87 protein-coding genes are annotated in these 98,553 nt (G+C 69.3%); 41 read left to right on the top strand and 46 right to left on the bottom strand.

Going from position 1 to position 98,553, the window contains the following annotated elements; translation table 11 throughout:
• From AC1RVW_RS01095 to AC1RVW_RS01085, 3 genes are all read left to right on the top strand, one after another.
• On the top strand, nt 1-1,655 hold a 1,655-nt coding region (locus tag AC1RVW_RS01095; RefSeq protein ID WP_493197505.1), incomplete at its 5' end, for a DUF1800 domain-containing protein.
• Nucleotides 1,656-1,677: 22 nt separating this feature from the next.
• On the top strand, nt 1,678-3,129 hold the full coding sequence (locus tag AC1RVW_RS01090; RefSeq protein WP_081270592.1) for a DUF1501 domain-containing protein: 1,452 nt from the start codon (nt 1,678-1,680) through the stop codon (nt 3,127-3,129).
• The gene (locus AC1RVW_RS01085; RefSeq protein ID WP_106934576.1) at nt 3,126-3,482 is read left to right on the top strand and encodes a hypothetical protein; all 357 of its coding nucleotides are present in this window, start codon (nt 3,126-3,128) and stop codon (nt 3,480-3,482) included. Before AC1RVW_RS01090 ends, AC1RVW_RS01085 begins: the two co-directional genes overlap by 4 nt.
• Nucleotides 3,483-3,489: 7 nt before the next feature.
• Here the strand turns inward: AC1RVW_RS01085 and AC1RVW_RS01080 are convergent, their stop codons facing one another.
• The 6 genes from AC1RVW_RS01080 to chrA form a co-directional block, all read right to left on the bottom strand.
• A complete protein-coding gene (locus AC1RVW_RS01080; protein WP_081270594.1) occupies nt 3,490-3,852 on the bottom strand; it encodes a response regulator in 363 nt (120 codons plus the stop codon).
• A 73-nt stretch (nt 3,853-3,925) separates the two neighbouring features.
• On the bottom strand, nt 3,926-5,149 hold the full coding sequence (locus tag AC1RVW_RS01075; RefSeq protein WP_493197503.1) for a hybrid sensor histidine kinase/response regulator: 1,224 nt from the start codon (nt 5,147-5,149) through the stop codon (nt 3,926-3,928).
• Nucleotides 5,139-5,741 carry a chemotaxis protein CheB gene (locus AC1RVW_RS01070; protein ID WP_081270596.1) on the bottom strand — a complete coding sequence of 201 codons (603 nt, stop codon included), beginning with the start codon at nt 5,739-5,741 and terminating at the stop codon, nt 5,139-5,141. The genes AC1RVW_RS01075 and AC1RVW_RS01070 overlap by 11 nt, the downstream gene beginning before the upstream one ends.
• Entirely contained in the window at nt 5,738-6,619 is an 882-nt protein-coding gene (locus AC1RVW_RS01065) for a CheR family methyltransferase (RefSeq protein WP_409195452.1), read from the bottom strand. Before AC1RVW_RS01065 ends, AC1RVW_RS01070 begins: the two co-directional genes overlap by 4 nt.
• On the bottom strand, nt 6,616-10,128 hold the full coding sequence (locus AC1RVW_RS01060) for a response regulator (RefSeq protein WP_493197500.1): 3,513 nt from the start codon (nt 10,126-10,128) through the stop codon (nt 6,616-6,618). Before AC1RVW_RS01060 ends, AC1RVW_RS01065 begins: the two co-directional genes overlap by 4 nt.
• A gap of 126 nt (nt 10,129-10,254) precedes the next feature.
• Nucleotides 10,255-11,622, bottom strand: a complete 1,368-nt coding sequence (gene chrA, locus AC1RVW_RS01055; protein ID WP_493197498.1) for a chromate efflux transporter — start codon at nt 11,620-11,622, stop codon at nt 10,255-10,257.
• 157 nt (nt 11,623-11,779) lie between these two features.
• On the opposite strand from chrA, the gene AC1RVW_RS01050 reads away from it, so the two are divergent.
• From AC1RVW_RS01050 to bioD, 12 genes are all read left to right on the top strand, one after another.
• The gene (locus tag AC1RVW_RS01050; protein ID WP_493197496.1) at nt 11,780-14,077 is read left to right on the top strand and encodes an ATP-dependent DNA helicase; all 2,298 of its coding nucleotides are present in this window, start codon (nt 11,780-11,782) and stop codon (nt 14,075-14,077) included.
• Between the two features lie 152 nt (nt 14,078-14,229).
• Entirely contained in the window at nt 14,230-15,510 is a 1,281-nt protein-coding gene (locus tag AC1RVW_RS01045; RefSeq protein WP_493197494.1) for a family 16 glycosylhydrolase, read from the top strand.
• Nucleotides 15,511-15,520: 10 nt separating this feature from the next.
• Nucleotides 15,521-16,144, top strand: coding sequence for an alpha-ketoglutarate-dependent dioxygenase AlkB (locus AC1RVW_RS01040; protein WP_493197493.1), 624 nt, complete (start codon nt 15,521-15,523; stop codon nt 16,142-16,144).
• 136 nt (nt 16,145-16,280) lie between these two features.
• A complete protein-coding gene (locus AC1RVW_RS01035) occupies nt 16,281-17,300 on the top strand; it encodes an acyl-CoA dehydrogenase family protein (protein ID WP_493197491.1) in 1,020 nt (339 codons plus the stop codon).
• A complete protein-coding gene (locus AC1RVW_RS01030) occupies nt 17,288-18,049 on the top strand; it encodes a PIG-L deacetylase family protein (RefSeq protein ID WP_493197489.1) in 762 nt (253 codons plus the stop codon). The genes AC1RVW_RS01035 and AC1RVW_RS01030 overlap by 13 nt, the downstream gene beginning before the upstream one ends.
• A complete protein-coding gene (locus AC1RVW_RS01025; RefSeq protein ID WP_493197487.1) occupies nt 18,046-18,651 on the top strand; it encodes a methyltransferase domain-containing protein in 606 nt (201 codons plus the stop codon). The genes AC1RVW_RS01030 and AC1RVW_RS01025 overlap by 4 nt, the downstream gene beginning before the upstream one ends.
• Nucleotides 18,648-19,349: a glycosyltransferase family 2 protein gene (locus tag AC1RVW_RS01020; RefSeq protein ID WP_493197485.1), complete on the top strand. Its 702-nt coding sequence runs from the start codon at nt 18,648-18,650 to the stop codon at nt 19,347-19,349. Before AC1RVW_RS01025 ends, AC1RVW_RS01020 begins: the two co-directional genes overlap by 4 nt.
• Before the next feature lie 126 nt (nt 19,350-19,475).
• Entirely contained in the window at nt 19,476-19,787 is a 312-nt protein-coding gene (locus tag AC1RVW_RS01015; RefSeq protein ID WP_081270606.1) for a plasmid stabilization protein, read from the top strand.
• 18 nt (nt 19,788-19,805) lie between these two features.
• On the top strand, nt 19,806-20,669 hold the full coding sequence (locus AC1RVW_RS01010; RefSeq protein WP_106934564.1) for an NmrA family NAD(P)-binding protein: 864 nt from the start codon (nt 19,806-19,808) through the stop codon (nt 20,667-20,669).
• Nucleotides 20,670-20,965: 296 nt separating this feature from the next.
• On the top strand, nt 20,966-22,348 hold the full coding sequence (gene bioA / locus AC1RVW_RS01005) for an adenosylmethionine--8-amino-7-oxononanoate transaminase (protein WP_493197482.1): 1,383 nt from the start codon (nt 20,966-20,968) through the stop codon (nt 22,346-22,348).
• On the top strand, nt 22,332-23,567 hold the full coding sequence (gene bioF / locus AC1RVW_RS01000; RefSeq protein WP_493197481.1) for an 8-amino-7-oxononanoate synthase: 1,236 nt from the start codon (nt 22,332-22,334) through the stop codon (nt 23,565-23,567). The genes bioA and bioF overlap by 17 nt, the downstream gene beginning before the upstream one ends.
• Nucleotides 23,564-24,313: a dethiobiotin synthase gene (gene bioD / locus AC1RVW_RS00995; protein WP_493197479.1), complete on the top strand. Its 750-nt coding sequence runs from the start codon at nt 23,564-23,566 to the stop codon at nt 24,311-24,313. The genes bioF and bioD overlap by 4 nt, the downstream gene beginning before the upstream one ends.
• Here the strand turns inward: bioD and AC1RVW_RS00990 are convergent.
• A complete protein-coding gene (locus AC1RVW_RS00990; RefSeq protein ID WP_285410368.1) occupies nt 24,296-25,348 on the bottom strand; it encodes an aldo/keto reductase in 1,053 nt (350 codons plus the stop codon). The two genes, bioD and AC1RVW_RS00990, sit on opposite strands and share 18 nt — an antisense overlap.
• 229 nt (nt 25,349-25,577) lie before the next feature.
• Here AC1RVW_RS00990 and AC1RVW_RS00985 point away from each other — a divergent pair, with 229 nt between their 5' ends.
• From AC1RVW_RS00985 to AC1RVW_RS00975, 3 genes are all read left to right on the top strand, one after another.
• On the top strand, nt 25,578-26,579 hold the full coding sequence (locus tag AC1RVW_RS00985; protein WP_285410369.1) for an AraC family transcriptional regulator: 1,002 nt from the start codon (nt 25,578-25,580) through the stop codon (nt 26,577-26,579).
• A gap of 21 nt (nt 26,580-26,600) precedes the next feature.
• On the top strand, nt 26,601-27,542 hold the full coding sequence (locus AC1RVW_RS00980; RefSeq protein ID WP_285410371.1) for a cation diffusion facilitator family transporter: 942 nt from the start codon (nt 26,601-26,603) through the stop codon (nt 27,540-27,542).
• A 121-nt stretch (nt 27,543-27,663) separates the two neighbouring features.
• Entirely contained in the window at nt 27,664-28,899 is a 1,236-nt protein-coding gene (locus AC1RVW_RS00975; protein WP_106934560.1) for an SAM-dependent methyltransferase, read from the top strand.
• On the opposite strand, the gene AC1RVW_RS00970 is transcribed toward AC1RVW_RS00975, so the two are convergent.
• Nucleotides 28,863-29,276 (bottom strand): RidA family protein, encoded by a 414-nt coding sequence (locus AC1RVW_RS00970; protein WP_493197476.1) that lies wholly within the window; start codon nt 29,274-29,276, stop codon nt 28,863-28,865. The two genes, AC1RVW_RS00975 and AC1RVW_RS00970, sit on opposite strands and share 37 nt — an antisense overlap.
• Nucleotides 29,277-29,411: 135 nt before the next feature.
• Here AC1RVW_RS00970 and AC1RVW_RS00965 point away from each other — a divergent pair, with 135 nt between their 5' ends.
• Together AC1RVW_RS00965 and AC1RVW_RS00960 are read left to right on the top strand one after the other, a co-directional pair.
• The gene (locus AC1RVW_RS00965; protein WP_493197474.1) at nt 29,412-30,335 is read left to right on the top strand and encodes a LysR family transcriptional regulator; all 924 of its coding nucleotides are present in this window, start codon (nt 29,412-29,414) and stop codon (nt 30,333-30,335) included.
• A 50-nt stretch (nt 30,336-30,385) separates the two neighbouring features.
• The gene (locus tag AC1RVW_RS00960; protein ID WP_106934557.1) at nt 30,386-31,873 is read left to right on the top strand and encodes an MDR family MFS transporter; all 1,488 of its coding nucleotides are present in this window, start codon (nt 30,386-30,388) and stop codon (nt 31,871-31,873) included.
• A gap of 16 nt (nt 31,874-31,889) precedes the next feature.
• Here AC1RVW_RS00960 and AC1RVW_RS00955 read toward each other — a convergent pair whose 3' ends face one another.
• A complete protein-coding gene (locus AC1RVW_RS00955; protein ID WP_493197472.1) occupies nt 31,890-32,324 on the bottom strand; it encodes a GNAT family N-acetyltransferase in 435 nt (144 codons plus the stop codon).
• A 147-nt stretch (nt 32,325-32,471) separates the two neighbouring features.
• Between AC1RVW_RS00955 and AC1RVW_RS00950 the strand changes: the two genes are divergently transcribed.
• The 7 genes from AC1RVW_RS00950 to AC1RVW_RS00920 all read left to right on the top strand — a co-directional run bounded on the left by AC1RVW_RS00950 (nt 32,472) and on the right by AC1RVW_RS00920 (nt 37,554).
• Nucleotides 32,472-34,091, top strand: coding sequence for an FAD-dependent oxidoreductase (locus AC1RVW_RS00950; RefSeq protein WP_493197470.1), 1,620 nt, complete (start codon nt 32,472-32,474; stop codon nt 34,089-34,091).
• Nucleotides 34,088-34,417: a 4Fe-4S dicluster domain-containing protein gene (locus tag AC1RVW_RS00945; protein ID WP_081271592.1), complete on the top strand. Its 330-nt coding sequence runs from the start codon at nt 34,088-34,090 to the stop codon at nt 34,415-34,417. The genes AC1RVW_RS00950 and AC1RVW_RS00945 overlap by 4 nt, the downstream gene beginning before the upstream one ends.
• 33 nt (nt 34,418-34,450) lie before the next feature.
• The gene (locus AC1RVW_RS00940) at nt 34,451-35,422 is read left to right on the top strand and encodes an ABC transporter substrate-binding protein (protein ID WP_106934554.1); all 972 of its coding nucleotides are present in this window, start codon (nt 34,451-34,453) and stop codon (nt 35,420-35,422) included.
• Nucleotides 35,423-35,540: 118 nt separating this feature from the next.
• Nucleotides 35,541-36,581: an L-glyceraldehyde 3-phosphate reductase gene (gene mgrA / locus AC1RVW_RS00935; RefSeq protein ID WP_106934553.1), complete on the top strand. Its 1,041-nt coding sequence runs from the start codon at nt 35,541-35,543 to the stop codon at nt 36,579-36,581.
• Between the two features lie 112 nt (nt 36,582-36,693).
• Nucleotides 36,694-36,891 carry a hypothetical protein gene (locus AC1RVW_RS00930; protein WP_493197467.1) on the top strand — a complete coding sequence of 66 codons (198 nt, stop codon included), beginning with the start codon at nt 36,694-36,696 and terminating at the stop codon, nt 36,889-36,891.
• A 109-nt stretch (nt 36,892-37,000) separates the two neighbouring features.
• Nucleotides 37,001-37,153, top strand: coding sequence for a hypothetical protein (locus tag AC1RVW_RS00925; RefSeq protein ID WP_159053605.1), 153 nt, complete (start codon nt 37,001-37,003; stop codon nt 37,151-37,153).
• A gap of 140 nt (nt 37,154-37,293) precedes the next feature.
• Nucleotides 37,294-37,554 (top strand): DUF1488 family protein, encoded by a 261-nt coding sequence (locus AC1RVW_RS00920; RefSeq protein WP_493197465.1) that lies wholly within the window; start codon nt 37,294-37,296, stop codon nt 37,552-37,554.
• Nucleotides 37,555-37,586: 32 nt separating this feature from the next.
• Here AC1RVW_RS00920 and lhpI read toward each other — a convergent pair whose 3' ends face one another.
• The 3 genes from lhpI to AC1RVW_RS00905 are packed head-to-tail and all read right to left on the bottom strand — an operon-like array spanning nt 37,587 to nt 43,534.
• Nucleotides 37,587-38,531 (bottom strand): bifunctional Delta(1)-pyrroline-2-carboxylate/Delta(1)-piperideine-2-carboxylate reductase, encoded by a 945-nt coding sequence (lhpI, locus tag AC1RVW_RS00915; RefSeq protein WP_493197463.1) that lies wholly within the window; start codon nt 38,529-38,531, stop codon nt 37,587-37,589.
• A 40-nt stretch (nt 38,532-38,571) separates the two neighbouring features.
• On the bottom strand, nt 38,572-42,039 hold the full coding sequence (locus AC1RVW_RS00910; RefSeq protein ID WP_493197461.1) for a molybdopterin-dependent oxidoreductase: 3,468 nt from the start codon (nt 42,037-42,039) through the stop codon (nt 38,572-38,574).
• Between the two features lie 16 nt (nt 42,040-42,055).
• Nucleotides 42,056-43,534, bottom strand: a complete 1,479-nt coding sequence (locus AC1RVW_RS00905; protein ID WP_493197459.1) for a short-chain fatty acid transporter — start codon at nt 43,532-43,534, stop codon at nt 42,056-42,058.
• Between the two features lie 136 nt (nt 43,535-43,670).
• Between AC1RVW_RS00905 and AC1RVW_RS00900 the strand changes: the two genes are divergently transcribed.
• Nucleotides 43,671-44,612 (top strand): LysR family transcriptional regulator, encoded by a 942-nt coding sequence (locus tag AC1RVW_RS00900; protein ID WP_493197457.1) that lies wholly within the window; start codon nt 43,671-43,673, stop codon nt 44,610-44,612.
• A 193-nt stretch (nt 44,613-44,805) separates the two neighbouring features.
• Here AC1RVW_RS00900 and AC1RVW_RS00895 read toward each other — a convergent pair whose 3' ends face one another.
• The 5 genes from AC1RVW_RS00895 to AC1RVW_RS00875 all read right to left on the bottom strand — a co-directional run bounded on the left by AC1RVW_RS00895 (nt 44,806) and on the right by AC1RVW_RS00875 (nt 51,086).
• Nucleotides 44,806-46,455: an ankyrin repeat domain-containing protein gene (locus AC1RVW_RS00895; RefSeq protein WP_493197455.1), complete on the bottom strand. Its 1,650-nt coding sequence runs from the start codon at nt 46,453-46,455 to the stop codon at nt 44,806-44,808.
• Between the two features lie 153 nt (nt 46,456-46,608).
• On the bottom strand, nt 46,609-47,130 hold the full coding sequence (locus AC1RVW_RS00890) for a response regulator transcription factor (RefSeq protein ID WP_285410409.1): 522 nt from the start codon (nt 47,128-47,130) through the stop codon (nt 46,609-46,611).
• Nucleotides 47,131-47,360: 230 nt separating this feature from the next.
• Nucleotides 47,361-49,289 carry an esterase/lipase family protein gene (locus AC1RVW_RS00885; RefSeq protein ID WP_493197453.1) on the bottom strand — a complete coding sequence of 643 codons (1,929 nt, stop codon included), beginning with the start codon at nt 49,287-49,289 and terminating at the stop codon, nt 47,361-47,363.
• Nucleotides 49,286-50,311 (bottom strand): Lnb N-terminal periplasmic domain-containing protein, encoded by a 1,026-nt coding sequence (locus AC1RVW_RS00880; protein ID WP_493197451.1) that lies wholly within the window; start codon nt 50,309-50,311, stop codon nt 49,286-49,288. The genes AC1RVW_RS00885 and AC1RVW_RS00880 overlap by 4 nt, the downstream gene beginning before the upstream one ends.
• 13 nt (nt 50,312-50,324) lie before the next feature.
• Nucleotides 50,325-51,086 (bottom strand): FadR/GntR family transcriptional regulator, encoded by a 762-nt coding sequence (locus tag AC1RVW_RS00875; RefSeq protein WP_081271579.1) that lies wholly within the window; start codon nt 51,084-51,086, stop codon nt 50,325-50,327.
• 188 nt (nt 51,087-51,274) lie between these two features.
• Here AC1RVW_RS00875 and AC1RVW_RS00870 point away from each other — a divergent pair, with 188 nt between their 5' ends.
• Genes AC1RVW_RS00870 through AC1RVW_RS00840 form a run of 7 tightly spaced genes read left to right on the top strand, consistent with a single transcriptional unit; the run spans nt 51,275 to nt 56,606 of the window.
• Entirely contained in the window at nt 51,275-51,787 is a 513-nt protein-coding gene (locus AC1RVW_RS00870; RefSeq protein ID WP_106934536.1) for a RidA family protein, read from the top strand.
• 3 nt (nt 51,788-51,790) lie between these two features.
• Nucleotides 51,791-52,456: an amino acid ABC transporter permease gene (locus tag AC1RVW_RS00865; RefSeq protein ID WP_081271577.1), complete on the top strand. Its 666-nt coding sequence runs from the start codon at nt 51,791-51,793 to the stop codon at nt 52,454-52,456.
• Nucleotide 52,457: 1 nt separating this feature from the next.
• Nucleotides 52,458-53,114 carry an amino acid ABC transporter permease gene (locus AC1RVW_RS00860; protein ID WP_106934535.1) on the top strand — a complete coding sequence of 219 codons (657 nt, stop codon included), beginning with the start codon at nt 52,458-52,460 and terminating at the stop codon, nt 53,112-53,114.
• Complete coding sequence (locus AC1RVW_RS00855) at nt 53,095-53,823, top strand: amino acid ABC transporter ATP-binding protein (protein WP_106934534.1); 729 nt, start codon at nt 53,095-53,097, stop codon at nt 53,821-53,823. Before AC1RVW_RS00860 ends, AC1RVW_RS00855 begins: the two co-directional genes overlap by 20 nt.
• Before the next feature lie 28 nt (nt 53,824-53,851).
• Nucleotides 53,852-54,628 (top strand): transporter substrate-binding domain-containing protein, encoded by a 777-nt coding sequence (locus AC1RVW_RS00850; RefSeq protein ID WP_205367046.1) that lies wholly within the window; start codon nt 53,852-53,854, stop codon nt 54,626-54,628.
• Nucleotides 54,625-55,650, top strand: a complete 1,026-nt coding sequence (locus AC1RVW_RS00845) for a succinylglutamate desuccinylase/aspartoacylase family protein (protein WP_493197448.1) — start codon at nt 54,625-54,627, stop codon at nt 55,648-55,650. Before AC1RVW_RS00850 ends, AC1RVW_RS00845 begins: the two co-directional genes overlap by 4 nt.
• A complete protein-coding gene (locus tag AC1RVW_RS00840; protein ID WP_493197446.1) occupies nt 55,647-56,606 on the top strand; it encodes a threonine ammonia-lyase in 960 nt (319 codons plus the stop codon). The genes AC1RVW_RS00845 and AC1RVW_RS00840 overlap by 4 nt, the downstream gene beginning before the upstream one ends.
• A 17-nt stretch (nt 56,607-56,623) precedes the next feature.
• Here the strand turns inward: AC1RVW_RS00840 and AC1RVW_RS00835 are convergent, their stop codons facing one another.
• Nucleotides 56,624-59,326 (bottom strand): bifunctional acetate--CoA ligase family protein/GNAT family N-acetyltransferase, encoded by a 2,703-nt coding sequence (locus tag AC1RVW_RS00835; protein WP_106934530.1) that lies wholly within the window; start codon nt 59,324-59,326, stop codon nt 56,624-56,626.
• Between the two features lie 122 nt (nt 59,327-59,448).
• Between AC1RVW_RS00835 and AC1RVW_RS00830 the strand changes: the two genes are divergently transcribed.
• Nucleotides 59,449-59,943 (top strand): arsenate reductase/protein-tyrosine-phosphatase family protein, encoded by a 495-nt coding sequence (locus AC1RVW_RS00830; RefSeq protein ID WP_493197444.1) that lies wholly within the window; start codon nt 59,449-59,451, stop codon nt 59,941-59,943.
• Here AC1RVW_RS00830 and AC1RVW_RS00825 read toward each other — a convergent pair.
• Genes AC1RVW_RS00825 through AC1RVW_RS00810 form a run of 4 tightly spaced genes read right to left on the bottom strand, consistent with a single transcriptional unit; the run spans nt 59,940 to nt 63,820 of the window.
• Complete coding sequence (locus AC1RVW_RS00825; protein ID WP_493197442.1) at nt 59,940-61,022, bottom strand: alginate O-acetyltransferase AlgX-related protein; 1,083 nt, start codon at nt 61,020-61,022, stop codon at nt 59,940-59,942. The genes AC1RVW_RS00830 and AC1RVW_RS00825 overlap by 4 nt on opposite strands.
• A 41-nt stretch (nt 61,023-61,063) precedes the next feature.
• Nucleotides 61,064-62,458, bottom strand: coding sequence for an MBOAT family O-acyltransferase (locus AC1RVW_RS00820; protein ID WP_493197440.1), 1,395 nt, complete (start codon nt 62,456-62,458; stop codon nt 61,064-61,066).
• A 7-nt stretch (nt 62,459-62,465) separates the two neighbouring features.
• Nucleotides 62,466-63,146 (bottom strand): cell division protein FtsQ, encoded by a 681-nt coding sequence (locus AC1RVW_RS00815; RefSeq protein WP_493197439.1) that lies wholly within the window; start codon nt 63,144-63,146, stop codon nt 62,466-62,468.
• Nucleotides 63,143-63,820 (bottom strand): SGNH/GDSL hydrolase family protein, encoded by a 678-nt coding sequence (locus AC1RVW_RS00810; RefSeq protein WP_081271603.1) that lies wholly within the window; start codon nt 63,818-63,820, stop codon nt 63,143-63,145. Before AC1RVW_RS00810 ends, AC1RVW_RS00815 begins: the two co-directional genes overlap by 4 nt.
• 194 nt (nt 63,821-64,014) lie before the next feature.
• On the opposite strand from AC1RVW_RS00810, the gene AC1RVW_RS00805 reads away from it, so the two are divergent.
• From AC1RVW_RS00805 to AC1RVW_RS00795, 3 genes are read left to right on the top strand one after another with little or no spacing between them, the layout of a single operon-like run.
• Entirely contained in the window at nt 64,015-65,076 is a 1,062-nt protein-coding gene (locus AC1RVW_RS00805) for a putative FMN-dependent luciferase-like monooxygenase (protein WP_493197437.1), read from the top strand.
• Entirely contained in the window at nt 65,073-65,735 is a 663-nt protein-coding gene (locus AC1RVW_RS00800) for a CMD domain protein (protein ID WP_493197435.1), read from the top strand. The genes AC1RVW_RS00805 and AC1RVW_RS00800 overlap by 4 nt, the downstream gene beginning before the upstream one ends.
• Before the next feature lie 8 nt (nt 65,736-65,743).
• The gene (locus AC1RVW_RS00795; protein ID WP_493197433.1) at nt 65,744-66,358 is read left to right on the top strand and encodes an alkylhydroperoxidase domain protein; all 615 of its coding nucleotides are present in this window, start codon (nt 65,744-65,746) and stop codon (nt 66,356-66,358) included.
• A gap of 3 nt (nt 66,359-66,361) precedes the next feature.
• Here AC1RVW_RS00795 and AC1RVW_RS00790 read toward each other — a convergent pair whose 3' ends face one another.
• From AC1RVW_RS00790 to AC1RVW_RS00770, 5 genes are all read right to left on the bottom strand, one after another.
• Nucleotides 66,362-66,568, bottom strand: coding sequence for a dodecin (locus AC1RVW_RS00790; protein ID WP_081271565.1), 207 nt, complete (start codon nt 66,566-66,568; stop codon nt 66,362-66,364).
• Nucleotides 66,569-66,640: 72 nt separating this feature from the next.
• Nucleotides 66,641-67,804, bottom strand: a complete 1,164-nt coding sequence (locus AC1RVW_RS00785; protein ID WP_493197431.1) for a c-type cytochrome — start codon at nt 67,802-67,804, stop codon at nt 66,641-66,643.
• Nucleotide 67,805: 1 nt separating this feature from the next.
• Nucleotides 67,806-68,615, bottom strand: coding sequence for an ABC transporter ATP-binding protein (locus AC1RVW_RS00780; protein ID WP_493197429.1), 810 nt, complete (start codon nt 68,613-68,615; stop codon nt 67,806-67,808).
• The gene (locus AC1RVW_RS00775) at nt 68,609-69,673 is read right to left on the bottom strand and encodes an ABC transporter permease (protein WP_493197427.1); all 1,065 of its coding nucleotides are present in this window, start codon (nt 69,671-69,673) and stop codon (nt 68,609-68,611) included. The genes AC1RVW_RS00780 and AC1RVW_RS00775 overlap by 7 nt, the downstream gene beginning before the upstream one ends.
• A gap of 200 nt (nt 69,674-69,873) precedes the next feature.
• Entirely contained in the window at nt 69,874-70,794 is a 921-nt protein-coding gene (locus tag AC1RVW_RS00770) for a LysR family transcriptional regulator (protein WP_493197425.1), read from the bottom strand.
• 72 nt (nt 70,795-70,866) lie between these two features.
• Here AC1RVW_RS00770 and AC1RVW_RS00765 point away from each other — a divergent pair, with 72 nt between their 5' ends.
• Entirely contained in the window at nt 70,867-71,526 is a 660-nt protein-coding gene (locus AC1RVW_RS00765) for an HAD family hydrolase (protein WP_493197423.1), read from the top strand.
• 2 nt (nt 71,527-71,528) lie between these two features.
• A complete protein-coding gene (locus tag AC1RVW_RS00760; RefSeq protein ID WP_493197421.1) occupies nt 71,529-72,662 on the top strand; it encodes a DSD1 family PLP-dependent enzyme in 1,134 nt (377 codons plus the stop codon).
• Between the two features lie 3 nt (nt 72,663-72,665).
• On the opposite strand, the gene AC1RVW_RS00755 is transcribed toward AC1RVW_RS00760, so the two are convergent.
• The 19 genes from AC1RVW_RS00755 to AC1RVW_RS00665 form a co-directional block, all read right to left on the bottom strand.
• The gene (locus tag AC1RVW_RS00755; protein ID WP_493197419.1) at nt 72,666-74,171 is read right to left on the bottom strand and encodes a mannose-1-phosphate guanylyltransferase/mannose-6-phosphate isomerase; all 1,506 of its coding nucleotides are present in this window, start codon (nt 74,169-74,171) and stop codon (nt 72,666-72,668) included.
• Nucleotides 74,172-74,199: 28 nt separating this feature from the next.
• Complete coding sequence (locus AC1RVW_RS00750) at nt 74,200-74,979, bottom strand: response regulator transcription factor (protein ID WP_081271558.1); 780 nt, start codon at nt 74,977-74,979, stop codon at nt 74,200-74,202.
• Nucleotides 74,972-76,078, bottom strand: a complete 1,107-nt coding sequence (gene galE / locus AC1RVW_RS00745; RefSeq protein ID WP_493197417.1) for a UDP-glucose 4-epimerase GalE — start codon at nt 76,076-76,078, stop codon at nt 74,972-74,974. Before galE ends, AC1RVW_RS00750 begins: the two co-directional genes overlap by 8 nt.
• A 32-nt stretch (nt 76,079-76,110) precedes the next feature.
• A complete protein-coding gene (locus tag AC1RVW_RS00740; protein ID WP_493197415.1) occupies nt 76,111-77,343 on the bottom strand; it encodes a glycosyltransferase WbuB in 1,233 nt (410 codons plus the stop codon).
• Nucleotides 77,340-78,593 carry an MATE family efflux transporter gene (locus AC1RVW_RS00735; RefSeq protein WP_493197413.1) on the bottom strand — a complete coding sequence of 418 codons (1,254 nt, stop codon included), beginning with the start codon at nt 78,591-78,593 and terminating at the stop codon, nt 77,340-77,342. The genes AC1RVW_RS00740 and AC1RVW_RS00735 overlap by 4 nt, the downstream gene beginning before the upstream one ends.
• Before the next feature lie 23 nt (nt 78,594-78,616).
• On the bottom strand, nt 78,617-79,552 hold the full coding sequence (locus AC1RVW_RS00730; RefSeq protein ID WP_493197412.1) for a hypothetical protein: 936 nt from the start codon (nt 79,550-79,552) through the stop codon (nt 78,617-78,619).
• Nucleotides 79,553-79,587: 35 nt separating this feature from the next.
• The gene (locus tag AC1RVW_RS00725; RefSeq protein ID WP_493197410.1) at nt 79,588-80,538 is read right to left on the bottom strand and encodes a hypothetical protein; all 951 of its coding nucleotides are present in this window, start codon (nt 80,536-80,538) and stop codon (nt 79,588-79,590) included.
• Nucleotides 80,535-81,638 carry a glycosyltransferase gene (locus tag AC1RVW_RS00720; RefSeq protein WP_493197408.1) on the bottom strand — a complete coding sequence of 368 codons (1,104 nt, stop codon included), beginning with the start codon at nt 81,636-81,638 and terminating at the stop codon, nt 80,535-80,537. The genes AC1RVW_RS00725 and AC1RVW_RS00720 overlap by 4 nt, the downstream gene beginning before the upstream one ends.
• Nucleotides 81,635-82,972: a hypothetical protein gene (locus AC1RVW_RS00715; RefSeq protein WP_493197406.1), complete on the bottom strand. Its 1,338-nt coding sequence runs from the start codon at nt 82,970-82,972 to the stop codon at nt 81,635-81,637. The genes AC1RVW_RS00720 and AC1RVW_RS00715 overlap by 4 nt, the downstream gene beginning before the upstream one ends.
• 14 nt (nt 82,973-82,986) lie before the next feature.
• Nucleotides 82,987-84,111, bottom strand: coding sequence for a GDP-mannose 4,6-dehydratase (gene gmd / locus AC1RVW_RS00710; protein WP_106934511.1), 1,125 nt, complete (start codon nt 84,109-84,111; stop codon nt 82,987-82,989).
• Nucleotides 84,104-85,081, bottom strand: coding sequence for a GDP-L-fucose synthase family protein (locus AC1RVW_RS00705; RefSeq protein WP_493197404.1), 978 nt, complete (start codon nt 85,079-85,081; stop codon nt 84,104-84,106). Before AC1RVW_RS00705 ends, gmd begins: the two co-directional genes overlap by 8 nt.
• 29 nt (nt 85,082-85,110) lie before the next feature.
• Nucleotides 85,111-85,812, bottom strand: a complete 702-nt coding sequence (locus tag AC1RVW_RS00700) for a sugar transferase (protein ID WP_493197402.1) — start codon at nt 85,810-85,812, stop codon at nt 85,111-85,113.
• Nucleotides 85,809-88,127 carry a polysaccharide biosynthesis tyrosine autokinase gene (locus tag AC1RVW_RS00695; RefSeq protein WP_493197401.1) on the bottom strand — a complete coding sequence of 773 codons (2,319 nt, stop codon included), beginning with the start codon at nt 88,125-88,127 and terminating at the stop codon, nt 85,809-85,811. The genes AC1RVW_RS00700 and AC1RVW_RS00695 overlap by 4 nt, the downstream gene beginning before the upstream one ends.
• Before the next feature lie 38 nt (nt 88,128-88,165).
• On the bottom strand, nt 88,166-89,335 hold the full coding sequence (locus AC1RVW_RS00690; RefSeq protein ID WP_106934507.1) for a polysaccharide biosynthesis/export family protein: 1,170 nt from the start codon (nt 89,333-89,335) through the stop codon (nt 88,166-88,168).
• Between the two features lie 97 nt (nt 89,336-89,432).
• Nucleotides 89,433-90,362: an alpha/beta hydrolase family protein gene (locus AC1RVW_RS00685; protein ID WP_493197399.1), complete on the bottom strand. Its 930-nt coding sequence runs from the start codon at nt 90,360-90,362 to the stop codon at nt 89,433-89,435.
• Nucleotides 90,355-91,173 (bottom strand): alpha/beta fold hydrolase, encoded by an 819-nt coding sequence (locus tag AC1RVW_RS00680; protein WP_493197397.1) that lies wholly within the window; start codon nt 91,171-91,173, stop codon nt 90,355-90,357. The genes AC1RVW_RS00685 and AC1RVW_RS00680 overlap by 8 nt, the downstream gene beginning before the upstream one ends.
• On the bottom strand, nt 91,170-91,883 hold the full coding sequence (locus AC1RVW_RS00675) for a 4'-phosphopantetheinyl transferase family protein (RefSeq protein ID WP_493197396.1): 714 nt from the start codon (nt 91,881-91,883) through the stop codon (nt 91,170-91,172). Before AC1RVW_RS00675 ends, AC1RVW_RS00680 begins: the two co-directional genes overlap by 4 nt.
• Nucleotides 91,884-91,901: 18 nt before the next feature.
• Nucleotides 91,902-96,938: an amino acid adenylation domain-containing protein gene (locus tag AC1RVW_RS00670; RefSeq protein ID WP_493197394.1), complete on the bottom strand. Its 5,037-nt coding sequence runs from the start codon at nt 96,936-96,938 to the stop codon at nt 91,902-91,904.
• On the bottom strand, nt 96,935-98,553 hold a 1,619-nt coding region (locus AC1RVW_RS00665; RefSeq protein ID WP_493197392.1), incomplete at its 5' end, for an aminotransferase class III-fold pyridoxal phosphate-dependent enzyme. The genes AC1RVW_RS00665 and AC1RVW_RS00670, both read right to left, overlap by 4 nt.

Below are 98,553 nucleotides of genomic sequence, written 5' to 3'. Positions count from 1 at the left end.
GTGGTGGCGGAAGCAGCCTCCCGTTCGTCGGTATCGGCGGCGGGGCGCCAGGCGCCGCTCCTGACGCGGCGGCGGACACCGGCCCCTATCACTACCCCCAGGCCAAGACCGACGAAGAAGCGGCGCGCTTCCTTCTGCAGGCGCAGTTCTCGGCCTCCGACGCGGAAATTGCCGATGTGCGCGCCAAGGGCTATCTGCCCTGGCTCAGCGAGCGCTTCGGCGCGGCACGCGCGTCCACCGCGTGGGACTGGACCAATGGCAGGCCCTACGGCAGCGTCGACATCGAACCGATGATCTGGCGCGAGCTGATGGTCTCCCCGGATCCGGTCCGCAAGCGCATGGCATTGGCGCTCAGCGAGATCTTCGTGGTCTCGGCCAACGAGATCGGCTCCAGCTGGCCCGTCCACATGATGGCCCAGTACTGGGACGTGCTGGTCGCAGGCGTCACCGGCAACTTCCGCCAGCTGCTGGAAGACGTCACGCTGAACCCCGCGATGGGCTTCTACCTGAACACACGCGACAACCGCAAGGAAGACGCGTCCGGCCGCCAGCCCGACGAGAACTACGCGCGCGAGGTCATGCAGCTCATGACCATCGGCCTGTACCAGCTCAACGGCGACGGCACGCTCAAGACCGGCGCCGACGGCCAGCCGATCGAGACCTACGTGCAGGACGACGTGTCGAACCTCGCGCGCGTCTTCACCGGCTACGACCTTGACATCAAGCCCGCCGAGCGCAACAGCTTCACCACGCCGGGCGGCGGCGTCATCGAGGCCAATGCCTGGACCACGCGTGCGATGGCCTTCACATCCGCGAAGCACTCGATGCTGGAGGCCCGATTCCTCGGCGCCACGGTTCCCGCCGGCACGCCCGGCCCGGCGGCGCTGAAGACCGCGCTCGACACGCTCTTCAACCACCCGAACGTGGCCCCCTTCATCGGCAGGCAGTTGATCCAGCGGCTGGTGACGAGCAACCCCAGCCCGGCCTACGTCAAGCGCGTGGCCGACACCTTCGCGAACAACGGCGCGGGCGTTCGCGGCGACATGAAGAGCGTGTTTGCCGCCGTGCTGCTGGACGACGAGGCGCGTGAACCCGCGGGCCTGGCCAACCCCAACTTCGGCCGCCTGCGCGAGCCAATGCTGCGGCTCGTGCAATGGGGCCGCACCTTCGGCATCGGCTCGTCCAAGGACACCTGGAAGATCGACAACACCTCCGACCCGAGCCGGTCCCTGGGCCAGAGCCCGCTGCGTTCGCCCTCGGTGTTCAACTTCTTCCGGCCGGGCTACGTGCCGCCGGCAACGGCCATCGCCAGCAACAAGATGGTCGCGCCCGAGTTCCAGCTGGTCAACGAGACCAGCGTTGGCGGCTACCTCAACTTCATGCAGGACAAGCTGCTCAACGGCTTCGACGGCAAGGACGTGACGGCCAGCTACGCGGCCGAGAAGGCGCTGAGCGCCGACCCCGCCGCGCTGGTGCGCCGGCTCAACCTGCTGCTCGCAGGCAACCAGCTGTCGGCCGGCACGGTGGCGCTCATCACCGATGCGCTCTCCAAGGCACCGCTCGTGAACCCCGGCACCGACGCCGCGCGGCTCAACCTCATCTGCGCCGGCGTACTGCTGGTGATGGGCTCGCCCGAATACCTCGTCCAGAAATGAAGCACACGGGAGCGATCCGCACATGTACCTGATCAATCCAGCCGAGCACACGCGCCGCGCCTTCCTGCGCCGCGCGGGCCACCTCGCGATGGCCGGCACCGCGATGCCGTTCGCGATCAATCTCGCGGCGATGGGCGAGGCCGCCGCCCAGGGCGCGCCCGGCGATGACTACAAGGCACTGGTCTGCATCTTCCTGTTCGGCGGCAACGACTACGCCAACACCCTCGTTGCCTACGACGACGCCAGCTACGCCAGGTACAGCAGCATTCGCGGCGCCATCGCACTGCCTTCGGACGCTGCGCTCGCGCTCACCGAGCTCAAGCCGACGACCCCGCTTGCCGGTGGCCGCAAGTACGCGCTGAACCCGAAGATGAGCGGCCTGGCCACGCTGTTCGACCAGGGCCGGATGGCGGTGCAGCTCAACGTCGGACCGCTCATCAAGCCGCTCACGCGCGCGCAGTTCAACAGCGGCAACCGCAGGGACTTCCCGATCCCGCCCAAGCTGTTCTCGCACAACGACCAGCAGTCGGTGTGGCAGTCGTCGTCCCCCGAAGGCTCGACCATCGGATGGGGCGGCAACATCGGCGACCTCGCGCTTTCGCAGAACGCGACGGGGTCGCTGTTCACCTGCATCTCGGTGTCGGGCAACACCGTGTTCCTGTCGGGCGACGAGGCACAGCAATACCAGGTCGGCACGGGCGGTGCGGTGCGCATCGCCAGCGTGAGCAGTGCCAGCGGCAGCGTCTACGGGTCCACGGCGGTCAAGGCGGCCATGCAGCAGATCGCGCAGCAGGCACGCGGCCATACGCTGGAGAACGAATACAACAAGGTCACGAAACGCGCCACCGACGCCGAAGGCAAGATCACTGGCGCCATCCAGATGAACGACCTGGCCGGCTTTCCGAACACCAACCTGGCGGACCAGCTCAAGATGGTCGCGCGCCTGATACGCGGGCGCACGGCCCTGGGCGTGAAGCGCCAGGTGTTCTTCGTGTCGATGGGCGGCTTCGACCTGCACGACGACATCGACACCAAGCAGGGCCCGCTGATGGAGCGGCTGTCCGGCGCCATGGCCGCGTTCCAGGCGCAGATGGATGCATGGAGCCTGTCGGAGAACGTGACGGCCTTCACCGCCTCGGACTTCGGCCGCACGCTGTCGAGCAACGGCAACGGTTCCGACCACGGCTGGGGCAGCCACCATTTCGTGATGGGCGGCGCCGTGAAAGGCAAGGCCCTGTACGGCACGCCGCCGCCGGTGAGCGTGGGCAACAGCTCCGCCGACGAAGACCAGTGGCACGTCGGCCAGGGCCGTTTGCTGCCGACCACTTCGGTGGACCAGTACGCCGCCACGCTGGCGCGCTGGTTCGGCGTGCCGGATGCGGACCTGAACGCCATCCTGCCCAACCTCAGGAACTTCGGCCTGACGGCGCCGAGCGGCATCGCCTATCCGCGCGACATCGGGTTCATGAAATGACCGGACTCATCGGAATGGAAGGCGGGGCCACCATCAGCTTCGCGCCGGAGCTTCCCAGCCCGCCGCAACCGCCGCGCGTGCGCACCATCGATTCGACGTCGATGCCGCTGCACCCCTTCACCAGCGTCGATGCCGCCATTGCGGCGGTGGAAGCGCTCGACGGCGAACTCGAGAAGTTCGAACTCGCGGTGGCCGACAACCTGCAGGACTACCTCGGCGTGCAGATGGCGCAGATCACCGACAGCGCGCTGGCCCGCGGCTGGGAGCCGGTCAGCTTCTTGCAGAAGGAGGGCTTCCGCCTGTATCGCTACGAGGCCATGCGCAGCTACACGAGGCGCGGCAAGCGGCGCTGAACGGTGCTCAGCCGGGCGGCTGCGCCAGAATCCGGTCCAGCTTGTCTATGTCGATCGGCTTTTGCAGGTGGTGGTCGAACAGGCCCTTGGCCGACTGGCCGCCGCTGTCGTTGGCCGAGAAACCCGAGATCGCCACCAGCAGCTTCGGCGCGCCGGCGGCCGCATTGGCACGCAGCTGGCGGGCCACTTCGGTGCCGGGGAAGTCGGGCAGCGTGAGGTCGATCAGCGCGGCATCGAAGCTCTCGGCGGCGGCCGCGTCGAGCGCCTGTCGGGCTGTGTAGGTGCAGCGCGCCGTGTGGTCCTGCAATGTCAGCAGTTCCTGCAACAGGTCGGCCGCGGCTTCGTTGTCGTCGACGATCAGCACATTCACAGCTTTGTTTCTTTCCGGGTTTTCAAGGTCATCAGTATCGCGGGCGCCCGCGCGCGTGGGGGTAGGAGCATGCCTACGTCGGTTGCGGGGCGGCGCTGGCGGCCTCGGGGATCTGCAGCGGCAGTTCGACCACGAAAGTCGAGCCCTCGCCGGAAGCACTCTCCACGCCGATGCGCCCGGCATGCAGGCACACGATCTTGCGCGTGATGTACAGCCCCAGGCCCAGCCCCGCCGCATGCCGGCGGCTGTCGTCGGTGCGTTCGAACTGCTCGAAGATGCGGGCGTGGTCCTCCGGCGCGATGCCGATGCCCTGGTCGCGCACCGCCACCCGGGCGCTGTCGCCTTCGAGACTCACGGTCATCTCCACCGGCTTGCCGCCGCCGTAGCGCAGCGCGTTGGTCAGCAGGTTGGTCAGCACCTGTTCGATGCGGAATTCGTCCCACACGCCGCGCAGTTCGGGCGGTGCGTGCAGCGTGATGACCGAGCCGGCGGCCTCGGCCTGCTGGCGCAGGTTCTCGACCACCGCGCGGGAGAGCGCGCTCAGGTCCACCGGCTTGGTCTGGATGGAAAGGGCATCGCGCCGCATGCGCGTCACGTCGAGCATGTCGTCGATCAGCCGCACCATGTTGCGGATCTGCCGCTGGTCGCGCTCGATCATCGCCGGCAGCCTGTCGGGCGCGAAGTTGGCGAGGTTGCCCTTCGACAGATGCAGCTGGCGCAGCTGGGCCTCGAGGTAGAGCGTGTTCAGCGGCGTGCGCAGCTCGTGCGACACCATCGACATGAAGTCGTCGCGCATGCGCACCGCGCGCTCCAGCTCGCGCTGGGTGTGCTGCAACTGCTGCACCAGCTCTTCCTGCTTGTGGTGGGCGGCCGCGAGCTGGTCCATCTCGTGGCGCAGCGCCTTGCGGTGGCGGTGCAGGTCGACGAACACGTTGACCTTGCTGACCACCGCGTGCGGGTCCAGCGGCTTGTGCAGGAAGTCGACCGCGCCGCTTTCGTAGCCCTGGAAGGCGTAGTTCAGCTCGCGCCCCGCGGCGCTCACGAAGATGATGGGAATGTGCCGGGTGCGCTCGGTCCCGCGCATCAGCTCGGCCAGCTCGAAGCCGTTCATGCCGGGCATCTGCACGTCGACGATGGCCAGAGCGAATTCGTGTTCCAGCAGCAGCGCCAGCGCCGCTTCGGCCGAGGCCGCGCGGTACACCACGCGCCCCGGCGCACGGATGAGCGCCTCCAGCGCCAGCAGGTTCTCCGGCAGGTCATCGACGATCAGCAGCTTGCTCTCGATGTCAATGTTCATGGGCCGACTCCAGTTGCAGAAGCAGGGCTCGCAATTCGCGCAATGGGAGCACGTAGTCGGGGGCGTGGCGCGCGATGGCGGCTTGGGGCATGGTCGGGATCTGAGCTTCTGTCGGGTCCTGTACGGCGGTCAGCCCGCCGGCCAGATGGATGCGGTGCAGCCCCTCGGCACCGTCGTAGTTGGCGCCGGTCAGCAGGAAGCCGGCGAGGGCGGGGCCGTAGGCATCGGCCGCGGATGTCATGAGCACGTCGATGGACGGCCGCGAGAACAGCACGGGCGGCTCGCAGCTCAGCGAAAAGGAGCGCTCGCGCTCGATCGACAGGTGATAGCCCGGCGGCGCGAAGTACAGGCTGCCCGCCGCGAGCGGCATCTTGTCGGCCGCCTCGCGCACCGGAATGGGCAGCCGCTGCGCGAAGATCTCCGCCAGATGGCTTTCGTGTTCCTCGGGCAGGTGCAGCACCACCGTCATCGGGAGGTGCCAGCTTGCGGGCAGGCCCTGCAGCAGGGTGTTGAGCGCGTCGATGCCGCCCGCGGAGGCGCCCAGCACCACGGCCTCCACGCGCTTGTTGGTCGAGCGAAGCCGCCTTTTCATGAGGCCTTGCGGTAGATGCGCTCGGCGCGCGCGTGTGTTTCGAAGCGCTCCGAATAGCCCGAGAAGTCGATGCTTTCCTTCGAGCCCAGTCCCAGGAATCCGCGGTGCGACAGCGACTCGTGGAACAACCCCAGCGCCCGGTCCTGCAACTCACGGTTGAAATAGATGAGCACGTTGCGGCACGACACCAGCTGCGTTTCCGCGAACACGCTGTCGGTCGCCAGGCTGTGGTCGGCGAAGATCACGTCGGCGCACAGCGAGGGGTCGAAGCGCGCGGCCTCGTAGGCGGCGGTGTAGTAGTCGGAGAACGCGCTGCGCCCGCCCGCGCGCTGGTAGTTGGTGGTGTAGCCGCGGATCGCCTCCAGCGGAAAAATGCCCTGGCGCGCCTTCTCCAGCGAGGCCGGGTTGATGTCGGTGGCGTAGATCTGCGTGCGCTCGAGCAGGCCTTCCTCGCGCAGCAGGATGGCGAGCGAGAACACTTCCTCGCCGGTGCTGCAGCCCGCCACCCAGACCTTGACCGAGGGGTAGGTGTGCAGGATGGGCACCACGTGCTGGCGCAGCGCCAGGAAGTACGCCGGGTCGCGGAACATCTCGCTCACAGGGATGGTCAGGAACTGCAGCAGCCGGCCGAACAGCACCGGATCGCGCAGCACGCGGTCCTGCAGCGCCGAGATGCTCGGCAGCCCGAGCTGCTCCAGCGCATGCAGCACGCGGCGCTTCTGCGAGGCCATGGTGTAGTTGCGGAAGTCGTAGCTGTACTTGAGGTAGATGGCCTCCATCAGCAGGCGCAGCTCGATCTCGGTGTCGCTCAGGGGCGGCAGCGGCGGCGCGACCGCCGTGAGCGGCGTCGCGGGAGAACCGGGGCGTGAAGTGGTCACAGGCGCTCCATTTTCGGCATCCACACCCGCAGCAGCGAGAACAACCGTTCCAGGTCCACGGGCTTGGCGAGGTAGTCGTTGGCGCCCGCGGCCAGGCACTGCTCGCGGTCGTCCTTCATGGCCTTGGCGGTGATGGCGATGACCGGCATCTTCTCGAAGCGCGGGTCGGCACGCATGCGGCGCGTGGCTTCCAGGCCGTCCATCTCCGGCATCATCACGTCCATCAGCACCAGGTCGATCTCGCTCACCTGGTCGAGTTTTTCAAGCGCCTCGCGGCCGTTGCGGCCGATTTCCACGGCCGCGCCGCGCTGCTCGAGCGCGCTCGTCAGCGCGAAGATGTTGCGCACGTCGTCGTCCACCAGCAGGATGGTCCGGCCCTCGAAGATGCGGTCGCGTCCGCGCGCCGTCTTGAGCATGCCCTGGCGCTCGCTAGACAGTTCGGCTTCCACCTTGTGCAGGAACAGCGTCACCTCGTCGAGCAGGCGCTCGGGCGAGCGCGCGCCCTTGATGATGATCGAGCGCGAGTAGCGCTGCAGCTCGGTTTCCTCGTCGCGCGTGAGGTTGCGCCCGGTGTACACGATGACCGGCGGGAACGACACGATCTCCTCCGCCGCCATGGCCTTGAGCAGCTCGCTGCCCTGCATGTCGGGCAGCCGCAGGTCGGTGATCATGCAGTCGAAGACACGGGTGCGCAGCAGTTCCAGCGCTTCTTCACCCGAGCCCACGGCCACGATCTCGATGTCGTCGTCCTCGATCAGGCGCATCACGCTTTCGCGCTGCAGCTCGTCGTCTTCCACCAGCAGCACCACCTTGACCTTCTGGGTGAGCTTGTCTTCCAGCCGCCCGAAGACGCGCATCAGCTCGTCGCGCGTGGTCGGCTTCAGCGCGTAGCCGATGGCGCCCATCTGCAGCGCCGCACCCTGCGCGTTGTCGGCGGCCGAGACCACGTGGATCGGGATGTGGCGGGTGTGCGGCGAGTCCTTCAGGCGTTGCAGCAGGTCCAGGCCGGTGCTGTCGGGCAGGCGCATGTCCAGCAGGATGGCGTCGGGCACGAATTGCGTGGCCAGCTCGAAGCCGTCGGCCGCGCCGTGCGCCACCAGGCAGCGGTAGCCGAGTTCGTGCGCCAGGTCGTAGAGGATGTGCGCGAACTGCGGCTCGTCCTCGATCACCAGCACGCGGCGCACCTGGTCGCGCGGCAGCGAGCGGTCGTCCGCGAACTGCGGCGCGGGTACCGGGGAGGGCGGATGGGGCGGGAGCGGCACGGCAGGCGCGGCCGGTGCCAGGCCGACAGGGGCGTGCGCCGGCTTGGGCGTGTAGACGGCCGAGGGCGCTGCCGATGCATTGCCCGGTGCATTACCCGGTGCCTGGGGCGCCCTGGCCGGAAGCTGCAGCACGAAGGTGCTGCCCTGGCCCGGCTGGCTCTGCACTGCGAGCGTGCCGCCCAGCAGATGGGTGAGGTCGCGCGAGATCGACAGGCCCAGCCCCGTGCCGCCGTAGCGCCGGCTGGTGGTGCCGTCGGCCTGGCGGAAGGCTTCGAAGATCAGCTCGTGCTGCTGCGGGTCGATGCCGATGCCCGAGTCGGTAACCGCAAAGCTGGCGCCGCCGTCCGCCGCGGCAGACACCACCAGCGCCACTTCGCCGCGGTCGGTGAACTTGAGCGCGTTCGACAGCAGGTTCTTCAAGATCTGCTCCACGCGCTGGCGGTCGGTCACCAGCGAGGCTGGCGCATCGGGCTTGATCTCGAGGCGGAAGCTCAGGTTCTTCTGCTTCGCCAGCGGGCGGAAGGTGGTTTCCAGGCTCTCGGCAAGCCGGCGCAGGGACACGTCTTCCGGCACCACTTCGAGCTTGCCGGCCTCCACCTTCGAGATGTCGAGGATGTCGTTGATCAGCACCAGCAGGTCGTTGCCCGACGAATAGATCGACTCCGCGAACTTCACCTGCTCCTGCGTCAGGTTGCCCTGCGGGTTGTCGCCCAGCAGCTTGGCCAGGATGAGCGCGCTGTTCAGCGGCGTGCGCAGCTCGTGCGACATGTTCGCCAGGAACTCCGACTTGTAGCGGCTCGCGCGCTGCAGTTCGTCGGCGCGGTCCTCCAGGTCGCGCTGCACGCGGCGCAGCGCGGTGTTGCGCTGGTCCAGCGCCTCGGTGCGCTCCGACAGCTGGCTGTTGGTCTGTTCCAGCTCGGCCTGCTGGTTCTCCAGCATGGCCTGGGAGGCACGCAGCGCACGCGACTGCTCCTCGAGTTCTTCGTTGGCGGTGCGCAGCTCTTCCTGCTGCACCTGCAGTTCCTCGTTGAGCTGCTGGGTCTCTGCCAGCACGTCCTGCAATTGCTCGCGGTATCGCGCCGCCGCCAGCGAGGTGCCGATGTCGTCGGCCACCACGTCCAGCAGCTGGCTGCCGCGCTCGTCCAGCGGGGCCGGCAGGCCCAGTTCGACCACGCCGTTGACCATGCCGTCGCTGCCCACCGGCAGCAGCAGCACGGCCTTGGGCGTCATCTCGCCCAGGCCCGAGTTGACCTTCAGGTAGTCGGCATCCACCGGCTCGACCACCATGCGGCGGCGCTCCGCCGCGGCCTGGCCCACCAGGCTCTCGGTCGGCGAGAAAACCTGCGGCGTGGCCTCGGCCGCGCTGGAGAAGCCGTAGCTCGCGGCCCGACGCAGCGGCCCGTGGCGCTCGCGCACATACATGGCGCCGACCGACGTGCCCAGGTGACGCGAGAAGAACGCCAGGACCTTGCGGCCCATGTCCGGCGCGCTGAGCTCGCCCACCAGTTCGCCCACCAGCTCGGTCTGCGCGCCGCGCAGCCAGGCCTCGTGCGACAGGCGTTCGGCGTGGGCCGACTGCTCCTTCAGCACCACGTCGTAGCTGTCGGAAAGCCGCACCAGCTGCCGTCGGCCGAAGTAGGCCACCAGCCCGGTCAGCGTCAGCGTGAACAGCAGGAACAGGCAGATCACCCACCACGCGGTGCGGTTGGCGTCGTTGTTGCGCTGGAAGCGCAGCGCCTGTTCGGTGTCGATGAAGGCGGTGAACTCGGCGCGCATGTCGTCGGTCAGCCGCTTCCCGCGGCCCAGCCGCACCTGGGCCTGGGCGTCCTCTCCGGCGCGGCGCGCGGCGATCAGGCTGCGCGCGAATTCGGTCCAGGTGGCCTGGATGGACGCGATGCGGTCGATGCGCTCGACCTGCTGGCGGTTGTCCGACACCAATTCGCGCAATGCGGCCGTGTCGGACTTCATGCGGGGCAGGGCACTCTGGTAGGGCTCGAGGAACGTCTCGTCACCGGTGATCAGGAAGCCGCGCATGCCGGTCTCCATGTCGATGCTCTGGCGCTGCAGCTCGCTGGCGGCACGGGTCACGCGGTCGGTGTGCTCGACCCAGCCGATGGTGTTGAGCAGGAACAGGATCAGCGCGACGAACACCACGGCGCCGAAGATGCCGCCGATCAGGGGGAGCTTGAGGTTGCGGCTCAGCAGACGGTCGAAGTCTTCGGGGTCTATCGCGGAGGGAGTGTTCATCGGTCGCATTTGTAAGCAAAACTTGTCAAGTTTTGCCGAAAAACGACGCTGGTACTGTCGGAGAAGACCTCGTCAGGGCCATTCCATGCGATTTCACGGGGGAGCAAAGCCGTCGATTCGCCCCAGCTAGACCGGGACCAGCAACGAAAGCAGCAGCCCCAGCACCGCGCAGCCACCCAGCAGCGGCAGCACCCCGACCTTGAACCGGAACAGGGCAATGGCCGCCGCCACGGCTATTGCCGCCGACATTGCGTCGAAGTGCCCGCCGAAGCCCTGCGGCCACAGCACGTGATAGGCGAAGAAGAGTGCCAGGTTCAGGATCACGCCCACCACCGCCGCGGTGATGGCGGACAGCGGCGCGGTAAACCCCAGCTTGCCGTGGGTTGCCTCGATGGCCGGGCCGCCGGCCAGGATGAAGACGAATGAGGGCAGGAAGGTGAAGAAGGTCACCACCGTGGCGGCCAGCGCACCCGCGAGCAAGAGCGAATCAGGGCCCAGCACCCGGTGCAGCCAACCCCCGACGAAGCCGACGAATGCCACGACCATGATCAGCGGGCCCGGCGTGCTCTCGCCCAGGGCCAGTCCGTCGATCATCTGCGCCCCCGACAGCCAGTGATGCTGCTCGACGGCGCCCTGGTAGACATAGGGCAGCACGGCATAGGCGCCGCCGAAGGTCAGCAACGCAGCCTTGGTGAAGAACCAGCCCATCTGCGTGAGGGTCGCGTGCAGCCCCTGGGTGGCGACAAGAACGCCCATGGCCGCGAGCCACAGGCCCAGGCCGGCGCCCAGCACCTTGAACAGACGCGAGCGCGAGAAGCGCGCGTGAGGCGGGGTGGGTGTGTCGTCGTCGATCAGCGCGGCACCGTAGCTCTGCTGGGCCGCGCCGTGCCCGCCGCCCAGCGCGAAGACGCCGGGCGCCCGTTTTGCACCGAAGTAGCCGATCAGCCCGGCCGCCAGCACGATGGCCGGAAACGGCGTGCCGAACGCGAAGATCGCCACGAAGGCCGCGGCGGCGATGCCCCACATCCATCTGTTTTTCAATGCCCGGCTGCCGATGCGATGGGCCGCATGCAGCACCAGCGCGGTGATCGCCGGCTTGATGCCGTAGAAGACGCCGGCCACCGCGGGCACGTTGCCGAAGCGGAGGTAGATCCACGACAGCGAGATCAGGATGAACAGCGAAGGCAGCACGAACAGCGCGCCGGCGACGATGCCGCCGCGGGTCCTGTGCATCAGCCAGCCGATGTAGGTGGCAAGTTGCTGTGCCTCGGGGCCGGGGAGCAGCATGCAGAAGTTCAGCGCGTGCAGAAAGCGCTTCTCGCTGATCCAGCGGCGGCGCTCGACCAACTCGGCGTGCATGATCGCGATCTGCCCGGCGGGACCGCCGAAGCTGATGAAGCCGAGCTTGAGCCAGAAGCGCAAGGCTTCGGCAAAAGTAACGGGCTGCGGGGGCGCGGAAGGCGCCAGGGTTGCGTCGGGCAGGGCAGTGTCCACGGAATGCTCCGTCGAGGGTCTCCAGCGCTTGGACGGGACACCGTCTTGCTTTGCAGGCCGGGAGGCTGTTTTCCCGGTGCGGCATCGTAGCAGCCCCAGGAGTGGTCCTTGCTTGCGGCAGGCGATAACATCTGTATATCCATCCAGTTGTTTCGCAATGGACTCCGAAACCCTCCATCCGGTCGCGCATACCGTCTCCGTCAAGGCCCTGTGCGCCTTCGGCGCGAAGGCGGGCGACCTCGACCTTCGCTTCGTGCCCGCGCCCAGCGCGCTCGAAGGCATGGCCGGCCATGCGCTGGTGCAGCACCGGCGCGGCGGCGACTATGAATGCGAGGTCGGGCTCGAAGCCACCTGCGGCGGCGTGCATGTGCGCGGCCGTGCCGACGGCTATGAATTCCACAAGGCAAAGGTGGAAGAGATCAAGACCTTCCGCGGCGACTTCGACGCCATCCGCGGCAACCACCGCGCGCTGCACTGGGCGCAGGCCCGCACCTACGGCTGGATGCTTTGCGAGCGGGACGGCCACGACGAGATGACCGTCGCGCTGGTCTATTTCGACATCGCTACAGGCGACGAGACCGTGCTGGAGGAGCACCACACCCGCGAGGCACTGCGCGAGCACTTCGAGCTGCTGTGCGGCCGCTATGCCGCCTGGGCCGAAAGCGAAGCCGCGCACCGCGCCGCGCTGGACGGCACGCTGGCCGCGCTTGCGTTTCCGTACGGCAGCTTTCGCGCCGGCCAGCGCGAACTGGCGGAGGCCGTCTATCGCGCGGGCGCCGGCGGGCGCTGCCTCATGGCGCAGGCGCCCACCGGCATCGGCAAGACGCTGGCCACCATCTTCCCGCTGCTGAAGGCGCGTGCCGCCCGCAGGATCGACAAGCTGTTCTTCCTCACGGCCAAGACTTCGGGCCGGCCGGTGGCGCTCGATGCGCTGCGCGTGCTCGACAAGGGGCGCGGCCAGGGCCGGCTGCGCGTGCTCGAACTCGCTGCGCGCGAAAAAGTCTGCGAATACCCCGACCGCGCCTGCCACGGCGACGCATGCCCGCTCGCCAAGGGCTTCTACGACAGGCTGCCCGCCGCGCGCGAGCAGGCCGCGCAGGTTGCGTGGCTCGACCGCCAGGCGCTGCGCGACATCGGCCTCGCGCACGATGTCTGTCCCTATTTCCTCGCGCAGGAAATGGCGCACTGGGCCGACGCCATCGTCGGCGACTACAACTACTACTTCGACAGCAGCGCCTTTCTCTACGCCACCATGCGCGAGGCCGACTGGCGCGCCGCCGTGCTGGTGGACGAGGCCCACAACCTGCTCGAACGCGCACGCGGCATGTATACCGCCGAGCTCGACGGCGGCGCGCTGGAGGAAGCCCACCGCGTGGCCCCGGCCGTGTTGCGCGGCCCGCTGGCCCGCGTGTTCCGCGAGTGGGACACGGTTCAGCAGTCGCAGCAGGCCGACTACGAAACCGGCGACGAGATCCCCGAGCGCTTTCTTCGCACCCTGCAGGCGGCCAACACCGCCATGGCCGAGCACTTCGCGGCCACGCCCGACGCCTCGCAGGGGCCGCTGCAGCGCTTTTTCTTCGACGCGCTGCATTTCGCGCGGCTGGCCGAGGCTTTCGGCGACCACTCGGTGTTCGAGCGCACGCTGGGCGCCACGCAGCAGGCACGCAGGCTGGCAATCCGCAACCTGGTGCCGGCGCCGTTCCTGCAGGGGCGCTTCGTGGAGGCGGCATCGGTCACCTGTTTCTCGGGCACGCTGTCGCCCTTCGAGTTCTACCGCGACGCCCTCGGCCTGCCCGAAGACACCGCGCTGCTCGACGTGGCCTCGCCGTTCCACAGCGCGCAACTGCGCGTCGAGGTGGCCATGGACGTGTCGACGCGCTTTCGCGACCGCGCGGGCTCGCTGCGCAATGTGGCGGACATCATCGGCGCGCAGTTCGAGCGCCTGCCGGGCAACTACCTCGCGTTCTTCAGCAGCTTCGACTACCTGGAGAAAGCCTGCGCCGCCTTCTCGATGCGGCATCCCGGCGTGCCGGTGTGGACGCAGACCCGCGGCATGCGCGAGGCCGAGCGCCACGGCTTCATCGCGCGCTTCGAGGAAGGCGGGCAGGGCATCGGCTTCGCGGTGCTGGGCGGTGCGTTCGGCGAAGGCATCGACCTGCCGGGCAGCCGGCTCATCGGCGCCTTCGTGGCCAGCCTGGGGCTGCCGCAATACAACGAGCTCAACGAGATCACCCGCGAGCGCATGCAGGCGCGCTTCGGCAAGGGCTACGAGTACACCTACCTCTACCCGGGCCTGCAGAAGGTGGTGCAGGCCGCCGGCCGCGTGATCCGCACCGAGGAAGACCGGGGCGTGCTGCATCTGCTGGACGACCGCTTCGCGCGCGCCGAAATCCGCGACCTGCTGCCGCGCTGGTGGCACGTGCGAATGGCCGGGGATGCAGATGGCGCGCAATGAATTAAGCCGCTGTTGATATTCAGGCTTTCCCATTGAAATGGAATTAACTCCGAATTAAAACTGACGAGACATTCTTGCAATCTGCTTCCTGTCGATGCCTTATTCGATGCTTAAACTCGATATGGGAATTTTCAACAGCAGGATTGTCTTTAATGAAATCAATTGAATTGATTAGCAAATCGTTAGTTGCGGAAAGCTCGCGCAGGAATTTCTTGCAAATGGGTGCGCAGACCGCAACGGTGTTCCTGGGAGGCTCGGCGCTGGCTGGTTGCGGGGGCGGCGGCTCGAGCAGCGGGCCGACGGCGGGCGTGGGAAATCTGCTCCCTCCTGCCACCCATCCGTCCGGCAACGACTCGTCACCGCCGGCAACTGGCTCATCCGTTGAAAACCAGCCGACATCTCACGGCGTCGCCACGACGGCCGAGGATTTCTCGCCCACGGCGACGAGCCCGACCATTCAATCGTTCTCACCGTCTGCCGAGGTCGTCGGCAAGGCGATTGTTATCACCGGTTCCAGGTTCGATTCAACCGCCTCCGTGAGCTTCGGAGCCGTATCGGCACCGCAATTGCGCGTGGACTCGGCAACGCAGATCTCCGTCACCGTGCCCGCGTCGGCCACCAGCGGCCCCGTCATTGTTCGAACGACGGGGGGAGCGGTGCGGTCCAGCGCGCACTTCGCGGTATTGACCGCGCCCACCCCGGCAACCGGCTATCGGCTCACCTGGCATGACGAGTTCGACGGCACCGGCGTGGACGGCCAAAAGTGGCGGATGGTCAATGAAAAGCGGGACAACGCGCAGCAGACGCCCAGGGCCATCGATGTCGCCGACGGCATCGTGACGATCTCGACCTACACGGGCGCAGGCACGCACTACACGGGCTGGCTGGATACGAACAAGGACCCGGGCTGCAAATTCACCTTCGGATATATCGAGGCGCGCGTTCGGTTCGTGAACGCTCCGGGGCAGTGGTCCGCGTTCTGGCTCATGTCCGACAGCAACAGGGCGTACACGCCGGAAAATCCGGCCGCTGGCGTTGAAATCGACATCATCGAGCACCGTGCGGTCGGGGCAAACAATGTGGGTGATTTCAGCAACCGGCATTCGAGCGCGGTGCATTGGAATGGCTACAAGGAGGAAGAGAAGAAGAGCGCACGCAGCGGCGTGAAGCCGCTCCCGGTGGGAGAGTCCTTTTCCGAATGGCATACGGCAGGGGTGCTCTGGACTCCGGATAAATATCAGTTCTTCCTTGACGGAAAGCAGTTCTGGGAGACCTCCGAAGGGATTTCGCAAAGCCCCGAATACATCCTGCTGACCACCGAGATCAGGGACCAGGACTGGGCGGGCAATATTCCCCCGGAAGGCTATGGCAAGCGAGGCGAAAGCTCCAATCCGGTCATGCAGGTTGATTGGGTCCGCCTCTGGCAACCATGACTGAAGGCACATGACAAGGAAGACGCGCACTGCCAGACGCCTCGAGCACGCCGCCCAGCCCGACCTGTTCGGCGAGGCGCCGGCGGCGGCCGTCGAGGGCCTGCGCTACGAGCGCGACTTCCTGTCGCTTGCCGAAGAGGCCGAACTGCTGGGCATCGTGCAGGGCCTGCCGCTCAAGGAGATGCGCTACAAGGAATACACGGCGCGGCGCCGGGGCACCAGCTTCGGCGGAAGCTATGACTTCGGCACCAACCGCCTCGAGCCTGGCCCGCAGCTGCCGGAAGCACTGCACCCGCTGCGCGCGAAGGTCGCCGCGTGGGCCGGCATCGCGCCCGAAGACCTCGGCCACATGCTGATCGCCGAGTACCGCCCCGGCACGCCGCTCGGATGGCACCGCGACGTGCCCGACTTCGAGGACATCATCGGCGTCTCGCTGCACAACGACGCGGTGATGCAGTTCAGGCCCTACGTGCCGGGCGCACCGGCCTCGGGGCCGGCCGCGCTCGAGTTCCTGATCGAGCCGCGCTCGGTGTACCTGCTGCGCGGGCCGGCGCGCTGGGCATGGCAACACGCCATTGCACCGACTGAGGCGCTGCGCTACTCCATCACCCTGCGAACGCGTAGAGCACGCTGACCACGCGCAACCGGCGGGGGCGCAGAACAGGGCCTGCGCACAGACCGACGAAGAGGCCGAGCGGCAGCCAAGCTCCTACAGGCGCCGGTGCTGAGCGCCGACGGGTCGGCGCGCGAGGCTTTTCTAAGGTTGGGAAATGTTCGATTCAGACCCCGCCGATGCCCTTGCCTCCCTCACGCTCCGGCATGGCCGCGATCTGGGGCTGAAGCATCTGGTCGGCGCGGGCGTCGACGTGCTGCCGCTGCCCGGCGGCGGCCAGACCCTCGCGCGCTGGCGCGTGCTGGCGGCGGTCGCGGCGCACGATCTCTCGCTCGTCAAGCTCTTCGAGGGCCACACCGACGCGCTCGCCATCCTGGCCGAGCTCGGCGGCGTGCCTGCCGTTCCGCCGGGCGCGCGCTGGGGCACGTGGTGCGCCGAGCCGCCCGATGCGCGCGTCGTTTTCGAAGCGGCTGAAGGCGGGCGCGATCTGCGGGTGAACGGCACCAAGGCCTGGTGCTCGGGCGCGGCCAGCGTCACGCATGCGGTTGTCAGCGGCTGGAATACGGAAGGCCAACCGTGCCTGGCCGCGGTCGCGATGGACCAGCCCGGCGTCCGCGTGACCGGCGAAGGCTGGCATGCCGTCGGCATGGCCGCGAGCGCCAGCGTGGATGTGCGCTTCGACGACGCGCGGGCCGTGCTGGTCGGCCAGCCCGGCGACTACACGCGGCGCCCGGGCTTCTGGCAGGGCGGGGCGGGCATCGCCGCCTGCTGGTTCGGCGGCGCGCTCGGCATCGCCCGGCGGGTTCGCGAATCCACCGGGCCGAAGGCCGATGCTCACCGGCTGGCCCATCTGGGCGCCATGGAGGTCGCGCTCGGCGGCGCCGCTGCATTGCTGCGCGAATCCGCCGAATGGATCGACCGCCATCCGCGAGACAACGCGCAGCGCGTCGCGATGCGGGTCCGGCTCGCTGTGGAGCGGGCTGCGGAAGAACTCATGCACCACGCCGGGCGGGCGGTGGGCGCCGGCCCGCTGTGCCGTGAACCGAAGTTCGCGCGTGCCATGGCCGATCTGCCGGTGTTCCTGCGCCAGAGCCATGCCGAGCGCGACCTCGCGGCGCTGGGCCAGTCGATCATCACCAGCAACACCGAAGAGGGAACGTCGCCATGGACGCTGTAGAAAGCCGCGCCATCCGCGGCGAAGGCACGACCGAAGCCGAATGGCGCAACTGGCCCGGCCTGGCGGGCCTGCCCACGGTCGCGCCGCACGATCTGGTTCCCGCGGGTTCGCGCGCGGTCGTGGTCGCGCCGCACCCTGATGACGAGGTGCTGGCCGTCGGTGGCCTGCTCGCGCAACTTGCCGACAGCGGCACGCCGGTGGAAGTGATCGCCGTGACCGACGGCACCGCCAGCCATCAGGAGTCCACCGAATGGCCACCCGAGCGGCTCGCGCAGGCCCGCCCGCGCGAGAGCCTGAGGGCGCTGCATCGCCTGGGTCTGGCCGGCATCGAGCCCACCCGGCTGGGCATGCCCGATGGCGGCCTGAAGGCGCAGCGGGCGGTGCTCGCGGCGCGCCTGGTGTCGCTGCTGCGGCCACGCGACGTGGTCTTCACCACCTGGCGCCACGACGGCCACCCCGACCACGAAGCCACTGGCGAGGCCTGTGCCATGGCTGCGGCGAGCGCGGGCGCGCGGCTGGTCGAAGTACCGGTCTGGGGCTGGCATTGGTCGCACCCCGGCGATGCGCGTATGCCGTGGCAGCACGCCTTTCGCCTGTTGCTCAGCGAGGAAGCCGTGCGCCGCAAGCGCGCGGCGGTACAGGCCTTCACCAGCCAGCTGCGCAGTGACGCGTCCACCGGTTCCGGCCCGGTGCTGCGCGAAACCACCGTGCAACGCGCCGCGCGGCCTTACGAGGTGGTGTTCCTGTGACCGATGGACAGCGCCCCTATTTCGACGCGCTCTATGCGCACAGCAACGACCCGTATGCGCTGCGCGACCGCTGGTATGAAGCCCGCAAGCGCGCCGTGCTTCTGGCCGCGCTGCCGCGGCAGCACTACGCCAAGGCCTATGAACCCGGCTGCGGCGCCGGCGAACTCACACATGCGCTCGCGGCACGCTGCGGGCAACTGCTGGCGAGCGATTTTTCCGACCGCGCGGTGCAGATCACGCAAGAGCGCACCCGCGAATTGACCAACGTGCGTGTCGAACAGCACGCGCTGCCCGGCGATTGGCCAAGCGCCGCCGGCCCCTTCGACCTGATCGTGCTCAGCGAAGTCGGCTACTTCCTGCAGCGCGCGGACATGCAGCGCGTGGCCGAGTGCTGCAAAGCCTCGCTGGCCGCGGACGGCACGCTGGTGGCCTGCGACTGGCGGCCCGGCTTCGAGCAGCGAAGCCTGCCGACGGACGAGGTGCACGGCATCCTGGGCGCGCTCGGCCTCGCACGCCTCGTGCTTCACGAGGAAGACGATTTCGTGCTGCATGCATGGGCACGCGACGGTCGCTCGGTGGCGCAGCGCGAGGGCATCCGGTGATCGGCGTCATCATTCCCGCGCACAACGAATGCGAACGGCTGGGCGCCACGCTGGCCGCCGTCTGGGTCGCAGCGCGGCACGAATCGCTGTGCGGCGAGCCGGTCGGCGTGATCGTGGTGCTCGACAGCTGCACCGACGGCAGCGAGCGCATCGCGGAGCAGCACCGCGTGGCGCGGCTGGCGCTCGACGTGCGCAACGTCGGCATTGCGCGTGCCCGTGGTGCCGAGCTGTGCATCGAGGCCGGCGCGCGCTGGCTGGCCTTCACCGATGCCGACACCGTGGTCGCCCCCGACTGGCTGGCGATGCAACTGGCCGAAAACGCCGATGCGGTGTGCGGCTGCGTCAGCGTGGACGACTGGAGCGTGCTCGGCGCCGAAGGCGAGCGGGCGAGGGCGCATTTCGACAGCCGCTACACGCATGCCGACAATCACCGGCATGTGCACGGCGCCAACCTCGGCGTGGCGGCCGAGGCCTATCGCCGTGCCGGCGGCTTCGCGCCGCTGGCCTGCAGCGAGGACGTGGCGCTGGTCGAGGCGTTGGAGGCCAGCGGTGCGCGCATTGCCTGGAGTGCCGGCCCGCGCGTCACCACCAGCGCGCGCACCGATGCGCGTGCGCGCGGCGGCTTCGGCGACACGCTGCTGGCCATGGTGGCTTCGCTGGCAGCACCGGTGCCGCTGCTCGCCGGCACGCCGGCGTGAGTGGCCTGCTGACGCGCCCTTGACACAAGACAGACAGCGCTTACGCGAGGCGCTTGCGTCTTCTTACCCGCACGGCCGCTTGCATCTCCAGCATCGAAAGCTCCTCAACCTTGCAGGAGCAGCAACATGCCAAGAGGCGACAAGTCGTCCTATTCGGACAAGCAGAAGCGGCAGGCCGAGCACATCGAGGAAGGCTACGAACATCGCGGCGTCGGCAAGGCCGAAGCCGAGCGCCGCGCCTGGGCCACGGTGAACGCCGAGACCGGCGGCGGAAAGAAGTCGGGCTCGGGCCGTGGCAAGGCCGAGAACCACGCGCCGGCGCGCAAGGGCGGCCGGCTGGGTGGCGCCGCCGCGGCGCACCGCACGGCGGCCGAGCGTTCCGCCTCGGCCAGGAAAGCCGCCGCCACCCGCAAGCGCAACGCCGAGAAGCGCGGCTGAGCGTCCGGGGCGCTGGCGATGCACATCATTCTTGGCGCGACGGGACACGTCGGCTTGGCGCTAGCGCAGGCCTTGCTCGGGCGCAACGAGCCCGTCACCGTGCTGACGCGTGATGCGAGCAAGACCGAGGCGCTGCGCCGCAAGGGCGCGCGCGTGGCGGAAGTCGACGTGTTCGACACGCCCGCGCTGCACCGTGTGTTCCAGGGCGCCAAGAGAATCTTCGTGCTGAACCCGCCGGCGCCCCCGTCCACCGACACGGTCGCCGAGGAACGCCGCAGCTTGCGCGCCATCCTGGCCGCGCTCGAGGGCTGCAGGCCAGAGAAGATCGTTGCCGAATCGGTGTATGGCGCGCAGCCCGGCGAAGGCATTGGCGACCTCGGCGTGCTCCACGAGATGGAACAGGCGCTGCAGGCCGGGCCGGTGCCGTTCAGCGCGTTGCGCGCGGCCTACTACATGAGCAACTGGGACGCGTCGCTCAAGACCGCGCGCGAAGAGGGCAAGGTGCACACCATGTACCCGCCGGATTTCACGCTGCCGATGGTCGCGCCGCACGATCTGGGCGAGTTCGCTGCAAAGCTGATGCTGGGGCCGGCCGAGTCTTCGGGGCCGCACCATGTCGAAGGGCCGGCGCGCTACTCGTCGGCCGACGTGGCGGCGGCTTTCGCAGAGGCCCTGGGGCGGCCGGTGGAGGCAGTGCAGACGCCGCAGGCGCAATGGGTGCCGGCATTCGAGGCGCTGGGCTTTTCGAACGCCGCGGCCAGGTCTTATGCGGCGATGACGCGCATCACGCTCGAAAACAGGTTCGCGCCGCAGCGGCCGGAGTGCGGCGCGATCACGCTGGCGGGCTACATCACCGCGCTGGTCAGAAAAAGCCCAGGTTAGCGATGTCGGCAACGCGCCAATCGCGTGGCCGAAAATCGCGGAAGCGGCTCTGTCGCTCGCGCGAATCGGACATTCCACAGCGTTCTCTGGCGGCAGCCTGACAACTTGCAACGAGCCCGCATGCTGGCTCGCTTGCACGATGCGGTTGTCTTGCGCGACGTTGACTCCAACGCGCGTTCTACCCCTGTCAACATCGCCCAACACACCGTCTTGTCACGCCCTCGAAGCCTGTTTGCCCGCGGCGTAACGCCTCTATACGATCCCGCGCCTCAGTCCCTCTCCAAAGGAATGCACGGGTGCCCTCGACGACCGATTTCTCTTCCGGCAATGCCGGCTGGCAGCAACGCAGCCGGCGCCATGTGTGGCACCCATGCACCCAGAGCATCCGGCTCGAAGCCGCGCCGCCGCTGCCCATCGCGCGCGGCCAGGGCGTCTGGCTGTTCGACCACGAAGGCAGGCGCTACATGGATGCGACCAGCTCATGGTGGGTCAACCTGTTCGGCCATGCGCATCCGGCCATCAATGCCGCGCTGAAGGCACAGCTCGACACGCTGCCGCACGTGATGCTCGCGGGCTGCACGCATGCGCCGGCGGTGGAACTGGCCGAGCGCCTGTCGGCGCTCACGGGCCATGCGCTGGGCCATTGCTTCTATGCGTCCGACGGCGCTTCGGCGGTGGAGATCGCGCTGAAGATGAGCTTCCATGCCTGGCGCAATGCCGGTCGTGGCGGCAAGCAGCGCTTCGTGGCGCTGCGCCAGGGCTACCACGGCGAGACCCTGGGCGCGCTGCACGTGACCGACGTGCCGGTGTTCCGCGACGCCTACGCGCCGCTGCTCGCGAACGCGCACCTCGTCGCCTCGCCGGATGCGCGCAGCGCGTTGCCGGGCGAAAGCCCCGCCGACGTGGCGCGCCGCGCAGCTGCCGAACTTGAGGCTTTGCTGGCCGCGCACCACGACGGCATCGCCGCCGTCATCCTCGAGCCGCTGGTGCAATGCGCCGCCGGCATGGCGATGCACGACCCCGAATACCTGCGCCGCGTGCGCGCGCTGTGCGACCGTCATGAGGTGCACCTGATCGCCGATGAGATAGCGGTCGGCTGCGGCCGCACCGGCAGCTTCTTCGCCTGCGAGCAGGCCGGCATCTGGCCGGACTTCCTGTGCCTGTCGAAGGGCATCAGCGGCGGCTACCTGCCGCTCGCGCTGGTGATGACGCGCGACGACATCTACGCGGGCTTCGTCGACGACGACGCGGCGCGCAGCTTTCTGCATTCGCACTCGTACACCGGCAACGCGCTGGCCTGCCGCGCGGCGCTGGCCACGCTCGACCTGTTCGACAGCGAAGACGTGTTGCGGCGCAACCGCGCCCGTGCCGCGCGCCTGCTGCAAAGGCTGCAGGATGGGCTCGAAGGCTTGCCGGTCGATCACCTGCGCCAGCAGGGCCTGATCACCGCGTTCGACGTGCGCGAGCCGGGCGCGCGCTTCGCCGAACGGTTCCACATGGCCGCGCGCGGCCACGGGCTGTTGATGCGCCCGATCGGCAACACCGTTTACCTGATGCCGCCGTATGCCATCGACGACGGCGAGATCGACCTGCTGGTCGACGGCACGCTGGCCACGCTGAAGGCGGTAGCGGCCACCGGTGCACAGCAAGAAGGAGCCCGCGATGTCGCGCTTGCTTGACCGCCTGCAAGGCGAGATCGATGCGCTCGACGCGCAATCGCTGCGCCGCCGCCGCCAGGTCGCCGAGACCGCCTGCGCGCCCCGGCAGACGCTCACGCTGCACGGTGCCTCGGCGCCGCGCACCATGCTCGGCTTCAGCAGCAACGACTACCTGGGCCTTGCCGCGCATCCCGCACTGGCGGCGGCCTGGGCCGAAGGCGCTGCGCTGTACGGCACCGGCAGCGGCGGTTCGCACCTGATCCTGGGCCATTCGCGCGCGCATGCGCAACTCGAAGAGCGGCTCGCCGGGTGGATGGCACCGTTCATCCCCGAGGCGCGCAGCCTGTTCTTCTGCACCGGCTACATGGCCAACCTCGCGGTGCTGTCGGCGCTGGGCGGTGCGGAGGCGGTGATCTTCTCGGAGGCGCTCAACCACGCCTCGCTGATCGACGGCGCGCGCCTGGCCAAGGCCCGCGTCGAGCGCTATCCGCATCGCGACGTTGCCGCGCTCGACGCGCAGCTCGGCGCCTGCGATGCGCCGGTCAAGCTCATCGTGAGCGACGCGGTGTTCAGCATGGACGGATGCATCGCGCCGGTGGCCGGACTGCTGGCGCTGGCCGAGCGGCACGACGCTTGGCTGGTGCTCGACGATGCGCACGGCTTCGGCGTGCTGGGCGCCACCGGGCGCGGCGTGCTCGAAGCCATGGGCTTGCGCTCCGAGCGGCTGGTGCTGGTGGGCACGCTGGGCAAGGCGGCGGGCGTGGCGGGCGCCTTCGTGGCGGCGCACCGCACCGTCGTCGACTACCTGGTGCAGCGCGCGCGGCCCTACATCTTCACCACGGCCGCGCCGCCGGCCGTCGCGCATGCCTTGCTCGCGAGCCTTTCATTGATCGAAGGCGATGAGGGCGACGAGCGGCGCGGCCGGCTGCAGGCCCGCATTGCGCAGCTGCGGCAGGGGCTGGCCGGGGTGCTGCCCCGCGATGGCGGCGCGTGGCTGCCGCCGTCGCCCACGGCGATACAGCCGCTGATCGTCGGGGACAACGCACGCGCGATGCGCACGATGGCGCTGCTCGATACGCAGGGCCTGCGCGTCGGCGCGATCCGCCCGCCCACCGTGCCCGAGGGCACCGCGCGGCTGCGCATCGCGCTGTCGGCCAGCCACACGGAGGCCGACGTGGCACGGCTGATCGACGCAACGGGGCAGGCGCTCGCGCAGCAGCCTTGCAAGGAGGCCGCATGACGCCGCGCCGCTGGTTCGTCACGGGCACCGACACCGGCATCGGCAAGACGCTGGTCAGCAGCGCGATGCTGAGCCTGCTGGCCGGCTCGGGCCTGCGCGCTGTCGGCATGAAGCCGGTGGCCGCGGGCCTGGAGCAGATCGGCGACGGGCAATGGCACAACGAGGACGTCACGCGCCTGCACGAGGCCGGCAACGTCGACGCGCCGCTGGCGTTGCGCTGCCCTTACCTGCTGCGCGCGCCCATGTCGCCGCACCTCGCGGCCAGGGAAGAGGGTGTGCGCATCGCGCTGCAGCCGCTGCTGTCGGCCTTTGCGCAACTGTCGGCGCGCGCCGATGCGGTGGTGGTCGAGGGTGTGGGCGGCTTCTGCGTGCCCTTCGGCGACGACCTGGACAGCGCCGACCTCGCGGTGGCGCTGGGCTTGCCGGTGATCCTCGTGGTCGGGCTGCGGCTGGGCTGCCTCAACCATGCGCTGCTGACAGCCGAGGCGATCCGCGCGCGCGGGCTGGTGCTCGCGGGCTGGGTGGCCAGCCTGGTCGATCCGCTGATGCTCGCGCCGCAGGCCAACCTGCAGACGCTGCGGGCCCGGCTCGGCGCGCCTTTGCTGGGCATCGTGCCGCACCTGGCGCAGGCCGATGCCGCACAGGCGGCCCGCCACATCGACCTGCGTGCCCTGCGCGCGACGGCGGCGCACGCCGCGCGCCTTGCCGCCGTGCAAGCGCCGGAAGCCTCAGCCGCGCCGGCCTGATTCCGCCAGCCGCTTGGCCCGCGCGCCGCCCTGGCGCTCGAGCATCCAGCCGGGGTACTCGGCGGGCAGCGCGCTCACCTTGTCCAGCGTGGCCAGTTCGTCGGGTGTCAGCTTGATGGCGGTGGCGGCGATGTTGTCGTCCAGCTGCTCGACGCGCTTGGCGCCGATGATCACGCTGGTCACCACCTGCTGGTGCAGCAGCCATGCCAGCGCGATCTGCGCCACCGACACCTTGCGGCCCTCTGCCAGCTCGCGCATCGCGTCGATGCAGTCGTAGGCGCGGTCGATGTTCACCGGCGGAAAGTCGAAGGTGGCGCGGCGGCTGCCTTGCTCCGCCTCGATGTCACGGCCGAACTTGCCGCTCAGCAGGCCGCCCGCCAGCGGGCTCCAGACCATCAGGCCGACGTTCTCGCTGCGCAGCATGGGCGCCAGTTCGCGTTCCAGGTCGCGCCCGGCGATGGTGTAGTACGCCTGCAGCGACTCGAAGCGCGCCAGCCGGTCGCGCTCGGCGATGCCCAGCGCCTTGGCGATCTGCCAGGCCGCCCAGTTCGACACGCCCACGTAGCGCACATGGCCGTGGCGCACGAGGGTGTCGAGCGCATGAACCGTCTCCTCGATGGGCGTGAGCGGGTCGAAGCCGTGGATCTGGTACAGGTCGATATGGTCCAGCTGCAGCCGCTTCAGGCTGGCCTTGACGCCGTCCATGATGTGAAAACGCGAGGCGCCGGCCGAGTTGACGCCCTTGCTGCCGGTCTCGCCCAGCACCTTGGTCGCCAGCACGAAGCTGTCGCGCGGCAGCTTGAGGTTTTTCAGGGCCTGGCCGGTGATCTGCTCCGACAGCCCTTCGGAGTACACGTCCGCCGTGTCGATGAAGTTGATGCCGGCGTCCAGCGCGCGGCCGATGAGCCCTTCGGCCTCGGACTGCTGCAGGTTGCCGATCTGGCCCCAGATGCCGGAGGAGCCGCCGAAGGTCATGGTGCCCAGGCACAGTTCCGACACCAGGAGGCCGGTGCGGCCGAATTTGCGGTATTGCATGGCGTGATTCCTTTGCGTTGAAGGCGCTCCGGTACCGGTCGGCCCGGGGCGACAGCAAAAAGTATCCGGCCGCGGACCCCGGCGAGGCGAGCGCGTTCCTGCAAAGTATTTGCCTGATTCTCCAGACCTCTTTTGCGGTGCGTGCGAATTTCCGGGCGGGGCGCTAAGCTGCAAACCGCTCATTCCTCCACGGCCGCCGCGCGGCCCCCATCGCGACAAGGCCCTGAACATGTCCGACGAAACACCCCAAATCAACGCCGTGGTCGGCCAGCCGGCCCAGCCCATGCCGCTCGAACCCGAGATCGACGAAGCCCGCAAGGAACTGGTGGCGCTGCTCAAGCACGTCATGGGCGGGCAGGACGGCACCGTCGTCACCGCCGTGCCCGGCCTGCATGTGTTCTGCATCAGCAAGCCCGAAGGCCCCAAGCACGCGTTCGCGTCCCCGGCGCTGGGGCTGATCGCGCAGGGCTCCAAGCGCATCATCGTGGGCGACGACATCTATGTGTACGACCCCATGCACTACCTGGTGACCTCGGTCGACCTGCCGGTGTGCGGCCAGGTGCGCGTGGCCAGCCACAACGAACCCTACCTGGGGTTGCGGCTGGAACTGGCGCTGGACGACATCGGCGAGCTGATTCGCGACGAGAAGCTGCCCGCCAAGGCCAACGCGCCGGCATCGCGGGGCATGTATGTCAACCGCATCGCCATGCCCGTGCTGGAGCCGGTGCTGCGCCTGCTGCGGCTGCTGGACACGCCGGAGGACGTGCCGATCATGGCGCCGCTCATCAAGCGCGAGATCATGTACCGCCTGCTGGTGAACGGCGAAGGCGCGCGGCTGCGGCAGATCGCGCTGCAGGACAGCCACACCCAGCGCATCGCCAAGGCCATCAGCGCGCTGCGCGTGAACTACGCGCAGTCGTTGCGGGTGGAGGACATGGCGCGCGCGGTGCACATGAGCGTGTCGTCGTTCCACCATCACTTCAAGGCCGTCACCGCCATGAGCCCGCTGCAGTACCAGAAGCAGCTGCGGCTGCAGGAGGCGCGCCGGCAGATGCTGATCGCCGGCGCCGACGTGGCCTCGGCCGCACACGCCGTGGGCTACGAAAGCCCGTCGCAGTTCGCGCGCGAGTACGGCCGCATGTTCGGCGCGCCGCCGCTGCGCGACAAGCGCCGCTGGCTCGGCGAAGCGGGCAACGACGCGCTCGCCGCGGCCTCCATGGAAGCGGCATGACGCGCGCGGCCGGTTCGCTTCATGGCTGAGTCGAAGGTCGCGATCTACGGCGCCATCGGCGCGAACGTTGCGATCGCCATCACCAAGTTCGTGGTGGCGGGCATCACCGGCAGCTCGGCCATGCTGTCCGAAGGCATCCACTCGGCCGTCGACACTTTCAACGGCGTGCTGCTGCTGGTGGGGCTGCGGCTGAGCAAGCGGCCTGCCACGCAGGAGCATCCCTTCGGGCACGGCAAGGAGCTGTATTTCTGGAGCCTGATCGTCGCGGTGCTGATCTTCGGGCTGGGCGGCGGCGTGTCGTTCTTCGAAGGCATACAGCACATCCGCCACCCCGAGCCGATGCGCGACCCGACCTGGAACTACGTGGTGCTCGCGGCCGCGGCGCTGTTCGAGGGCACGAGCTTCTTCATCGCGCTGAAGGAGTTTCGCGCGCAGGCACGCGGACAGCCCTTCTGGCAGGCGCTGGACCGCAGCAAGGACCCGACCACCTACACCGTGCTGGCCGAAGACTCCGCCGCGCTGGCGGGGCTGGCGGTGGCGGCGCTGGGCATCTACTTCAGCCACTCGCTCGGCATGCCCGAGCTCGACGGCGTGGCGTCGGTGGTCATCGGCGTGCTGCTGGCGGGCGTGGCGGTGTTCCTCATCCGACAGGCGCGCGGGCTGCTGATCGGGGAGGGCATCCGGCCGGAGACGGCGCGCGCCATCCGCGCCATCGCCATGGAGCAGCCGGGCGTGGAAGACGTGGGCCACGTGCTGTCGATGTACATCGGCGCCGACGAGGTGCTGGTGGTCGTCGACGTCAACTTCAGGGACGACACACAGACCGGCGCCGCCGCCGATGCCGTCGCGGCCATCGAGCGGCAGGTGCGCGCGCGGTTCCCGATGATCAAGCGCATCTTCATCGAGGCGAGCGACGCGCCGGCGCCCGACAAGGCAACGCAGGGAAAGGCGGGCGCCTTCTAGCACTTGCCGCAATTTCTTGCGTCGTCACGACCATGCAGGATTCACGAGATTTCGCTATTGTTCTGGCCGCTGCAGCAGCCCGCTCATTCGAACGGGGGAACCCAACAACACGGAGAAATGCATGCTTTGGGAAAAGAAGCTGGCGCAGTGGAGCGCCGGTGTCCGCGCACGCGCCAACCTGCCGGCGCGGCTCACCTTGTGGGACGGACAGTCCTTCGACTTCGGCAACTTCAGCGGGCCCGCGGTCACGCTGCACGTCAAGTCGCCCGCCGCGCTGTCGCTGATGCTGCAGCCCACGCTCGACAACCTCGGCGAGGCCTACGTCAAGAGCAAGATCGACATCGAGGGCAAGCTCAGCGACGTCATCGACATCGCCTACGGGCTCGCCAGGACCTCCATCGACAAGCCCGGCGGCGCGCTGCAGAACATGGCGCGCTACTTCACGCACACCAAGTCGTCGGACAGGAAGTCGATCCAGTACCACTACGACGTGTCGAACGCCTTCTACCAGCTGTGGCTCGACCCGAACATGGTGTATTCATGCGCCTACTTCGAGAACGGCGACGAAGACCTCGCGACCGCGCAGCTCAAGAAGATCGACCACATCCTCACCAAGATCCAGCTCAAGCCGGGCCAGACCCTGCTGGACATCGGCTGCGGCTGGGGTGCGCTGGTGATCCGCGCGGCGCAGAAGTTCGGCGCGCGCTGCGTGGGCGTGACGCTGTCGCAGAACCAGTTCGACCTGGCCAATGAGCGCGTGAAGGCCGCGGGCCTGGAAGACCGCATCGAGATCCGCCTGCAGGACTACCGCGACGTGACCGGCCAGTTCGACCGCATCACCAGCGTCGGCATGTTCGAGCACGTGGGCCGCAAGAACCTGCCCGATTACTTCAAGCGCGTGCAGCAGCTGCTGGCCGACGACGGCGTGGTCATGAACCACGGCATCACCTCGTCGGACCCGGAGGGCGGCGGCGTGTCTTATGGCGGCGGCGACTTCATCGACCGCTACGTGTTCCCGAACGGCGAGCTGCCGCACATCAGCCTCGCGCTGCAGGCCATGCAACAGGGCGGGCTCGAGGCCTTCGACGTCGAGAACCTGCGCCGCCATTACGCGCAGACGCTGCGCTGCTGGAGCGACGCCTACGAGGCCAACGCAGCCAAAGCCCGCGAACTCGTCGACGAAGAAAAATTCCGCATCTGGCGCGTCTACCTCGCGGGCTGTGCCTATGCCTTCGAGAACGACGACGTGGCGATCTACCAGATCGTCGGGCGCAAGGCGGGCAGGGCGGCGAAGACGCTGCCCTGGTCGCGGCGCTACATCTACGACAACACCTCGGCACTGAGCGCCGGGAGCTGAGCGATCACCTTGATCTCGAACTGGAAGCCGTAGAGCCAGGTCACGCCGATGCCCGTCAGCGTGGGGTGGGGCGCTTCGCCCCAGTATTCGGGCACCAGCTTCCAGATTTTCTCGAAGTTCTTTTCGGGGTCGACGATGAAGACGGTCACGTCGACCACGTCGTCGAAGGTGCAGCCCGCGGCGGCCAATACCGCGTTCAGGTTGCCGAAGGCGCGGTGCACCTGCGCCTCCAGTTCCGGCTCGGGCGAGCCGTCCTCGCGGCTGCCCACCTGCCCGGAGACGAACAGGAAGCCGTTGGCGCGCACCGCCGGCGAATAGCGGTTCTTTTCATAGAGCGCCTGGCGCCCGGGCGGGAAAACGACGTCGCGTTGGGCCATGGGTTGCTTTCTTCCTGCTTTGAGTGATGACGATGAAGGGACTTTAGGCAGCCCCGCCGTTCCGATAAACGGGCAAGGCCAACAATCACTGTTTGGTAAACCCAAACAATCCCGGATCCGACAGGAGCAGCGCACATGGACCGTTTCGATGCGATGCAGGCGTTCGCCCGCGTGGTGGAAGCAGGCAGCTTCACCAGGGCGGCCGACACGCTGCACATGAGCAAGACCACCGTGACCCAACTGGTGCAGCAGCTCGAAGCGCGGCTGCGCGTGAAGCTGCTCAACCGCACCACGCGCAAGGTCAACGTCACGGCCGACGGCGCGGCCTACTACGAGCGCGTGGTGCGCCTGCTGGCCGACATGGACGATGCCGAGACCAGCCTGTCGGACGCCTCGGCATCGCCAAGGGGCCGGCTGCGGGTGGACGTGCCCAGCCCGCTGGCACGCATGATCCTGGTGCCGGCGCTGCCGGCCTTTCATGCGCGCTACCCCGACATCCAGCTCGACATGGGCGTGAGCGACCGCATGGTGGACCTGATCGGCGAGAAAGTTGATTGCGTGGTGCGCGGCGGCGAACTCGCCGACCGGTCGCTGATGGCGCGCCGCGTGGGCGACCTGCGGCTCGGCGTGTATGCAGCGCCGGCCTACCTGGAACGTGCCGGCATGCCGGCGCATCCGCGCGAGCTGGAAGACACGCATCACCGCATCGTGGGCTTCCTGTGGTCGCGCGACGGCAAGACTTTTCCGTATGCGATGCATCGCGAAGAAGGCGACGAGCGCATCGAGGTGCAGGGCCGCTACGTGCTCTCGGTCGACGACGGCAATGCCTACCTCGCGGCCGGCCTGGCCGGGCTGGGCGTGCTCTGGCTGCCGGACTACATGGCCGATGGGCACCTGGCCAGCGGCGAACTCGTGCCGCTCTTCCAGGACTGGCGTCTCGACCCGATGCCGCTGTACCTGGCGTTTCCGCCCAACCGGCATGTCAGCGCCAAGCTGCGCGTCTTCATCGACTGGGTGGCCGAGCTGATGGCGCGGCACGCGCCCGTGATGCGGCCCTGAGAGCTTGAGCTGCGGACAGGGGCTCGTGCCGTCTATAGCATCCACCGCTCATGACATCTCCATCAAGAACAACAAGACGCCCCCTGGTCATCGCGTCGATCATGGCTTCCATGGCCATGGTGGCCATCGAAGCGACCATCGTTTCCACCGTGATGCCGCAGATCGCCTCGGAGCTGGGCGGCCTGCACCTGTACAGCTGGGTGTTCGCATCCTTCCTGCTGGCGCAGACCGCGATGACGGTGGTGTTCGGCAAGCTCTCCGACCTGTACGGGCGCAAGCCCATCATGTTCGTGGGCATCGCGGTGTTCGTCATCGGCTCGGTGCTGGCGGGCTTCGCGTGGTCGATGCCCGCCATGATCTGCTTCCGGCTGATCCAGGGCATCGGCGCCGGCGCCATCCAGCCCGTGTCGCTCACCATCGTGGGCGACCTGTACCCGGCGCGCGAGCGCGGCAAGGTGCAGGGCTACCTGGCCAGCGTGTGGGCGGTGTCGGCGGTGGTGGGGCCGATGATCGGCGCGCTCATCGTGCAGAAGCTGTCGTGGGCCTGGATCTTCTGGGTCAACGTGCCCATCGGGCTGGCCGCCGCCGCGGGTTTCTGGCTCTACCTGCACGAGGCGCCGACCGTGCGGCGCTCGTCCATCGACATCGTGGGCGCGGTGCTGTTCACCATCGGCATCGCGGCGCTGATGATCGCGCTGACCGACTTCGGCATCGGCGACACCGGCAGCGCGGTGCTGTGGACGGCGGTGTTCGCCGTCACGCTAGTGCTGTTCGTGATGCAGGAGCGCCGCGCCGCCGACCCGATGGTGTCGCTCAAGCTGTGGGGCGCCCGCATCATCGCCACAGTGAACGGCGCGGCCATGCTGGGCGGCATGGTGCTGATCGGCATCACCACCTTCCTGCCGATGTATGTGCAGGTGGTGCTGCAGCGCTCGTCGGTCACCGCAGGGCTCACGCTCACCATGGTGATGCTGGGCTGGCCCATCGGTGCGACGCTGACCTCGCGCACCTTCCACCGCATCGGCCTGTGGCGCATGGTGCTGATCGGCGGGGCGCTCATTCCGGTGGGCACGGCGGCGTTTGCGCTGCTGTCGGCCAACAGCACGCCACTGCTGGCGGCGGTCGGCTCCTTCATCATGGGGCTGGGCATGGGGGTGATGAGCCTGGCCTCGCTCATCCTCATCCAGGAAGCGGTGGACGTGGCGCAGCGCGGCGTGGCCACGGCGTCGAACGTGTTCTCGCGCAACCTCGGCAGCGCGCTGGGCGCGACCTTCTTCGGGGCGGTCTTCAACTTCGGCCTCACGCGCGGCGATGGCGCCATGGCCTTCACCGACGACCAGCTGCGCCTGCTCCTGCAGGGCTCGCACGGCACGGCCGCAACGGACGCGGGCATCCGCCTGGCGCTGGGCGGCTCGCTGCACCTGACCTTCGTGACGATGCTGGTCGTAAGCCTGGGCGTGGTCGCGCTGGCATTGCTGCTGCCCAAGGAAGGGCTGGAGAGCCACGCGATCGGGGCCGGCAAGCCCGCGCCGAAGTAGCCTGGGCCGGGGCGGCTCAGGCGGGCGCGGCCACCAGCCGCTTGCGCATGAGCTGCAGGTAGTAGCCCGGCGCGTAGTCGTCGATGCGGGCGTAGTCCTCGTAGCCGTGCTTCAGGTAGAAGCCGCGCGCCTGCCACTCGAAGGTGCCCAGCTTCGCGTTTTTCGCGCCCAGCGCCATGCCCTGGCGCTCGGCGTCGGCCAGCAGCCGGCTGCCCAGGCCGGTGCCGCGCATGTCTTCTTCGACGAACAGCACGTCGATGTCGAGCCAGTACAAAAACACATACGCGCGCAGGCCGCCGACCAGCCGGCCGGACTCGTCCCGCGCATTGATGCGCACGTACTGCTGCTCGGGGTACTCGCCGACGAAGCCGTAGTTGAAATGGCGCAGCTTGCGGCCGAGTTCACCGGAGCGGAGCTCTTCGTCGGTGGGTGTCGAAAACGTGATGTTCATGGCGGCCGGGTCCCGATGGCTGTTGCGGATGCGGAGGCGGCATTCTGCCCATCCCCGGCTGCCGCATATCGATGCGCGCTTTCCTTCTTTGTCTCCCGCGCCCCCCGTTGATACGGTCACGCCTTTGCATTTGCGGGGCGAGAGACCATGGGCGCGAGAGATTTCAAGAGGCAGGCTCTGTCGGGCGCCGACGGGGCCATCCAGCATCATGCCGACGTGCTGGTGATCGGTGGCGGCCCGGCCGGTGCCTGGGCCGCGGTGAGCGCGGCGGCGCAGGGCGCGCGCGTGCTGCTGGCCGACAAGGGCTTTTGCGGCACCTCTGGCGCCACCGCGCCTTCGGGCACCGGGCTCTGGCATGTGTCGCCGGACGGCAAGGCGCGCGAGGAGGCCAAGGCCAGCCGCTATGCCATGGGCGGGCAGCTGGCCGAGCATGCGTGGATGGACCGCGTGCTCGCGCAGACCTGGGACAACGTCGAACGCCTCAAGGACTGGGGCTATCCGTTCCCGGCCGACGACCAGGGCACGCTGCGCTGCACCTCGCTGCAGGGGCCCGAATACATGCGGCTGATGCGCAAGCGGGTGAAGGAATCGGGCGCGCGCATTCTCGACCACAGCCCGGCCCTGGAACTGCTGGTGGACGAGCACGGCACCGTCTGCGGTGCCACCGGCGTGAACCGCCAGACCGGCGACACCTGGGTGGCGCGCACCGGGGCGGTGGTCATCGCTACCGGCGGCTGTGCATTCCTGAGCCGTGCGCTGGGCTGCAACGTGCTCACCGGCGACGGCCAGTTGATGGCCGCCGAGGCCGGCGCCGCGCTGTCGGGCATGGAGTTCTCCAACGCCTACGGGTTGGGGCCGGCGTTTTCGTCGGTCACGAAATCGCTCTTCTACAACTGGGCGACCTTCTACACGGCCGACGGCGTGGCCATCGAGGGCGCGGGTTCGTCGAAGGGGCGCGGCGTGATCGCGCAGACGCTGCAGTCGCAGCCGGTGTTCGCCTGCCTCGACCGCGCCGACGCGCAGATCCGCGCCTGGATGCGCACCGCGCAGCCCAACTTCTTCGTGTCGTTCGACCGGCAAGGCATCGACCCGTTCAGCCAGCACTTTCCCGTGACGCTCCGGCTCGAAGGCACGGTGCGCGGCACGGGCGGGCTGCACCTGGTCGACGACTCCTGCGCGACCTCGGTGCCCGGCCTCTATGCAGCCGGCGACGCGGCCACGCGCGAGCTGATCTGCGGCGGCTTCACCGGCGGCGGCAGCCACAACGCGGCCTGGGCGCTGTCGTCCGGCTTCTGGGCCGGCGCGGGCGCGGCGGTTTTCGGTCGCGATGCACGCGCCGGGCTGGCGCAGCGCACCGCGTTGCGCGCTGGCGGCGTCGCGCTGGCCACGCGCGGCGCCTCGCAGTTCGACAGCGCGGAGGTGGTACGCGCGGTGCAGGCCGAAGTCTTTCCCTACGAGCGCAACTGGTTCCGCGAAGGCGACGCATTGCGCGACTCGCTCGGCCGGCTCGATGCCCTCTGGGCGCGGCTGCGCACCAGCGCGCCCGCCGCCACCGCCACCGAGGCGGTGCGCGCACGCGAGGCCGCGGCCATGCTGGCCACCTCGCGCTGGATGTACCGCAGCGCGCTGCAGCGCACCGAAACGCGCGGCATGCACCGGCGCCGCGAACATGGCGTGATCGACCCCGCGCAGCGCCATCGCCTGCTCAGCGGCGGGCTCGACGAGGTATGGGTCCAGCGCCAGGCCGTGCAGGAGGTTTCCGCATGATCGAAGTCGTGAGTGCCGAGCGCTGCACCGCCTGCAACATCTGCGTGAATGCCTGCCCGACCAACGTGTTCGAGGCCGTGCCCGGCGCGCCGCCGCGCATCGCGCGCCAGGACGACTGCCAGACCTGCTTCATGTGCGAGCTCTACTGCCCGGAAGACGCGCTGTACGTCGCGCCGATTGCCGACCGGGGCGCCACCGCCGAAGAGCGCGGCGCCGCGGCCGAGTCCCTCATGGGCAGCTACCGCAGCGCCATCGGATGGGGCAGGGGACGCGAGTCGACCGCCTCCGCCGACGCGAGCTTCGAACTGCTGCGCCGCGCGCACTGAGCCACCTTTTTCTTTCCTTCTTGCGAGTTTTCGATGACCGACCAGTCAGGCCGCCGCAGGTTGCTGCGCGGCGCCATTGCCGCGGCGGGCGCCAGCGCCTTGCCACTTTTCTCCATTGCCCAGGGCAGCGGCCAGGTGCTTCGCCTGGGCTACATCGGCCCGGGCAAGAAGCCCGCGAATGCCACCGGCTGGGCATTGCGCCAGGGCCATCTGCAGCGCGAACTCGCGGCACTGGGCTTCACCGACGTGACCACGCGCAACTTTCCGAACGGGCCCGATCTCAACGAGGCCTTCATCGCGGGAGCGCTCGATGTGGGCATCTACGGCGACACGCCCGCCATCGTGGCGCGATCGCGCGGGCTGGAGAGCCAGCTCATCGGCTTCGACGCAGTCGGCATGAACGTGTGGCTGCTCACGCCGCGCAACGGCGTGCGCAGCGTGAAGGAACTCGATGGCAAGTCCATCGGCGTGGCGCGCGGCTCCTACATGCACCGCTATGTGCTGGGCCTGCTCAAGGAACACGGGCTGCAGAAGTCTGTCAAGGTGATCCACATGTTCCCGCGCGACGGCGAGGCGGCGCTCGACCAGGGCTCCATCGCGGCATTCGCGGCGCAGATCGACGTGGGGCCGCTGCTGGCCTCGCGCGGCTATCCGGTGATCGACGAGGCCGAGCAGCATCCGACCCTGCGCGGCACGTCGGTGATCGTGGCCTCCAGCAAGCTGCTTGCCGCCGCGCCGGGCGTGCCCGCCGCATGGACCCGCGCACGCCGCACCGCGCTGCAGGAGATCCGGCGCGACAGCGCGGCCTATTACGCCTTTCATGCCGAGGTCAGCGGCTTCCCGCTGGACGTCGTCAGGGTCTCGCATCCGCTGTCGCAGTTTCCCGAGGCCGCGTACCCGGCCGAAGGACTGGCGCTGCTCGACGAGGTCAAGAAATTCCTGCTGGCCGAGAACCTCGTGAGCCGCGACTTCGCACTCGCGCAGTGGCGCGCGCCCGAGGCCTGAGCCGGCAGATCGGGCAAACCGCCTACCGGCACGAAGGCGCCCGCCGCAGTATCGTTGCGCGGTGCGCCTCCCTGAGGGCGCGCCCGTCTTCATCGTTCATCCATCGCGTGGAATCCCCATGACCTACCTCGCCGCTCCCCATCGCTATGACGCGCTTCCCTACCGCCGCGTCGGCCGCAGCGGGCTCGTGCTGCCCGCCATCTCGCTCGGTCTCTGGCACAACTTCGGAGACACCACCTCCATCGCCACGCAGCGCCAGCTGCTGCGCACCGCCTTCGACCTGGGCATCAACCACTTCGACCTGGCCAACAACTACGGCCCGCCCTACGGCAGCGCGGAGACCAACTTCGGCCGCATCCTGCGCGAAGATTTCAAGCACTACCGCGACGAACTCATCATCTCCAGCAAGGCCGGCTGGGACATGTGGCCCGGCCCCTACGGCAAGGGCGGCGGATCGCGCAAATACGTGCTCGCCAGCCTCGACCAGAGCCTGCAGCGCCTCGGCCTGGACTACGTCGACATCTTCTATTCGCATCGCTTCGACCCCGACACGCCATTGGAAGAAACCGCCTCCGCGCTGGCCCAGGCCGTGCAGCAGGGCAAGGCGCTGTACATCGGCATTTCTTCGTACTCCGCGGGCAAGACGCGCGAGATCGCGGCACTGCTGCGCGAATGGAAGGTGCCGCTGCTGATCCATCAGCCGGCCTACAACCTGTTCAACCGCTGGATCGAGAAAGACCTGCTGAACGCCACCGACGAACTGGGCGCGGGCGTCATCGCATTCACGCCGCTGGCACAGGGCCTGCTGACCGACAAATACCTCAACGGCATTCCGGACGATGCGCGCATCAACCGCCCGGGCGGCGGCTCGCTCAAGCAGGAGCACCTGTCGCAGGCCAACGTCGAGCGTGCGCGCGCGCTCAACGAGATCGCCAGGCGCCGCGGCCAGAGCCTGGCCCAGCTCGCATTGACATGGACCCTGCGCGACCCGCGCGTGAGCTCGGCGCTGATCGGCGCGAGCCGGCCCGAGCAGATCGTCGACAACGTGGCGGCGCTCGCTCACGCACCGCTGAGCGCCGATGAACTGGCCGAGATCGACAAGTACGCGGTGGAGGGCGGTGTGAACCTCTGGGAAAAGCCGTCGACGGATTTCGCCTGAGGCGGGGTCGTCTCCAATCGAGGACCGCATCAGGAAACTTGGAATCCGTCTTTGGCAAAAGCCGGTGCGCTTTGCAGAATCGAACCCAGGCTCTCATTCGATTCCTTGCCCCATGCAATTGCGCACCCACCATGTTTCCCCGGCCGCCCAGGCGCGGCGTGTTCTCGACCTGACGGCCAAGGCCTGGCGCATTCCCGCGATCTCGCCGCACGCCCTGGCGCGGCGCGCTCCGCACGGCTATTTGCCTGTGCGCGCCATGCGCCGGCTGCAGGCGGCCGCGGTGCTGGCGCTGTTGCCGCACTCTTGGTGAGTTCTTCGCGCTTGCCTACCGCAAGGGCCGGCAAGCGCCTACAGGCATGGACCCCTCGCGGCGTTGAATGCATGGGCAGTCAACATCGTCTGCGCCACAGGAAACCGCCATGTCCAACCAGACAGACCAAGACAAGAAGCCCGCCCAGCAGCCCCAAAAGCAGCAGGACCAGACCCAGCCGGGCAAGCAACAGCAGCAAGGGCAGCCGCAGCACAAGCCCGAACAGCACAAGACCAACCCGAACCAGCACGGCAAGGCCTGAGCGCCGCCGGCCTCGCCGAAACCGGCACTTCGGAGCGCTACCGCACAGACCGGAGGCCGCGTACCTGCCACAGTGCGCCACGCCTCGGCTTGCTCCGGCAGCCCTTGCGCCATGACTGCCCGCAAGAAAGGCCCCCCAAGATGTCCGACGCTCCCTACTTCCATGATGCCTCCGGCACCGTCCGCTTCTGGGTGGGGGTGGAAGGCGGCAACCACGTCAGCGCGAGCATCGGCCGGGAGGCGCTGCGCTACCACTTCCGCGCCGCGGAGGGCGCCGATTCGCTTGAGACCTTCGGACGGCATGTGCCGGAGATAGAAGCGGCAGTGCGCCGGCGGCTGGCCCAGGGCGCGATGGAGCCTGTGATGCTGCGCGAGCACGACATGCGCGTCGCCGAGGGCTGAACAGGCCCTGGAGCGATGCGACGCCGGGTGCCTCAGTTCGAATCGGAAGCTTCGTAGATCAGCACCGCGGCAGCCAAGTCTTCCAGCGCGGTACCGACAGCCTTGAAGACCGTCCGCCCGTCGCCCTCGGCTCGCCCCTGAATCCTGCCCGCGGCAAGATCGGCCAGTTCCCCCGCCACATCCGCGGCGGTGAACACGCCGCGCGACATGGGCCCGAGCAGTTCGCCGCTCTTCTGCAACGCTTCCTGCGTATCGACAAACAGGCGTGCACCGGCAAAGCAGGCATCGTCGGCCTCACGCATTTGCGGCGTGAAGCTGCCGATCAGGTCGAGGTGGCTGCGCTTCCGCAGCCACGCACCCTGCACCAGCGGCTGCGTGGCAAGCGTGGCACAGCTCACGACGTCGACTTCGTTCACCGCCTTGGCCAGGTCAGGCGCGACGCTCGCCTCGATGTCCTGCGCGCACAGCCGCGCAGCGAACGCCTTCGCGGCAGATTCGTCGCGGTCCCACACCACGACGCGTTCGATAGGGCGCACGACCCGGTATGCGTCGGGAATGAGACTGCCGACACGCCCGCAGCCCACGACCAGCAGGCTGCGCGCATCGGCGGGTGCGAGATAGGACGCGGCCAGTGCAGATGCCGCGGCGGTGCGCCGTGAAGTGATCTCGTTGCCGTCGATCTGCGCCAGCGGCTGGCCCGTGCTTGCGTCGTACAGCACATAGGTCGAGAACAGTCCGGGCAGGCCGCGCTGTGCGTTGCCCGGGAAGATGGTCACGGTCTTGATGCCCAGGTAGCGGTCGTGCTGCCACGCCGGCATGACCAGCACCGTGCGGGGCGGACCTTCCGCCTCGGCCTGGAGCGAATGCGTGTGCCGCAAAGGCACCTCGCAGCCGGCGACGAACATTTCCCGAAGTGCGGAGATCAGGCGGTCGAAGGGCAGGGCACGGCGGGTGCTTTCCGTATCGATGATTTTCATGAGGTTGCGGATGGAATCGAGTGGATGGAAGTGCCGGCAGTCATGCATCAAGCACAACGTCTTCGAGGGGGACGGCCTGGCAGGTCAGGCACATGGCCGGGTCTTCAGGCTCGCTGCCGTGCAGGTGGCGGACCTTGCCGGCCAGCAGGCGCACGGCACAGCTCTCGCATTGGCCCACGCGGCAGCCGCTGGCCATCCGCAGGCCGAGCGATTCGCCCAATGTCAGCAGCGTGCCCTGCCTGGGTGTCCAGGTCGCGGGGGCATGGCCTGAGCGCGCGAAGCTGACTGTGAAGCGCTGGTCGCCGTCGGTGGGCGGCGCGGCGGGCGAGCGGAATACCTCGCTGAAGATGTCGAAGCGCGGAACGCCCCGCGCCACCAGTCCGGCGGTCACGGCGTCCATCATGGCGGGCGGGCCGCACATGTAGAAGCGGGCGCGCTGTGCGATCAGCGCATCGTCCACCACGCTCGCGTCGATGTAGCGGTCCGACTGGTAGTCGATGCCCTGGCGCTCCTGCGGCAGTGGTGCGTTGTAGTGGTCGACGACCCGCAACTGCGGCAGCCGTGCGCGGTGCCGCGCAATGCGCTCGCAAAAGGCGTGGGTCGTGCCGTTCTGGTTGGCGTAGTAGAGCCAGATGACAGGCCCCTGAGCGCCATCGGGCAACGATTCGAGCAGGCTGATGAAGGGCGTGATGCCGATGCCGCCCGCGAAGAAAACCAGCGGTTGCGGCGAGTGGCGCGGCAGCACGAAGCCGCCTGACGGCGCACGCAGCGCAAGGGTGTCGCCGACCTTCAGCGCGCGATGCAGATGGCTCGACACGCGCCCCTCGTGCGGCGTGCCGTCGGCCGAGCAGCCGCGCTGGTGGCGAACGGCCACGCTGTAGCCGCGCCGGCCAGTCACCTCTGCCGCGCCCGTGAGCGAATAGGCGCGTGCGACTTGCGTGCCGTCGTCCAGATGCAACTGCATTTCGACGTGCTGCCCGGGACGGTAGTCGGGCAGCTCGCCGCCATCGACCGGCTCGAAGTGGATGCCCAGCACACCGTCGGCCTCGCGCCGCAGCTCGCTGATGCGGAAGGGACGGTAGCCGGGCCACTTGCGCTGCCGCGTTTCCGTGGCCGGGTCGCGTTCGATGTCGCAGAGAAAGGAGCGATGCGGCACCGAACCGCTCACCGGGTCGCAGCTGTCGGCGGATATCAGCGCGTTGAAGTTGCTGCCCAGCGCACCCTCGACCGGCAGGCTGTCGCGGTCGAGCTCGGGGCAGCCCTGCCACCAGCCGAATTCGGCCACGATGACGTCGTCCGCCAGCCGGGGCGTGACGCGTGCGACGAAGCGGGCCTCGCCCACGCGCGTGCGGATGCGCACCCAGTCGCCTTCCACGATGCCCTTTGCCGCCGCCAGCGCGGGACTCAGTTCGGCCACCGGATCGGGCGCGCGCTTGCGCAGCGAAGGCAGGCTGCGGTGCTGGCTGTGGCAATAGAAGCCGTTCTTGGCCGAACTCAGCACATAGGGGAAGCGGCCCTGGCGCGTGGCATTCGCGTCGCGCGGCGTGTCGGCCGGTTCGACGAAGGTGGCGACCGGCGGCTGGCCGTGGCGCAGCAGGGTTTCGGAATAGAGCTCGACGCGGCGCGTCGGGGTGTCGAAGCCGCGCACGCCGGTGGGCGTGGCGCGGGCGAACTTCTGCTCGCTCGCGTCGATGGCGCAGGCAATGCCTTCGGGCCGCGCGCGCAACTGGTCGACCGTGAGGCCCAGCGGCTCGAGCATGTGGTTCCAGCCGGCGTCGAGGCTGCCGCCGAAGAAGCCGTCACCCATGCCGAGGCGGGTGGCCAGTTCGAAGACCACGTCGTTGTCCGAGCGCGATTCGCCGCGCGGCGCAACCATGCGCTGGCGCAACTGCACCCAGCCGGCCGCGCGGTCGTCGATCTCGAAGCCGATGCGCAGGCCTTCGCGCTCCCATGGCGTGTTGACCGGCAGCAGGATGTCGGCGTAGCGGGCGGCGGGTGTTTCGAACAAGTCACAGTGCACGTGGAATTCGAGCTGCGAAAGCGCCCGGTGCGCCAGCGCGGTGTCGGCCTGCGACACGGGCAGGTTGGTGCCGAAGGCCATCATCGCGCGCACCTTGTAAGGCTCGCCTTCAAGAATCGCGCGGTAGGTGTCGCGCGCCGTCACCCAGCCTTGAGACGGAGGGCCGATCGGGCGCTCCGCCAGGCCCAGCGCCTTGGCGCGCTGCGCGTCGTGCAGCAGCGAAAGCGAGTTGACGGCGTTGACGCGCGGACCGACACGAACGCGGTTCGCGCCGATTCGGTCGAAGCTGCCGCACAGCGCATACAGCGTGGCGACCGCGCGTTCGGCCTGTGTGGCGTTGGTGTGCTGGCCGATGCCGGTCCAGGCGTGATAGGCCACGCGGCGGCAGGTGCCGAAAAGTTCGGCGACCGCATGCAGTGAAGCTTCGGCAACGCCGGTGATGCGTTCGACATCCTGCGGCGCATAGGCGGCGCAGCCCTGGACCAGCAGCTCGAAAGCCGGAGCGCACGACAGGCGCTGTGCGCCCATGTCGATCTCTACCGCGCCGCGCAGGCGGAAGTGGGCTGCGTCCTGGGCTTGCGCCGCCTGTGCGGTGTCGTAGGGCACGGCGCAGTCCAGCCTGTCGTTCCACGCCACGAAGCGGTCGCCCTCGGCATCGGGCCACAGGTCACGCTCGCGCAGGAAGTGCCCGTTGTCGCCGCGCACCAGCAACGGGCCATTGGTCCACGCGCGCACGAAGTCTTCGTCGAAGCGCGCGTCCGCGATCAGCAGATGGATCAGCCCCAGCGCCAGCGCCGCATCGGTGCCGGGCCGCACGGGCAGCCAGCTGTCGGCCTGCCGCGCGAGCGCCGTGGGGCGCGGATCGATCACCACCATCTTCGCCCCGTTCGCGCGGCCTCGGCCGATGGCATTGGCCTGTGCCAGCCATGTGTTGGCGGGGTTGTGGCCCCACAGCACGATCAGTTCGGCCTGCGCGTAGTCGGCCGCGGGCATGCCGCAGCCGAAGGTGAAGGCGTGCGCGAAGTCCTTGTGCCAGTTGCAGACTTCGGTCGCATAGCAGATGTTGGGGCTGCCGAAGAGGCGCACGAAGCGCTCGATCCAGTCGATGCTGTCCGTCAGCGGCGTGCCGCTGGGCGTGGTCACGGCGAACACCACAGACTCGGCGCCGCTCTCGGCCTTGATGGCGCCCAGGCGCTGCGCGGTCTCGGCCAGCGCCTCGTCCCAGCCGATGCGCACCCAGCCCGGGTCCGCTTCGGTCTTGGGCCCGGTGCGGCGCATCGGGTAGCGCAGGCGGTGCGGACTGTGCACCAGCTCGGGCGCGGCCTTGCCCTTCATGCACATCGCCTGCCCGGTAGGGTGCGAGGGGTCGGGCCGTACCGATACCAGCATGTCGCCGCGCACCTCGTTGAGGGTGCCGCAGCGGGAGCGGCAGAGCGTGCAGTAGCCCTGCCGGGTTTGCGTTGCCGGTGTTGTCGTCGTCACTTGCATCCGGAACCCGACTGGATCAGGGAATCACCGGCGCGACGTAGCTCAGCGTGCGGCCGAAGAACCAGAGCATGAAGAGCACCAAAGGTGCGTGAACCAGCAGCTGCAGGAAAGTGAAGCCCACGATGTCGCGTGCCTTCAGCGAGAGCACGCCCAGCAGCGGCAGCATCCAGAACGGGTTGATCAGGTTGGGCAGCGCCTCGGCCGCGTTGTAGACCTGCACGGCCCAGCCCAGGTGCACCTTCAGGTCGTTGGCCGCCTGCATGACGTAGGGCGCCTCGATGATCCACTTGCCGCCTCCCGAGGGAATGAAGAAGCCCAGCAAGGCGGAATACGCGCCCATCACCACCGCGAAGCTGTCGACGTTGGAGATGCTCACGAACAGGTGCGCGATGCGGTCCGACAGCGTGATGCCTCCGGCGCCCTTGGCGGCGGTCAGCATGGCCGCGATGGCACCGTACAGCGGAAACTGGATGATCACGCCCGCCGTCGACGGCACCGAACGCGACACCGCGTCGAGGAAGCTGCGCGGGCGCCAGTGCAGCAGCAGCCCGATCATGAGGAACAGCAGGTTGTAGGTGTTCAGGCCCGAGATCGCGATCAGCGGGCTCTTGGCCATGAACTCCTGCGCCAGCCAGCCGAAGCCCAGCGCGCACAGCAGCAGCGTGAGCAACGGGCTGCGTTCGAACCACTCGCCGGGGCGGCGCGTGGCGGAATCGGTGACGGCCGGCCTGGCTTCCGTGAGGTCCACGCCCAGGTCCTGCGCCGTGACCGCGTTCTTCGCGTCGGGCGCCGACCACAGCGCGATGGCCACCGACACGACCATCAGCACCAGCGCCATGATGATCGACTGCCACAGGAAGATGGTCTGGCTGAACGGGATCACGCCGGTGATGTCAAGAATGCTCTTGGGCAGACTGCTGGCGTTGGCCTGCAACTGCGCCGCCGACGAACTGAGACCCAACGCCCAGGTCGCACCCATGCCCAGGTAGGCGGCCGCGCCGCCTGCGCGGTAGTCCATGCGCAGGTCGAGGCGGCCGGCCAGCGCACGCACGTAGAGCGCGCTGAAGATCAGCGAAATGCCCCAGTTGAAGAGCGACAGGATCATGCTGATCGCCGCCACGTACGCGATGGCCTGGCGCCCCGACACGGGCAGCGCGGCCAGTTTGCGGATGAGCCGTGCGGCCGGCGGCGAGGTCGCCACCACATAGCCGCCGATGGCCACCAGCGCCATCTGCATCGTGAACACAATGAGGCTCCAGAAGCCGTCGCCGAAGGACTTGGCCACCGCCTGGGGGCTGGACCCGTTCAGCAGAGCGGCGCCCGCGACCACCACCACGGCGATGCCCGCGAACACGAAGGCGTCGGGGAACCAGCGCTCGGCCCAGGCCGTGAAGCGCAGGCCCAGGCGGCTCAACAGCCCCGCATCGGACGGGGCGTCTTGGGGTACGGGAGCGTGAGCGCCGGGGCCGGCGGATGTCTGCGATGTCGATGGCATGGGTTTTTCGTCCTACTGCTGATGGAACGGGAGGCGTCCTCGTCACACGCCTGACATGGCGCGGTGCCCGGATGTTAGGAACTACCATCGACAATTCATAATATCTATTTTCAATAGAGCGATATAGGACGTATCTATGTCGATAACCATCAAGCAGCTGCAGCACTTCGTGGCTGCCGCGCACACGGGCCAGGTGTCCCGGGCGGCCCAGCGCTGCTATGTGAGCCAGCCGTCGTTGACCACTTCGCTCAAGAACCTCGAGTCCAGGCTGAAGGTGCAGCTCTTCACGCGGCACGCGGACGGGCTGCGGCTCACGGTGCAGGGCGAGGGCTTTCTTCGGCACGCGGAGCACATGCTGCACACGCTCGACGCGGCGGTGGAGGAAACGCGCAACTCGGTGTCCTCGGTCGAGGGGCGGGTGCAGATCGCCATTACAGACACGGTGTCCGAATACATGCTGCCGAAGATCATCGGCGCGATGCGCAGGCAACTGCCGCTGGTCGAGTTCGAGCCCGTGGAGCGCAACCGGCTCGAGATCGAGGACGGCCTGCGCAGCGGCGAGTTCGACCTGGCCGTGGTGCTGGTGTCGAACCTCTCTCGCGCATCGGACATCCGGCGCGAGAACCTGCTGAAGTCGCAGCGCCGCCTGTGGACCTCGTTCGACCATCCGCTGGTGGCGCAGAAGTCGGTGCCGCTGCGGGAGATCGCCCAGTTGCCCTTCGTGCTGCTGGACATGGACGAGCACGTGGACACCGTGGGCCGCTACTGGGGCGCGATGAAGCTCAAGCCCAAGGTCGTGTTCCGCACCAAATCGATCGAGGCCGTGCGCAGCCTCGTCGCGCAGAACGTGGGCGTGACCATCCTGTCCGACCTGGTGTTTCGCCCCTGGTCTCACGACGGCGGGCGAATCCGCAGGACGGTGGTGTCGAGCGCGGTGCCCTCGATGGACCTGGGCCTGGCCTACCGGCGCGGAGCCGTTCTTTCAGAGGCCACCTCGGCCTGCGCAAGCACCTTGCGGCTGCTGGCCAAGACCCTGACGAGGGAGTCGCAGCCGCGCATGGACGATGAGCCGCAGTAGATTTCGAGTCCGGCCAGTTCATGCGTTGGGCGACCCGGCGCTCAACAGATATCGATATAGAAATTCAGCGCAAACGGTGCGCGCCATGCCCGGGAGAATCTGCAGCAACAGGAGTTCGAGGTGAGTCGGAGCCGGGTCGTGCTTCCTGCAGCCCGGTGGGCGACTTTGGGCGGGCCCGCGAGGCCCGCTTTTTTTACGCTTGCGATGCGCCCAGCAGATAGTCCGTGACCTCTTCCGAAAACCGATAGCGCTGCGCACCGATCAGCACGCCATCGGTGCCCGCAGGGTCCGGCCTTGCCGCGGGCAGGCCGTGCGCGACCAGCGCTTCGGCGCAGCCGACCCAGTCGCCGCCTTCGACCGGCTCATTGACCGAGGCCCATGACAGCGAACCGCAGGCGTTGTCGTCGAAGCCGTGCCGTTCTTCCCAGCTGGCGCCGTGTTCGAGCAGGAAGCGGGCGAGGGCTGCGTTGCCGCGAAACACGGCGTGGTTGAGGGCCGAGCCGTCCCAGTCGCCGGCGCGCACGGCGACTGGCCAGCCGAGTTCGACCATGAGTTTCACCGCATCGTCGCAGCCTCCCTGGGCCGTGAGCTCGGGCAGCAGCCGCAGCTGGGGTTGCGACAGCATTTCCATGAGCTTCGGGTTGCTGTCCAGCATCTGCCGCGCGGCCGCTCCGTCGGCCCGTGCGCAGGCGGCGACAAAGGCTTCGGTTTCGGGCAGCGCCGATCCGCCGCAGGCCTGCTGCAGCAGCCGCGCAACCTCCGTCAGCCCGAAGCGCAGGGCGACGGTGCAGGCGCTGGTGCCGTCCGGCGTGGTGACTGAAGGATTTGCGCCCGCGGCCAGCAAGGCCGCGATGTGCGCAGGAGAGCGCCGGCGCCGGATGGCCCACAGCAGCGGCGTGCCCCATTCGGACGTGGGCGAACTCCCGGCGGGTTCGTTGGCGTCGCCGCCGTGCGCGAGCAGCAGGCGCAGGGCTTCGAGCGCATCGAGGTCGAGCACGCGATACAGCGCGTTCGTGCCGGTGACGCGCGCCCCGGCCTTCAGCAGAAGCTCGACGCAGGCCGCGTTCTCCAGCGAGTGGTAGAGCGATTCGTTGTCGTTCGGATCGGCGCCGGCCTGCAGCAGCAGCCGGGTGAGTTCGGCATCGCGGTTCTGGCCGGCGGCGCCGTAGAGCGCGGAAAGGCGCTCGCTCTCGTCCGGTGCCTCGAGCGATGCCGGCGGCCAGCGGTTGCCGCACGACTGATTGGCATCGGCGCCGGCTTCGAGCAGGTGCCGGGCGCAGGCCAGCAGGCCGTCGCGACAAGCCGGCAGTGTCAGCAGGCTGGAATGCGCGACCGCGACGAGCGGCGGCAGCTTGAGCGGCCCGCCCGGCCGATGAATCCAGCCCGGGTCTTGCGCCGTCGCGCGGCGCAGCGCGCTTTCGTCGCCGATGGCGCATGCGAGGTAGGGGTCGTCGCCCAGCAGGCCCGGGCTTTCTTCCAGCAGGCGAACGGCGACTGAGGGCCTCGCGCGGTCCGCGCCGCCGGCGATGTCGCCCGCGTACACGCAGCGCAGCCAATGCAGCACCGTCTTCGCGGGATCGTCCGCCTGTGCCCTGCGTGCGAGCACGAAGCCCTGCAGGTCGGCCCAGGAGGCAAAGCCGTATTCGCGCGCCACGCACGACTGCGCGTCATGCAGGCGCAGGCCGAGCGAGGCGATCGCGGCATCGCTCTTGCCGGCGGCGGCCGGCAGTGCGTCGCGGAATCGGGTGGTGGCGCCGGGGTCGTCGGCCCGGTACAGAGCAAGCAGCTCCTTGGCTTGCTTCTTCAGGTGGCCCAGGTCGGGCCGTGCGGGAATGCGCTTCATGAAAACCTCCGTGCATCGGACGCCGAGGACCCGCAATTCCGGCTGCACAAAAGGCTGATGAATGAATCAGCAACACATGGAGGCAAGTGGGTTCAACCCTTCCCGCGGGCCCGGGCGCGGCTTGCAACCGCGGCCCGCATCTTAGCGCGGCGTTCAGGCCCGCAGGCCGACCGGGCCTGCGTCGTTCATCGCCATCGCCGACGGATCGCCGCTGTTCGAGCGCCAGATCAGCAGGCCGTGCTTCATCGCCTCGCGGATCGCCTGCGTGCGCGACTTCACGCCGAGCTTGCGATACATGCTCTTGAGCTGCGCCTCGATGGTGTTGATGGAACGATGCGTGGCTTCGGCGATCTCGCGGTTGCTCCAGCCGCGCGAGATGAGCCACAGCACCTTGAGCTCGCGCGAGGACAGCAGCGCGTTGGCTTCCGCGGGTTGAAAGTGCTGCATGGCCTCGACGTCGGCATCCACGGTCGCCGGTGGTGCCTGCGAGGGGAACGCGATGGGCCTGAGGATCTCGTGCGCCAGCCGCGCCGCCGCCGATGCATCGCCCTGTTCGATGGAACGCAGCAACGACGCGAGTTCCGGCTCGCTGGCTTTCGTGAACAGATGGCACAACGCACTCGCGACCGCCGCTGCGCTGGCGGTGCGCGCATCGGCTTCGTCGGGCTCGGTCACCAGATGGAGTTCCGGTGGCGGCGGCCTGTGTGCGACAACGGTTTCGAAGGAAGGAGAGGGCGGCATCTTGAAGCAAATCGCTTCGATGCAGGCAGTGACCCGGGAGCCGGTTCACGCACCAATCAAAGCGAAACCGATCGTATGAATTAAGGCCGCCGCGCGCAGCCTGTTTCGGGGCGCGGATGTGTTCTTCATCACATCCGCGCGCAATCGGCGAAGGGCACGCGATTTCAGCGTGCGGATGCGGGCTCCGTGCGCAATTGCTCCTTGAGGATCCGCCGGATCTCCAGGATGGCCAGCGGGTTCTCCTGCACGCTGTGCTGCGACGAGATCACCAGCTCCGACGCCGCGCCTTCGAGGTGCGCGCTCTGGTACGGCACGATGCCGTCGCTCGACGCGGCGAGCGGCACGCCCGCCGTGTCGTTGCCGATGATCGAGTGATAGCGCACGCGCGGGTTCATCGGCAGGCCCGACGACAGCCGCACGAAGGGATCGCGGTCGCTGAGGTTGTCGATGCTGTTCGGAATGCGCAGCGGCCCCTGGTCCTGCTTGCCCGGTGCGATGCGGATCAGCTCGCGCGAGATGTCGCTCAGCTGCCCCAGCATGGTGACCGGCAGCGTGATGAGGTTGGCCACCCAGCGCGAGATGCGGTTGTTGGCAAAGTCGGTGCCGCGGTGCGGCGACGCGATGAAGATGGCGTCGCTGACCTGCGGCAAGGGCTCGAAGCGCAGGTAGGGCGCGAGCCGCTGCTCGATGCGCTGCTGCTGCGCGCCCTGCATCGGGTAGCTTGCGAGCAGGGCCTCCCACAGCTTGTCTTCAGACGATGACACCATCAGCCGCGACAGCACGCCGCCCATGCTGTGGCCGATCAGCGTGACGTCGTTGGACGCGCGGGCCTTGCCCGTGGGGTCGAAGTGCGCAATGGTCTGCTCCACGGCTTCGCGGATGGCGAGGTTGTTGAGCGGCAGCGGCGCGTTGGTCGGGTAGTACACCTGCCAGACCTGGTAGCTGCGGCGCAGCGTCTCGTCGCCGAGTACCTCGTTGGCCACGTTGATCCATGCCTCGGGGCTGCTGGCCAGGCCGTGCAGCATGATGATCGTGCGGCGGTTCGGGTCGTAGGGCTGCATCAGGTAGATGCGCGGCCTCGTGAGACCGTCGGCGCTGCCGAAGAGGCTGCGCAGCGCCTGCAGCGCGAAGTCGGAGCGCGCGAGCCACAGGCCGTAGCCGGAGGTGAAGTTGGCGGCCAGCGGAATGTCCTGCCCGCCGAGTTGCACCGTCGATGTCCGGTAGGGGTCGAACACCACGATGCGCAGATTGCGCGTGGCCAGCACCTGGCGCAGGTCGGCGCCGTCGAACTTGAGCACCGCGGTGAGCGCGGGGAAGGGCGTCTCGCGGTAGGGCGGCGCGTTGGCGCCGTGGGCGGGCTCGTCGGTCACGGCGACAAGCTCGGCGCCGAAGCCGTCGCGCCGGTAGATGTTGCGCAGGCCGGAGAAGGTGAGCGAAGCCGCGGGAATCAGCTCTTGCGGCAACGCGGCCCCGGGCGGCAGCTGCAGCGCGGACACATCGCTGTCGATGTGCCAGTCGCCCACCTGAGGAACAGTGGGCGGCCGGGTGTCGTCGCGGCCGCGCCGGCCGTTCTTCTGGTAGCTGCTGTACAGGCCGGTGATGGCCTGCTGCACCGCATAGTTGTAGTAGTCGCGCACCTGCGTCTGCCGGTCCTCGAAGGCCCGGTCGCGCGGGTTGCGGGCGGTGAAGAACAGGTAGGCATAGGCATGGCGGGCGGTTTCCAGCCATGCGTCGATGGCCTTGTCGGCCGACGGCCCATCGGTCGTGCCGCCCTTGTCCGCCGACAGCGCCACCTGCAGCCAGACCTCCGACAAGGCCGAAAGCCGCTGCTCGTCGGTGATGCCCGCCGAGTCGGCCAGCGCCTGGCGGCAGGCCTGCCCGTCGCGGCGGCACAGGTCGGCGTCGGAGCCGATCACGCGCAGCACTTCCTGCGCGGAGGTGCTGAGCTTGCCCGTGGTGAGGATGTCGCCGCGCCGCTGCGCGAGGTATTCGGCCGGCGAGATGGAGCCGACCTTCACGCCCGCGCAGCCGGCCGCCAGCATCGTTGCGCACAGCAGGGCCGCGAGCAGATGAAAGCGCGCGCGCATCATCATGGCGCCGCTTTCGGCGCTGCGCCCGGCAAGCCTTGCCGGATGGCCTGCGAGAAATCGGCGCCGGGCGTCTTGTCGGTGGCGATGGCGCGGTCGGTGATGCGCCCGGCGGCGCGCAGCGCCTGCATGTCGTAGCCCGGCGTGAGGCCGCCCACGTCGTACAGGTAGTCGGGCAGGTAGCCCGATGCGAGCAGGCGGTAGTCCATGGGCAGGCCGGGCACGATGCGCCTGGCCAGCGCGTAGACGATGGTGGTGCAGTTGGCAGTGAGCGTGTTGTAGAAGCTGGGCGCGCGCACCAGCGCATCGGCCTCGCCCAGGTACGCGAGGAACAGCGAGCGCATCTCGGGCTGCGGCAGGCGCACGCGGTACATGTGGACGTCTTCGCCGCGCACGTTGGTGCGCACGCGCAGGATGTCGTGCTCGTCGGCCGCCACCAGGCTGGTCTCGAACTGCTTGAAGAAGCCGCCGACCGACGAGAAGCTCTCGCCGCGCTCCTTGCGGATCTCTATGGAGAAGGTGAGGAACCGGCCGTCGTCGAAGCCGAACGACACCAGCGTGTGCGCGATGGCCGGGCCGGTCCAGTAGGAGAGCGACACATCGACCGTGCGCAGGCGGTCGAGGTCGTAGCTGCGCGTTTCCCAGCGCTGCGTGTAGTTGGTGTCGCTGCGCCATTCGAAGTTGCGCACGTTCTCCATGGTGACGATGCTGCCGTCCACGCGCGCGTGCAGCTGGCGCGACACGTCGTCGGCCCACACACGGTCCTGCGAGGGCAGGATGGTGCCCCACCATGCGAGCAGCATCGCGAAGCCCACGGCGTAGGAGAGCAGGGCGCGCCCGGCCCTGCCGCGCCACAGCAGCGCGATGGCGGCAAAGGCGAAGCCGGCCCATAAGACGCCGGCGCTGGCCTTCATGAATACCGGCCCCGGCAGCTGGTACCAGAGCGCAAGGCAGGCCCACAGCGCCGTCAGCACCACGGCCAGCGACAGCAGCAGGCGGCCGGAGAAACGCAGGATCGCGCGGATCATCGGCACGCGGCGCCTAGCCGTAGACGCTGAGCGACGCGAGGATGCGCGTGAAGTACGCGTCGGCGAGCGCGGTGGCGCCCTTTGCGTCGCGCGCCTCGAGCGCGTCGACGATGGCGGTGAGCTCGCGCAGCGTCTGCTCGCGCACGATGGCACCCACCGGACCGTTGAGGTTGGAGCGCCCGTCGTACTGCACCGCGCGTCGGTCGGCCACCACCGCATCGAACACCTGCATCAGGAAGCGGTTGCGCGTGGCGCGGAAGATTGCCTGGTGCACGCCGTAGATGCCTTCCTTGAAGGCGATCCACTGGTCGGCGTCGCGCACCACGGCCAGGTGGTGGCGCATGAGCGCGAAGTCATCGGCGTCGGCGCGCTGGGCCGACAGCGCCATCATGGCCGGCTCGAACAGCAGCCGGCCTTCGAGGATCTCGGTGTAGGTCGGCACGTCGCGGTGGTGGGCCGCCACGGGCAGGTCTGACTCGCTGAGCAGCTGCATCAGCGATTCCGCCAGGAAGGTGCCGCTGCCCACCTTGCGCTCCAGCAGGCCCTGCGCGCTCATCATGGCCAGCGCATGGCGCACCGTGCTGCGCGAGGTCTTGAACTGCTCCGACAGGTCGCGCTCGTTGGGCAGCTTGTCGCCGGGCTTGAGCACGCCGTCGCGGATCGACTGGAGGATGGCGCGGTAGACCTTCGAGGCGGTGGCCTTGTCCTGCGCGGCGATCCTGCCCGACAGGTCGGTGACCTCGATCAGGGGTTGCGAGACAGGCTTTGCATCCATGGTTTCAGAGTTCGCCAAAATGGTAGACCAATCACAATTAAGAATCTTAGAATGAATTCATTACGCAGTCATACAAGGCTGCGTTGTCTGGTTGCGGATTGGTTGACCAATCCGTCCGAAGCTGTTGATTTTCGTCGAAAGGTTGACCCTGCGCTGCCCCCGTGCGGCGCTGCGGTGAAGTGTTCTCAATGACCCTGGATTCCAACACGGCGCCGGCGGCCACGGCCCGCGGCCCCAGTCCCCGCCCCGAAGAGCGGCTCGCCGCGCTCGGCCTGGTGCTGCCGCCGCCACCGGCACCCGTCGCCAACTTCGTGGCCTGGCGCCGCACCGGCCCCTTGCTGTATCTCTCGGGCCAGGGTCCGCTGGAGGCGAACGGGCATCTGCACGTGGGCCGTGTCGGCGAGGAAGTGAGCATCGAGGCTGCCTACGCCCATGCGCGGCTCACCGGGCTGAACCTCCTGGCGGTGGCCAAGGCCGCGCTGGGCGACCTCGGGCGCGTGCGCAGCGTGGTGAAGCTGCTGGCTTTCGTGAATGCCTCGCCGGGCTTCGCGCATCACCCGAAGGTCATCAACGGCTGCTCCGACCTGTTCGTCGATGTGTTCGGCGACGAAGTGGGGCGCGGCGCGCGCTCGGCCATCGGCGCGGGTTCGCTGCCGGGCCACCAGACCGTCGAGGTCGAGGCCATCCTGGAAGTGGACTGAGCCATGGCCTACCAGTTCCAGTTCGACGCGCTCGCCCCCTACACCGGGCAACTGGTGGAAGGGCTGCTGCACACGCTGGGCTATGCCGCGTCGAGCATCGTGCTGGGCATGGCGATCGGCGTGGCGGGCTCGCTGGCGCTGGTGTACGGCGGCAAGCCGCTGCGCGGCGTGACGCGGGTGTATGTGGAGTTCTTCCGCAACACGCCGGCGCTGGTGCAGCTCTTTCTCATCTACTTCGGCCTGCCCAACCTGGGCATACGGCTGGAGGCGCCCGTGGCGGGCGTGATTTCGCTGGCGCTGTACTGCGGCGCCTACATGGTCGAGGTGTTCCGCTCGGGGCTGATGTCGGTGCCGCGCGGCCTGTCGGAAGCCGGCGCCGCGCTCGGGCTGCGGCCGCGGCAGGTGCTGGTGCACGTGCTCTTCGTGCCGGCGCTGCGCAACGTGTTTCCCTCGCTCGCGAGCCAGATGGTGCTCACGCTCATCGGCACCAGCCTCATCTCGCAGATCGGGGTGGAAGACATCTTCCATGCCGGCAGCTTCATCGACTCGCGCACCTTCCGCAGCTTCGAGGTCTACCTCGTGATCTGCGCGATGTACTTCGTGGCGGTGCAGGCGCTGCGCGTGATCCTCGGCTTCGTGCAGCGCCGCCTGTTCGGCAAGGAGGGCTGAGATGCGCGGACTTTCCGTTGCCGACCTCTGGCTCATCCTGGGCGCGATCCGCTGGACCGCCGCGCTGGCCGTCACCGCGTTCTCCGTCGGCGCGGTGATCGCGCTCGGCGTGGCCGTCGCGCGCACTTCGCGGCTGCCTTGGCTGCGCGTGCTGGCGCGCATCTACACGGAGCTTGTGCAGGGTACGCCGCTGCTGGGCGTGCTGTTCCTGCTGTACTTCGGCGTGCCGATGCTGCTGGGCATCGAGATCAACGCCTTCATGGCCGCTGCGGCCGCGTTCTCGCTGTCGGCCGGTGCGTTCCTCGGCGACATCTGGCGCGGCGCCATCGAATCGGTGCCCAAGGGCCAGTGGGAGGCCGCCTCCTGCGTGGGCCTGCGCCGCTGGCAGGTCATGCGGCACGTGGTGTGGCCGCAGGCCTTTCGCGTGGCGCTGGGGCCCACGGTGAGCTACCTGGTGCAGCTCATCAAGAACACCTCGCTGGCCGCGCTCGTCGGGCTGGTCGAGCTCACGCGATCGGGCCAGATCGTCGCCGGCTCCACGCTGGCGCACCTGCCTGTCTTCTGCGGCGTGGCCCTGTGCTACTTCGCCATCTGCTACCCGCTGGCCCGGCTGGCACTCTCTCTGGAAGGACGCATGAATGCCGCTCGTGCTCATTGAATCGGTCGAAAAGCACTTCGGCGACAACCATGTGCTGCGGGGCGTGTCCACCGAAGTGGCCAAGGGCGACATCGTGGCGCTCGTGGGCCGCAGCGGCTCGGGCAAGAGCACGCTGCTGCGCTGCGTGAACGGGCTGGAGACCATCAGCGCGGGGCGCATCGTGGTCGACGGCGTGGATGTGCAGTCGCCCGACACCGACCTGGCCCTGCTGCGCCGCCGCGTGGGCATGGTGTTCCAGAGCTTCAACCTCTTTCCGCACCTGTCGGCCGCGGCCAACGTGACGCTGGCGCCGGTGCTGACCAGGAAGATCGCCAAGGGCGAGGCGCGCGACCTGGCCAGGCGCATGCTGGAGCGCGTGGGCCTGGGCCACAAGCTCGACGCCATGCCCTCTCAGTTGTCGGGCGGCCAGCAGCAGCGCGTGGCCATCGCGCGGGCGCTGGCCATGTCGCCGCAGCTGATGCTGTTCGACGAAGCCACTTCCGCGCTCGACCCCGAACTGGTCGGCGAAGTGCTGCGCGTGATGGAAGACCTGGCGCGCGACGGCATGACCATGATGGTCGTCACGCACGAGATGGCCTTCGCGCGCCGCGTGGCCTCCGAGGTGCTCTTCATGAACCAGGGCCGCATCTGGGAGCGCGGCACGCCGGAGCGCATGTTCGGCAGCCCGCAGACCCCTGAATTCCAGCAGTTTGTCCAATCCGTCGTCTGATCTCTTTCGTCTTCCCCAAGGAGCTTCCATGTTCAAAATGAAAACCCTGTTCGCCGCCGCGCTGGTCTGCGCCGCTCCCTTGCTCGCGCATGCCGACAAGCTCGCGGACATCAAGGCCAAGGGCACGATCCGCATCGCCACGACCATCGACGCCGCCCCCTGGGGCTTCACCGACGCGGCCGGCAAGCCCACGGGCCTGGACGTGGAACTGGCCGAGAACGTGGCCAAGGCCATGGGCGTGAAGCTCGAGCTGCAGCAGGTGACCGGCGCCAACCGCATTCCCTACCTGCTGTCGAACAAGGTCGACGTGGTGATCGCGGCGCTGGGCAGCTCGCCCGAGCGCGCCAAGCAGGTCGCCTTCTCCAAGCCCTATGCGGCGGTGTACCTGGGCGTGTACGGCGGCAAGGGCATTCCCAAGTTCGCCAAGCTGAGCGAGCTCGCGGGCCAGACCGTGGCGGTGCCCAAGGGCTCGACGCCCGACCTGTCGCTGAGCGAACTGGCGCCCGGCGCCAAGCTGATCCGCCTGGAAGACACGGCCTCGACCATCTCGGCCTTCCTGTCGGGCCAGGCGCCGCTGTTCGCCGAGAACAACTTCATCGCCCAGAAGGTGGCCGATGAAAACCCCGCCAAGGGCATCGAGATGAAGTCGCTGATCCGCATCAGCCCCGCCTACATGGCCGTGCAGCCCAGCGAAACCGCGCTGCTGGCCGAGATGAACAAGATCATCGACGCCAAGGCCGCCGACGGCAGCCTCGCGGCGCTGCGCCTGAAGTGGTTCAAGGACGAGCAGAAAGAAGTGAAGTGAGCCAGCCGCGTCCTTCCACCGTTTTCACGGACATCGATTGGGCCAGGCCCGGCAAGCAGGTCGGCCATGCGTGGCTGCCGTACTCGGGGCATGAGGATGCCTGGGGCGCGGTCGCGCTGCCGCTGGCCGTCATCGGCAATGGCGACGGGCCGACCGTGCTGGTCACCGGCGCCATCCACGGCGACGAGTACGAAGGCCCGATCGTCATCAACGAGCTGATCCGCACGCTCGACGCCGCGCAGGTCAAGGGCCGCCTGATCCTGATGCCCGCGGCCAACGCACCGGCATTGCGCGCGGCCTCGCGCGTGAGCCCGCTGGACGGCAAGAACCTGGCGCGCGTGTTCCCGGGCAACCCCTTCGGCACGCCGACCGAGCAGATCGCCGCGTTCATCCACGACGTGCTGTTCCCCAGGTGCGACGCGTATGTCGACCTGCACGCGGGCGGCAGCTCGCTGTTCATCGAGGAGAGCGCGCAAGTGGTGGTCACGCCCACGCTGGCGCCCGAAGTGCGCGAGCGCGCCGAGGACATGGCGCGCTGGTTCGGCGCCAGGTTCACCGTGATCACCGACAACATGGGCGATCCGCGCACCAGCTGCGGCGCAGCGGCTCACCTGGGCCTGGCGGCGATCGCGGCCGAGATGGGCGAGAACGGCAGCGTGTCGCCCAAGGGCGTGAAGCGCACGCGCGAGTGCCTGTCGCGCGTGCTGGCACGGCTGGGCGTGGTGCCCGCCGAGCTGCCGGCCACGCCGCCGGCGAGCCGCCGCGTGCACATCGTGCCGGACGGCGGCAACCTGCTGTCGCCGGGCGACGGCTACTTCGAGCCGCTGCACCAGCTCGGCGACACGGTGGCCGCCGGCGAGCTGGCCGGCTACCTGCACCTGCTGACCGAGCCCGCGCTGGCGCCGCGCGAAGTGCGCTTCGCCAAGGGCGGCACGGTGTATTCGCAGCGCACCTTCGGCATCGTGAAGCAGGGCAACAACCTGTGCGTGCTGGTCGAAGACGAGGAAGGCGCTGCTGCATGAGCGAGAACACCACCCCGATCACGCTGGACGACTACCGCGCGGCCCATGCCCGCGTGCAGCCCTACATCCGCCAAACGCCGCTGGTCGTTGCGCACCCCTGGGTGCCCGGCGGCGCGGCGCAGGTGCGCTTCAAGGCCGAGTGCAACCAGGTCACCGGCTCCTTCAAGGCGCGCGGCGCTTTCAACCGCGTGCTCAATCTGTCGGACGACGTGCGCAGGCAGGGGCTGGCCACCGCGTCGGGCGGCAACTTCGGCGCGGCCGTGGCCTACGTCGGCAAGACGCTGGGCCTGCCGGCCAACGTGTTCGTGATGAACACCAGCACGCCGATCACGCGGGCGCGCATCGAAAGCCACGGCGCCAGGCTGACCGTGCACGGCGACTTCTGGGACCAGAGCTGGGACGCCGCCGGCGCCAACGTGGCCGAGCACGGCGGCGCGCTGCTGCACCCGTATGCCGACCGGGACGTGGTGATCGGGCAGGGCACGACCGCGCTGGAAATCATCGATGAATGGCCCGAGGTCGAGACGCTGGTGGTGTCCATCGGCGGCGGCGGCCTGCTCGCGGGCATTGCGCAGGCGGCCAAGCTGCTCAAGCCGTCGATCCGCGTCATCGGCGTGGAAGCGGCGGGCTGCCCCACGCTCCACACCTGCCGCAAGGAAGGCCGCATCGTGAAGCTGGAGAACGTGAAGACGCGCGTGCCCATCCTCGCGGCGCGTTCCACCGAGCCCTTGAACTTCGAGCTGATCGAGAAGTACGTCGACGAGATCGTGCTGGTCGATGAAGAAGTCATCGAGGACGCGGCCCGTTCCGCCTGGCAGCACGCGGGCCTGGCCATCGAGCTGGGCGCGGCCACCGCGCTGGCGGCCGTGAGCCAGCGCTGCTTCGAGCGCCGCGGCGACGAGAAAATCGCCGTCGTGCTGTGCGGCAGCGGCAGCGACGGCATGCCCAAGGCCTGAGCGCGCTGCCTGCCGCGCTACAGCATGTAGGTCACGAGCTTGAAGTCCGGATCCTCCGGGAAGGACTTCACCGTGAACCCCAGCCTGCGCACCAGCTTGAGCATGTCGGGGTTGTTGGCGAGCACCAGCCCGTCGATTTCCGAAAGGCCCTTGTCGCGCGCCACGTCGATGATGCTTTCCATCAGCCGCGAGCCGATGCCCTTGCCGCTGAACTCGTCGGCCACCACCAGCGAGAACTCGCAGCTGGTCTGGTCGGGGTTGGTGATGTAGCGCGACACGCCCACGATGCGCTCGCTTTCGAGCACCGTGCCTTCGGGCGACACGCTGCGCTCCATCACCACCGCCACCAGCGCCATCTCGCGGTCGTAGTCGATCAGCGTGAAGCGCGACAGCATCGACGGCGGCAGCTCGTGGAAGCGCGAGACGAAGCGGAACCAGCGGCTCTCGGGCGACAGGCCCTGCACCAGCGCCTGCAGCATCTGCGCGTCGTTGGGGTGCACCGGCCGCACGATGTAGATGCCGCCACCCGGCAGCGGCCATTCGCGCCGGTAGCGCGCGGGGTACGGCATGATGGCCAGGTGGTGGTAGCCGTTGGCCGCATTGCCCAGCTGGCCCGACACCGCCTGCGTGCTGCTGTCGACCACGATGCGCGCATCGACCGAGATGGCGCCCGACTCGTCAACGATGATGGGGTTGATGTCCATCTCGCGCAGCTCGGGCAGCTCGCACACCATTTCCGACACGCGCAGCAGCACGTGCTCCAGCGCCTCCATGTCCACCGCGCTGGCGCCGCGCCATTCGCCCAGGGTCTCGGCCACGCGCGAGCGCTCGATCAGCCGGCGCGCCAGGAACTGGTTGAGCGGCGGCAGCTCCATGGCGCGGTCGTTCAGCAGCTCGATCATGGTGCCGCCCGCGCCGAACACGATGACGGGGCCGAACGGCTGGTCGGTCACCAGGCCCACGTAGATTTCTCGCCCGCGCCGCGCGCGCACCATCTTCTGCACGGTCACGCCGTTGATGCGCGCCTCGGGCGCCAGGCGTGCCACGCGTTCCATCATCTCGACGTAGGTGTCGCGCGCGCTGGTGCCGTTCATCACGTTGAGCGCCACGCCCTCGACGTCGGACTTGTGCGGGATGTCGGGCGAATCGATCTTCAGCGCCACCGGGAAGCCCAGTTGCGTGGCGATCATCATGGCTTCGTTGGCACTGCGCGCGAGCAAGGTGCGGGTGATGGGAATGTGGAACGACGACAGCAGCGACTTCGACTCCATCTCCGTCAGCACGCGGCGCCGCTCGGCCAGCACGCTTTCGATCAGCAGGCGCGCGCCTTCGATGTCGGGCTTGGCCAGCGCCGACAGCGGCGGCGGCGTCTGCTGCAGCAACTGCTGGTTCTGGTAGAAGGCCGCGATGTTGCCGAAGGCGCCCACGGCGGCCTCCGGCGTGCGAAAGCTGGGAATCGTGGCCTCGGCCAGCACCGCGCGCGCCTTGCCCACCGACGAGTCGCCCATCCAGCAGGCCAGCAGCGGCTTGTTCATGGGGCGCGGAATGTCGGCCAGCGCCTTGGCGGTGGCCGCGGCATCGGCGCCGGCCTTGGGCGAGAAGATGGCCAGCACCCCGTCGACCTGGCTGTCGGCCGAGGCCGCGTCGATGGCTGCGCGGTAGTGCGCGGGCTGCGCGTCTTCCGAAAGATCGATGAGGTCGGTCAATGAAGCGAGCGGTGGCAGCGACGGCAGCATCAACTTCTGCACGGGCGCGGAGAGCTTGCCCAGGTCGAGCCCGATCTCGTTGATCCAGTCGGCCGCCAGCACGCCAGGGCCGCCGCCGTTGGTGACCACCGCCAGCCGCTTGCCCACCGGCCGGTAGCGCGAGGCCAGGCACTTGGCCGCCGAGAACAGCTCGACGAAGGAGCGCACCCGCACCGCGCCCGCGCGGCGCAGCGCGGCGTCGAACACGTCGTCGCTGCCCACGATGGCGGCGCTGTGCGTCTGCGCGGCTTCGTTGCCTGCCGGCTTGCGGCCGGCCTTGAGCACCACCACCGGCTTGGCATGCGAGGCCGAGCGCAGCGCGCTCATGAAGCGGCGCGCGTCGGCGATGCCTTCGAGATACACGATGATGCTGTGGGTGGCCCGGTCGTTGGCCAGGAAGTCGAGCACCTGCGGAATGTCGACCGAGGTGTGCGGGCCCAGCGACACCACGCTGGAAAACCCGACGCCGTTCTGCCGCGCCCAGTCGAGCATCGACGCGGTGAGCGCGCCGGACTGCGACACCAGCGCCAGCGGCCCGGTGCTGGCGAGGGGGCCGGCCACGCTGGCGTTCAGATGCAGCGGCGGGCGCTGGAAGCCCAGCGAGTTGGGCCCGAGCAGGTGCACGCCTTCGCGCTTTGCGATCTTGCGCCACTGGGCCGCCTGGTCGGCGCTGATGCCGCTGGAAATGACAACCGCCGCCGTGCAGCCGATGCGGCCCGCGATCTCCAGCGCGGCCGCCACGTCGCGCGGGGCGAGGGCGATCAGCGCCAGGTCGGCATGGGTCTGGGCCAGTTCTTCGAGCGTGCCCTTGGTGCGCACGTCCAGGAAGCGCAGCGTGCCGTCGAAGCGGTCGGCGCGGAAGGCTTCGCGCAGCGTGCGGCCGGCCGGCGTCTGGCCGCCGGGGTCGTCGGCGTGGCCGACGAAGGCCACGATGGAGGCCGGGGCGAAGAGCGGATTCAGGAAATGCTTGTCCATGCCCCCAAGTCTGCACCGTTCGGGGACGGGTTTGCGCGGCGGGCGGAGAACTCGCGAGGATTTTGAGTCGGACCGGCATGCCCCGTCGCCGCGCAGGCGGCGCCTCGCTATAGTCAAGGGTCATGCAAAAACGAATCGGCGTGGTCTTCGTCTCCAGACGAAATTCACTGCGCAGCATCCTGGCGGAAGCATGCCTCTCGCACCTGGACCCCAAGCGGTTCTCGGTCTCTTCCTGCGGTCAGCCCGGGCATGTCGGGCGCGAGTTCCATCCCGCGGCCATCGGCGCTCTTCATAGCGCCAGCATTCCCGTTCCGCAGAGGCCGCCGCGAAGCTGGGACGAGCTGGTGCGAACCCACCCTTCCGGCGCGGATTTCGTCATCACCCTGGACGCGGCCACCGAGTCGCTGCAACCCCCGTGGCCCGGCCAGCCAGACGCGGCGCTGTGGTCCTACCCGGACGTTGCCGCCGGTGCCGACCCCGAGCAGGTCGCTCATGCGGCGGTGCAGATGCTGTTCTCGCTGCGCCGCCGGCTCGAGCTGCTGGTGAGCCTGCCGATGCAGGGTGTCGACCGCGCGGCGGTGCGCTCCGACGTGCGCGACCTGGGCTACATGCGCTAGCGACCGCGGCCCGCGAAGGGCTGGCGCATCCACTGCCGCTCGGCCTCCGCGATGGGCGATTCGAGCGCCCGTTCGGGCACTTCCCAGACGATGGCGCGCGGCGGGTTGTCCGCGAACGCCGGTCCCGGAAAGTAGCGCCGGGCGGCGCCGGAAAAATCGCCCCCGTCCATCGCGAAATCGGCGACCAGCGACTGGGCGGCGAGCTGAAGAAAGGGCAGGAAGTTGGCGCGCCGCGAGAACGAACTGCCGATCAGCACGATGGACGGCAGTGCGGTGTTGCCGAACAGGTCGGTGCTCTCGCTGCGCGTCTCGACGGTCGATTGCCAGCCGGTGTCGGGCGCGGGCTTCAGCGACGGCGGCAGGCCGTCGATGCCGGCCAGGCGCACCAGGTCGCCCCATTCGGTGACGGTCTTGCGCGATGCGACCACGGAAGGCATCGGCGTGGCGTCGAGCACCTGCATGCGCCGAAGGCGTTCGGCCACGGCTTGCGCGGCCAACTGGCTGCCGTGCTCGGTCCAGTGCGTGTCGGTTTTGAGGAAGGGCGCGGGCGATGCACCTGCGAGCACCGGTGCCAGATCGAGCACGGGCACGTTCGCGGCATCGAGCATGGCCGTCCATTCGCGCACACGGCCTTCGAGTTCGGGCGGGCGCCGCAGCCGGCCCAGGTGTTGGCTTTCGATCCGGCTCTTGTCGGGCACTACCACCACCAGCAGCGCCATGCGCCGTGCAGCCAGCGCGCGGGCGATGTCCGTGACGGTGGCGGCACGGTCACGCGCATTCGCAACGCGGCCGGTGTGAACGCGCAATTCCTCGTCGAGGAAGAGCCAGTCGCCTTCGCCCCGATGCACCTCCGCGCCGAGGTCGCCCAGCAGCAGCCAGCTTGCCTCGCGCTGGTAGCGCGCGAGCGTTTCGGTCAGCGGCGTCGTGACCAGCGTCTTCGTCAGCGCGCGCCGGGCTGCGGCATCGTCCAGCAGCGAAGCGTCGGCATGAGCCAGCGCGCCGGGCATGTTCGGCAAGCTCGCGACGAACGCCGCACCCAGCGACGCGACCAGCACGCCCGCCGTCGTCCAGCGGAGCATTCCACGCAGTCGCCGGTTGGTGCGCGCTGTTGCCATGCCCATCAGAACTGGAAGTAGAGGAAAGGCACCGTGCCGCGGCTCGACACCAGCGCGAGCGAAAGCAGGAAACCGGCGATCGGCGCCAGCGTCGCGAGCACCGCGCCGCCATTGCCCGCATGCCGCCGCGCGCCGACCAAGGCCGGCGCGAGCACCCAGGCAATGCCCAGCAGATAGGCCAGCACCACCGGCAGCCGCAGCATGTTGGACAGCGCCGCCCCTAGTGCCACGCCATGCGCGCCGAACTGGCCGGCCAGCATGTCGCAGGCGACCGCGAAGTCGGGCGCGCGGAACAGCGTCCAGCCCAGCATCACGAACAGCATGGTCGCGGCGTGCGCGAGCGGCGCGGGCAGGCCCAGCCCGCGCGCGCGGCACAGGTGCACCACGCTCAGGCCAATGCCCTGTGCCAGGCCCCAGTACAGGAAGTTCCAGCTGTCCGCGCCGTGCCAGAGCCCGCCGATGGCCATCGTCAGCATCAGGTTCAGCACCGTGCGCCGGGTGCCCTTGCGGCTGCCGCCGAGCGGCACGTAGAGGTAGTCGCGCAGCCAGGACGACAGCGAGATATGCCAGCGCCGCCAGAACTCCGCCAGGTTGCGCGCGAGGTAGGGCCGGTCGAAGTTCTCGGGAAAGCGAAAGCCCAGCATCGCGCCGATGCCGATGGCCATCGCGCTGTAGCCCGCGAAGTCGAAGAACAGCTGCAGCGTGTAGGCCAGGCAGCCGAGCCAGGCATCGGCCAGGCTGGGGTGCGCGGCCGAAAACACATGCTCCACCACCGGCGAAAGCGTGTCCGCCACCAGCACCTTCATCGTCATGCCGATCATGAAGCGGCGCGCGCCCGTGGCGAATGCCGACGCATGCACGGCGCGGTGCGCCAGGCGCTGGCGCACCCAGTCGTAGCGGATGATCGGCCCCGCGACGAGGTGGCCGAACATCGCCAGGTAGGTCGCGAAGTCGATGGGCCGGCGCTCCGCCGGAAACTTGCCGCGATGCACGTCGACCAGATAGGAGATCGCCTGCAGCACGGTGAACGACAGCCCGATGGGCAGCGCGATGCGTTGCCATTCCACCGGCATGGCGCCGGCATGCGCCAGGGCCGCGTTGAAAGTCTCGACCGCGATGTTGGCGTACTTGAACCAGGCCAGCACGCCGAGGTTCAGCACGATGAACGCCACCAGCACGCCGCGCCGCCCCGGCCCCGCGCGCTCGACCAGCAGCCCGCCCGCCCATGCCAGCGCCGTAAGCGCAATGAACAGCAGCAGGAACAGCGGGCTCCACCAGCCGTAGAACAGCCAGCTCGCCAGCAGCAGCACGATGTTCTTCGCGCGCGCCGGCGTCAGCGCATACAGCAGCAGGAACGCCGGCAGAAAGACCGAGAGGAATTCGAGCGATGCGAAAACCACGGCCGGGTCAGCGCGCGATGCGGTCCTGCAGGCCCATCAGCCGGCTGCCCTTGCCGGCGGGAACGAGGAACACGCTGTAGCGCTGGCCGGCCTGCAGCGAGCCCAGGTCGACCTTGCCCTCGACGGGCTGGCCGTTGCAGGTGGCATGCACCGCCAGCTTCACCGGGTTGACGGCACGGCGCGCGCTGGCGAGCGCCGCCTGGTTCTCGAAGATGGCCGCGTTGCCGGTGCTGGCCAGGAGGCCCGCGGCGGTGCAGCGCGCGTCGGCGTTGTAGAACGCGAGCGAGGCGCGCAGGGGATCGAAGCTGGGTGGCGGCTCGGTGAAGCTGGTGCCGGCCATCTCGCCGTTCGCGCCTTGCCACGCCAGCACCGAGGCCGAGCCGCCCGACGGCACGCGCAGCGTGATGGCCATCTGCCGCTGGCCGTTTTTCCAGTAGCCGGTGACCGGCGCGTCGGAGCGCACGGGCTGGTAATCGGTGATGGGCGAAGAGGGCGCCACCACCACGCTCGCCTTTGCGGGGCCGCCGCTCTGCACCGTGAGCGCCTGCGCCCCCGCGTTGACGAAGCGCACCAGCGCCAGGTCTTGCGAGGGGCCCGTGTCATACAACTGGGGCGCGGCGCCGGCCACGGCGGGCAGCAAGGCGCCGAGCAGCGCATGGCGCCGCATCTTGAGAGCGGCGCGCCTCATGGCCGCGGGGTGCCGGCGGCAGCGGGCGCCAGGGGCAGCCGCGCGACGGCCTTGGCTATGGCGTCGCCCCAGGCGCGGTAGCCGCTCGCGTTGAAATGCTGCCCGTCGATGGTCGGCCACTGGCCGCGCGCGGACATCTCCAGCGAGTCGATGTAAGTGCAGGGCGCCACGTTGGTGGCAAGGAAGCGGCTCACCGTTTCGGCGCGTGCGTAGGTCTTGCCGTACTGGCCGCCTTCCTGCCCCCACGCGGGGCCGACCCAGGCGCACTTGGTGCCGGTGGCCGAAATCGCGCCGGTGAGCGCGCTCACCTGCTGCCAGACCCAGTTCATCGGAAAGTCGGCCTGCCGGTAGGCGGCCATGGTGTCGCCCAGCACGATCAGCACCAGATCGGGATGTTCGGCCTTGATCAGTTGCGCGACCGCCGTCGTCTTGGCCCGGTTGCCGGGGCTCACGACCGCCGGCTTGTTGCCGATGCGTTCCGCGCTGCCGCAGGAGCCGGGCTTGGACACCGTCCAGTCGTAAGGCTGCACGCCGCACACGCCGATGGAATGCACCTTCGCGCCCTGGCGCTGAAGATCGTCGTGCAGCGACGACATCAGGTAGCTCGGCTGCGACAGATGACTGTCCCCGATGATGAGGATGGAAAGACCGGCAATTGCCGCTGCGAGTGCCACCAATATCCCTTTCGTTTTCAAGGCCGGAAAATGTACCAGCCCCGGCGGTCCATCGCCCGGCGGTCGAATCCGCGTTCAGTCCGTGCCACACCCCGGCATCGATGAAAAACACATAAGCAAACTCGAAATCAGGCGTTCCCGGCGGGGCGCTGCGCGGGCTCAATGTCGGGCTTTCCCGCTGCCGGCTTCGAATCTTGTCAGACCTTTCTTCCGGATTTCCCGCGCCACGGCGCCTGGGCTTCTTCAGTCGCCTGCTCGACGACACCACCGCCGCCGAGCGCTACCGGCTCGTCGCCGAGCAGATCGCGCACGCCGAGGCCCTGGGCTTCGACTCCGCGTGGGTGGCGCAGCACCATTTCCATGAACACGAAGGCGGCCTGCCGTCGCCCCTGGTCTTCCTGGCCTACGTGGCCTCGCGCACCAGGCGCATCCGGCTGGGTACCGGCATCGTCACGCTGCCGCTGGAAAACGCGGTGCGCGTGGCCGAAGACGCCGCCGTGCTCGACCTGCTCTGCGGCGGGCGGCTCGAAGTGGGCGTCGGCACGGGCGGCACGCCGGAAGCCTTCGCGGCCTTCGGGCTCGACAGCAACGAGCGCTCCGCCATCTTCGCGCGGCAGCTCGACGCGGTGCGTGCCGCGTGGGCGGGCCGGCCGCTGGCCGGCGGCGACACGCTGTACCCGCCGGGCGCGCAGTTGCCGGGGCGCATCTGGCAAGCGACCTTTTCGGTGAGCGGCGGCGCCCGCGCGGGGCAGGCCGGCGACGGCCTGATGCTCTCGCGCACGCAGCCGCGCCCCGGCCACGCGCCCGACGCACCGCTTTCCGGGCTGCAGAACCCCATCGTCGATGCCTACCTGGCGGCGCTGCCGGCCGGCGTGGCGCCGCGCATCGTCGGCTCGCGCAGCGTGTTCGTGGCCGATAGCCGCCAGGAGGCGCTGCGGCTGGCCGACATCGGCCTGCGCCGCTCGGCCGCGCGTTTTGCCGCCTCGGGACAGGCCGGCCTGGCGGACCGCGCGGGGCCGGACGCATCGCTCGAGGAACTGGTCGCCGCCTACGACGTGCATGTTGGCTCGCCCGACGAGGTGATCGCCTCGCTGCGCGCCGACAGCACGCTCGACCGCGTGACCGACCTGGTCTGCCAAGTGCACCCGGTCGATCCGCCGCATGCGGCCATCCTGCGCTCCATCGAGCTGATCGCGACCGAGGTCGCGCCGGCGCTGGGCATCCATTCCTCATCCACGCTTCGCGAGACCGCATGAACGCCGTTGCTTCTCCTTCTTTGTCCTCCGACTCCGGCGCGCCCGAGGTGCCCGACGTGATCGACAGTCTCGTCGGCATCGCCCCGAGCCAGCATCTCGACCGCATCCGCCGGGGGCGCGAGCAGGCCCGCACCCATGCGCAGCAGAGCTATATCTCGCTGTTCGCGCCGAAACCGCCGGTGCCCGGCAATTTCGACATCGCCGACCGCTTCGCGCTCGCGGCCTTCGTGGCCGGGCTGCACGGCCATGCGGGCGTGGCGCGCTTCTATGCGGAACAACTGCCCGGCCAGGGCGCCCGCGCGGGGGTGGCCGATGCAATCGAGGCCGAGGTGCAGCGCGGCGCCGCGCAAGGCCCCTACGGCAGCTACCCGGCCGGCCCGCTGAGCGCAGAAGACAAGGCCGGGCCCTCGTATGTCGTGAGCGATGCGCACCGCGAACTGCTGGGCGAACGGCTCTCGGCCGCGCTCGCGCATGCGCACCTGCTGGTGTTCCATCCGCGCGATGCCAGTCCGGCCGCCTTGCAGGCGCTGCTGGATGCGGGCTGGACCAGCACCGGCATCGTCACGCTGTCGCAGCTGGTGGCATTCCTCGCGTTCCAGATCCGGGTCGTCACCGGCCTGCAGGCGCTGGCGCAACGTCCCGCAACCTCCATCGACTGAGCCCGGCCATGAGCAACACCGAATCGACCCTGACCCATCCCGGCAACGCGCATCCGAGCGTCTTCACCCAGGCGCAGCTCGAGTGGCTGCCATGGCTGGAGCCGCTGCCCGAAGCCGAGCTGACCGAGCGCCACTTCGCCGGGCTGGTGGACGCGGCGCGCGCCAAGTCGCCTTACTTCCGGCTGCTGGCGCGCGACCCGGACATCCTCGGCGCGCGCACCCGCACCGACAAGGACATCTTCTACAACCCCGAAGCCGGCCTGCCGCGCGCGGAGCGCGAGCTGTCGGCGGCCGCGGCCTCGCGCTACAACGGCTGCATCTACTGCGCGTCGGTGCATGCGCGCTTCGCCTCCCATTTCTCGCACCGCACGCAAGACGTGCAGCGGCTGCTCGACGAAGGCGTGGGCGCCGAACTCGGCGAGCGCTGGAACGCGATCGTCGCGGCCTCCGTGGCGCTGTCGTCCACGCCGTCGGCTTTCAGCGTCGAACACATCGACCAACTGCGCGCGCAAGGGCTGGACGACCTGGCGATTGCCGACGTGATCCACGGCGCGGCCTTCTTCAACTGGGCCAACCGGCTGATGCTGTCGCTGGGCGAGCCGCAGGCGCAGACAGCAGCCTGAACGCTATTCCAGCGTGAAGCCGATCTTCAGCGTCACCTGCCAGTGCGCGACCTTGCCGTCGACCACGTGGCCGCGCGTCTCGGTCACGGTGAACCACTGGATGTTGCGCACCGTCTCGTGCGCCTTGGCGATGGCGGTCTGCACCGCGTCTTCGATGCCCGTCGGCGACGAGCCGGTCAGTTCGAGGGTCTTGTAGACATGGTTGGACATGGCGTTTCTCTCCTTGGTTGACTGAAGGTTGCGTGAGGCTTGCCGAGGACCATCGTAGTCCCGCGGCCCGGCTCAATGAACGAATCCGCCTTTCACGAAGCGCACGGGCTCGGCGTCCATGCGCGCGATGAGCGCGCCGAGGCCGTCCGGCGGCAGCGGAATGGGGCCGGGCGCGGCGCGGGCGGGCTGATCGGTGCGGCACAGCAGGTCGTCGTCGCTCCATGCGCCCTTGCCGGGTTCGCCGCGCGCGCGCAGCCAGCCGTCGCGGTCGACGATCAGCTGCGTGCCCGCCAGCCGCGGCGTGGCGGCGATGAGCGAGAACGCATCCCAGGCGGTGGCCGACTCGGCGACGCAATCGCCCGCGTGCGAGGCCGCGGCGGCGCTGTCTTTCGCCAGGAAGACGGTGACGAGGCGCGGGTCGTCCTGCAGGGCTTGCCCGCCGGCCGCCACGATCCGCAGCCGCTGGCCGCGCCAGCCGCTCAGCATGCGAGGCGGCTTGCCGGCGCACTGCACGGCCACGTCGGGCGGCGAGATCGGCTGCGTCCAAAGGCCGGCTGCGCGCAGGCTCTGGCCCGCGCCCTGGGCCTTCATGAAGTCGATGAGCGCCCAGGCGTCGTCGTCGCCGAGCCTGCTGCCGAAGGCGGGCATGGTGGGCGAGCCGCGCCGGTCGCGCATGCCGTGCAGCACGTGCCAGAGCACGTCGCCGTCGGCGCGCCGCCACAGCAGCGGCCCGGCCAGGTTGGGCGGCCATACCGGCTGTGCTGCCGCCAGCGGGCCCTGGCCCAGGCCGTCGGCGCCGTGGCATGCCGCGCATTGCGCCGCGAAGAGCACGCGCCCGCGCTCGATGCTGTCGGCCGTAAAACCGGTGGGCGAGCGCTGGAAGCTGGTCGGATACGCCGGCACCAGCACCACGTCGGCATCGGGCCACGGAGCCGCCACCACCAGCAGCGTGGTCGCGGCCAGCAGCCAGATGCGCCGGCGCCGCCACAGCAGCGCGAGCACCAGCAGCAGCAACGCCGCCGCGAGCACGACCACGGTGAGCCCGAGCCTGCGCGCCTGCCCGAGGTCGATCAGCAGGTTCTCGCCCGACAGCCGGTGCGCCCACGGCCACGCAGGCTGGCCGTGGACCTGCGCCACGAGGCCCAGCGCGTCCAGCAGGCGAAGCAACTGCAGTTGCGCGCCCTGGAGCAGGCCGATCAGCAGGTTGAGCCAGCCGGCCTCGGGGGATGCGTTCATGTCACCACGTGGCGTCGAGTCCCAGGTGCTTGAGCGCCTCGTGCCGCAGTTCGGCCAGCCGCGGATCGCCGCGGTGGCGCGGGTAGGGCAGGTCGACCACCAGCTCCGCCGCGATGCGTGCGGGCCGGTCGCTCAGCACGATCACGCGGTTGGCCAGGAACAGCGCCTCTTCCACGTCGTGCGTCACCAGCAGCGCCGAGAAACCGGCGCGCTGCCACAGGTTGACCAGCTCGCTCTGCATCGCAATGCGCGTGAGCGAGTCGAGCTTGCCCAGCGGTTCGTCGAGCACCAGCAGTTGCGGGTCGTTGACCAGCGCGCGGGCCAGCGCCACGCGCTGCGCCATGCCGCCCGAAAGCTGGTGCGGGAATGCCTTGGCAAAGTCTGTCAGGCCCACGAGCTTGAGCGCCTCGTCGACGCGGCCGCGCTGCGCCTTCAGCACGCCGCGCGCCTGCAGGCCGAGCGCCACGTTGTCCCACACGCTGCGCCAGGGGTAGAGCGTGGGGTCCTGGAACACGACGATGCGCGACGGGTCGGGCCGCGTGATCGGCGCGCCGTCCTGCGTGATGCTGCCGGTGGTGGCGGGCTCCAGCCCGGCCACCAGCCGCAGCAGCGTGGACTTGCCGCAGCCGCTGGGGCCCAGCAGCGCGACGAATTCACCGGGCCGCACCTGCAGGTCGATGCCGTCGAGCACCTGCAGCACGCCGCCCGACACCTCGAACCAGTGGCTCACGCCCTGGATGCCGATGTGCGCGCCGCCCGTGGCGGCGGCCTGCGAGGCTGAGGGCGAGGGCGAGGTCAGCGTGCTCACCATTTGACGGTTCCTTTCTGCCACGACAGCACGCGGTCGCGCACCTTGAACAGCAGCGTGATCAGGCCCGAGCACAGCACCGCCATGACGAACAGCGCCGCGTACATGTTGGCGTAGGCAGCCCAGCCCTGCGCCCACTGCAGATACCAGCCCAGGCCGGCTTTCACGCCCATCATCTCGGCGGTGATCAGCACCGAGAACGAGGCGCCCAGCCCCATGAAGAGCCCGACGAACACCTGCGGCAGGGCCCCCGGAATCGCCACGCGCAGCACCAGGAAGCGCTCCGACGCGCCCAGCGTGCGCGCCACGTCGTAGTAGCTCTTGCCGACCGAGGCCACGCCCGACCAGGTGAGCACCGCCACCGGAAAGAAGGTCGCCAGGCCGACCAGGAACACGGCCGCCGAATAGCTCGAAGGCGCGAAGAAGAACGCCAGCGGCAGCAGCGCCGATGCCGGCACCGGCCCCAGGAAGCGCAGCACCGGATGCACCCAGTACCCCGCGATGCGCGACCAGCCGACCGCCACGCCGGTGCCGAAGCCGACCAGCGCGCCGAGCACGAAGCCGTTGGCCAGCAGCCGCAGCGAATACGCGGTCGACAGGCCCAGCCGCTGCCAGTCTTCGTGCACCACGTCGATCAGGCTCTGCGGCGGCGCGAAGAAAGGCGAGGGCAGCAGGCCGAGCTTGGCGGTGAGGGTTTCCCACAGCGCGAGCACCACGGCCAGCGCCACCAGCCATTGGCCGGCGGGCCGCAACGCCCGTGCCACCCGGCCCGCGCGCGCGCCGAGCACCGAGATGGCAAGCAGCAGCGCGGCCACGACGAGCGCGGCGACACCGAACTCGCGGGTGAAGGCCCAGTCGGTGAAGCCCGCTTCCTTGTTGGGCCAGAGCAGCGTGAGCAGGCCCAGCGCGACCCAGGCGGCGGCGGCCAGCAGGCCGGTCGCCCAGGGGCCGGAAGGCGCCGCGGCGGCTTGGGACGGAGCGGCCTGTGCGGTCGTGGCGACGGGGGCGGCCGGTGCGCGCGGCAGGCGCGGCGCTTCGAGGAACTGTTCTGCCGTGGTCATGCGAGCCCGTTCTTGGCGGTTGCGGCGCCGGCCTGCAGCACGCCGCGGCGCGAGGGCGGCAATGAATCGAGGGGAACAGTCATCGGAGCTTCTCCACCGGAAAAAATTGGAAGCGCCGAGTGTTGGCGCGCGGGGCGCGCGCTGCCAACGAATGAATGCGGCTATGGATATGCGCAGAAGAGAGAAGAGAGAAGCCGCCTTCAGCGCTGGCCGTCGCCGAAGCTCTCCACCAGGAAATCGACGATGGCCGCCACCCGCGCCGTACGCCCCTTTCGGGTGGGTACCAGCAGCGTGACCGGCGCACTGTCGAAGCGCCAGCCGGGCAGCACGCGCACCAGCGTGCCGCGCGCCACCGCGTCGGCCGCATCCCATTCGGAGCGCAGCACCAGCCCCATGCCCTGTTCGGCCCATTGCCGGGCCACGCCGCCGTCGTTGGTCACGTAGGCCGGCGACACGCGCAGGGTTTCGCGGGCGGCGGCGCGTTTTCCTTCGGCGGCATCGGGGGCCGGTCGCACATGCCAGAGCGTGACGTCTTCGTCGTTCTCGCGGATGCAGATGCAGGCATGCGTGAGCACGTCGCGCGGCGCGCGCGGCTCGCCGTTCCGGCGCAGGTAGGCGGGGCTGGCGCACAGCCAGCGTTCGTTGGCGCTGAGCGTGCGCGCCACCCAGGACGAATCGCGCACCATGCCGATGTGGATCACCGCGTCGGCATCGTGCCGGTCGGGCCACGGGGTCTCGCGCAGGTCGAGCTGCACCCGCAGCCCCGGATGCAGCCGGGCGAAGCGCGCCAGCATCGGCGCCACGTACTGGCGGCCGTAGCCGAAGGGCGCGGCGATGCGCAGCGTGCCCGTGAGCCGCTGGTCGTCGCGCTGCATCGATTCGCGCAGGGCCTCGATCTGGCCGAGCAGCGCGGCGGCCTCGCGCGCGAAGCGCTCGCCCTCGGGCGTGAGGCTCAGGCGGCGCGCGGTGCGGCTGGCCAGGGAAAGGCCGAGCGTGGCTTCCAGCTTGCGCAGCCGCATCGACAGCGCGGGCGGCGTGACGTCGAGCGCGCGTGCCGCGGCGCTCAACGACGGTTCGCGCAGCAGGGCGGCGGCGAGCTGCATGTCCTCGATCTGGATCATTAAATTGCGCTTAACGATTGATGAGCCCGCATTGAAGCACAGCAGCAGCCTTCGAACGTACAGTCCGTGGCCATGCAAACACCCATCGCCCCGCTGCGCTACCCGCGCGCCGTGCTGTTCGACCTGCTCACCGCGCTGCTCGATTCCTGGACCGTCTGGAACGCCGCGGCCGGCTCGGAAGAGAAGGGGCGCGCATGGCGCGCCGAGTACCTGCGCCTCACCTACGGCTGCGGCGCCTACGTGCCCTACGAGCAACTGGTGAAAGACGCGGCGCGCAACACCGGCATGGCCGGCACCGCGCCCGACGCGCTGGAAGCGCAATGGGACACGCTGCCCGCCTGGGACGGTGCGCGCGAGCTGCTGCAGGCGCTGAAACCGCACTGCAAACTGGGCGTGGCCACCAATTGCTCGCGCCGGCTGGGCCATCGCGCAGCGGCGCTGCTGGGCATCAAGTGGGATGCCGTCGTCACATCGGAAGAGGCCGGCTTCTACAAGCCCGATCCGCGCCCGTACCGCATGGCGCTCGAGCACATGGGCGTGACACCTCAAGAGACGGCCTTCGTCGCCGGCTCGGGCTACGACATGTTCGGCACTTCGGCGGTCGGCCTGCGCACCTATTGGCACAACCGCGTGGGGCTGGCGCTGCCGCAGGGTGCGCCGGCACCGGAACTGCAGGGCCCGACGCTCGCGCCCGCACTGCAGTGGCTGCAATCCTTCACGAACAAGGCATGACCATGGACACGCTCCACACCATCGACACCCCCGCGGCCGTCGTCGAACAGTCCCGCATGCGGCGGAACATCGCGCGCATGCAGCAGCGCATGGACGCGCTCGGCGTGCGCTTCCGGCCGCACGTCAAGACCACCAAGTGCATCGAGGTGGCGAAGGCGCAGCAGGCGGCGGGCGCGCGCGGCATCACGGTGTCGACGCTGAAGGAGGCCGAGCAGTTCTTCGCCGCCGGCTTCACCGACATCCTCTATGCCGTGGGCATGGCGCCGCACCGGCTGCCGCATGCGCTGGAACTGCGCCGGCGCGGCTGCGCGCTGGGCATCATCACGGACGGCATCGAGTCGGCACGGGCCATCGCGGATTTCGGCAGCGCCAATGGCGAGGCCTTCGACGTGCTGATCGAGGTCGACACCGACGGCCACCGCTCGGGCATCCGGCCCGAAGAAGACCGGCTTCTGGAGGTGGCCCGCGTGCTGCACGACGGCGGCATGCGCCTGGGCGGCGTGATGACGCATGCCGGCTCCAGCTACGACTTCGACACGCCGCAGGCGCTGCGCGCCGTTGCCGAGCAAGAGCGCGCGGGCTGCGTGCGCGCGGCGCAGCGGCTGCGCGACGCGGGGCTGCCGTGCCCGGTGGTCAGCGTGGGCTCCACGCCCACCGCGCTGATGGCGCAGACGCTCGACGGCGTGACCGAGGTGCGGGCCGGCGTCTATGTGTTCTTCGACCTGGTGATGCGCAACGTCGGCGTGTGCAGCGAGGAAGACATCGCGTTGAGCGTGCTCACCACGGTGATCGGCCACCAGCCCGAAAAAGGCTGGGCCATCCTCGATGCGGGCTGGATGGCCATGAGCCGCGACCGGGGCACGCAGAAGCAGAAACAGGACTTCGGCTTCGGCCAGGCCTGCGACCTGAACGGCCGGGTGCTGGACGGCTACGTGCTCGGCGGCGCGAACCAGGAGCACGGCATCCTCTCGCGCCAAGGCGAGCCCGACGCCGGCATTGCCGCGCGCTTTCCCATCGGCACGCGGCTGCGCATCCTGCCGAACCACGCCTGCGCGACCGGGGCGCAGTTTCCGCAGTACCAGGCGCTATCGGAAGACGGAACCCTGCAGCCCTGGGGGCGTTTCCACGGCTGGTGAGGGTCAGTGGCTCACGGGCGCGTGCAGCACCGCGGCCGCGCCCGAGCCCGCCGACGACACCGTCGGCGCCACCGCCGCGTCGGCCAGCGTGTGCACCGGCTCGCAGCGCCCGTAGGTGTCGTCGAAGCGCACGATGTCGTCTTCGCCCAGGTAGCCGCCGGTCTGCACCTCGATCACCTCGAGCATGGTCTTGCCCGGGTTCTCCAGCCGGTGGATGGCGCCAGAGGGCAGGTAGATCGACTCGTTCTCGCGCACCAGCGTCACTTCGCCGTTGCAGGTGGCGCGGGCCGTGCCCTTCACCACGATCCAGTGCTCGGCGCGATGGTGGTGCATCTGCAGCGACAGCTTGGCGCCCGGCTTCACGGTGAGCCGCTTGACCTGGAAGCGCTCGCCCATGTCGACGCTGTCGTAGGCGCCCCAGGGCCGCACCACGCGGCGGTGGTCGGTGGCCTCGGCGCAGCCTTCGAGCGCGAGCTTGCGCACCACGTCCGCCACCTGTTCGGCGCAGCCCGCGCCGGCCACCAGCACGGCGTCGGGTGTGTCCACGATGATCAGTCCGTCGGTGCCCAACGCCACCACCGGACGGTGCGGCGCATGGATGAAGGTGTTGCGCGCGTTCAGCGCGCTCGCCTTGCCGCTCAGCCGGTTGCCGTCGCCATCGGGCATCTGCAGGCTGGCCACCGCGTTCCAGCTGCCGACGTCGCTCCAGCCGCCGTCGAACTTCACCACCGCGATGTCGTTGTGCTTCTCGAGCACCGCGTAGTCGATGCTGTCGGCGCGGCAGGCCGAGAAGGCCTCCGGCTCCAGCCGCAGGAAGCTGCCGTCGACCGACACCGCGGCCGCGGCACACTCGCAGGCGCGCAGTATGTCGGGCGCATGCGCGCGCAGCGCGGCGAGCAGCGTGCCGGCGCGAACCAGGAAGATGCCGGCGTTCCAGAAATAGCCGCCGTGCAGGATCAGCGTCTCTGCCACGCTCGCCGTCGGCTTCTCGACGAAGCGAACCACGGCCCGGCTGCGGCCGTCGGCCGATTCCGTTCCTGCCTCTATGTAGCCATAGGCGGTGCTGGGAAAGCTGGGCGCCACGCCGAAGGTGACGATCTGCCCGGCCAGCGCCGCCGGGATGCCCTCGCGCACGGTCTGCGCGAACAGCGCCGCATCGGGTATGTGGTGGTCGGCCGGCGCGAACAGCAGCAGGTCGCCGGGCTCCGCCAGCAGTGCCGCGCAAGCCATGGCCGCGGCCGTGTTGCGCGCCACCGGCTCCAGGATCTGCCGGCCCGTGACGCCCGCGCTCTCGACCGTCTCCTTCACCAGGAAGCGATGGTCTTCCGACGCGATGCAGGTGATGTCGCGGCTGAGGCCCGACAGCCGCTCCAGCGTTAGATGCAGCAGGCTCTTGCCGCCGAGCAGCGGCGCGAACTGCTTGGGCAGCGCCTTGCGCGAAAGCGGCCACAGGCGGGTGCCGCTGCCGCCGCACAGGACCACGGGATGGATGGTGGAGTTGGTATTCATGATGGCGCGATATGGGTTGGTTGCCGGCTCAGATGAGCCCGGAGTAAGCCGCGTAGCTCACGGCCTGCGCACGCGAGTGCACGTGCAATTTCTTGTAGATGTTCTTGATGTGCGCGTTGACCGTCTGGCCCGAGATGCCCAGCTGCACGCCGATCTCCTCGGTGACCTGGCCGCGCGCCACGCAGCGCAGGATCTCGCACTCGCGCGTGGTGAGAGTGGCCTCTCGCGTGGGCGGGTCGCCGGCCGGCGGCGGGCTGCCAGGCCGCGCGCTCAGGCGCGAGAGCAGGCGCCGCGCGAGCCGCGGCGTGATGGCCGCGCCGCCGTTCACCACCTGCAGCACCGCCTGCGCGAAGCTCTGCAGCCAGGCGTCCTTAAGCAGGTAGCCGGTCGCGCCCAGTTCGAAGGCATGCATCACGTGCGTCTCGTCTTCCAGCGCGGAGATCACGATGATTTCGCAGCCGGGATGCTGCTTGCTGGCCTCGCGGATCAGCTCGAAGCCGGTGCCGTCGCCCAGCCGCAGGTCGACCATGAGCACGTCGAACTCGTGCGTGGCCAGCAGCCGGCGGCCGTCGCGCAGGCTGCCGCCCTGGCCCTCGAGCTGTATGCGCAGGTCCGACAGCAGTTCCTGCGCGATCACCCGGCGCATGAAGCTGTCGTCGTCCACGAGCAGCACGCGCACCGGCGCGCCTTCCTGCCCGGTCAGGAAGCCCGGCCACAGCGGCTGGGTGGGAGGGCAGACGCCGCCCGGCGGATATCCGCTCCGGGCGTCGGCCTGCTCTTCTGGGGAGCGGTGTGCGTTGTCAGGCATTGGAGTGTCCGAGGTTGGAAGTTGCGTGAAAGATCTGCAGGTCGGCGCCCAGCCATGGCGGCTGCATCGGGGGCACCGGATCGTCGAAACCGTGCGGGTTCGCGGCCTGCCAGCGCCAGCTGTCCGCGCACATCTGGTCGAGGTCGCGGCGCGCGCGCCAGCCCAGGCGGGCCTGTGCGTTGCGTGCGTCGGCCCAGTAGGCGGGGGCGTCGCCGGGCCGCCGCGGGCCGATGCGCAGCGCGATGCGCCGGCCGCTGGCGCGCTCGAAGGCGCACACCACCTCCAGCACCGAGGCGCCGCGGCCCGTGCCCAGGTTGGTCATGAGGATGCCGGGCTCGCGCGCCGCGTGGCGCAGCGCCGCCACATGGCCTTCGGCCACGTCCATCACGTGCACGTAGTCGCGCACGCCGGTGCCGTCGATGGTTTCGTAGTCGGCGCCATGCACCAGCAGGTATTCGCGCTCGCCCGCGGCCACCTGCGAGATGTAGGGCATGAGGTTGGCGGGCGGCCCGTGCGGGCGCTCGCCGAGCAGGCCGCTTTCGTGCGCGCCGACCGGGTTGAAATAGCGCAGGCAGGCAATGCCCCAGCGCGGATCGGCATGCGCGAGGTCGGCCAGCAGGTTCTCGACCATGGCCTTGGTGCGGCCGTAGGGGTTGACCGCCGCATACGGGGCGCTCTCCGGTATGGGGGAGTGCCGCGCGTCGCCGTACACCGTGGCCGACGACGAGAACACCAGGGTGCGCACGCCGGCGCGGCCCATCGCCTGCACCAGCGCCAGCGTGCCGGCCAGGTTGACGTCGTAGTACGCCAGCGGGTCGGCCACCGATTCGCCCACGGCCTTCAGCCCCGCCAGGTGCACCACCGCCTCGATCGCATGCTCGGCGAACACCCGGTCCAGCGCAGCGCCGTCGCGTACGTCGCAGCGCAGCAGCAGCGGCTGCAGGCCGGTGATGCAGCCCACCCGTTGCAGCGAACGCGCGTCGCTGTTGACCAGCGTGTCGAGCACCAGCGGCTGGTAGCCCGCCTCGATCAGCGCCACGCAGGTGTGGCTGCCGATGAAGCCTGCACCACCGGTCACGAGCATCTTGGCGCGGGGCATGGTGTGGGCTCCTTGGCGTGGACAGCGTCGGCTCAGCCGGCGACGCAGCGAAGCAGTTCCTGCTCCAGGCGCTGCAGGATGGCGTCCTCGTCGAGTGCGGACTCGGCGAACCGGCGGCCGGCCGCACCCATCTGCTCGCGCAGTTCGGGCGACATGGAGAGTTGCTCGATGGCATCGGCCAGCGCGGCGGCGTCGCCGGGCTCGACCACCATGCCGCGCCCCTTCACCACGTTGCTCAGCTCGGTGCCGGCGTGCGCGGTCACCACCACGGCACGGCCGCTGGCGAGCATGCCGCCCAGCTTCGACGGCATGACCAGGTCGGCGGCGTCGGCGCGCTGGGGCAGCACGTGGATGTCGGCCATGCTCAGCAATTCGTTGAGCCGCTCGGCCGGCTGCAGCTCCAGGAAATGCACGTTGGCCAGGCTGGCGCAGGCGGCGTGCAGCGACTCGCGGCTCGGCCCGCTGCCTGCGAACACGAAATGGATGCTGCCGGAGCACACCAGCAGGCGCGCCGCCTCCGCCAGAAGCTCGATGCCCTGCTTGGTGCCGAGGCTGCCCGCGTACAGCACCACCACCGCGTCGTCGGGAATGCCGAGCGCGGGCCGGTAGCCGTAGGGCGCGACCGTGCGCGGCAGCGGGTGGATGGCCTTCACGTCGACCCAGTTCGGAAACAGCACCACGCGGCTCTCGTCCACGCCCTTGCCGCGGGCCTTCTCGATCATTGCGGCCGAGATGGTCGATACCCGGTCGAAGCGGCTCATCAGCCAGCGCTCGGCCGAGCGTGCGAAGCGCTGCGCGCGTTCGCCGCGCACATGGCCCAGGCCGAAGGCGGCATCGACCTCGTAGTCCTGGATGTGCAGCCACGACTTGATGCCCCGCAGCCGCGCGAACAACAGCGCCGACGGCGCGCAGAACAGCGGCGGCTCGACCACGAACACCACGTCCGGCTTCCAGCGCCACTGCGCCAGCAGCACCGGAAAGCTCGACAGCATGAAAGAGAACAGATGCCCGAGCCGCGCCAGCGCGCGCGGCCGCGCGGGCACCCACAAGGGCGTGCGCCAGACGGTCACGCCGTCCCAGTCGCTCTTGCGGTAGGTCCAGGCCGAGTAGCCGCGGTACACCGACCACTGCGGAAAGAACGGCGGCGCGGCAATCACGCGCACCTCGTGGCCCCTGGCATGCAGCCAGCGCGCCATCTCGCCCGAGTACTTGCCGATGCCGGTGAGCTCGGGCGCGAAGTTCATCGAGTACAGCAGGATCTTCATGGCGACCGCCTCAGCAGACGGACGATGGGGAAGAAGCCGAACTGCAGCCGCATGCGCGTCTCGTACAAGGCGAAGTCGCTCAGGCAGGCGATGAAGAACACGTAGTGCGGCCGGCCCGGGAACAGCAGGATCACCGCGCCGTAGGACAGCAGCCGCAGCGCCACCTCGAGCAGCGCCCAGCGCCCGAGCGAGCCCATGGAGGTCTTGAGCGACAGCACCATCTCGTGATGGATGGTGTAGGTGCGCAGCAGGAAATACGGCGCAATGCACAGGAAGATGGTGCGCGCCTGCTCGCCCATCTTGAGCAGCGGCGCGGCCACGGTGATCAGCCCCGCCAGCCCGACGAACAGCGCGCAGCCCAGCAGGAACGAATGCCGCGCCAGCTGCAGCTTCGAGGCCGCGAGCTTTTCCGGGTCGGCGTCCATCATGGCCGTCGTCTTGGTGAACAGGAAGGCCTGCACGAACTGCGACGGCGCCTCCGCCAGCAGGAACGCGAGCTTGAAGGCGCCCACGTAGCTCAGCGGCATGAAGAAGGCCACGATCAGCAGGTCCGACTTGCGCAGCAGGAAGGTCAGCAGCGAATACACCGTGGCGCTGGCCTGCGATGCGAGCTCGAGCGCGTGCCGCCCCGGCGGCGGCGCCGCGCTGCCGGGCGGGATGCAGATGGCCGCGCACACCACCACGAACGCGAACAGGTTGATGAGCAGCAGGTGCGCCACGTCCAGCTCGAAGCCCAGCGCGGCGCAGATGCCCACGCCCAGCACCAGGATGGTCGAGCGGATGCCGGCCTCGAGATTGAGCAGCCCCGCATGGCCGAGGCCGCGGCTGTAGGCCAGGCGCAGGCAGTTGAACGAGAACACCGCCAGCGTGACCACCACCAGCACGAAGGGCACGTCGGCCACCGGCAGCCTCTGCAGCGCCAGGATGACGACGATCAGCGCCGTGGCCAGCGGCAGTCCGAAGGCCAGCGTGCGCACCACGTCGCCCTGCGTCACGCCGGGTGGCACGGCGGCCGCGTTGCGCGAGAACAGCAGCGTGCTGCCCAGCGTGCCGACCACCAGCGCCACTTCCAGCACCGACTGGTAGATCGAGTATTCGCCGAAGCGCGCGGGCGACACGTTGGCCGCCATCAGGAAGATGGCGACGAAGCCCGACAGGTAGACGTAGAGCCGCGAGACCAGCGCCCCCAGGCCGAGCAGGCGCGCCATGCGCGCGCCGGGCAATGCGAGTGACGGGCTGAAGGGTTTCATGTGCGCGGCCTGTCCGGTTCGGGCTACTTGGCGGCCGGGGCGTTTGCGAGGCCGAGCGCGTCGAGGGTGCGGCGCACGCGTGTGGCCAGCCGGAACGCCTTGTTCTTGGCGCGCCGCGCCACCATCAGCGCGTAGGTCACGGCGGCCACGGTGCGCATGCGGCCGTGCAGCGCGTGCGGCATGGCCATCTTCGCGCTGCCCTGGAAATGCAGCGCCACCACGTTCGTCCGCCCGCCCGCCGCGGCCGTGAGCCACGGCCGGCCGTCGGCATAGGTGATGCGCTTGGCGCCGCCGCGGTAGCGGAACTCGTTCGCCAGGTGGTTGTGCGGGCTGTTGATGTTGTGGTCGATCACCATGCCTTCGAGCACGCGGTTGATCGGGTCGTCGTTGCCGCTGGCGCGCGCCCAGAGGTAGAGCAGCGTCATGTCGGACACGCCGCCGCGGATGCCGCGCGCCGCAAAGCGCGCCGCGATCTCGCGCAGCTTGCGCCGGCCCGACGGCGTGGTGTAGGTGTCGAGCACGAAGGCCACGAAGCGCCGCAGGCCGTTGGCTGTCCAGTAGCTCACGTGCGGCGAGACCTGGCAGGGGTTCCATCCGTCGGCGGGGCTGATGTAGGAGCCCGAGAAGTCCGCCTTGCCGACGAGGCGTCGCACATGCTCGCCGATGCCCTTGAACAGCAGCACGTCGCTGTCGATCAGCACGAAGGCGCTGCAGCCGGGGTTGGCGGCCAGGTATTGCGCGAGCAGGAAGTAGCGCCGGAAGCAGATCCGCTCGAACTCCGGCGAGTTGCTCGACAGGTGCACGTAGGCATGGCGGAATCGTTCGTAGGCGGGGCCGGCGTCGGTGTCCGACAGCACCACGAGTTGTTCCTGCGCGAGCGCGGCGGACTCGCGGCACAGCGCGAGCGTGCGGTTCTGGCGGTCTTCGACCACGACGAAGGGGAGGGCGGTGTGGGTCATGTGTGACAGCATGGGTGGAGGGTTGATGCGGCGCGTCAGGGCTTGCGGGCGGTGGCGCTCTTCACCAGCGCCACATGGGCGGGCAGGAAGCGTCCGTTGTTGTCCAGGGGCATGTCGAGCGTGAAGAGGCCGCGCGCCACGCGGGCCTCGCCGATCCAGTCGCGCAGCTGCTGCGCGGTGAAGCGCGGCGCCGCCTCGCGGCCCCACGAGGGCGTGAGCGGCGTGAGCACGTGGAACACGAGCTCCGAAGGCGGCGGCGCGAAATGCGCGGGCGGCTGCATGTATTCGCCGGCCATGAGGTTCTGACAGGGCGCGCTCTTGAGGCTGAAGCGCGCCTGCCCCTCGCCGGCATTGAAGGCCAGCCAGCGGTTGGCCGCGCCGCTGCGCGCGGCGTCGCACAGCGTTTCCCAGCCAGCGGCCGAGATGCCCTGCGTGTTGTAGGTGCCGTCGAACCACCAGCCCTTGGCCAGCGGACCGTAGCGCTCCGACCAGTCGCGGATCACGCTGGACCACGCGGCGATGAAGCGCGCCGGCGGCGGCTCCTGTTCGGAAACGTCGCCCAGGCACTTCATCAGCGCGGGGTCGGCCTGCGGGGCACGGAACGGCAGGTACAGGATCAGCGCGATGCCGCGTGCGCGCAATGCCTCGCCTATCTCCAGCGGCAGGTCGCGTGGCGGGCGGTTCCTGGCGGCGCCGGGGCACAGCACCTCGAGCGCGGAGTTCGGCGAGATGTACTGGCCGTTGTTCTGGCCCAGCGTGAGGATCAGGTGCGACGCACGCATCTGCGCCAACCCCGAGGCGAAGGCTTCGACGTCGAAGTTCTTGACCTGCGCGATGGACTGCTTGTCCGGCAGGTAGTGCACCATGACGCCGAAGCCGGGCACGGGTGCCTCAGCCTGTTGGGCAGTTTGAGCGGTTTGCGCGGGCTGTGCCAGCGCAACCGATGCCGTGGCGCAAAGAAGCAGCAGGGCGGCGAGCACTTTCATTGCACGGCCCTCGCCAGCGGAACGGCGGCGCGCTTGAGCGCCAGGTAGCGCGCGGCCACCGCGCCCGGCGCGCAGGCCTGGGCGTGCAGCCACGCGGGCCGCGTGCGCTCGTGCCGGGCCAGGTAGCGTGCGAGCCGGTAGGTGTCGCAGGAGGCGCTGCCCACGAAGAAGCCGTAGCCCGAGAACAGTTCGCGGTGCACCGGAATGTCCGACAGCAGCAGCGGCACGCCCAGTGTGGCGGCTTCGGCGGCCGAGAGATTGAAGCCCTCGAAGGTCGACAGCGAGATGAACGCCGTGGCGCCCGCGTAGAGCCGCACAAGCTCCTCTCGCGACACCAGCCCGCGGTGGCGCACGCAGCCGCGCACCTCGGGCGCCAGCGCGGCGACCATGCGCTCCACCTCGGCCGCGCCGTTGCCGGTGATGTCCAGGAAGTCGACCAGGCCCGCGCGCTTCATGCGCTCGAACAGCGCGAGGATGCCGCTGAAGTTCTTGTGCGGGTAATAGTGGTAGGCCGCGATCAGGTAGCGCTCCTGCGCCGGGTCCGTTCCCGGCGCAGCGGCGCGGACGGGCGCGCGCGGCGCGTCCACCGGGTTGAAGATCACCGAGGCATGCGCGCAGCGCGCGAAGTGCCGCTCGAAGTCATGCAGGCTGCTCTTGCTGATGAACACCGTGTTGGCCGCGCTGTGCGCGACGCGCCACAGGCTCCAGTCGAGCCACATGCGCTTTGCCCGGCTGAAGTACGCCGGGTAGGCCTTGTATTGCAGGTCGTGGACGATGACGACCGCGTCCGCATGGCGCCCGAACAGCGTGAAGGGCAGGAAGTAGTTCGGGAACAGCGCGTACGCGCGCTCGCCGGTCAGCAGCGCGCGGATGCGGTGGAAGTTGTAGAGCAGCGTTTCCAGCAGGAAACGGCTCACCCTGAACCGCCGCGCCGCTTCGTACAGGCGTGGATGCCGCTCGCTGACGGACTGCACGCTGTCCCCCTGCGACAGCCGCATGTTGCGCAGCAGCACCTCGGCAACGTTGAGCACGCCGCCGGACCTCGGGTTGAGGCGGATGGTGTCGTAGAACAGGTAGGTGGCCATGTGCTGCTTGCTCACGGAGTCGGGAGGTCGTGGCGCACCGTGGGCGGCAGGGCACGCACGCGGCGCATGCGGCGGCTGCGCGCGCTCAGGGCGCCGGCGATCACCGCGGCGATGAGGCCCGAGGCCGCGAACGGGCCCCAGCCCAGGATCGGACCGCGCATGAACGGCACGTAGGCCGACAGCAGCACCAGCGCCGAGAGGTAGCTGCCCGACAACGCGCGATGCGGATCGATCGCCCTGTCGACCAGCCGGAAGCCCGCGGAGATGGCAATGCCCAGCAGCAGCGGCCCCATCAGCCCGAAGTCGAAATAGGCGGTGGTGAACGGCGGCAGCGACAGGTTGCTCTGCGAGAAATTGCCCAGGATGGCCGACCAGCCGAGCGGATCGAAATCCGGAAACATCTTCAGGTCGCGCGGCAGGAAGAACGAGAAAGCCGAAAGCAGGTAGCGGCCCCAGCCCAGGTCGGGAATGGGCGCGCGCTCCAGGATGCCCGCCACCACGAACATCGCGTCGAAGTCCTGGCTGAACGGAAAGGTCGTGAGCCCTTCGCCCCACATGCTGCCGCGCGAGAGCAGGTTCAGCACCGGCCCGAGCGCGGCGATGGCGCCGAAGATCAGCCCCGCCAGCGCCCAGCGCCAGTGCCGCTGCCGCGCCAGTGCGTGGATGAACAGCGGCAGCAGCCCGATCAGCAGGATCTGCCGCGCCGTGTTGACAGGGTTGGCCGCCACCGCCGCCAGCGCCAGCGCCAGGCCCGCCGAGGCCCAGGCCCACGGCGTGCGCCGGCGGAACGCATGGATCGTGAGCGCCACGAAGCACATCAGCACCACCAGCTTGGGCAGCGTGCTGTACACGATGAAGTCGACGGGAACGCTGTCGTCCTCGCCCGGCATGCCGCGCGCCACGAAGTTCAGGTCGGGCCGGATGAAGAGCGTCGCGAAGGCCGCGAACGAGCAGCTCAGCAGCAGCAGGAACGGGTGGGCCACGCCGACCGCGCGCGCATGGTGGAGGCCCGGGCGGTGCACCGGCGATTCGGGCATGCCGAAGCGCGCGGCCTCCACGCCGGCCATGTACAGCAGCAGCAGAACCAGCGCCTGCGTGTGCGAAGACGTGGTGAGCACGCCCGTTTCCCAGAAATCCACGTCGTTGGCGATCTGCATCGCCGGCGCCAGCGAGAAGTAGGTCAGCAGGGTGGCGTAGTGGATCAGCAGGAACACGCTGCCGCCCGAAGAACCCAGCAGCGCGAGCTGCACCAGCGACAGCACGAACACCGCCGCATATCCCCAGGCAGGATCGACCAGCCCGCATAGGAAGGCGCAGACGATGCCGGACCAGAAGGTGAGGGTTCTCATGGCGGGCTCCGCGCTCAGGCCTCGATGCTCTGGGGCGTGTGGTAGCCATGGCGCTGCAGCAGCGCACGGCGCTTGGCCAAGCCGAGATCGGAAGCGACCATCTCGGCCACCATCTCGTCGAGCGTGATCTCCGGCACCCAGCCCAGGTCGTCCGCCGCCTTGGCCGGGTTGCCGCACAGCGTCTCGACCTCCGAGGGGCGGAAGTAGCGCGGATCCACACGCACCAGCACGTCGCCGACGCAGACGGCCGGCGCATCTTCGCCTTCCACCGCGCTGACTATCGCCACCTCGTCGAGTCCGCGTCCTTCGAAGACCAGTGTGATGCCGAGCTCGCGCGCGGCCTTGGTGACGAACTCGCGGATGCTGTACTGGATGCCCGTGGCGATGACGTAGTCGACCGCCGTCGGCTGCTGCAGCATCAGCCATTGCATGCGCACGTAGTCCTTGGCGTGGCCCCAGTCGCGCAGTGCGTTCATGTTGCCGAGAAAGAGGCACTGCTCCAGACCTTGCGCCACGTTGGCCAGCCCGCGCGTGACCTTGCGCGTCACGAAGGTCTCGCCGCGCCGCGGGCTCTCGTGATTGAAGAGGATGCCGTTGCACGCATAGAAGCCGTAGGCCTCGCGGTAGTTCTTGGTGATCCAGTAGGCGTAGAGCTTGGCCGCGCCGTAGGGGCTGCGCGGATAGAAGGGCGTGCTTTCGCTCTGGCGGCCCTCCTGCACGAGGCCGTAGAGCTCGCTGGTGCTGGCCTGGTAGAAGCGCGTCTTCGACTGCAGGCCCAGCAGCCGGATCGCCTCGAGCAGCCGCAGCGTGCCCAGCGCGTTGATGTCGGCCGTGTATTCCGGGCTCTCGAAGCTCACGGCCACGTGGCTCTGCGCGCCCAGGTTGTAGACCTCGTCGGGCTGGACCTCCTGCATGATCCGCGTGAGGTTGCTGCCGTCCGCCAGGTCACCGTGGTGCAGGTGAAGATGGCGCTGCGCGATGGAATGCACGTCGGCGTAGAGGTGGTCGATGCGTCCGGTGTTGAACTGCGAGGTACGGCGCTTGATGCCGTGCACCTCGTAGCCCTTCTCGATCAGCAGTTCCGCAAGGTAGGAGCCATCCTGGCCCGTGATGCCGGTGATGAGTGCGCGTTTAGGCATGTTCGATCTCTTCGGTGGACAAGGTGGTGGAGACGTAGGCGGCGTAGGCGCGGCGCAGGCCTTCGGCCAGCGGCACGGTCGGCCGCCAGCCGATGGCGGCGGCGCGCGTCACGTCGAGCAGCTTGCGCGGCGCGCCGTCGGGCTGGGTGGTGTCGTAGCGGATGTCGCCTTGGTAGCCGGTCACTTCGCGCGCCAGTTCAGCCAGCTCGGCGATGGACACGTCTTCGCCGGTGCCGAGGTTGATGTGGCCGCACATCGGCGTGGTGTGGTGCGCGTAAACGGATTGCGGCAGGTTCATCACCGCGATGCAGCCGTCGGCCATGTCATCGACATAGAGGAACTCGCGCCGCGCGCGGCCGCTGCCCCAGACGACCACCTGCGGCGCGCGTTCCTGCCGGGCGCGGTGGAAGCGCTGCAGCAGTGCCGGCACCACGTGGCTGTTCTGCGGGTGGTAGTTGTCGCCGGGGCCGTAGAGGTTGCTCGGCATCACGCTGCGGTAGTCGATGCCGTGGCTGGCGCCGTACTGCCGGTTGTAGCTCTCGCAGAGCTTGAGGCCGGCGATCTTGGCGATGGCGTAGGGCTCGTTGGTCGGCTCGAGCGGTCCGCCGAGCAGCGCGCCTTCGGCCATCGGCTGCCCGGCCAGCCGGGGATAGATGCAGCTGGAGCCGAGGAACAGCATGCGCTTCACGCCCGCCAGGAATGCCTGGTGCGTCACGTTGGCCGCGATCATCAGGTTCTCGTAGATGAACTGCGCGGGGTAGCTCGCATTGGCATGGATGCCGCCGACCCGGGCCGCGGCCAGGTACACCTGGTCGACAGGTTCCTTCGCGAAGAAGCGGGCGACCGCCGCCTGGTCGAGCAGATCGAGTTCGGCACGGCTGCGCGTGACGACCTCATGGCCTGCCTGCGCAAGCCGCGTCGCCAGCGCCTGGCCAACCATTCCGCGATGTCCGGCTACGAAGATGCGCATAGATGCTTTCATGGGTGGAACAGGCGGCCCTAGCGCGAGCCACGCGCCCCGGCAACTACAGAGACGGTCTTCAGCAGAATCACGAGATCCCGCGTCAGCGACAGCGTGGACACGTACTCCGCATCCATCGCCGCGCGCCTGCGGTAGCTCACCTCGTTGCGGCCGCTGATCTGCCACAGCCCGGTGATGCCGGGGCGCACCGCGCAGTAGTGGTCCCAGTAGTCCCCGTACAGCTCCTTCTGCGCGAACATGCAGGGCCGGGGGCCGACCATGCTCATATCGCCCAGCAGCACGTTCCAGAACTGCGGGAACTCGTCGATGCTGTACTTGCGCAGGAATGCACCGAAGCGGGTGATGCGCGGGTCGTGCTCCAGCTTCTGGTACATGTCCCATTCGCGCCGCGCGCCTGGGTTCTCGCGCAGGTGGCGGGCCAGCACGGCGTCTGCGTCGGCCACCATCGAGCGGAACTTGAGGAAGCGGAACACCTTGCCGTCCTTGCCGTAGCGCGGCTGCATGTAGATGGCCGGGCCGCCCGAGGTCATGAGCACGCCGAGCCATATCAATGCGTAGGCCCAGCCGAAGAAGACGAAGAACGAGCCCGCCATCGCGATGTCTGCCGCGCGCTTGGCCGCGCGCAGCCACGGGGCACCGCCGATCGGTGCATAGACCGGCGTGTTGGCGGCCGCGCCGTGAGCGGGCTGCGGCGGCGTGTTGGATCGAAGAACGCTCATGCCGCGTGCTCCGGTTCGATCCGCTTGGGCATCACGGTGTCGGCATCGTTCAAGCTCAGCGCGCCGGCGGACTCGCGCCTGTAGGCGTCGTAGTAGCCGTAGCTGTAGCCGCGGTAGTGGCGCCGTGTGGTGTCGACCGCGTTGAACACCACGCCGTGGAAGGCCGCGCCCACATGGCCCAGGCGCTTGACGCTTTCGAGCAGCTCGCCGCTCTCGCTCTGGTCGGCGCGGGCCACCAGCAGCAGCGTGCCCATGCTCGGCGCCATCGCGGCGGTCTCGGAGGCCAGCAGGGCAGGCGGCGCGTCGACGATCACCACGTCGTAGCGGCTGGACAGCGTGGCCAGCGTCTGCGAGAAGACGTCGCTGGTCATCATGCCGGCGGGGTCGGAGTGCAGCGTGCCCGAGGTCATGACATCCAGGCGCGGCAGCACGTGGTAGTGAATGGCGCGGTCCAGCGGCACGCCGCCGGTGATCACGTCGGACAGCCCGTCCTTGCGCTGCAACCCGAACTCCTCGCTCAGGGTGCCGCGGCGCAGGTCGGCGTCGATCAGCAGCACGCGCTTGCCCGACGACGCCAGCAGCGTCGCGAAGTTGGAAGACACGAAGGTCTTGCCCGCGCCCGCGGTGGCGCTGGAGATGAGCACGCGGTTGTTGGGCGCGCCCAGCATCACGAACTTCAGCGCGGTGCGAAGGCGGCGCAGCCCCTCCAGCGCCGGGTCTTCGACATGCAGCGCCGCCAGCACCTTCACGCCCGGCTTGCCGCCGCGGATGGCGCGGTCGAGCACGCGCTGCTGGGTGCTCAGCGCGATGGTGCTGTACACGTTGAGCCCGGTGACGGCCTCGATCTCCTCGGGGCTGCCGATCGACTTCTTCAGCGTCTTGCGCAGCAGCGCCGTGGCCCCGCCCAGGAACAGCCCGCCCGCCAGCGACAGCGCCATGACGATCAGCGCCTTCGGCCGCACCGGCTTCTCGGGCAGCAGCGCCTGGTCGAGCACGCGCACGTTGGCCACCTTGCCTTCCTTGGCCAGCCGCATCTGCAACGAACTGTTCAGCAGCGTCGCGTAGAGGTCGGTGTTGACCTTGATGTCGCGCTGCATGCGCAGCGAGTTCTGCTGCAGCATCGGCATGCGGCGGATGCGCCCGTCGACCGCGCCCAGCTCCTTCTTGAGCGAGGCGATCTGCGAGTCCAGCGTCTGCACCGCCGGGTGCGCCGCGGTGAAGCGGCCCACCAGGTCCAGGCGCTTCTGCTTCGCGTCGAGCAGCTTGGCCTGCAGGTCGACGTTCTGCGACAGCGCGTTGCGGGCCTCGTCGTCCAGGCTGATGGTGCCGTTCTGGTTGCGGTACTGGTTGTAGCTGTCTTCCGACTGCTCCAGCTGGGTCTTGAACTTGGGTAGCTCGGTGCCCAGGAAGGCCAGTGCGCGCTCGGCCTGCACCGTCTTCTGGTCGATGTTCTGGCGCACGTACAGGCGCGAGACTTCATTGAGCACGTCGGCCAGCTGGCCGCGGTCCTCGGCCTGCATGCTGACGTCCATCACGCCCGACTGCTTGCCTTTCTCGACCACCCGCAGGTCTTTCTGCAGGCCCAGCAGGGTGAGCTGCTTGGAATTGCGCACCAGCTCGAAGGCGCCGCCGGGCTCGGCCTCGAAGGAGCCGACCAGCAGGTGCAGCGTGCCGCCCGGCACGGCGGCGTCCAGCGGCACGCCGACCTTGCCCTGCAGCGGGGCCTCCAGGCCGGAGTTGGTGAGCGTGTAGTTGCCGCCGGTCTCCGCCGTCAGCAGGAACTTCTTGCCTTCGAAGGCCGGCGGCACGTCCATCTGCGCAACGGCGATGCGCTCTGTGCCCGAGACATAGTCGCCCATGCCGAAGATGCCCGGCGATGACAGCCGGCTCGAATGCCGCGCCAGGAACTCGCCCACCACCGGGATGTAGCGCGGCCTGGCGCTGATGTAGAGCCTGGTGTTCTCCATGGCCTGGCCCAGCACCATGCGCGAGCGCAGGATCTCGGTCTCGCCGGCGACCGGCGTCTTCGAGGCGATGCCGGCGCCCCCGGTGGCGTCACCGGGGAAGTTGCCGCCCGAGCGGTCGGAGTCTTCCACCTGGATCAGGATGTTTGCCTCATAGACCCTGGGCCCGAACAGCGCATAGCAGGCACCCGCCAGCAGCGCCAGCGCCGTGAGTCCGGCAATGAGCCAGCGGCTGTCGATGAGGATGTCCAGGTATTCCTGGAACCGGGATTCCCGGACCCAGGATGCCTCGACCATGGGCATGGGGGTACCCGCCGGAGCGGGAAGCGAAGGTTGCCAACGCGCGTTCATGGGGTTCACCTTTTCGTGCGGGAGACGGGGTGGGGCGCTTACCGGCGCGCGGTGTCGCGGGCCAGGTTGATGACCTGGGCCGACGGAAGAATCAGGCTGAACACGCGGCTCCACGTGGCCAGCGGCACGTGGTCGACGTACACCACGTCGCGCGGCTGCAGCTCGAAGCGGTCGGCCAGCGCGAGCGCCACCGGGTTCCTCGCGTTGAGGTTGAAGACCTGCGGCGCACCGGGGTTGTCCGGCGTGTTGCGCACGACGTAGATCTGGCCGGTGTCCGCTGTCGTCAGGTCGGGCCCGCCCACGTCGCCCAGCGCCTCGTTCAGGCTCAGGCGGCCGTTCAGGCGCATCTGCAGCGCCGACGGCGCCCGCACTTCGCCCATCACGTAGACCCGGTTGTCCTCGCGGGTGCCGACGTTCACGATGTCGCCGTTGCGCAGCGGAATGCCGTTGGCGTCGAAGCCCTGTGCCTGCAGCAGCGGCAGGTCGATCTGCGTCGATACGCCGCCGCGCGTGAGCGTGACATGCGAGCGGTCGCCGAGCTGGGTGAAGCTGCCGGCGCGGCTGATGGCTTCGGAAAGCGTCATCGGCACGTCGGTGAAGATCTGAAGCCCGGGCGTGCGCACCTCGCCCTGCACATAGGCGCGCTGGCTGCGGAACGACTGGATGCGCACCGACACCTGCGGTTCCTTGACGAAGGCCTTGATGCGCCGCGCAACCAGTTCCGATGCGCCGCTCTCCGTCAGGCCCTGCACCTTGGTGCGCCCGATGTACGGAAAGAAGATCTCGCCCTTGGCGTCGACGATGAAGCCGGGCGCCACGGTGACGCCGGTCGGGTCCGACTGCTGCGCGATCACCGCGCCCGCGTTGGGCAGCAGTTCGGGGTGGTCGTAGACGATGATGCTGATCACGTCGCCTGGCCCGATGGTGTAGACCGGCGCTTCGGCGAACAGCCTCTTGATGGAGTCGGGCACGCCCTTGGGCCGCTGCGCGATCTGCGTGCGGATCAGGTCGGGCGTGATCGGAATGATCTTGCCGGCGGCCGCCGACGCGGTCGCGTCCCCACCGCCCTGGTTGCCGTCTCCGTAGTTCAGCGGCCCCGGCGTGCCGAAGCCCGGCGCGCAGCCCGCCAGCCCCAGGGAAAGCAGCAGGGCCAGGCCCAGCCATCGCAGGCGGTATTCCGCCAGGGCGAGGGCTGAGAGCGTGCGCATGCCCGGTGAGGGCCTGGCGGAATGGATGTGGTCCATGGTTATCTCCTTGACTGCCGGTGTGAACGGTTCTGTGCGGGGTGGGTCGGGCTTGGCCGGCTCAGGGAGCGGCCAGGGTGGCGGGCATGGCGCGTCCGGCGCCTGCCGCGGCGCGGCTTGCGCTGCGTCGCTCGGTGCTGGCGCCGAAGCAGCGCTCGGCGACCCAGTCGCCCACCGACTGCAGGAACAGCTGCTGTCCCTTCTCGGTGCAGACGGTGTGGTCGACCTCGCGCATGAATTCGTACTGGAGCGATTGCGCGAAGGGCGCGTGGCGGAAGGCGCCGAGCTGGTCGCGGTCGTAGTCGCAGACATGCAGCGACCCCGAATACAGCAGCTGCATCGCCACCTTGCGCTCGGCCAGCTGCTTCATGGTGGCGGCGAACCAGTTGGCGGTGGCCTCGGGCGAGCTTTCCTCGGTGAAGAAGCCCGGCAGCGGCTTGTTTCCCGTCTGGATGCGCAGCACCCGGCGCTTGACCCAGCGCAACGCCTTGCCCGCGAACGAGGGGTGCACCGGCGCGGCCAGCGCGCGCCGCACGGTGCGCTCCCAGCGCGTGCGGCGCTCGGGGAAGGCGAAGCCGTCGAACATCGAGATGCCGATCACGCGCGTGTCCGCCGCGCCGGCCGACATGGCGTGCTCCGCGCCAGAGCACATGCCGACGATCACGAACTGCCGGATGCCCAGCCTGTTCTCGATCAGGTCCATGGCGGCGCGCAGGTCTTGCACGGCGCGCGTGCGCAGGTCGCTGCTGGCGTCGGCCGCGTCGCTGTCGCCCACGCCGCCCAGGTCGAGCCGCAGGCTGCTCACCCCGCGCGCGGCCAGCAGGTGCGCCAGCTTGACGTTGATGCGGCGCGGGCCGACCCGGTGGTTGGCGCCCATGTTGAGCATCAGGCAGCCCACCGCGGCGGCGCCCTGGCCGGCCGGCGTGGTGAGCATGCCCACCAGCGATTCGCCTTGCCCGAAGCGGACCGGGCTTTGCGTCATCTCATTCATGAAGAGCTCCCTGGAGGCGGTTGAGCGCGTCCGCCGGCACCATCGCGCTGTTGGGATAGGGGTCGGCGGTCCACTCGAGACGGTGCTTGAAGTACGCGAGGCGCACCGGCATGTGGCGCGACTGCTGCTCGGCGGCCCATTGCGCCGTGTATTCGTCTTCTGGCTGCGCCAGCACCAGCGTGTCGTGCAGCGCGGTGAGCTGCAGCGCGTCGGGCGTGAGCGCCGCGAGTTGCGCGCGCAGCGTGCTCGAAAGCGAGGCGCCCAGCGCTTCTTCCGGCACGGCGTCGGGCTCGCGCAGCAGGTTGCGGCGCCATGAGAGGTCGGGAATGCAGAAGGTGGCGTCGATGGCCGCCACGTGCTGCTCGCGCAGGAAGCGGGCGTAGCGCCGGCCGTCGATCACCGGCTCCCAGAGCACCAGCCGCACCGGGTCGCAGCGCCCGTTGCGCGCGGCCAGCACCGCCAGGGTGGCGCCGAGCCGGGCGCCGACCCAGACGATGCGCGCGCCGGGCGCACGGCGGCGCAGTTCCTCGTGCGCCGAGCACAAGTCGCGCCGCCAGCCTTCGAACTCGCCCTGGCGCTCGTCGCCCGGTGAATCGCCGGTGCCGTAGAAGTCGAAGCGCAGCGTGGCGATGCCGGCGCGCGCCAGGCGCTCGGCCAGCACCTTGAAGAAGCGGTGCGTGCGCAGGCCCTCGGCACCGTAGGGCGGGCAGACCAGCACGGCGGTTTCCGCGCTGCCGGTGTCTTCCGCGGGATGGAAGATGCCGAACAGCTGGCGCGACGCCGGTCCGAACATGAGCGCGAGGGAGTTCATGCCCGTGCCTCCGCCATCGGGCCGCTCACGGTCGCGCGGCCCTGGGTCTCGCGCCATTCGGCGATCGCGCCCACGCAGTCCATGCGCGGCGGCGCGGCGCCCAGCACCAGCCACAGGATGCGCCCGGCCACCGAGAGCTCGACGCTGCGGCAATCGGGCTCCAGCCCCACCTCGAAGCTCTGCGGCGACACCAGCATGCCCACGCCGATCGCCTTCAGGCAGGCCTCCTTGCGGGTCCAGCAGGTCAGGAAGGCGCGTTCGCGTTCGTGCTCGGGCAGCGCGGACAAGGCCTCGTTCTCGCGCCGCGTGAAATGCCGCGCGGCCAACGCGGCGGCGTCGGGCACCTTGCGAAGCAGCTCCACGTCGACTCCCAGCGGACCGCGCCCGCCGATGGCGATCAGCGCCAGCCCCTGGCAATGGCTCATGGAGAACTGCGTGCGCGGGCGGCCCTGCAGCGAAGGCTTGCCGAAGGCGCCGACGGCAAAGTCCAGCGCATCCGCCGGCAGGCCGGTGTGCGCGGACAACACCTGCCGCAGCGCGATGTGCGCCGCCACGAAGTGCTGCCGGTCGCTGCCGAACCGGAAGCCGTCCGCCCGCTCGCACTCGTGCTGCGACAGGATCTGCGCGGGCAGCAGGTCGGTGAACTCGTCCAGGTCGACGTAGCGGCAGACCGATGCGTCGATGGAGCGTGCGAGGGAGGCGCTTGTCATGGCGTTCTTTCTTCTTCCTCAGCTCTTGCGCAGCCAGCCGCCGAAGGCGCGTCCCAGCAGGCCGCCGCGCGGCGGCGTGGCGGCGGCGGGCAGGCCCTGGAGTTCCGACGGAATGCTGTCCGGGCCGGTCGTGTTCACCGGCTGGAAGATGGACGAGGCGGCGATCTGCCCGAGGTTCTCGAACAGGTAGCGCCGCGGCTCCACGCGGTAGCCCAGCAGCAGTTCGGTCTGCTGCACCGCGCGCAGCACCAGCAGCGAATCACCGCCGAGATCGAAGAAGTTGTCGCGCGCGCGGATGTCGTTGACGTCGATGCCGACCACGCCGGCCCACACCTGTGCCAGCTGCGCCTGCTCGGGGTTCATCAGCCCGGCCTTGGCCTTGGGCGCGCCGGCCGCCGCACCGGCCGGCGCCTCGGCGCGCGACGTGTCGGCCGCGAGCTTGCGCAGGTAGGCGGCGCTGGTCGAGCCTTCGGCGCTGGCGATGTAGTCGAGGCTGGCCTCGGGCCTTTCGCCGGCGCGATGCAGCAGCTCGAGGTAGCGCTCGCGCAACTGGGCGCCGGTCTCGCGCAGGTAGATGTCGGCGTTGTAGATCAGCGCGCCTTCCAGCCCGCTCGGCTTGTCCATCAGCCACACGCCGATGTCGTCGGTGGCGCCGCGCTGCATCAGGTGCATCTGCCGCGTCTGCAGGCTGCCCAGGCGGCGCGAGCGGTCGCGCGCGTCCTGGAACGAGAACATCGACTGGTACGGACCCGACGCCTTGGCCTGGCCGCCGGAGCCGGGCTCGGCCATCAGGCGCTCGAACGGCACCTGCTGGTAGTTCATGAGCGTGAGCAGCTCCTGCTTCACGTAGCGCATGAATTCGGGCAGCGACTGGCGCATGTCGATCTGCAGCGACACCGGCAGCACGTTGTTGAAGACGCCCATGACGTCCTCGGTCTCCGGCTGCTGGCGTCCGCGCACCGGGTTGGCGATGACGATGGCGTCCGAGCCGATGGTGCGGGCCATGGTCAGCGCATAGAGGCCGAAGGTCAGCATGCTGAGCGTCACGTCCATGCCGCGCGCCACTTCGCGCAGCCGCTGCGTGGTGGCGAGGTCGATTTGGATCCACTGCGTGCCGCCCTGGCCGCTCTTGCCCGCCCGGCGCGGCATGTCGGTGTTGGGCAGCCGGGGCAGGGGCGCGGCGGCGAAGCGCTTGCGCCAGAACCCGATCTGCTCTTCGAACGCAGGCTCCTTCATCCACTGGGCGAGCCACTCGGCGTAGTCGCCGTGCGTGGTGGCGATGGCCGGCAGGCCGTGCGGGCGGCCGCGCTCGGCGGCGTCGTAGAGCGCGGAAAGCTCGCGCTGCATCAGGTCGAAAGACCAGCCGTCCCACACCAGGTGGTGCGGCACGAAAACGAAGGCGTGGTCGCGCTCGTCGAGCTTGAACAGCGCCGCATGCGCCATCGGCGCGCGGTGGATGTCGATGGGGCGGTCGGCCAGCTCCTGCATCTGCTCGGCCAGCTCGGCTTCGCGCTGGTCGGCGGGCAGGTCGCGCAGGTCGATCACCGGCAGCGAGAAATCCACAGACTGCGCAATCGACTGGACGGGCTCGCCAGTGCGCGGGTCGGTGCCCATGCTGGTGCGCAGCGCGGGCTGGCGGCGGATGATCTCGCGCAGCACCGATTCGAAGCGCGCCGCATCGAAGTCGCCCAGCAGCCGCTGCGCCGACGGCGCGTTGTAGACCGAGCGGCCGGGGTGAAGCTCTTCCATGAAGCGGATGCGCTCCTGCGACGGGGTCATCGGCGCGGTGGTGCGGTCGGGCCGGTTGGGCAGCGGCACCTGCACGCCGGCGCCGGTGCCCTGCAGCGCCTCGACGGCCACGGCCAGCCGCTCGGCAGTGGGCGCCTCGAACAGCGTGCGCAGCGGCAGCGTGATCTGGAACTCGCGGCTCAGCAGCGTGGCCAGCCGGGCGGCCAGCAGCGAATGGCCGCCCATGGTGAAGAAGTCGTCCTTCATGTCGAGGCCGGGCAGGCTCAGCACCTGCTCCATGGCCGCGAGCACCTTGCGCTCGCTGTCGGTGCGCGGGCCTGCGCCGCGCTGCATGGTTTCGCGCGGCACGGCCTGCGGTGCCGGCAGCGAGGCGCGGTCGAGCTTGCCGTTGGGCAGGCTCGGCAGGCTGGCGAGCGTGACCACGTGCTGCGGCAGCATGAAAGCCGGCAGGCTGCCGCGCAGGTGCTGCATCAGCGCCTCGAGGTCGAAGGCGGCGCCCGCCGCGTTCGGCGCGAGGGCGAGGTAGGCCACCAGGCGCACGTCGCCGGGGTTGTCTTCGCGCGCCACGACCACGCTGCGCGAGACGCCGGCAACCTCGTTGCAGCGGGCCTCGATCTCGCCGGGCTCGATGCGGTAGCCGCGCACCTTCACCTGGAAGTCGAGCCGGCCCATGTGCTCCAGCAGGCCGTCGTTGCGCCAGCGGCCCCGGTCGCCGCTGCGGTAGAGGGGCGTGGCATGGCCGAGGATGCGCGCGGTGACGAAGCGCTCGGCCGTGAGTTCGGGCCGGTCGTGGTAGCCCAGCGTGACGCCGTCGCCGCCGATGCAGATTTCGCCGGGCACGCCGAGCGGGCAGGGGCGCAGCTCGGCGTCGAGGATCCACACCTGGGTGTTGTCGATCGGATGGCCGATCGACACGCCGCGCGAGGCGACCACGTCGCGCTGCATGTTCCACACGGTCGACCACACGGTGGTCTCGGTCGGGCCGTACACGTTCCACAGCTGCTCGCAGCGGTCGAGCAGCTCGAGCGCCAGGCGCGGGCGCACCGGCTCGCCGCCGATCCAGCCCCGGAAGCCGGGCGCGCCGGGCCACTGGGCGTCGAGCAGCAGCTGCCACATGCCGGGCGTGGCCTGAAGGATGGTGACGTCTTCTTCCTCCAGCAGGGCGCGCAGGTGGTTACCGTCCATGGCGGTCTCGCGCTGCACCATCACGATCTCGGCGCCGGCCGCGAGCGGCAGCAGCAGCTCGGCCACGGCGATGTCGAAGGACAGCGTGGTGACGGCCGCGATGCGGTCCGCCGCGCCGATGCCGGGCTCCACGCGCATCGACTGCAGCAGGTTGGCCACGCCGCGGTGCGGCACGCTCACGCCCTTGGGCTTGCCGGTGGAACCCGACGTGTAGATCACGTAGGCCGGGTCTTCGGCGCCGGCGTCGAGCTCGCCAGGCTCGAGCGCTGTTGCGGGGGCCTGTTGCCAGGCGGTGTCGCGGTCGATCTCGAAGATGTGCTGGCTCGCGTCGACCCGCCACTGGCGCGGTGCCGTCGCGATGTCGGACGTGGTGAGCAGCAGGCCGAGCCGCGCGTCTTCGGCGTAGTGGTCGAGCCGCGCCTGCGGGAAAGCGGGGTCGAGCGGCACGTAGGCGGCGCCCGATTTCAGCACCGCCAGCAAGGCCACCAGCATGTCGGTGCCGCGCTCCAGGCACAGGCCCACGTGCTGGCCCCGGCCGATGCCGCGCTCGCGCAGCGCATGTGCCAGCCGGTTCGACTGCGCGTCGAGCTCGCCGTAGGTGCTGCGCCGCGCGCCGTCGCGCAGCGCCGGCCGCTCGGGGTGCAGCAGCGCGCGGGCCACGAAGCCGGCATGTGCCAGCGGGTCGCCAAGCAGTTCGGTGGGCGCGGGCTGCAGCGCGGCCAGCACCAGCGAGGCCTCGGTCGAGAGCACCTCGAGCCGGCCGATGGCCTCGGACGGGTCGCGCGTGGCCGAGCGCAGCACGCACTCGAACATGTCGAGCCAGCGCTGCACGCTGACTTCGTCGAACAGGCCGGTGTTGTACTGGGCCTCGATCACCAGCCCGCCTTCGAGCGGGCGCAGGTTCAGGAACAGCTCGAAGTTCTCGTACTGGCGCGGCACGGTGTCCTGCCTGACGGACAGGCCGACGAAGCTGTCGGTGCCGCTCGCCACGTCGGGGTCGACGTTGAACATCACGCTCACCAGCGGCAGCCGGCTGGCGTCGCGCTGCAGCGAGAGCTGGCCGAGCAGCGCGCCGTAAGTCAGCGACTGGTGCTCGAAGGCGTCGAGCACGGCGGTGCCGCATTCGCTCATGAGCGCGTCGAAGCGCAGATGCGCATGTGCGTTCACGCGCAGCGGCAGCAGGTTGACGCAGTGGCCCACCAGGCCGGGCATGTCGCGTGCCAGCTGGCCCGAGGCCGGAATGCCGACCACGATGTCGTCCTGCCCCGTCAACCGGTGCAGCGTGGCGACGAAGGCGCCGAGCAGGCCGGCGAACAGGCTGGTGCCGGCCTTGCTGCTGACCGAGCGCATGGCGGTGACCAGGCGGCGGTCGAGCGTGCGTTCGGCGCGCAGCGAAGTGAAGGTGCGCACGGCCGGGCGCGGGTGGTCCAGCGGCAGCTCCAGCACGGGCGGCGTGCCGCCCGAGAAGCGCTCCAGCCAGTAGTCCACGTGCTGCTGCATGTCGGGGTGCGCAGCTTCGGCGGCTTCCGCCGCGGCGAAGTCGGCATAGGACGGCGCGGCCTTCAGCCGCAGCCCCTGGCCGATCTGTTCGGCGTACAGGTGGCCCAGCTGCTCGGTGATGACCGCCCACGACCAGCCGTCGCACACCACGTGGTGGGCCGACATGACGAGTTCATGGTCGTCCTCGCCCAGGCGATACAGCACGGCCCTGAACAGCGGCCCGTGCTCGAGCGAGAAGGGCGTGCACACCGCCGCGTTGTGCGCGGAAGCCAGCACCTGTTCGCGCGATGGCGGGTCGAGCTTGGCGAGGTCCATCATGCCCATCGGCTCGGCCGGGGGCTGGCCGACCAGCATGCAGGTGCCGTCCGGCGAGATGGTGGCGCGCAGCGACTGGTGGCGCTCGACCAGCGCGGCCATCGCAAGGCCCAGCGCCTGCGCATTCAGCGGCCCGTGCAGGCGCAGCAGCACCGATTCGTTGTAGGCCAGCGAAGCTTCCGGGCTCAGCATGGCACCGAGCCAGACTTCGCGCTGCGATTCGGTGGTCGGGATGACGCACTCGATGATCCCGCTGGTGGCGGGGCCCGTTCCGGTGTCGGTCTCGGGGCGCAGGACGGCGTTCATGCTGCGGCCTTTCCATTGACGTGGTGGGTGGATGCCTGCGCCGTGTGCGCGGTCTGCGCCTCCGGCACGTACCAGAAGGGCTGGCCGTCGACGTCGCGCGCCAGCACCGAGCCTTCTTCGGCCGGCTTGCGCACGTCGAAGCTGGTCACGACCGCGGCGCGGCGCGGCAGGAAGCCCGATTCCTGCATCTCCGCGACCGATTCCCTGAAGGCGCGCTGGATGAAGGCGATGTCCTCGGCGCTGTGCGCGCTGGTGAGGAAGCAGGGGAAGTTGTCCAGGATGTGCACGCCGCGGCTGCGCATCATGGCGAACAGCAGGTCCTGCAGCGGGTGGTCTTCGAGCCAGCTCACGCGCCACAGCGAGCCGAAGTGGCGTATCTCCATCGGCGCGCCGACCTCCTTGCACCAGGCCGACATTTCCGCGGCCATGGCGCTGGTGCTGCCCGTGAGCCCGGCCTGCAGCGCGGGGCCGGCTTCCTTCAGGTGCAGGAGCGAGGCCTTGGCCGCCGCCAGCGCCAGCGGGTGGCGCACGAAGGTGCCGGCGAAGTAGGTCACGCCCACGCCGGGAATGGAGTCGTCGCCGTACTGCCAGGCGCCGCCGTCGAGCGCGTCCATGAACTCGCGCTTGCCCGCGATCACGCCCACCGGAAAGCCGCCGCCGATCACCTTGCCGTAGGTGGCGAGATCGGCGCGCACGCCGAACAGCTCCTGCGCGCCGCCCAGCGCGGTGCGGAAGCCGGTGATGACCTCGTCGAAGATCAGCGCGCAGCCGCTCTTGGCGGTGATCTCGCGCAGCTCGTGCAGGAACTCGCGCGGCTGGAAGTCGGGCCGGCGGCTTTGCACCGGCTCGGCCAGCACGGCGGCCAGGTCGTCGGCGTTGTCGCGGATGAAGGCCAGCGCCTCGGGCGTGCCGTAGTCGAGCACACGGATGTCGCCGAACATGCCGCTCATCACGCCCGGCGCGGCCGACAGGCCCTTGCCGCCCTTGCCGGCGCGCACCAGCACTTCGTCGAAGGTGCCGTGGTAGGAGCCCGTGAACACCACCACCGTGCTGCGGCCGGTGACGGTGCGCGCGATGCGCAGCGCCGCCATCACGGCCTCGGAGCCGGTGTTGCACAGGCCGGCGCGGTCGCTGCCCGTGAGCTCGCAGATGAGCGCGGTGACGTCGGCGGCCAGCGGGTGCTGCGGGCCGATCTCGTAGCCCGCGTCGAGCTGCCTGCGCACGGCGTCCTGCACGAAGTCGGGCTGCCAGCCGAACATGTTCATGCCGAAGCCGTTGAGCGCGTCGACGTATTCGTTGCCGTCCAGGTCCCACATCTTCGAGCCCTTGGAACGCTCGATGACGATCTGGTAGGTGATCTCTTTGGTGACCGGGCGGAAGCCGTTGACCACGCGCGGGTCGGCCATGTGCGAGCGGTTGGCCTCGGTGAACTGCTTGCTCTTGATGGTGCGCTCGATGTAGCGGCGCATGAATGCCGCGAGCCGGGCCTTCTGGCGGCCGCTGGGCTCGGCCGTGCGCTGGGTGTGGATGCGGGCGATGGCGCCGAAGGCCTTGGCGACGTCGTAGCGCAGCGGCTCCTTCGACGGCGCGGGCTCGTGGGCGGCGGGTGCCGCCG

This window comes from Variovorax sp. MPBD4-3 (assembly GCF_058809745.1).
This window is presented reverse-complemented; position numbering and strand designations above follow the sequence as displayed.

Coding starts and splice junctions, on each gene's coding strand:
- AC1RVW_RS00865 (WP_081271577.1), top strand. CDS start 51,791: ATGGCCTACCAGTTCCAGTTCGACGCGCTCGCCCCCTACACCGGGCAA.
- AC1RVW_RS00765 (WP_493197423.1), top strand. CDS start 70,867: ATGCAAACACCCATCGCCCCGCTGCGCTACCCGCGCGCCGTGCTGTTC.
- AC1RVW_RS00910 (WP_493197461.1), bottom strand. CDS start 42,039: ATGCAAGTGACGACGACAACACCGGCAACGCAAACCCGGCAGGGCTAC.
- AC1RVW_RS00990 (WP_285410368.1), bottom strand. CDS start 25,348: ATGCAATACCGCAAATTCGGCCGCACCGGCCTCCTGGTGTCGGAACTG.
- AC1RVW_RS00930 (WP_493197467.1), top strand. CDS start 36,694: ATGCAATTGCGCACCCACCATGTTTCCCCGGCCGCCCAGGCGCGGCGT.
- bioF (WP_493197481.1), top strand. CDS start 22,332: ATGTCGCGCTTGCTTGACCGCCTGCAAGGCGAGATCGATGCGCTCGAC.
- AC1RVW_RS00900 (WP_493197457.1), top strand. CDS start 43,671: ATGTCGATAACCATCAAGCAGCTGCAGCACTTCGTGGCTGCCGCGCAC.
- lhpI (WP_493197463.1), bottom strand. CDS start 38,531: ATGAAAATCATCGATACGGAAAGCACCCGCCGTGCCCTGCCCTTCGAC.
- AC1RVW_RS01090 (WP_081270592.1), top strand. CDS start 1,678: ATGTACCTGATCAATCCAGCCGAGCACACGCGCCGCGCCTTCCTGCGC.
- AC1RVW_RS00695 (WP_493197401.1), bottom strand. CDS start 88,127: ATGAACGCGCGTTGGCAACCTTCGCTTCCCGCTCCGGCGGGTACCCCC.
- AC1RVW_RS01075 (WP_493197503.1), bottom strand. CDS start 5,149: ATGAACATTGACATCGAGAGCAAGCTGCTGATCGTCGATGACCTGCCG.
- AC1RVW_RS01070 (WP_081270596.1), bottom strand. CDS start 5,741: ATGAAAAGGCGGCTTCGCTCGACCAACAAGCGCGTGGAGGCCGTGGTG.
- AC1RVW_RS01035 (WP_493197491.1), top strand. CDS start 16,281: ATGTTCGATTCAGACCCCGCCGATGCCCTTGCCTCCCTCACGCTCCGG.
- AC1RVW_RS01040 (WP_493197493.1), top strand. CDS start 15,521: ATGACAAGGAAGACGCGCACTGCCAGACGCCTCGAGCACGCCGCCCAG.
- AC1RVW_RS00750 (WP_081271558.1), bottom strand. CDS start 74,979: ATGCCTGACAACGCACACCGCTCCCCAGAAGAGCAGGCCGACGCCCGG.
- AC1RVW_RS00925 (WP_159053605.1), top strand. CDS start 37,001: ATGTCCAACCAGACAGACCAAGACAAGAAGCCCGCCCAGCAGCCCCAA.
- AC1RVW_RS00895 (WP_493197455.1), bottom strand. CDS start 46,455: ATGAAGCGCATTCCCGCACGGCCCGACCTGGGCCACCTGAAGAAGCAA.
- AC1RVW_RS00780 (WP_493197429.1), bottom strand. CDS start 68,615: ATGGTGAGCACGCTGACCTCGCCCTCGCCCTCAGCCTCGCAGGCCGCC.
- AC1RVW_RS00975 (WP_106934560.1), top strand. CDS start 27,664: ATGCTTTGGGAAAAGAAGCTGGCGCAGTGGAGCGCCGGTGTCCGCGCA.
- AC1RVW_RS00740 (WP_493197415.1), bottom strand. CDS start 77,343: ATGAAGATCCTGCTGTACTCGATGAACTTCGCGCCCGAGCTCACCGGC.
- AC1RVW_RS00755 (WP_493197419.1), bottom strand. CDS start 74,171: ATGAATACCAACTCCACCATCCATCCCGTGGTCCTGTGCGGCGGCAGC.
- AC1RVW_RS00800 (WP_493197435.1), top strand. CDS start 65,073: ATGAACGCCGTTGCTTCTCCTTCTTTGTCCTCCGACTCCGGCGCGCCC.
- AC1RVW_RS00815 (WP_493197439.1), bottom strand. CDS start 63,146: ATGAGGCGCGCCGCTCTCAAGATGCGGCGCCATGCGCTGCTCGGCGCC.
- AC1RVW_RS00885 (WP_493197453.1), bottom strand. CDS start 49,289: ATGATGATGCGCGCGCGCTTTCATCTGCTCGCGGCCCTGCTGTGCGCA.
- AC1RVW_RS00840 (WP_493197446.1), top strand. CDS start 55,647: ATGAGCGAGAACACCACCCCGATCACGCTGGACGACTACCGCGCGGCC.
- AC1RVW_RS00700 (WP_493197402.1), bottom strand. CDS start 85,812: ATGAGCGTTCTTCGATCCAACACGCCGCCGCAGCCCGCTCACGGCGCG.
- AC1RVW_RS00830 (WP_493197444.1), top strand. CDS start 59,449: ATGCAAAAACGAATCGGCGTGGTCTTCGTCTCCAGACGAAATTCACTG.
- AC1RVW_RS01030 (WP_493197489.1), top strand. CDS start 17,288: ATGGACGCTGTAGAAAGCCGCGCCATCCGCGGCGAAGGCACGACCGAA.
- AC1RVW_RS00690 (WP_106934507.1), bottom strand. CDS start 89,335: ATGCGCACGCTCTCAGCCCTCGCCCTGGCGGAATACCGCCTGCGATGG.
- AC1RVW_RS01085 (WP_106934576.1), top strand. CDS start 3,126: ATGACCGGACTCATCGGAATGGAAGGCGGGGCCACCATCAGCTTCGCG.
- AC1RVW_RS00905 (WP_493197459.1), bottom strand. CDS start 43,534: ATGCCATCGACATCGCAGACATCCGCCGGCCCCGGCGCTCACGCTCCC.
- galE (WP_493197417.1), bottom strand. CDS start 76,078: ATGCCCCGCGCCAAGATGCTCGTGACCGGTGGTGCAGGCTTCATCGGC.
- AC1RVW_RS00760 (WP_493197421.1), top strand. CDS start 71,529: ATGGACACGCTCCACACCATCGACACCCCCGCGGCCGTCGTCGAACAG.
- AC1RVW_RS00940 (WP_106934554.1), top strand. CDS start 34,451: ATGACCGACCAGTCAGGCCGCCGCAGGTTGCTGCGCGGCGCCATTGCC.
- AC1RVW_RS00955 (WP_493197472.1), bottom strand. CDS start 32,324: ATGAACATCACGTTTTCGACACCCACCGACGAAGAGCTCCGCTCCGGT.
- AC1RVW_RS00870 (WP_106934536.1), top strand. CDS start 51,275: ATGACCCTGGATTCCAACACGGCGCCGGCGGCCACGGCCCGCGGCCCC.
- AC1RVW_RS01060 (WP_493197500.1), bottom strand. CDS start 10,128: ATGAACACTCCCTCCGCGATAGACCCCGAAGACTTCGACCGTCTGCTG.
- AC1RVW_RS00730 (WP_493197412.1), bottom strand. CDS start 79,552: ATGACCCACACCGCCCTCCCCTTCGTCGTGGTCGAAGACCGCCAGAAC.
- mgrA (WP_106934553.1), top strand. CDS start 35,541: ATGACCTACCTCGCCGCTCCCCATCGCTATGACGCGCTTCCCTACCGC.
- AC1RVW_RS00965 (WP_493197474.1), top strand. CDS start 29,412: ATGGACCGTTTCGATGCGATGCAGGCGTTCGCCCGCGTGGTGGAAGCA.
- AC1RVW_RS01010 (WP_106934564.1), top strand. CDS start 19,806: ATGCACATCATTCTTGGCGCGACGGGACACGTCGGCTTGGCGCTAGCG.
- AC1RVW_RS00945 (WP_081271592.1), top strand. CDS start 34,088: ATGATCGAAGTCGTGAGTGCCGAGCGCTGCACCGCCTGCAACATCTGC.
- AC1RVW_RS00685 (WP_493197399.1), bottom strand. CDS start 90,362: ATGAATGAGATGACGCAAAGCCCGGTCCGCTTCGGGCAAGGCGAATCG.
- AC1RVW_RS00860 (WP_106934535.1), top strand. CDS start 52,458: ATGCGCGGACTTTCCGTTGCCGACCTCTGGCTCATCCTGGGCGCGATC.
- AC1RVW_RS00835 (WP_106934530.1), bottom strand. CDS start 59,326: ATGGACAAGCATTTCCTGAATCCGCTCTTCGCCCCGGCCTCCATCGTG.
- AC1RVW_RS01015 (WP_081270606.1), top strand. CDS start 19,476: ATGCCAAGAGGCGACAAGTCGTCCTATTCGGACAAGCAGAAGCGGCAG.
- AC1RVW_RS00725 (WP_493197410.1), bottom strand. CDS start 80,538: ATGAAAGTGCTCGCCGCCCTGCTGCTTCTTTGCGCCACGGCATCGGTT.
- AC1RVW_RS00985 (WP_285410369.1), top strand. CDS start 25,578: ATGTCCGACGAAACACCCCAAATCAACGCCGTGGTCGGCCAGCCGGCC.
- AC1RVW_RS00960 (WP_106934557.1), top strand. CDS start 30,386: ATGACATCTCCATCAAGAACAACAAGACGCCCCCTGGTCATCGCGTCG.
- AC1RVW_RS00855 (WP_106934534.1), top strand. CDS start 53,095: ATGCCGCTCGTGCTCATTGAATCGGTCGAAAAGCACTTCGGCGACAAC.
- AC1RVW_RS00795 (WP_493197433.1), top strand. CDS start 65,744: ATGAGCAACACCGAATCGACCCTGACCCATCCCGGCAACGCGCATCCG.
- AC1RVW_RS00715 (WP_493197406.1), bottom strand. CDS start 82,972: ATGAGAACCCTCACCTTCTGGTCCGGCATCGTCTGCGCCTTCCTATGC.
- AC1RVW_RS00790 (WP_081271565.1), bottom strand. CDS start 66,568: ATGTCCAACCATGTCTACAAGACCCTCGAACTGACCGGCTCGTCGCCG.
- AC1RVW_RS00735 (WP_493197413.1), bottom strand. CDS start 78,593: ATGAAACCCTTCAGCCCGTCACTCGCATTGCCCGGCGCGCGCATGGCG.
- AC1RVW_RS00920 (WP_493197465.1), top strand. CDS start 37,294: ATGTCCGACGCTCCCTACTTCCATGATGCCTCCGGCACCGTCCGCTTC.
- AC1RVW_RS00770 (WP_493197425.1), bottom strand. CDS start 70,794: ATGATCCAGATCGAGGACATGCAGCTCGCCGCCGCCCTGCTGCGCGAA.
- AC1RVW_RS00705 (WP_493197404.1), bottom strand. CDS start 85,081: ATGCGCATCTTCGTAGCCGGACATCGCGGAATGGTTGGCCAGGCGCTG.
- AC1RVW_RS00670 (WP_493197394.1), bottom strand. CDS start 96,938: ATGAACGCCGTCCTGCGCCCCGAGACCGACACCGGAACGGGCCCCGCC.
- AC1RVW_RS00970 (WP_493197476.1), bottom strand. CDS start 29,276: ATGGCCCAACGCGACGTCGTTTTCCCGCCCGGGCGCCAGGCGCTCTAT.
- AC1RVW_RS00850 (WP_205367046.1), top strand. CDS start 53,852: ATGTTCAAAATGAAAACCCTGTTCGCCGCCGCGCTGGTCTGCGCCGCT.
- AC1RVW_RS01050 (WP_493197496.1), top strand. CDS start 11,780: ATGGACTCCGAAACCCTCCATCCGGTCGCGCATACCGTCTCCGTCAAG.
- AC1RVW_RS00680 (WP_493197397.1), bottom strand. CDS start 91,173: ATGAACTCCCTCGCGCTCATGTTCGGACCGGCGTCGCGCCAGCTGTTC.
- AC1RVW_RS01045 (WP_493197494.1), top strand. CDS start 14,230: ATGAAATCAATTGAATTGATTAGCAAATCGTTAGTTGCGGAAAGCTCG.
- AC1RVW_RS00825 (WP_493197442.1), bottom strand. CDS start 61,022: ATGCTCCGCTGGACGACGGCGGGCGTGCTGGTCGCGTCGCTGGGTGCG.
- AC1RVW_RS00880 (WP_493197451.1), bottom strand. CDS start 50,311: ATGATCCGCGCGATCCTGCGTTTCTCCGGCCGCCTGCTGCTGTCGCTG.
- AC1RVW_RS00875 (WP_081271579.1), bottom strand. CDS start 51,086: ATGGATGCAAAGCCTGTCTCGCAACCCCTGATCGAGGTCACCGACCTG.
- AC1RVW_RS00675 (WP_493197396.1), bottom strand. CDS start 91,883: ATGACAAGCGCCTCCCTCGCACGCTCCATCGACGCATCGGTCTGCCGC.
- AC1RVW_RS00775 (WP_493197427.1), bottom strand. CDS start 69,673: ATGACCACGGCAGAACAGTTCCTCGAAGCGCCGCGCCTGCCGCGCGCA.
- AC1RVW_RS00785 (WP_493197431.1), bottom strand. CDS start 67,804: ATGAACGCATCCCCCGAGGCCGGCTGGCTCAACCTGCTGATCGGCCTG.
- AC1RVW_RS00980 (WP_285410371.1), top strand. CDS start 26,601: ATGGCTGAGTCGAAGGTCGCGATCTACGGCGCCATCGGCGCGAACGTT.
- gmd (WP_106934511.1), bottom strand. CDS start 84,111: ATGCCTAAACGCGCACTCATCACCGGCATCACGGGCCAGGATGGCTCC.
- bioD (WP_493197479.1), top strand. CDS start 23,564: ATGACGCCGCGCCGCTGGTTCGTCACGGGCACCGACACCGGCATCGGC.
- AC1RVW_RS00950 (WP_493197470.1), top strand. CDS start 32,472: ATGGGCGCGAGAGATTTCAAGAGGCAGGCTCTGTCGGGCGCCGACGGG.